93 protein-coding genes (2 of these 93 only partly in view) are annotated in these 114,404 nt (G+C 75.4%); 58 read left to right on the top strand and 35 right to left on the bottom strand.

Features of this window, described 5'->3' with window-relative positions; translation table 11 throughout:
- The 9 genes from LG396_RS20300 to LG396_RS20260 all read left to right on the top strand — a co-directional run.
- Positions 1 to 682: the 3' portion of an HAD-IIA family hydrolase gene (locus LG396_RS20300; protein WP_225795837.1), read on the top strand. Its footprint begins 368 nt before the window's first position; only the last 682 of its 1,050 coding nucleotides appear in the window; its start codon lies off the left edge, out of view; its stop codon occupies positions 680 to 682.
- A gap of 50 nt (positions 683 to 732) precedes the next feature.
- The gene (locus LG396_RS20295) at positions 733 to 1,782 is read left to right on the top strand and encodes an iron chelate uptake ABC transporter family permease subunit (RefSeq protein ID WP_078572759.1); all 1,050 of its coding nucleotides are present in this window, start codon (positions 733 to 735) and stop codon (positions 1,780 to 1,782) included.
- Positions 1,779 to 2,816 carry a FecCD family ABC transporter permease gene (locus LG396_RS20290; protein WP_037746425.1) on the top strand — a complete coding sequence of 346 codons (1,038 nt, stop codon included), beginning with the start codon at positions 1,779 to 1,781 and terminating at the stop codon, positions 2,814 to 2,816. The genes LG396_RS20295 and LG396_RS20290 overlap by 4 nt, the downstream gene beginning before the upstream one ends.
- Entirely contained in the window at positions 2,813 to 3,655 is an 843-nt protein-coding gene (locus LG396_RS20285) for an ABC transporter ATP-binding protein (protein ID WP_225795836.1), read from the top strand. Before LG396_RS20290 ends, LG396_RS20285 begins: the two co-directional genes overlap by 4 nt.
- Before the next feature lie 38 nt (positions 3,656 to 3,693).
- Positions 3,694 to 4,281 (top strand): hypothetical protein, encoded by a 588-nt coding sequence (locus tag LG396_RS20280; RefSeq protein ID WP_225795835.1) that lies wholly within the window; start codon positions 3,694 to 3,696, stop codon positions 4,279 to 4,281.
- A complete protein-coding gene (locus LG396_RS20275) occupies positions 4,278 to 5,093 on the top strand; it encodes a TlyA family RNA methyltransferase (RefSeq protein ID WP_225795834.1) in 816 nt (271 codons plus the stop codon). The genes LG396_RS20280 and LG396_RS20275 overlap by 4 nt, the downstream gene beginning before the upstream one ends.
- Positions 5,090 to 5,983 (top strand): NAD kinase, encoded by an 894-nt coding sequence (locus LG396_RS20270; RefSeq protein WP_018837335.1) that lies wholly within the window; start codon positions 5,090 to 5,092, stop codon positions 5,981 to 5,983. The genes LG396_RS20275 and LG396_RS20270 overlap by 4 nt, the downstream gene beginning before the upstream one ends.
- Before the next feature lie 145 nt (positions 5,984 to 6,128).
- Positions 6,129 to 7,895 carry a DNA repair protein RecN gene (recN, locus tag LG396_RS20265; protein ID WP_225795847.1) on the top strand — a complete coding sequence of 589 codons (1,767 nt, stop codon included), beginning with the start codon at positions 6,129 to 6,131 and terminating at the stop codon, positions 7,893 to 7,895.
- Between the two features lie 332 nt (positions 7,896 to 8,227).
- Positions 8,228 to 9,376: a glycosyltransferase family 4 protein gene (locus LG396_RS20260; RefSeq protein WP_225795833.1), complete on the top strand. Its 1,149-nt coding sequence runs from the start codon at positions 8,228 to 8,230 to the stop codon at positions 9,374 to 9,376.
- A gap of 72 nt (positions 9,377 to 9,448) precedes the next feature.
- Here LG396_RS20260 and LG396_RS20255 read toward each other — a convergent pair whose 3' ends face one another.
- Positions 9,449 to 11,254, bottom strand: a complete 1,806-nt coding sequence (locus LG396_RS20255) for a glycoside hydrolase family 15 protein (RefSeq protein WP_100298581.1) — start codon at positions 11,252 to 11,254, stop codon at positions 9,449 to 9,451.
- A gap of 271 nt (positions 11,255 to 11,525) precedes the next feature.
- Here LG396_RS20255 and pyrG point away from each other — a divergent pair, with 271 nt between their 5' ends.
- From pyrG to der, 13 genes are all read left to right on the top strand, one after another.
- Positions 11,526 to 13,280, top strand: coding sequence for a CTP synthase (gene pyrG / locus LG396_RS20250; protein ID WP_037746449.1), 1,755 nt, complete (start codon positions 11,526 to 11,528; stop codon positions 13,278 to 13,280).
- Complete coding sequence (locus LG396_RS20245; RefSeq protein ID WP_018837341.1) at positions 13,280 to 13,912, top strand: NUDIX domain-containing protein; 633 nt, start codon at positions 13,280 to 13,282, stop codon at positions 13,910 to 13,912. The genes pyrG and LG396_RS20245 overlap by 1 nt, the downstream gene beginning before the upstream one ends.
- 118 nt (positions 13,913 to 14,030) lie before the next feature.
- Positions 14,031 to 16,436 carry a tetratricopeptide repeat protein gene (locus tag LG396_RS20240; RefSeq protein ID WP_308190114.1) on the top strand — a complete coding sequence of 802 codons (2,406 nt, stop codon included), beginning with the start codon at positions 14,031 to 14,033 and terminating at the stop codon, positions 16,434 to 16,436.
- A 139-nt stretch (positions 16,437 to 16,575) separates the two neighbouring features.
- Positions 16,576 to 17,691: an alanine dehydrogenase gene (ald, locus tag LG396_RS20235; RefSeq protein ID WP_225795832.1), complete on the top strand. Its 1,116-nt coding sequence runs from the start codon at positions 16,576 to 16,578 to the stop codon at positions 17,689 to 17,691.
- Positions 17,692 to 17,958: 267 nt separating this feature from the next.
- The gene (locus LG396_RS20230) at positions 17,959 to 19,143 is read left to right on the top strand and encodes a ParA family protein (RefSeq protein WP_078524010.1); all 1,185 of its coding nucleotides are present in this window, start codon (positions 17,959 to 17,961) and stop codon (positions 19,141 to 19,143) included.
- The gene (locus LG396_RS20225) at positions 19,140 to 19,871 is read left to right on the top strand and encodes a hypothetical protein (protein WP_225795846.1); all 732 of its coding nucleotides are present in this window, start codon (positions 19,140 to 19,142) and stop codon (positions 19,869 to 19,871) included. The genes LG396_RS20230 and LG396_RS20225 overlap by 4 nt, the downstream gene beginning before the upstream one ends.
- Before the next feature lie 130 nt (positions 19,872 to 20,001).
- The gene (locus tag LG396_RS20220) at positions 20,002 to 21,312 is read left to right on the top strand and encodes a segregation/condensation protein A (protein ID WP_225795831.1); all 1,311 of its coding nucleotides are present in this window, start codon (positions 20,002 to 20,004) and stop codon (positions 21,310 to 21,312) included.
- Positions 21,309 to 22,031: an SMC-Scp complex subunit ScpB gene (gene scpB, locus LG396_RS20215; RefSeq protein ID WP_225795830.1), complete on the top strand. Its 723-nt coding sequence runs from the start codon at positions 21,309 to 21,311 to the stop codon at positions 22,029 to 22,031. The genes LG396_RS20220 and scpB overlap by 4 nt, the downstream gene beginning before the upstream one ends.
- A 22-nt stretch (positions 22,032 to 22,053) precedes the next feature.
- Complete coding sequence (locus LG396_RS20210) at positions 22,054 to 23,100, top strand: pseudouridine synthase (protein ID WP_018837348.1); 1,047 nt, start codon at positions 22,054 to 22,056, stop codon at positions 23,098 to 23,100.
- A gap of 123 nt (positions 23,101 to 23,223) precedes the next feature.
- Complete coding sequence (locus tag LG396_RS20205; protein ID WP_225795829.1) at positions 23,224 to 24,309, top strand: prephenate dehydrogenase; 1,086 nt, start codon at positions 23,224 to 23,226, stop codon at positions 24,307 to 24,309.
- Between the two features lie 88 nt (positions 24,310 to 24,397).
- Positions 24,398 to 25,108: a (d)CMP kinase gene (cmk, locus tag LG396_RS20200; protein ID WP_018844576.1), complete on the top strand. Its 711-nt coding sequence runs from the start codon at positions 24,398 to 24,400 to the stop codon at positions 25,106 to 25,108.
- A gap of 53 nt (positions 25,109 to 25,161) precedes the next feature.
- On the top strand, positions 25,162 to 25,764 hold the full coding sequence (locus LG396_RS20195; RefSeq protein ID WP_225795845.1) for a lysophospholipid acyltransferase family protein: 603 nt from the start codon (positions 25,162 to 25,164) through the stop codon (positions 25,762 to 25,764).
- 80 nt (positions 25,765 to 25,844) lie between these two features.
- Entirely contained in the window at positions 25,845 to 27,335 is a 1,491-nt protein-coding gene (der, locus tag LG396_RS20190) for a ribosome biogenesis GTPase Der (RefSeq protein WP_225795828.1), read from the top strand.
- Between the two features lie 87 nt (positions 27,336 to 27,422).
- Here the strand turns inward: der and LG396_RS20185 are convergent, their stop codons facing one another.
- Both LG396_RS20185 and LG396_RS20180 read right to left on the bottom strand, forming a co-directional pair.
- Positions 27,423 to 27,650, bottom strand: coding sequence for a hypothetical protein (locus tag LG396_RS20185; protein WP_018837353.1), 228 nt, complete (start codon positions 27,648 to 27,650; stop codon positions 27,423 to 27,425).
- A gap of 110 nt (positions 27,651 to 27,760) precedes the next feature.
- Positions 27,761 to 28,741, bottom strand: a complete 981-nt coding sequence (locus tag LG396_RS20180) for a DUF8842 C-terminal domain-containing protein (protein WP_504968208.1) — start codon at positions 28,739 to 28,741, stop codon at positions 27,761 to 27,763.
- A gap of 397 nt (positions 28,742 to 29,138) precedes the next feature.
- Between LG396_RS20180 and LG396_RS20175 the strand changes: the two genes are divergently transcribed.
- Complete coding sequence (locus LG396_RS20175; protein WP_018837355.1) at positions 29,139 to 29,831, top strand: LysM peptidoglycan-binding domain-containing protein; 693 nt, start codon at positions 29,139 to 29,141, stop codon at positions 29,829 to 29,831.
- A gap of 3 nt (positions 29,832 to 29,834) precedes the next feature.
- Here LG396_RS20175 and LG396_RS20170 read toward each other — a convergent pair whose 3' ends face one another.
- From LG396_RS20170 to LG396_RS20160, 3 genes are read right to left on the bottom strand one after another with little or no spacing between them, the layout of a single operon-like run.
- Entirely contained in the window at positions 29,835 to 30,530 is a 696-nt protein-coding gene (locus tag LG396_RS20170; protein ID WP_225795826.1) for an ATP-binding cassette domain-containing protein, read from the bottom strand.
- Positions 30,527 to 33,526, bottom strand: coding sequence for a branched-chain amino acid ABC transporter permease/ATP-binding protein (locus tag LG396_RS20165; protein WP_225795825.1), 3,000 nt, complete (start codon positions 33,524 to 33,526; stop codon positions 30,527 to 30,529). The genes LG396_RS20170 and LG396_RS20165 overlap by 4 nt, the downstream gene beginning before the upstream one ends.
- A gap of 1 nt (position 33,527) precedes the next feature.
- Complete coding sequence (locus tag LG396_RS20160; RefSeq protein ID WP_225795844.1) at positions 33,528 to 34,037, bottom strand: hypothetical protein; 510 nt, start codon at positions 34,035 to 34,037, stop codon at positions 33,528 to 33,530.
- A gap of 208 nt (positions 34,038 to 34,245) precedes the next feature.
- On the opposite strand from LG396_RS20160, the gene LG396_RS20155 reads away from it, so the two are divergent.
- The 3 genes from LG396_RS20155 to LG396_RS20145 all read left to right on the top strand — a co-directional run bounded on the left by LG396_RS20155 (position 34,246) and on the right by LG396_RS20145 (position 37,429).
- Positions 34,246 to 34,800, top strand: a complete 555-nt coding sequence (locus LG396_RS20155) for an MTB12 C-terminal domain-containing protein (RefSeq protein ID WP_027767463.1) — start codon at positions 34,246 to 34,248, stop codon at positions 34,798 to 34,800.
- A gap of 1 nt (position 34,801) precedes the next feature.
- Positions 34,802 to 36,124 carry an ABC transporter substrate-binding protein gene (locus LG396_RS20150; protein WP_225795824.1) on the top strand — a complete coding sequence of 441 codons (1,323 nt, stop codon included), beginning with the start codon at positions 34,802 to 34,804 and terminating at the stop codon, positions 36,122 to 36,124.
- 81 nt (positions 36,125 to 36,205) lie between these two features.
- Complete coding sequence (locus tag LG396_RS20145) at positions 36,206 to 37,429, top strand: glycosyltransferase family 4 protein (protein ID WP_225795823.1); 1,224 nt, start codon at positions 36,206 to 36,208, stop codon at positions 37,427 to 37,429.
- A 10-nt stretch (positions 37,430 to 37,439) separates the two neighbouring features.
- On the opposite strand, the gene ctaD is transcribed toward LG396_RS20145, so the two are convergent.
- Positions 37,440 to 39,140, bottom strand: a complete 1,701-nt coding sequence (ctaD, locus tag LG396_RS20140; protein WP_225795822.1) for an aa3-type cytochrome oxidase subunit I — start codon at positions 39,138 to 39,140, stop codon at positions 37,440 to 37,442.
- Between the two features lie 409 nt (positions 39,141 to 39,549).
- On the opposite strand from ctaD, the gene LG396_RS20135 reads away from it, so the two are divergent.
- Positions 39,550 to 39,774, top strand: a complete 225-nt coding sequence (locus LG396_RS20135) for an I78 family peptidase inhibitor (protein ID WP_051102894.1) — start codon at positions 39,550 to 39,552, stop codon at positions 39,772 to 39,774.
- Between the two features lie 6 nt (positions 39,775 to 39,780).
- On the opposite strand, the gene LG396_RS20130 is transcribed toward LG396_RS20135, so the two are convergent.
- Complete coding sequence (locus LG396_RS20130; RefSeq protein WP_018837364.1) at positions 39,781 to 40,722, bottom strand: phosphatase PAP2 family protein; 942 nt, start codon at positions 40,720 to 40,722, stop codon at positions 39,781 to 39,783.
- 662 nt (positions 40,723 to 41,384) lie between these two features.
- On the opposite strand from LG396_RS20130, the gene LG396_RS20125 reads away from it, so the two are divergent.
- Positions 41,385 to 43,256 (top strand): MFS transporter, encoded by a 1,872-nt coding sequence (locus LG396_RS20125; protein WP_225795820.1) that lies wholly within the window; start codon positions 41,385 to 41,387, stop codon positions 43,254 to 43,256.
- Entirely contained in the window at positions 43,207 to 44,394 is a 1,188-nt protein-coding gene (locus LG396_RS20120; RefSeq protein WP_225795819.1) for an acyl-CoA dehydrogenase family protein, read from the top strand. Before LG396_RS20125 ends, LG396_RS20120 begins: the two co-directional genes overlap by 50 nt.
- 48 nt (positions 44,395 to 44,442) lie before the next feature.
- Here LG396_RS20120 and LG396_RS20115 read toward each other — a convergent pair whose 3' ends face one another.
- Positions 44,443 to 44,889 (bottom strand): cell division protein SepF, encoded by a 447-nt coding sequence (locus LG396_RS20115; protein ID WP_037746485.1) that lies wholly within the window; start codon positions 44,887 to 44,889, stop codon positions 44,443 to 44,445.
- A gap of 526 nt (positions 44,890 to 45,415) precedes the next feature.
- Between LG396_RS20115 and LG396_RS20110 the strand changes: the two genes are divergently transcribed.
- The gene (locus LG396_RS20110; RefSeq protein ID WP_225795818.1) at positions 45,416 to 46,333 is read left to right on the top strand and encodes a S1 family peptidase; all 918 of its coding nucleotides are present in this window, start codon (positions 45,416 to 45,418) and stop codon (positions 46,331 to 46,333) included.
- 227 nt (positions 46,334 to 46,560) lie between these two features.
- A complete protein-coding gene (locus tag LG396_RS20105; protein ID WP_018837369.1) occupies positions 46,561 to 47,592 on the top strand; it encodes a slipin family protein in 1,032 nt (343 codons plus the stop codon).
- 111 nt (positions 47,593 to 47,703) lie between these two features.
- Here the strand turns inward: LG396_RS20105 and LG396_RS20100 are convergent, their stop codons facing one another.
- Both LG396_RS20100 and LG396_RS20095 read right to left on the bottom strand, forming a co-directional pair.
- A complete protein-coding gene (locus tag LG396_RS20100; RefSeq protein ID WP_225795817.1) occupies positions 47,704 to 48,444 on the bottom strand; it encodes a metallophosphoesterase family protein in 741 nt (246 codons plus the stop codon).
- A 98-nt stretch (positions 48,445 to 48,542) separates the two neighbouring features.
- Positions 48,543 to 49,067, bottom strand: a complete 525-nt coding sequence (locus tag LG396_RS20095) for an AAA family ATPase (RefSeq protein ID WP_225795843.1) — start codon at positions 49,065 to 49,067, stop codon at positions 48,543 to 48,545.
- Between the two features lie 113 nt (positions 49,068 to 49,180).
- Here LG396_RS20095 and LG396_RS20090 point away from each other — a divergent pair, with 113 nt between their 5' ends.
- On the top strand, positions 49,181 to 49,801 hold the full coding sequence (locus LG396_RS20090) for a mycothiol-dependent nitroreductase Rv2466c family protein (protein WP_018837372.1): 621 nt from the start codon (positions 49,181 to 49,183) through the stop codon (positions 49,799 to 49,801).
- Between the two features lie 78 nt (positions 49,802 to 49,879).
- Here the strand turns inward: LG396_RS20090 and LG396_RS20085 are convergent, their stop codons facing one another.
- Positions 49,880 to 51,325: an APC family permease gene (locus LG396_RS20085; RefSeq protein WP_037746496.1), complete on the bottom strand. Its 1,446-nt coding sequence runs from the start codon at positions 51,323 to 51,325 to the stop codon at positions 49,880 to 49,882.
- A gap of 71 nt (positions 51,326 to 51,396) precedes the next feature.
- Between LG396_RS20085 and LG396_RS20080 the strand changes: the two genes are divergently transcribed.
- On the top strand, positions 51,397 to 52,407 hold the full coding sequence (locus tag LG396_RS20080; protein ID WP_225795816.1) for a GlxA family transcriptional regulator: 1,011 nt from the start codon (positions 51,397 to 51,399) through the stop codon (positions 52,405 to 52,407).
- A gap of 88 nt (positions 52,408 to 52,495) precedes the next feature.
- Here the strand turns inward: LG396_RS20080 and LG396_RS20075 are convergent, their stop codons facing one another.
- On the bottom strand, positions 52,496 to 53,146 hold the full coding sequence (locus tag LG396_RS20075) for an NAD(P)-dependent oxidoreductase (RefSeq protein ID WP_225795815.1): 651 nt from the start codon (positions 53,144 to 53,146) through the stop codon (positions 52,496 to 52,498).
- Between the two features lie 98 nt (positions 53,147 to 53,244).
- Between LG396_RS20075 and LG396_RS20070 the strand changes: the two genes are divergently transcribed.
- Positions 53,245 to 53,673 carry a winged helix-turn-helix transcriptional regulator gene (locus LG396_RS20070; protein WP_037746500.1) on the top strand — a complete coding sequence of 143 codons (429 nt, stop codon included), beginning with the start codon at positions 53,245 to 53,247 and terminating at the stop codon, positions 53,671 to 53,673.
- Between the two features lie 47 nt (positions 53,674 to 53,720).
- Here LG396_RS20070 and LG396_RS20065 read toward each other — a convergent pair whose 3' ends face one another.
- Positions 53,721 to 54,287, bottom strand: a complete 567-nt coding sequence (locus LG396_RS20065; RefSeq protein ID WP_225795814.1) for a 2'-5' RNA ligase family protein — start codon at positions 54,285 to 54,287, stop codon at positions 53,721 to 53,723.
- A gap of 110 nt (positions 54,288 to 54,397) precedes the next feature.
- Between LG396_RS20065 and LG396_RS20060 the strand changes: the two genes are divergently transcribed.
- From LG396_RS20060 to LG396_RS20040, 5 genes are all read left to right on the top strand, one after another.
- On the top strand, positions 54,398 to 55,162 hold the full coding sequence (locus tag LG396_RS20060; RefSeq protein ID WP_225795813.1) for a class I SAM-dependent methyltransferase: 765 nt from the start codon (positions 54,398 to 54,400) through the stop codon (positions 55,160 to 55,162).
- A gap of 466 nt (positions 55,163 to 55,628) precedes the next feature.
- Positions 55,629 to 56,648 (top strand): alpha/beta hydrolase, encoded by a 1,020-nt coding sequence (locus tag LG396_RS20055; protein WP_225795812.1) that lies wholly within the window; start codon positions 55,629 to 55,631, stop codon positions 56,646 to 56,648.
- The gene (locus LG396_RS20050) at positions 56,641 to 57,756 is read left to right on the top strand and encodes an acyltransferase family protein (RefSeq protein WP_225795811.1); all 1,116 of its coding nucleotides are present in this window, start codon (positions 56,641 to 56,643) and stop codon (positions 57,754 to 57,756) included. The genes LG396_RS20055 and LG396_RS20050 overlap by 8 nt, the downstream gene beginning before the upstream one ends.
- Positions 57,757 to 57,784: 28 nt before the next feature.
- A complete protein-coding gene (locus LG396_RS20045; protein WP_225795810.1) occupies positions 57,785 to 59,161 on the top strand; it encodes a sensor histidine kinase in 1,377 nt (458 codons plus the stop codon).
- Positions 59,158 to 59,829 (top strand): response regulator, encoded by a 672-nt coding sequence (locus LG396_RS20040; protein ID WP_027745571.1) that lies wholly within the window; start codon positions 59,158 to 59,160, stop codon positions 59,827 to 59,829. The genes LG396_RS20045 and LG396_RS20040 overlap by 4 nt, the downstream gene beginning before the upstream one ends.
- Before the next feature lie 86 nt (positions 59,830 to 59,915).
- On the opposite strand, the gene LG396_RS20035 is transcribed toward LG396_RS20040, so the two are convergent.
- The gene (locus LG396_RS20035; protein ID WP_225795809.1) at positions 59,916 to 62,279 is read right to left on the bottom strand and encodes a family 20 glycosylhydrolase; all 2,364 of its coding nucleotides are present in this window, start codon (positions 62,277 to 62,279) and stop codon (positions 59,916 to 59,918) included.
- Positions 62,280 to 62,759: 480 nt separating this feature from the next.
- On the opposite strand from LG396_RS20035, the gene LG396_RS20030 reads away from it, so the two are divergent.
- Together LG396_RS20030 and LG396_RS20025 are read left to right on the top strand one after the other, a co-directional pair.
- Positions 62,760 to 66,287: a DNA polymerase III subunit alpha gene (locus tag LG396_RS20030; RefSeq protein WP_225795808.1), complete on the top strand. Its 3,528-nt coding sequence runs from the start codon at positions 62,760 to 62,762 to the stop codon at positions 66,285 to 66,287.
- Complete coding sequence (locus LG396_RS20025) at positions 66,284 to 67,315, top strand: DNA polymerase Y family protein (RefSeq protein WP_225795807.1); 1,032 nt, start codon at positions 66,284 to 66,286, stop codon at positions 67,313 to 67,315. Before LG396_RS20030 ends, LG396_RS20025 begins: the two co-directional genes overlap by 4 nt.
- On the opposite strand, the gene LG396_RS20020 is transcribed toward LG396_RS20025, so the two are convergent.
- Both LG396_RS20020 and LG396_RS20015 read right to left on the bottom strand, forming a co-directional pair.
- Positions 67,293 to 68,888, bottom strand: coding sequence for an AMP-binding protein (locus LG396_RS20020; protein WP_225795806.1), 1,596 nt, complete (start codon positions 68,886 to 68,888; stop codon positions 67,293 to 67,295). The two genes, LG396_RS20025 and LG396_RS20020, sit on opposite strands and share 23 nt — an antisense overlap.
- Before the next feature lie 117 nt (positions 68,889 to 69,005).
- Positions 69,006 to 71,273 (bottom strand): heavy metal translocating P-type ATPase, encoded by a 2,268-nt coding sequence (locus LG396_RS20015; RefSeq protein WP_225795805.1) that lies wholly within the window; start codon positions 71,271 to 71,273, stop codon positions 69,006 to 69,008.
- Positions 71,274 to 71,449: 176 nt separating this feature from the next.
- On the opposite strand from LG396_RS20015, the gene LG396_RS20010 reads away from it, so the two are divergent.
- Both LG396_RS20010 and ddaH read left to right on the top strand, forming a co-directional pair.
- Complete coding sequence (locus tag LG396_RS20010; RefSeq protein WP_225795804.1) at positions 71,450 to 72,475, top strand: DUF8832 domain-containing protein; 1,026 nt, start codon at positions 71,450 to 71,452, stop codon at positions 72,473 to 72,475.
- Positions 72,476 to 72,496: 21 nt separating this feature from the next.
- Complete coding sequence (gene ddaH / locus LG396_RS20005) at positions 72,497 to 73,273, top strand: dimethylargininase (protein WP_037746521.1); 777 nt, start codon at positions 72,497 to 72,499, stop codon at positions 73,271 to 73,273.
- 85 nt (positions 73,274 to 73,358) lie between these two features.
- Here the strand turns inward: ddaH and LG396_RS20000 are convergent, their stop codons facing one another.
- Positions 73,359 to 76,799: a BTAD domain-containing putative transcriptional regulator gene (locus LG396_RS20000; protein ID WP_225795803.1), complete on the bottom strand. Its 3,441-nt coding sequence runs from the start codon at positions 76,797 to 76,799 to the stop codon at positions 73,359 to 73,361.
- A 227-nt stretch (positions 76,800 to 77,026) separates the two neighbouring features.
- On the opposite strand from LG396_RS20000, the gene LG396_RS19995 reads away from it, so the two are divergent.
- Together LG396_RS19995 and LG396_RS19990 are read left to right on the top strand one after the other, a co-directional pair.
- A complete protein-coding gene (locus LG396_RS19995; RefSeq protein ID WP_225795802.1) occupies positions 77,027 to 78,796 on the top strand; it encodes a glycoside hydrolase domain-containing protein in 1,770 nt (589 codons plus the stop codon).
- Between the two features lie 26 nt (positions 78,797 to 78,822).
- On the top strand, positions 78,823 to 79,830 hold the full coding sequence (locus LG396_RS19990) for a penicillin-insensitive murein endopeptidase (protein ID WP_225795801.1): 1,008 nt from the start codon (positions 78,823 to 78,825) through the stop codon (positions 79,828 to 79,830).
- A 117-nt stretch (positions 79,831 to 79,947) separates the two neighbouring features.
- Here the strand turns inward: LG396_RS19990 and LG396_RS19985 are convergent, their stop codons facing one another.
- Positions 79,948 to 80,853 (bottom strand): GNAT family N-acetyltransferase, encoded by a 906-nt coding sequence (locus tag LG396_RS19985; protein ID WP_225795842.1) that lies wholly within the window; start codon positions 80,851 to 80,853, stop codon positions 79,948 to 79,950.
- Between the two features lie 76 nt (positions 80,854 to 80,929).
- Here LG396_RS19985 and LG396_RS19980 point away from each other — a divergent pair, with 76 nt between their 5' ends.
- From LG396_RS19980 to LG396_RS19970, 3 genes are all read left to right on the top strand, one after another.
- Positions 80,930 to 81,307 carry a GntR family transcriptional regulator gene (locus LG396_RS19980; RefSeq protein WP_018837394.1) on the top strand — a complete coding sequence of 126 codons (378 nt, stop codon included), beginning with the start codon at positions 80,930 to 80,932 and terminating at the stop codon, positions 81,305 to 81,307.
- 421 nt (positions 81,308 to 81,728) lie between these two features.
- Positions 81,729 to 83,759 (top strand): transcriptional regulator, encoded by a 2,031-nt coding sequence (locus LG396_RS19975; protein ID WP_225795800.1) that lies wholly within the window; start codon positions 81,729 to 81,731, stop codon positions 83,757 to 83,759.
- A 239-nt stretch (positions 83,760 to 83,998) separates the two neighbouring features.
- Positions 83,999 to 84,265 carry a hypothetical protein gene (locus LG396_RS19970; RefSeq protein ID WP_026276363.1) on the top strand — a complete coding sequence of 89 codons (267 nt, stop codon included), beginning with the start codon at positions 83,999 to 84,001 and terminating at the stop codon, positions 84,263 to 84,265.
- A 107-nt stretch (positions 84,266 to 84,372) separates the two neighbouring features.
- On the opposite strand, the gene LG396_RS19965 is transcribed toward LG396_RS19970, so the two are convergent.
- The gene (locus tag LG396_RS19965) at positions 84,373 to 85,170 is read right to left on the bottom strand and encodes an ABC transporter permease (protein ID WP_018844598.1); all 798 of its coding nucleotides are present in this window, start codon (positions 85,168 to 85,170) and stop codon (positions 84,373 to 84,375) included.
- A complete protein-coding gene (locus LG396_RS19960) occupies positions 85,167 to 86,135 on the bottom strand; it encodes an ATP-binding cassette domain-containing protein (RefSeq protein WP_225795799.1) in 969 nt (322 codons plus the stop codon). Before LG396_RS19960 ends, LG396_RS19965 begins: the two co-directional genes overlap by 4 nt.
- A gap of 68 nt (positions 86,136 to 86,203) precedes the next feature.
- Between LG396_RS19960 and LG396_RS19955 the strand changes: the two genes are divergently transcribed.
- Both LG396_RS19955 and LG396_RS19950 read left to right on the top strand, forming a co-directional pair.
- Positions 86,204 to 86,962, top strand: coding sequence for a TetR/AcrR family transcriptional regulator C-terminal domain-containing protein (locus tag LG396_RS19955; protein WP_225795798.1), 759 nt, complete (start codon positions 86,204 to 86,206; stop codon positions 86,960 to 86,962).
- A 78-nt stretch (positions 86,963 to 87,040) separates the two neighbouring features.
- Positions 87,041 to 88,594, top strand: coding sequence for a S8 family serine peptidase (locus LG396_RS19950; protein WP_225795797.1), 1,554 nt, complete (start codon positions 87,041 to 87,043; stop codon positions 88,592 to 88,594).
- Positions 88,595 to 88,659: 65 nt separating this feature from the next.
- Here LG396_RS19950 and fxsT read toward each other — a convergent pair whose 3' ends face one another.
- The 3 genes from fxsT to LG396_RS19935 form a co-directional block, all read right to left on the bottom strand.
- Positions 88,660 to 90,792, bottom strand: coding sequence for an FxSxx-COOH system tetratricopeptide repeat protein (gene fxsT / locus LG396_RS19945; RefSeq protein WP_225795796.1), 2,133 nt, complete (start codon positions 90,790 to 90,792; stop codon positions 88,660 to 88,662).
- A 167-nt stretch (positions 90,793 to 90,959) separates the two neighbouring features.
- Positions 90,960 to 91,409 carry a hypothetical protein gene (locus LG396_RS19940; protein WP_225795795.1) on the bottom strand — a complete coding sequence of 150 codons (450 nt, stop codon included), beginning with the start codon at positions 91,407 to 91,409 and terminating at the stop codon, positions 90,960 to 90,962.
- 125 nt (positions 91,410 to 91,534) lie between these two features.
- Positions 91,535 to 92,884, bottom strand: coding sequence for a type ISP restriction/modification enzyme (locus LG396_RS19935; protein ID WP_225795794.1), 1,350 nt, complete (start codon positions 92,882 to 92,884; stop codon positions 91,535 to 91,537).
- A gap of 137 nt (positions 92,885 to 93,021) precedes the next feature.
- On the opposite strand from LG396_RS19935, the gene LG396_RS19930 reads away from it, so the two are divergent.
- Positions 93,022 to 93,906 (top strand): aldo/keto reductase, encoded by an 885-nt coding sequence (locus LG396_RS19930; RefSeq protein WP_225795793.1) that lies wholly within the window; start codon positions 93,022 to 93,024, stop codon positions 93,904 to 93,906.
- Positions 93,907 to 93,923: 17 nt separating this feature from the next.
- On the opposite strand, the gene LG396_RS19925 is transcribed toward LG396_RS19930, so the two are convergent.
- Positions 93,924 to 94,676, bottom strand: a complete 753-nt coding sequence (locus LG396_RS19925) for a GntR family transcriptional regulator (RefSeq protein ID WP_225795792.1) — start codon at positions 94,674 to 94,676, stop codon at positions 93,924 to 93,926.
- Positions 94,673 to 96,073: a homogentisate 1,2-dioxygenase gene (gene hmgA / locus LG396_RS19920; RefSeq protein ID WP_225795791.1), complete on the bottom strand. Its 1,401-nt coding sequence runs from the start codon at positions 96,071 to 96,073 to the stop codon at positions 94,673 to 94,675. Before hmgA ends, LG396_RS19925 begins: the two co-directional genes overlap by 4 nt.
- Before the next feature lie 183 nt (positions 96,074 to 96,256).
- On the opposite strand from hmgA, the gene LG396_RS19915 reads away from it, so the two are divergent.
- The 4 genes from LG396_RS19915 (at position 96,257) to LG396_RS19900 (ending at position 102,293) form a co-directional block, all read left to right on the top strand.
- Complete coding sequence (locus tag LG396_RS19915) at positions 96,257 to 97,675, top strand: aldehyde dehydrogenase family protein (RefSeq protein ID WP_225795790.1); 1,419 nt, start codon at positions 96,257 to 96,259, stop codon at positions 97,673 to 97,675.
- An 89-nt stretch (positions 97,676 to 97,764) separates the two neighbouring features.
- Complete coding sequence (locus LG396_RS19910; RefSeq protein ID WP_225795789.1) at positions 97,765 to 98,853, top strand: Zn-dependent alcohol dehydrogenase; 1,089 nt, start codon at positions 97,765 to 97,767, stop codon at positions 98,851 to 98,853.
- A 381-nt stretch (positions 98,854 to 99,234) separates the two neighbouring features.
- Complete coding sequence (locus tag LG396_RS19905) at positions 99,235 to 101,466, top strand: PQQ-dependent sugar dehydrogenase (protein ID WP_225795788.1); 2,232 nt, start codon at positions 99,235 to 99,237, stop codon at positions 101,464 to 101,466.
- An 83-nt stretch (positions 101,467 to 101,549) separates the two neighbouring features.
- The gene (locus LG396_RS19900; RefSeq protein ID WP_372483538.1) at positions 101,550 to 102,293 is read left to right on the top strand and encodes a ThuA domain-containing protein; all 744 of its coding nucleotides are present in this window, start codon (positions 101,550 to 101,552) and stop codon (positions 102,291 to 102,293) included.
- A 280-nt stretch (positions 102,294 to 102,573) separates the two neighbouring features.
- On the opposite strand, the gene LG396_RS19895 is transcribed toward LG396_RS19900, so the two are convergent.
- The 4 genes from LG396_RS19895 to LG396_RS19880 all read right to left on the bottom strand — a co-directional run bounded on the left by LG396_RS19895 (position 102,574) and on the right by LG396_RS19880 (position 106,722).
- Complete coding sequence (locus tag LG396_RS19895) at positions 102,574 to 104,091, bottom strand: amidase (RefSeq protein ID WP_225795787.1); 1,518 nt, start codon at positions 104,089 to 104,091, stop codon at positions 102,574 to 102,576.
- On the bottom strand, positions 104,088 to 105,347 hold the full coding sequence (locus LG396_RS19890) for a MalY/PatB family protein (RefSeq protein WP_225795786.1): 1,260 nt from the start codon (positions 105,345 to 105,347) through the stop codon (positions 104,088 to 104,090). Before LG396_RS19890 ends, LG396_RS19895 begins: the two co-directional genes overlap by 4 nt.
- A 126-nt stretch (positions 105,348 to 105,473) precedes the next feature.
- Positions 105,474 to 106,016, bottom strand: coding sequence for a ribonuclease FAU-1 family protein (locus LG396_RS19885; RefSeq protein WP_225795785.1), 543 nt, complete (start codon positions 106,014 to 106,016; stop codon positions 105,474 to 105,476).
- Positions 106,017 to 106,074: 58 nt separating this feature from the next.
- Entirely contained in the window at positions 106,075 to 106,722 is a 648-nt protein-coding gene (locus tag LG396_RS19880) for a TetR/AcrR family transcriptional regulator (protein WP_100298521.1), read from the bottom strand.
- Positions 106,723 to 106,885: 163 nt separating this feature from the next.
- Between LG396_RS19880 and LG396_RS19875 the strand changes: the two genes are divergently transcribed.
- Complete coding sequence (locus tag LG396_RS19875; RefSeq protein WP_225795784.1) at positions 106,886 to 107,530, top strand: TetR/AcrR family transcriptional regulator; 645 nt, start codon at positions 106,886 to 106,888, stop codon at positions 107,528 to 107,530.
- Here LG396_RS19875 and LG396_RS19870 read toward each other — a convergent pair.
- Both LG396_RS19870 and LG396_RS19865 read right to left on the bottom strand, forming a co-directional pair.
- Positions 107,521 to 107,982: a MaoC family dehydratase gene (locus LG396_RS19870; protein WP_018837416.1), complete on the bottom strand. Its 462-nt coding sequence runs from the start codon at positions 107,980 to 107,982 to the stop codon at positions 107,521 to 107,523. The two genes, LG396_RS19875 and LG396_RS19870, sit on opposite strands and share 10 nt — an antisense overlap.
- Positions 107,983 to 108,129: 147 nt before the next feature.
- Positions 108,130 to 108,870, bottom strand: coding sequence for a 3-keto-5-aminohexanoate cleavage protein (locus tag LG396_RS19865; RefSeq protein WP_100298519.1), 741 nt, complete (start codon positions 108,868 to 108,870; stop codon positions 108,130 to 108,132).
- A 304-nt stretch (positions 108,871 to 109,174) separates the two neighbouring features.
- Between LG396_RS19865 and LG396_RS19860 the strand changes: the two genes are divergently transcribed.
- Positions 109,175 to 109,933 (top strand): SDR family oxidoreductase, encoded by a 759-nt coding sequence (locus LG396_RS19860; RefSeq protein WP_225795783.1) that lies wholly within the window; start codon positions 109,175 to 109,177, stop codon positions 109,931 to 109,933.
- An 89-nt stretch (positions 109,934 to 110,022) separates the two neighbouring features.
- Positions 110,023 to 110,616 (top strand): TetR/AcrR family transcriptional regulator, encoded by a 594-nt coding sequence (locus LG396_RS19855; protein ID WP_018837419.1) that lies wholly within the window; start codon positions 110,023 to 110,025, stop codon positions 110,614 to 110,616.
- 71 nt (positions 110,617 to 110,687) lie between these two features.
- Here LG396_RS19855 and LG396_RS19850 read toward each other — a convergent pair whose 3' ends face one another.
- The 3 genes from LG396_RS19850 to LG396_RS19840 all read right to left on the bottom strand — a co-directional run.
- The gene (locus LG396_RS19850) at positions 110,688 to 111,911 is read right to left on the bottom strand and encodes an acyl-CoA dehydrogenase family protein (protein ID WP_225795782.1); all 1,224 of its coding nucleotides are present in this window, start codon (positions 111,909 to 111,911) and stop codon (positions 110,688 to 110,690) included.
- A gap of 6 nt (positions 111,912 to 111,917) precedes the next feature.
- A complete protein-coding gene (locus tag LG396_RS19845; RefSeq protein ID WP_018837421.1) occupies positions 111,918 to 112,937 on the bottom strand; it encodes a phosphotransferase family protein in 1,020 nt (339 codons plus the stop codon).
- Positions 112,938 to 113,039: 102 nt separating this feature from the next.
- Positions 113,040 to 114,404, bottom strand: partial view of an MBL fold metallo-hydrolase gene (locus LG396_RS19840; RefSeq protein ID WP_372483537.1) — the 3' portion only. Its footprint extends 3 nt past the window's final position; only the last 1,365 of its 1,368 coding nucleotides appear in the window; the start codon falls outside the window, past its right edge; the stop codon is at positions 113,040 to 113,042.

Here is a 114,404-nt window from a genome sequence, read left to right as displayed (position 1 = left end):
GCTCGTGGCCGTGGAGTCGGCGGACGACGAGCCGGCGGCGGTGGTGCAGGGGCACGGCGGTCCTGCGATGCCGTGGGGGCGGCTGATGGAGGCGGCGTTCGCGGTGCAGCGCGGGGTGCCGTGGTTCGCGTCGAACGCCGACCTGACGATTCCGACGCCGCGAGGCATCGCGCCGGGCAACGGCGCGGCGCTGGAGGTGGTGCGGCTGGCCACCGGTGCCGAGCCGCGGGTGGCGGGGAAGCCGCAGCCGCCGATGCACCGGGAGACGGTCATCAGGACGGGGGCGCGGCGGCCGCTGGTCGTCGGCGACCGGCTCGACACCGACATCGAGGGCGCGTACAACGGCGGCGTCGACGCGCTGTTGGTGCTGACCGGCGTCACCGGCCCCGCGGAGCTGCTGGCGGCCGGGCCGCGGCACCGGCCCGCGTATGTGGCGGCCGATCTGCGCGCGCTGGCGGACGGGCAGCCGGAGGTGGCGATGGCCGGCGGCTACGCGGGACCCGTCGCGCGGTGCGGCGGCTGGAGCGCGTCCGTGCGCGCTGCGGAGCCGGAGCTGCGCCTCGACGGCGAGGGGCAACCGCTCGACGGGCTGCGGGCGTTGTGCGCGGCGGCGTGGACGTACGCGGGGGAGGGCTCCTGCGGCCTCGACCCGGGGAAGGCACTCGTGCGCCTTGGTCTGTGAGTGTCCGCCCACTCCACCCTCTGATCAGGGTAGGCTAACCTAACTGCGTGTTGGTCGACGCTGCTCCCCGTACGGACACCGAGTTCAAGGACGCCCCACCGCGCCGCCGGTGGCTCTCCCCGCGCGCCGCGGGCCTGGCCGCCTCCTGTCTCGCGCTGCTGCTGGTCTGCGTGGCCAGCATCGCCGTCGGCGCCAAGCCGATCCCGCTGGACCAGGTCTGGCACGGCCTCTTCGCCTACGACGGCAACGACACCGACGTCGTCATCCGCGACATGCGCGTCCCGCGCACCCTCCTCGGCCTGCTCGCCGGCGCCGCCCTCGGCCTCTCCGGCGCCGTCATGCAGGCCCTCACCCGCAACCCCCTCGCCGAACCCGGGCTGCTCGGCATCAACGCCGGCGCCTCCGCCGCCGTCGTCAGCGCCATCAGCTTCCTCGGCGTCACCTCCGTCGCCGGCTACGTCTGGTTCGCGTTCGCCGGCGCCGCCGCCGTCTCCGTCGTCGTGTACGCCCTGGGCGGCAGCCGCAGCGCCACGCCCGTACGCCTCGCGCTCGCCGGCACCGCCGCGACCGCCGCGCTCTTCGGCTACGTACGCGCCGTCGAGCTGACGGACACCGCGGCGCTGGACAAGATGCGCTTCTGGACCACCGGTTCGCTCGCCTCCGCCGACATGACCACCATCCGGCAGGTGCTGCCGTTCCTCGCCACGGGGATCGCCCTCGCGCTGCTGCTCGCCCGCCCGCTGAACGCCATGGCCATGGGCGACGACACCGCCCGCGCACTCGGCGCGCACCTCGCCCGCACCCGGCTGCTCGCCATGCTCGCCGTCACGCTGCTGTGCGGCGCCGCGACCGCCGCGTGCGGGCCCATCATCTTCGTCGGGCTGATGATCCCGCACATGGTGCGCGCCGTGACCGGCCCCGACATGCGCTGGATCCTGCCGTACGCGGCCGTGCTCGCGCCCGTGCTGCTGCTCGCCGCCGACGTGCTCGGCCGGGTGCTGGCCCGGCCCGCCGAGGTGCAGGTCGGGATCGTCACCGTGATCGTCGGCGGGCCGGTCTTCATCCATCTCGTACGACGCCGGAGGATGGCGCAGCTGTGAGAACGCTCAACGTACGCGGCACGAAGGGCGATCTGTCCGTACGCCTCGACCTGCGGGCACTCCTCGTCTGCCTGCTGCTGGCCGCCGCCGCGCTCGCCGCCGCGGTGGTCCTCGTCGGCACCGGCGACTTCCCGATCTCCTTCGGCGAGGTGGTGCGCACGCTGTTCGGCGGCGGCGACGCCGGGCAGCGGTTCGTCGTCCGCGAACTGCGGCTGCCGCGGGTGCTCGTGGGGCTGCTCGTCGGCGCGGCGCTGGGGCTGGCGGGGGCGGTCTTCCAGGCCGTCTCCCGCAACCCGCTGGGCAGTCCGGACGTGCTCGGCATCTCGCACGGCTCCGCGGTGGGCGCGCTGGTGGTCATCGTGCTCTTCAAGGGCGGCTCGGAGGCGGTCGCGTTCGGCGCCGTCGCCGGCGGGATCGCGACCGGGGCGGCGATCTACCTGCTCGCCTGGCAGCGGGGCGTGGCCGGCTACCGGCTCGTCCTCGTCGGCATCGGCGCCGCCGCCATCCTCACCGGCGTCATCAACTACCTGCTCACCAAGGCCGACCTGGTCGACGCCGCCCGCGCCACGCTGTGGATCACCGGGTCGCTCGGCGGGCGGGACTGGACGCACGTGTGGCCGCTGGCCGCCGTCTGCGCGGTGCTGGTGCCGGTCGTGCTGGCCTGCGGCCGGCCGCTGCGGATGATGGAGATGGGCGACGACACGGCGTACGCGCTGGGCGTTCCCGTCGAGCGGGTGCGGCTCGTGGCGCTGCTGGCCGCCGTGCTGCTCACCGCCGCCGCCACCGCGGCCGCGGGGCCCGTCGCGTTCGTCGCCCTGACCGCGCCGCAGCTCGCTCGCCGGCTGACCCGCGCGCCCGGGCCCAACCTGGCGCCCGCCGCGCTCATGGGCGCCGCACTGCTGATCGTCGCCGACTGGGGGGCGCAGCGCGCCTTCGGCGCCGACCAGGTGCCCGTCGGCGTCGTCACCGGCGTGCTCGGCGGCGTCTACCTCCTCTGGCTGCTCGCCGCGGAACGACGGGCGGGCCGGATATGAACGACCGTACGCAGGACAGGAGCCCCGCCGTGAGCCGTCTCGCCGCCGCCGACGCCACCCTCGCCTACGACAGCCGGGTCGTCGCCGAGCACCTGTCGGTGGCCGTGCCCGACTCCTCGTTCACCGTCGTCGTCGGGCCCAACGCCTGCGGCAAGTCGACACTGCTGCGGGCGCTGGCGCGGATGCTGAAGCCGCGCACCGGCGCGGTACTGCTGGACGGCGAGTCGATCGGCACGCTGCCGGCCCGCAAGGTGGCGCGGACGCTCGGGCTGCTGCCGCAGTCGTCCGTGGCGCCCGACGGCATCACGGTCGGCGACCTCGTCGCCCGCGGCCGCTACCCGCACCAGGGGCTGCTGCGGCAGTGGTCGCGGGAGGACGAGCGGGTCGTCCAGGAGTCCATGGCCGCCACCGGCGTCGGGGAGCTGGCGGATCGCTATGTCGACGAACTCTCCGGCGGGCAGCGGCAGCGGGTGTGGATCGCGATGGCCCTCGCGCAGCAGACGCCGCTGCTGCTGCTCGACGAGCCGACGACGTACCTCGACATCCAGCACCAGATCGACGTCCTCGACCTGTGCGCAGAACTCCACGAGACGCAGGGGCGCACGCTGGTCGCCGTGCTGCACGACCTCAACCACGCCGCGCGCTACGCCACGCACCTGATCGCCATGCGCGACGGGCAGGTCGTCGCGGAGGGGGCGCCCGGCGACATCGTGGACGCGGAACTGGTCGAGCGCGTCTTCGGGCTCAAGTGCCAGGTGATCGCCGACCCGGAGACCGGCACGCCGCTGGTCGTACCGGCGGCGCGCAAGGCGCGGGCGGGGGCGGCCGGCTGGGTCTGACCGGGGTCCTGTCGGTGGTTCGGGGTACGGTCTGTGCCATGAGCGAGCCGACGCCGATGCCCGCAGCGGAGCCCGAGACCCCGGCCGTGCCGCCGTACGCGCGGCAGCCGGCGCCGCGGTGGCCGGAGCCCGGCGCGGGGGGCGCGGCGGAGCCGGACGGCGGGGCATCCCAACAGATCGAGCCCGAGCCGGTGGACACCGGGCCCGTGCCGCTCGGCGTCGCGCGCACGCCCACCGGCAACGCCGACGTCGACGCCGCGCTCGACCGCCTCGCCGACGCCGACGAGCTGCCGACCGGCAGCCACCTGGAGGTCTACGAGGACGCCCACGGCCGGATGCGCGAGGCGCTGGAGGAGCTGGACCGCACCCAGGGCCCGCCCCCGCCGGCTCCCACGGGCCCCGCACACGCGGGCCCCGCACACGCAAGCCCCGCACACGCGCCCGGGCCCTACGGCCAGGGCCGGCCCGGCCCCGCGCAGGCGCCAGTACGCCCCGCGCCCGCCAACCCCGGCCAGGCGCCGTACGGCCAGGGCCACGCCCGCCCCGCGCCGCCCGCGCCGTCTCCCGCGCCGCCCGGCGCCACCCCGCCCCGCCCCGCGCACCCGTACCGGCCGGGGAACCCGTGAGCGGTGCCCGGCGGCGCCGGCTCGACGCCGAGCTGGTGAGCCGCGAGCTGGCCCGCTCGCGCGAGCACGCCGGGCGCCTCATCGCCGCCGGCCGCGTCACCGTCGGCGGCATGGTCGCCAGCAAGCCCGCCACCCAGGTCGAGACGTCCGCCGCCGTCGTCGTCGTCCCCGACGACGACGATCCCGACTACGTCTCCCGCGGCGGCCACAAGCTCGCGGGCGCGCTCGCCGCGTTCGAGCCGCAGGGGCTGCGCGTCGCGGGCCGGCGGTCCCTGGACGCCGGCGCCTCCACCGGCGGCTTCACCGACGTGCTGCTGCGCGCCGGCGCCGCGCACGTCGTCGCCGCCGATGTCGGCTACGGGCAGCTCGCGTGGAAGCTGCAGAGCGACGAGCGGGTCACCGTCCGGGACCGTACGAACGTCCGCGAGCTGACGCTCGACCACCTCGGCGGCGAGCCCGCCGAACTCGTCGTCGGCGACCTGTCGTTCATCCCGCTCGGGCTCGTGCTGCCCGCGCTGGTGCGCTGCGCCACGCCCGACGCGGACCTCGTGCTCATGGTCAAGCCGCAGTTCGAGGTCGGCAAGGAACGCCTGGGCAGCGGCGGCGTGGTGCGCAGCGCCGAGCTGCGCGCCGAGGCCGTGCGCGCGGTCGCCGCGCAGGGGGCGGCCCTCGGGCTGGGCGTGCTCGGGGTGACGGCCAGCCCGTTGCCCGGGCCGAAGGGAAACGTCGAGTATTTTCTGTGGCTGCGTGCCGGGGCGCCCGCGCTGGACCCGGCGGACGTGGCACGTGCCGTGGCGGAGGGGCCCAGATGACAGACCGCACCGTGTTCCTGCTCGCGCATACCGGCCGGCCGGCGGCGATCCGCAGCGCCGAGCTGGTCGTCCGCGGCCTGCTGCGCTCCGGCGTAGGCGTGCGCGTGCTCGCCGACGAGGCGGCCGACCTGCCGCTGCCGCCGGAGGCGGAGCTGGTGGATGCCGGCCCCGGGGTGATGGACGACTGCGAGCTGCTGATCGTGCTGGGCGGCGACGGCACGCTGCTGCGCGGCGCCGCCTTCGCCCGCAAGTCCGGCGTGCCGATGCTCGGCGTCAACCTCGGCCGCGTGGGCTTCCTCGCCGAGGCCGAGCGGGACGACCTCGACAAGGTCGTGGACCGCGTGGTCACGAAGGAGTACGAGGTCGAGGAGCGGATGACGCTCGACGTCCTCGTACGCAACGAGGGCCGGACCGTGCACGTCGACTGGGCGCTCAACGAGGCGTCCGTGGAGAAGGCCGCCCGCGAGCGGATGCTGGAGGTCGTCACCGAGGTCGACGGCCGGCCCGTGTCCCGCTTCGGCTGCGACGGCGTCGTCTGCGCGACGCCGACGGGCTCGACCGCGTACGCCTTCTCGGCCGGCGGGCCCGTCGTCTGGCCCGAGGTCGCGGCGCTGCTCATGGTGCCGATCAGCGCGCACGCGCTGTTCGCCAAGCCGCTCGTGACGTCCCCGGACTCCATCCTGGCGGTCGAGGTGCAGCCGACGAACCAGCACGGAGTGCTGTGGTGCGACGGTCGCCGCACGGTCGGCCTGCCGTCCGGCGCGCGCGTGGAGGTGCGCCGCGGCGCGGTGCCGGTGCGGCTGGCGCGGCTGCACCACGCGTCGTTCACGGACCGGCTGGTGGCCAAGTTCGCGCTGCCGGTGGCGGGCTGGCGCGGGGCGCCGAACTGACGCACGGCCCGTCCCACGCACGGTCCCCGGGCCCCCGAGGGGGCCCGCCGCCGGCGGTCGGCCGCGCCCCCGGTCCGGGTCCTGATCACGACGCCCCTCGCGACCCGGTGCCGGAACCTCGTATGGTCGTACCGTGTTGGAGGAGATGCGGATCCAGTCCCTGGGCGTCATCGACGACGCGGTCGTCGAGCTGTCGCCCGGCTTCACGGCCGTGACGGGCGAGACCGGCGCCGGCAAGACCATGGTCGTCACCAGCCTCGGGCTGCTGCTCGGCGGGCGGGCCGACGCCGCGCTCGTACGCATCGGCGCCAAGTCCGCCGTCGTGGAGGGCCGGGTCGCCGTGGGCGACGGCTCCCCCGCCGCGGTACGGGCCGAGGACGCCGGCGCCGAGCTGGACGACGGCGCCCTGCTCATCAGCCGTACCGTCTCGGCCGAAGGCCGCTCACGCGCGCACCTGGGCGGCCGCGGCGTCCCCGTAGGGCTGCTCGGCGAGCTGGCCGACGACCTCGTCGCCGTGCACGGGCAGACCGACCAGCAGGGGCTGCTGAAGCCCGCGCGGCAGCGGCAGGCGCTCGACCGGTACGCGGGCGACGCGGTCGCCGTGCCGCTGGCCAAGTACTCGGCGGCGTACCGCAGGATGCGCGCCGTCAGCGCCGAGCTGGACGAGATCACCACCCGGGCGCGTGAGCGGTTGCAGGAGGCCGATCTGCTGCGCTTCGGGCTGGAGGAGGTCTCCGCCGCGGAGCCGCGGGCCGGCGAGGACGTCGAGCTGGCCGCGGAGGCGGAACGGCTCGGCCACGCCGAGGCCCTCGCCGCCGCCTCAGCCGCCGCACACGCCGCCCTCGCGGGCGACCCCGCCGATCCCGAGGCCGTCGACGCCGGCACCCTCGTCGCGGGCGCACAGCGCGCCCTGGCGGCCGTCCAGGCCCACGACCCGGCGCTCGCCGGGCTCGCCGACCGGCTCACCGAGGTCGGCATCCTCCTCGGCGACGTGGCCCAGGAGCTGGCCGCGTACGGCGACGGCATCGACGCCGACCCGCTGCGGCTGGCCGCGGTGGAGGAGCGCCGCTCGGTGCTCACCCACCTCACCCGCAAGTACGGCCGCGAACCCGCCGCCGGCGGGGGAGAGGCCGGCGACGGCAGCGTGTCCGCCGTCCTGGCGTGGGCCGACGCGGGCGCGGCCCGGCTCGCCGAACTCGACGGCGACGACGAGCGCATCGACGGGCTGACGGCCGAGCGCGACGCCCTGCGCGGCGAGCTGGCGGAGCTGGCACAGGCGCTGACCGAGGCGCGCGGCGAGGCGGCGGAACGCTTCGGCGCCGCCGTCACCGACGAGCTGACCGAGCTGGCGATGCCGCACGCCCGCGTCACCGTCGACCTGCGCCGCACCGAGGTCGCCGCGGACGCCGACGGGCTGGAGATCGACGGCCGCCGCGTCGCGTACGGGCCCACGGGCGTCGACGAGGCCGAGCTGCTGCTCGCCCCGCACCCCGGCGCCCCGCCGCGGGCGATCGCCAAGGGCGCCTCGGGCGGGGAGCTGTCGCGCGTGATGCTCGCGGTCGAGGTGGTCTTCGCCGGCTCCGACCCCGTCCCGACGTACCTCTTCGACGAGGTCGACGCGGGCGTCGGCGGCAAGGCGGCCGTCGAGGTGGGCCGCCGGCTCGCCCGGCTGGCGCGCGGCGCGCAGGTCGTCGTGGTGACCCACCTGCCGCAGGTCGCGGCCTTCGCCGACCGCCAGCTGCTGGTGGAGAAGACCAGCGACGGCGCGGTCACCCGCAGCGGCGTGACCGTCCTGGACGGCGAGGCGCGGGTGCGGGAGCTGTCGCGCATGCTGGCGGGCCAGGAGGACTCCGAGACGGCCCGCGCGCACGCGGAGGAGCTGCTCGCGGCGGCCCGCGCGGGCGCGGAGTAGCGGTGCGCCGCGTGGCGGGTGGGCCGGGCGGTGTCACGGATGCTGCGCCCGGTGCGGGTGTCGCGTGTGGGCCGAACGGGTGGCGTGGGGCAACCCGGCCCCTCCGCGGTGCGTCTACCTGAGTGGTCGGGCGAAATGCACCGTGCTGTCCGCCCCCTTCGTGCGCCCTCCCGGCGCGCGACGGGCGTGCGGGGCGTCGCCCGGAAGGGTGGTGCATGTCTGACGTGTACGCCCGTACAGAGCGGTTGACGGCGCCGACCCGGGTCCGGCGGCTCCTCGGGAGTGGCATCCTGGGCAGGCCCTGCGACGCCACGGACAGGAGTTCCGGCCCAGTGAGCAGCACCCCCGCACCGCCCCACGGCCCGACCGCGCTGCACGCCGTGCAGCTCGTCGGCCGCGGCGAGGGCGGCAGCGGTGTCCATGTGCGCTCGCTGGCGGCCGGGTTGGTGGCCCGGGGCATCCGCGTCACGGTGGTCGCGACCCCCGCCACCGCCGAGCGCTACGGCTTCGCCGCGGCCGGTGCGAACGTCGCGCGGCTGCCCGAGCGCGGCGGTCTGGCCACCGCGCCGCTGTGCACGGCGACCGTGCTGCGCGCCGCGTGCGCGGGGGCGGACCTCGTCCACGCCCACGGCCTGCAGTGCGGGCTGATGGCGTGCTCGACGATCCTCGGCCAGCGCCGGCCACTGGTCGTCACCTGGCACACGAAGAGCCACCCTGATGGGGTACGGGGCCGGATGATGCCGCTCCTCGAACGACGGGTGTCCAGGACCGCGCGCGTCGTCCTCGGCGCCACCACCGACCTCGTCGACGGCGCCCGCCGCCGCGGCGCCCGTGACGCCCGCCTCGCGCCCATCGCCGTCCCCGCGCCCCGCCAGCCGCACCCGGGCGGCGACAGCACCGCGCTGCGCCGGCAGCAGGTGCGTGCGGAACTCGGCGCCCCGGACCGGCCCCTGGTGCTCACCGCCGCCCCGCTCGACGCGTACGACGCCCACGAGCCGCTGCTGGAGGCCGCCCGCATGTGGCGCGCGCTGCCGGAGCAGCCGCTGCTCGCCGTCGCGGGCGAAGGGCCGGCGCGGGGGAAGCTGCAGCGCCGTATCGACGCCGAGAAGCTGCCTGTACGGCTCCTGGGCCGCCGCGACGACCTGCCCCGGCTGCTGGCCGCCGCGGACGTCGCGGTGCTCTCCAGCCCGTGGGAGGCCCGCCCGGTGCTGGCCCAGGAGGCGCTGCACGCGGGCGCCCCGCTGGTGGCCACGGCGGTCGGCGGCGTCCCCGAACTCGTCGGCGACGCGGCGGAGCTGGTGCCGTACGGGGACGCCCGGGCGCTCGCCGACGCGGTGACGGGCCTCCTCAACGACCCGGCGCACCGCGTGGCGCTGTCCGCCGCGGGCCGCGCCCAGGCCGGCACCTGGCCGACGGAGGACGACACCGTCGCGCAGGTGCTGTCGATCTACGACGAGCTGATGACGTACGGAGACGCCTGACGGCCTCCCGCCGGGCGGCGGACGAGCACGCTCCGCCCCGGGCGCCTCCGCTGCCGCAGCCCCCGCGGAGCGCTACCCGTAGGCCCCTGACGCGCTCAGCCGCAGCGCCGTGTCGATCAGCGGCACGTGGCTGAACGCCTGCGGGAAGTTGCCCACTTGGCGCTGGAGGCGCGGGTCCCACTCCTCCGCGAGCAGCCCCAGGTCGTTCCTGAGCGCCAGCAGCTTCTCGAAGAGCTGCCGCGCCTCCTGCACCCGGCCGATCATCGCCAGGTCGTCCGCCATCCAGAACGAGCAGGCGAGGAACGCGCCTTCGTCGCCCGGCAGCCCGTCGCTGCCCGTCTCGTCGCCCGCGGTCGGGTAGCGGCGGATGAAGCCGTCGGGGGTGCCCAGCTCGCGCTGGATGGCCTCGATGGTGCCGATGACGCGCTTGTCGTCCGGCGGCAGGAAGCCGACCTGCGGAATCAGCAGCAGCGAGGCGTCCAGCTCCTGCGAGCCGTAGGACTGCGTGAAGGTGTTGCGCTGCCGGTCGTAGCCCTTCTCGCAGACGTCGCGGTGGATGTCGTCGCGCAGCCGCTGCCAGCGCTCCAGCGGGCCGTCCGCCTCACCGGACTCGATCAGCTTGATCGTGCGGTCGACGGCGACCCAGGTCATCACCTTGGAGTGGACGAAGTGCCGTCGCGGGCCGCGGACCTCCCACAGCCCCTCGTCGGGGCGGTCCCAGTTGTCCTCGACCCAGCGGATCATCTTCAGCTGCAGCAGCGAGGCGTAGTCGTTGCGGGCGAGGCCCGTCATGTGCGCGAGGTGCAGCGCCTCGACGACCTCGCCGTAGACGTCGAGCTGCAACTGCCCCGCGGCGCCGTTGCCGGCGCGCACCGGGCGGGAGCCCTCGTAGCCCGGCAGCCAGTCGAGCTCCGACTCGCCCAGCTCGCGCTCGCCCGCGATGCCGTACATGATCTGGAGGTTCTCCGGGTCGCCCGCGACGGCGCGCAGCAGCCACTCGCGCCAGGCGCGCGCCTCCTCGTGGTACCCGGTGCGCAGCAGGGACGACAGCGTGATGGCGGCGTCGCGCAGCCAGGTGAAGCGGTAGTCCCAGTTGCGTACGCCGCCGATGTCCTCGGGCAGCGAGGTGGTGGGCGCGGCGACGATGCCGCCCGTCGGCTCGTACGTGAGGGCCTTCAGCGTGATCAGCGAGCGGATCACGGCGTGCCGGTAGGGGCCGTGGTACGTACAGTGCTCGGTCCACTCCTGCCAGAAGTCCTCGGTGGCGGTGAGCGCCGCCTCCGGGTCGGCGGGCTGCGGCGGCTCGCGGTGCGAGGGCTGCCAGCTGATCGTGAACGCCAGCCGGTCGCCGGGGCCGACGGTGAAGTCGGAGTACGTGGTGAGGTCCCGGCCGTACGTCGGCACCGGGGCGTCGAGCCACACCGAGTCCGGCCCGGCGACGCCGACGGTGCGGCCGTCCTCGGTCTGGTGGACCCACGGGACGATACGGCCGTAGGAGAAGCGCATCCGCAGCGCCGAGCGCATCGGCACCCGGCCCGTGACGCCCTCCACGATGCGGATGAGCTGCGGGGAGGCGCCGTCGCGCGGCGGCATGAAGTCGATCAGGCGGACCGTGCCGCGGGGGGTGTCCCACTCGGACTCCAGCACCAGCGAGTCGCCCCGGTAGCGCCGGCGGGTCGCGGGCGGCGGGGAGCTCTCGGGGGCGTACGCGGGACCGAGGCGCCAGAAGCCGTGCTCCTCGGTCCCCAGTAGGGACGCGAACACCGCATGGGAGTCGAACCGGGGCAGGCAGAGCCAGTCGGCCGTGCCGTCGCGACGGACGAGCGCTGCCGTCTGCATGTCGCCCAGAAGTGCGTAGTCCTCGATCCGCCCGGCCACGTGCCTCTCCAGCTAGAAGTGCGTTCCGCAGAGGATAAAGCCTGCGCGCGTGCGCGCGCGCCACGGTCGCGGAATCCTCCTGGGCCGATCGGGTCGGGCGGGCGGGGAGCCGTCGGCCGCGGGCGGTGACCAGGGGATCACTGTTACCCTGGTAGCCCGTGGAGCGGAGGGCCGGCCGGGCATGTGGCGGCGGCGCTCGCCGAGCGACCCACCTCGATCTGGGGCACCCCGCCACGCACCTCATCAGCGACCACGGGAGCCCCTCTTGGCCATGCCATCCACGACGTCAAAGCACATCTTCGTCACGGGAGGCGTCGCCTCCTCGCTCGGCAAGGGGCTGACGGCCTCCAGCCTGGGCGCGCTGCTGAAGGCGCGCGGGCTGCGCGTCACGATGCAGAAGCTCGACCCGTATCTGAACGTCGACCCCGGCACGATGAACCCGTTCCAGCACGGTGAGGTCTTCGTCACCAACGACGGCGCGGAGACCGACCTCGACATCGGGCACTACGAGCGGTTCCTCGACGTCGACCTCGACGGCTCGGCGAACGTCACCACCGGCCAGGTCTACTCCACCGTGATCGCCAAGGAGCGGCGCGGCGAGTACCTGGGCGACACGGTGCAGGTGATCCCGCACATCACCAACGAGATCAAGTCCCGTATCCGGCGCATGGCGTCCGACGACGTCGACGTGGTGATCACGGAAGTCGGCGGGACCGTCGGCGACATCGAGTCGCTGCCGTTCCTGGAGGCCGTCCGCCAGGTGCGGCACGAGGTCGGCCGGGACAACGTGTTCGTCGTCCACATCTCGCTGCTGCCGTACATCGGCCCGTCCGGCGAGTTGAAGACCAAGCCGACGCAGCACTCGGTCGCCGCGCTGCGCAGCATCGGCATCCAGCCCGACGCGATCGTGCTGCGGGCGGACCGCGAGGTGCCGGCGGCGATCAAGCGCAAGATCTCGCTCATGTGCGACGTCGACGAGGCCGCGGTCGTCGCGGCCATCGACGCCAAGTCGATCTACGACATCCCCAAGGTGCTGCACGCGGAGGGCCTGGACGCGTACGTCGTCCGCAAGCTGGACCTGCCGTTCCGGGATGTGGCCTGGAGCCAGTGGGACGACCTGCTGCGGCGCGTGCACGAGCCGGCGCACGAGGTGACGATCGCGCTGGTCGGCAAGTACATCGACCTGCCCGACGCCTATCTGTCGGTCACCGAGGCGATCCGGGCCGGCGGCTTCGCCAACAACGCCCGCGCCAAGATCAAATGGGTCACGTCCGACGACTGCCGCACACCTCAGGGCGCCCGCAAGCACCTGGCGGACGTGGACGGCATCGTCATCCCCGGCGGCTTCGGCGAGCGCGGCGTGGAGGGCAAGATCGGCGCGATCACCTACGCGCGGGAGAACCGGGTGCCGCTGCTCGGCATCTGCCTCGGCCTCCACTGCATCGTCATCGAGGCGGCGCGCAACCTCGCGGGCATCACGGGCGCGAACTCCACGGAGTTCGACCAGGCCGCCACCGACCCGGTGATCTCCACCATGGAGGAGCAGCTCGACATCGTCGCCGGCGAGGGCGACATGGGCGGCACGATGCGCCTGGGGCTCTACCCGGCCAAGCTGGCGGAGGGCTCGGTGGTACGCGAGGCGTACGCGGACCAGCCGTACGTCGAGGAGCGCCACCGGCACCGCTACGAGGTGAACAACTCGTACCGCAGCGAGCTGGAGAAGAAGGCCGGCCTCGCCTTCTCCGGCACCTCCCCGGACAACAAGCTCGTGGAGTACGTCGAGTACCCGCGCGAGGTGCACCCGTACCTGGTCTCCACCCAGGCCCACCCCGAGCTGCGCTCCCGGCCGACCCGGCCGCACCCGCTGTTCGCCGGGCTGGTGAAGGCATCCGTCGCCCGACAGCAGGAGGCCGGGCAGCAGACGGAAGCACAGCAGAAGGGCGGCGTGCAGCCGCAGGCCGGCACGCAGGGCGCGCACGCCGGTGCGCAGAAGCCGGTGGCCGCCGTGCGCGAGGGGGGCAAGTGATGGCCGGGCAGTTGCGGGACACCGCGGCCGAGTGGAAGGTCGTCGGCTCCGAGACGCCGTTCAAGGGCGCCAAGACCGCCGTACGCACCGACGACGTGGTGATGCCCGACGGCACCGTCGCCCGCCGCGACTACCAGGTCCACCCCGGCTCGGTCGCCGTCCTCGCCCTCGACGACGAGGACCGCGTGCTGGTGCTCAACCAGTACCGCCACCCCGTACGGCAGAAGCTCTGGGAGATCCCCGCCGGGCTCCTCGACGTGCCCGGCGAGAACCCGCTGAGCGCCGCGCAGCGCGAGCTGTACGAGGAGGCGCACGTCAAGGCCGACGACTGGCGCGTGCTGGTCGACGTCTACACCACTCCGGGCGGCTGCGACGAGGCCGTGCGCGTCTTCCTCGCCCGCGGCGTGACCGAGGCGGAGGGCGAGCGCTACGCCGCGCACGGCGAGGAGCTGGACCTCACGCTCGACCGGGTGCCGGTGGCCGACCTGCTGCGCGGGGCCCTCGCCGGGGACCTGCACAACAACTGCCTGATGCTCGGTGTGCTGGCGCTCCACGCGGCCCGCACGGACGGCGGCCTCGACGCGCTGCGCCCGGCGAACGCCCCCTGGCCGGCCCGTCCGTTCACGCCCTGAGCGGTGCCGGTGGGGGGCCGCCGGGCGGTTGATCCGATGCGGTGATCTTCGTTCCGGCGTTCGGCCATGTGCCGACACGTGACCCGCCCTTCACGCTGGGTGAATTACGCTCACCGGCGTGACGGAACAGGCCGCCCCCCACCGGTTCGTCGGCAGGACCCGCGAGCTCGACGCCCTGCGGGCCGACATCGCGCGCGCCGGTCTCGACACCCTCGCCGGCCGCCCCGCCCCCCGCAGCCGGGTGCTGCTGATCGCCGGGCGGCCGGGCTCCGGGCGCAGCGCACTCGCCGCCGAGCTGGCCCGCGGCGTCGCGGCGGACTACCCCGGCGGCGTGCACACCGCGCGGCTCTCCGGCCCCGGCGGCGAGGCGGTGCCGCTGGAGCGGGCCGTACGCGACCTCCTCGACGCCCTCGGCGTCCCGCCGGTCGCCGGGGCCGGCCCCGAGCACCTCGCAGGCGAGCTGCGTACCGCGCTGGCCGAGCGCTCCGCCCTGCTCGTCCTCGACGACGTCACCGCCCCCGAGCAGCTCCTCGAACTCGTCCCGGAGTCCCGCGACTGCCTCGTCGTCGCCGTCGCCGAGGGGCCGCTGAAGGGTGTGCCGGACGTCCGGCCGTGCACCCTGGGCGGGCTGGAGCCGGCGGCGGCGCTGGCGCTCATCGCCTCGTACGCGGGGGAGACCCGCATCGCCTGCGACCCCGAGGCCACGCACGTGCTGGCCGAGGAGTGCGCCGGCCACCCCGCGGCGCTGGTGCTGGCCGGCGGCTGGCTCGCCGGGCACCCGCAGGCGTGCGTCGCCGACGCCGTACGGGAGCTGCGCCGCAAGGGCGACAGCACCGAGGGCTCCGCCGGGCGGCCGTCCGGCCCGAAGGCGCTGGCGCGGGCGTTCCGGCTCGTATACGAATCGCTGCCGCCGTCGGTCGCGCAGCTGCTGCGGCTGCTGCCGCTGGCCCCCGCCGGGCTCGTCGACGCCCACTCCGCCTCCGCGCTCGCCGGCTGCACCGTCGCCGCGGCCCGCAGCACGCTCGCGGACTGCGCGGGCCAGGGCCTGCTGCGCGAGGTGCCGCAGCCGGAGCAGGTGAGCCTCGCGCAGTACGAGGTGCCCGGTTGCCTTCAGCCGCTGCTGTACGGGGCGCTGGAGGCGGCTGCGGGGCAGGAGGAGGTGCTGCTCGCCCGGGCCCGGATGCTGGAGCGGTACGTACGCCTGCTGCAGTCCTGCCGCGCCGTCACGGAGCCCGCGGGATCCGCGGTGCACACCCGGCTCGCGGGGCTGCCGCGGGCGCTGCGCTTCCCGTCCCGGGAGGCCGCCGCGGCGTGGCTGCGCAGCCGGCTGCCGTCGCTGCTGGCAGCGGCCCGGACGGCGGTCGCCGACGGGGAGCTGGACACGCTGGCGCGGCGGCTGGTCGCCGCGCTGTCGCGGGCGCTGGGCGCGCACCGCGGCGAGGCGGAGGCCGCCCCCGAGCAGTACCGGCTGCACGAGCTGGTGCTGGGCGTCGCCGAGCGGCGCGGGCTGGTGTGGGAGAAGGCGGCGGCGCTGCTCAACCTCGGCGACCTGGACCTGCGCGCGGAGCGGCCCGCGGAGGCGCTCGGCCGGTACCGGGGGGCGCTCGCGGCGGCGCGCGAGGCGCGGGATCCGCAGCCGGTGGGCCGCGCGCTGGAGTCGGTCGGGGCGGCGTACCAGGAGCTGCGGGACTGGGGCCGGGCGGCGGACTGGTTCGGGCGGGCGCTGGCGCTGCGGCAGACGCGCGGCGAGCTGGCCGACGAGGCGCGGCTGCGGGCGCGGCTCGGGGCGGTGCACACGTACGCCGGGGCCTGGGGCTGGGCGCTGCGCGAGTGGCGCGCGGCGGCGGCGGCGCACCGCAGGCTCGGGGACGTCGGCGGGCACGCGCGGGCGCTCGGCGAGGTGGCGCGGGTGCAGCAGTACGCGGGGTATCCGCTGGAGGCCATCAGGACGTGCACGCGCGCGATGGACGTGGCGCGGCTCTCGGGCGACACCGCGCTGCGCGCGGCGGTGCAGCTGCGGCTGGCGGACCTCGTCGACGAGGTCGGCGACCCGGAGGCCGCGGAGCTGCACCGGGCGGCGGCGGGGCGGCTGGGGGAGCAGGTCCCGGAGGCGGCCGCGCTGCCGGCAGCCGCCGCGGCGGCCGTTGCGGAACGGGAAGCGGAGCGCGCGGGCGGGCCGGCGCCGGTGGCCGCGGCCGAGCCGGTCGCGGGGCCGGGGACGGCGCCCGTGAGCGGGCCCGAAGGCGGGCCCGAGGCGGCTCCCGGAGCGGGGCCCGAGGCGGCTCCCGCAGCCGGATCCGGAGCCGGCTCCGAGCGGATGGACGGCGACGCTCCGGGGGACGGCGAAGGCGCCCCCCCACCCGCCCCGGAGACCGTTGCGGAGGGCCCCGCGGAGCCCGCGCCGCCGCCCGCCGAGGTGGTCGAGGTCGTGGCGGAGGCCGCCGCCGGGGAGGCCGGGGAAGCCGCCCCCGGGGAGGGCCCGAAGGCCGGACCGGCACCTCGCCCGGCCGCCGCGGACCTGTGAATCCATCGACACATCGCAGAAATCTGCCAGTTTCAAAGGCTGGACTCAGAGAACTCCTTCATTAAGAATGACCAAGCCGCGGCGGTCACCCCGACCGGGGCCTGACGAGATTCCCTCACCCCAAGGACCGTGATCCATCGTGAAGGTCGGCATTCCACGCGAGGTCAAGAACAACGAGTTCCGGGTGGCCATCACGCCTGCCGGAGTGCACGAGCTGGTCCGCCACCGCCACGACGTCGTCGTGGAGCAGGGCGCGGGCCTCGGCTCGTCCATCCCCGACGAGGAGTACGTCGCGGCCGGGGCGGCGATCCTGCCCACGGCCGACGCCGTGTGGGCGGCCGCGGACCTGGTGCTGAAGGTCAAGGAGCCGATCGCGGAGGAGTACCACCGCCTCCGCAAGGGCCAGGTGCTCTTCACCTACCTCCACCTCGCCGCCTCCCGCCCGTGCACCGAAGCGCTGCTGGAGTCCGGCACCACCGCCATCGCGTACGAGACGGTGGAGACCGCCGACCGGCAACTGCCGCTGCTCGCCCCGATGTCCGAGGTCGCCGGCCGGCTCGCGCCGCAGGTCGGCGCGTACCACCTGATGCGCTCGCAGGGCGGCCGCGGCGTGCTCCCGGGCGGTGTGCCCGGGGTCGTGCCGGGGCAGGCGGTCGTGATCGGCGGCGGCGTCTCCGGCTGGAACGCCACGCAGATCGCCGTCGGCATGGGCTTCCACGTCACGCTGCTCGACACCGACGTGCGCAAGCTGCGCGAGGCGGACAAGGTCTTCGGCACGAAGGTGCGCACCCTCGCCTCCAACGCCTACGCGCTGGAGCAGGCCGTGCTGGAAGCCGACCTCGTGATCGGGGCGGTGCTCATCCCCGGCGCGAAGGCGCCGAAGCTCGTCGACAACGGGCTGGTGTCGCGGATGAAGCCGGGAAGTGTCCTTGTCGATATCGCGATCGACCAGGGCGGCTGCTTCGCCGATTCGCGTCCCACCACGCACGCGGAGCCGGCCTTCCAGGTCCACGACTCGGTCTTCTACTGCGTCGCGAACATGCCCGGCGCGGTGCCCAACACGTCCACGTACGCGCTGACCAACGCCACCCTGCCGTACATCGTCAAGCTCGCGAACCTCGGCTGGCGGGCCGCGCTGCGCGGCGACCCGGCGCTCGCGCTCGGCCTCAACACCCACGAAGGCCAGGTCGTTTACGGTCCCGTGGCGGAGGCGCACTCGCTTCCGGTGGCCGAACTCGCGCGCGCGCTGGGCTGATTTCGCGCAGGTGCGCGGCACATCGACCACATCGGCGACACCGTCAACTCCGGTTCACCGGCCGAACCTTGTCACCAGGGGTTCGGCCGGCCGCCGTACCGTCGAAAAGGGCGCCCGAAGTGGTGTTCCACACCTGACACATCGTGCTCTGTCTGCGGGATTGTGTTGCTGCGGGACCCCGACACGCCATAGAGTCGCCAATCGTCGGCATGGTGCCACGCTGACCAATCGAGAAGTGCCCTGGTCACCAAGGAGGTAGGACGACTTGTGAATGAGTCGACATTTGCTCCCGGGGGTGGTCGTCCAGGCACGCCTGCGCGGGGCCACGGATCCTCGGGGGTGGAGGCGCCTGTCGGCTCCGTCGCCGTCCACACCTTCTCGGCACACGCACACCAGGGCGGAAACGTATACCAGAGCATGGACGGTCATCACGTGAACGCCATGACCGGCAGCCAGAGCGGCGGCGAGGACACCACACGTATCGCCGCATCCGCCACCTCCGACTTCGAGGACCTGTCAGAAGGTCACTTCTACGATCCGGACGCGGACTACGAGCCGGATCCCGAGTACGCCGCGACGCTCGCCCCCGACGCCGCCCGGCAGCGCCGGGAGCGCATCGGTCCCACGGGCCGCCCGCTGCCGTACTTCCCCATCCCGGGCCCGGTCACCGACCACGGCCCGGCGAAGGTCATCGCCATGTGCAACCAGAAGGGCGGCGTCGGCAAGACCACGTCGGCCATCAACCTGGGCGCGGCGCTGGCCGAGTACGGCCGCCGCGTGCTGCTCGTGGACTTCGACCCGCAGGGCGCGCTCTCCGTCGGCCTCGGGGTCAACCCCATGGAGCTGGACCTCACCGTCTACAACCTGCTCATGGAGCGGGGCATGTCGGCCGACGAGGTGCTGCTCAAGACGGCCGTGCCCAACATGGACCTGCTGCCCAGCAACATCGATCTCTCCGCCGCCGAGGTGCAGTTGGTCAGCGAGGTGGCGCGGGAGCAGACGCTCCAGCGCGCGCTGCGCCCGCTGCTGCCCGAGTACGACTACGTCGTCATCGACTGCCAGCCGTCGCTGGGTCTGCTCACGGTCAACGCACTGACCGCGGCGCACAAGGTGATCGTGCCGCTGGAGTGCGAGTTCTTCGCCCTGCGCGGCGTCGCGCTGCTCACCGAGACGATCGAGAAGGTCCAGGAGCGGCTCAACCCCGACCTGGAGCTGGACGGCATCCTCGCCACGATGTACGACTCGCGGACGGTGCACAGCCGCGAGGTGCTGGCCCGCGTCGTCGAGGCCTTCGACGACCACGTCTACCACACGGTCATCGGGCGCACCGTCCGGTTCCCCGAGACCACCGTGGCCGGCGAGCCCATCACCTCGTACGCCTCGAACTCCGTGGGCGCGGCCGCCTACCGCCAGCTCGCCAGGGAGGTGCTCGCCCGGTGCCACGCCGAGTGAGCCTGCCCGGGGCCGACGAGCTTTTCCGCACCACCGGGGGGACCGCGCTCCAGTCGTCCACGCCGCAGGCGGACCGGCAGCGGGCCAACGGCGAGGCGCCCGGCGGCAGTCCGCGGGTACCCGCGCCGAGCCGCGAGGGCGACTCCGAGGCGGCGGCAGGCGGTCAGGAGGCGGAGCCCGGCGCTGACGCCGGGGAGGCGGGCGCGGAGGAACCCGGCGGCCCCGGAGGCACCGGCGACGGCGCCCGGGCCGGCGCGGGCACCGGCCAGGCCGCACCGGCGGCCCCGGCGGGCGGCAAGCGCACCGCGGGCAGCCCCGCTTCGCGGCGGGACCCCGAGGCGACCGAACACGGCGGCCGGGAGGCGAGCGCCGAGGCCGCACCTGGCGGGCGGGCCCGGCAGGGCGAGCGCGAGCCGGCGGCCCAGGCCCGGACGAAGTCCGCGCGGCAGAGCGGCGGTTCCGCCGCGGCGGCCCAGCCCAGGCGCGGCCGGGGCCGCGGCGCGGCGCGGCGGCCCAGCGGCCGCGAGCGGCACGACGAGAAGATCACGGTCTACGTCTCCGCCGAGGAGCTGATGGACCTGGAGCACGCCAGGCTCGTGCTCCGCGGCGACCACGGCCTCGCGGTGGACCGCGGCCGGATCGTCCGCGAGGCCGTCGCGGTGGTGCTGGCCGACCTGGAGTCGCGCGGCGACGCGAGCATCCTCGTACGCCGCCTGCGGGGCCGCTGACACCCCCCACCCGTACGTCCCGGCCGCGGCGCGCCGTTCGGCCGCCGCCCGGCCCGTACCGGATGACCTGGGCGCCGCCCCGCCGGACGGCAACCCGGCGGGCACCGCCGCGAGCGATACGCTGCGAGCGATGGACGACAGTCACGACGACCCGCAGCGCCCCGCGCGTACCGCCCGGCGCTCCCTCGGCCGCGGCCCCGGGGTCGCCGCGACGCCCACCAAGCCCGCTCCGCGGCCCGCGGAACCGGATCCGGTACGGGAGCCGTACCCCGAGCCGATGCCCCTGCCGCAGCCGGAACCGGCGCCCGTGCCCGGGCCGGAGGCGCCGCCGCTGCCCATCCCGGGCCCCGCACCGCGGCCGGACGAGCCGACCCCCGCGCCGGCCCCGCCGGAGCCCGACCCGGGGCCGCTGCCGGACCCCGAGCCGGAGACCGAACCCGCACCGGCGGGCCCCGGCGGCACGGACCCCGCAGAGGAGGCGCCTGCCGAGAGCGAGCCGCCCCCCGGGCCCGGCGGCGACCCCGGGCCCAGGACCGGCGCCGCACCCGCTCCCGCCGGCGCCCCGGGACCCGGTCCCGAGACCGGCGCCGACGACGCCGACGGCGCCGACGACGGCGCCTTCCGGGTCCGGCTCGCCAACTTCGAGGGCCCCTTCGACCTCCTCCTCCAGCTCATCTCCAAGCACAAGCTGGACGTCACCGAGGTCTCCCTGCACCGCGTCACCGACGACTTCATGGCCCACATCCGCGCCATGGGACCCGACTGGGACCTCGACCAGACCACCGAGTTCCTCGTCGTCGCCGCCACCCTCCTCGACCTCAAGGCCGCCCGTCTGCTGCCCGCCGCCGAGGTCGAGGACGAGGAGGACCTCGCGCTGCTGGAGGCCCGTGACCTGCTGTTCGCCCGGCTCCTGCAGTACCGCGCGTACAAGGAGATAGCGGGCATCTTCCACCGCCGGCTGGAGGAGGAGTCGCAGCGCCACCCCCGTACCGTCGGGCTGGAGCCGCACCACGCGGAGCTGCTGCCCGAAGTGGTCATCAGCATCGGCCCGGAGGGCTTCGCCCGGCTCGCGGTCAAGGCGATGCAGCCCAAGCCTGTGCCGCAGGTCTACGTCGACCACATCCACGCCCCGCTCGTCAGCGTCCAGGAGCAGGCGCAGATCGTCGTCTCCCGGCTGCGCGAGCACGGCTCCGTCAGCTTCCAGGAGCTGATCGCCGACGCCCCCGACCCGCTGACCGTCGTCGCCCGGTTCCTGGCGCTGCTGGAGCTGTACCGGGAGCGGGCCGTGGCCCTCGACCAGGAAGGCGCGCTGGAGCCGCTGACGGTGCGGTGGACGGGGCGGGAGGATGCGGTGCCGGTGGTCACCGACGAGTTCGACACCGCGCCCGGCGACGCCGACGAGGCCGGCCGGAACGAAGGCGAAGGCGAGGACGAGCGATGAGCGACGCAGTGGCGGACGCCGCGGGCGGACCCGAAGCGGCGGAGGCGGCGGGCGCACCGGGTACGGAACCGGAGGCGGAGGGGGAGGCGCAGGTACAGGCAGACGCGGAGACAGGGGACGCGAAGGAGGCGAGCCCCACCGCCGGACTCCCGCTGCGCCCCGCGCTCGAAGCCGTCCTGATGGTCGTCGACGAGCCCGTCACCGCCGCCCACCTGGCCAAGGTCCTCGACCGCCGCCCCCGCGAGATCACCGACGCGCTGCGCGAGCTGTCCGACGAGTACACCGTCCAGGGCCGCGGCTTCGACCTGCGCCACGTCGCCGGCGGCTGGCGCTTCTACACCCGCGCCGCCTACGCGCCGGCCGTCGAGGGCTTCGTCCTCGACGGCCAGCAGTCCCGGCTCACCCAGGCCGCGCTGGAGACCCTGGCGGTCGTCGCGTACCGCCAGCCGGTTTCCCGCTCCCGCGTCTCCGCGGTCCGCGGAGTCAACTGCGACGGCGTCATGCGCACGCTCCTCCAGCGCGGGCTTATCGAGGAGGCGGGCACGGAGGACGGAACAGGTGCGATCCTGTACAGGACGACGAACTACTTCCTGGAGCGGATGGGCCTGCGCGGCCTGGACGAGCTCCCCGAGCTGGCCCCGTTCCTCCCGGACGCGGCCGCGGTGGAGGGCGAGTCCCAGGAGGGTGTCCCGTCGTTCGACGTGGATGACGACACCTGACCAACCAACGGACTGACGGTAGATGCGAAGCAGCGGCGGCAGGAACAGCAGGAAGCCCTCGGGCTCCGACCCCCGGGGGGCGGGCGGCAAGCGCGACGCGCAACAGCGCCGGCAGGGCCGTCCCCGCTCCGACGAGCGGGGACGCCCCCGCCCCGAGGAGCGGCGGTACGAGAAGTCCGGTGCCCCCCAGGGCGAGCGCCCGGGCGGCCCGGGGAAGGGGGGGCGGGGGCGCGGCGGCGCGCCGAACAGGCCCGCGCGCTCCCGTGAGTACGACGCGCAGTTGGAGGAGCGGACCAGGGCCCGGCACGACAAGCCGCAGCGCGCGCTGCCCAAGACGTTCGGCGAGCAGGAGGGCGAGCGGCTGCAGAAGGTGCTGGCGCGCGCCGGCATGGGCTCGCGGCGCGCCTGCGAGGAGCTGATCGAGCAGGCGCGGGTGGAGGTCAACGGGCGCATCGTCAGGGAGCAGGGGCTGCGCGTCGACCCGGAGAAGGACGAGATCAAGGTCGACGGGCTGACGGTGGCCACGCAGTCGTACCTCTTCTTCGCCCTCAACAAGCCCGTCGGCGTCGTCTCCTCCATGGACGACCCCGAGGGCCGGCAGAACCTCGGCGACTACGTGGACAACCGCGAGACCCGGCTCTTCCACGTCGGCCGCCTGGACACCGAGACCGAGGGCATCATCCTGCTCACCAACCACGGCGAGCTGGCCCACCGCCTCACCCACCCCCGCTACGGCGTGAAGAAGACCTACCTCGCCGCCATCCAGGGCCCGCTCCCGCGCGACCTGGGCAAGCGGCTGAAGAGCGGCATCCAGCTCGACGACGGCTACGCCAAGGCCGACGACTTCCGGGTGGTGGAGAACACCGGCAAGAACTACCTGGTCGAGGTGGTGCTGCACGAGGGCCGCAAGCACATCGTGCGGCGGATGCTCTCCGAGGCGGGCTTCCCGGTCGACAAGCTGGTACGGACCCGCTTCGGCCCGATCGCGCTGGGCGACCAGAAGTCGGGCTGGCTGCGGCGGCTGACCAACACCGAGGTCGGGATGCTGATGAAGGAGGTCGGGCTCTGACGGCCGGGGGCCGCGGGCCCGTACGCCCGTAGCCCTCGACGCCGGCACCGCCCGTACGGCCGCCGCACGGCGTCCGGCGGCCTCCCCGCGCCCCGCGGGGCGGCCGCCGCGTATCCTTGCGCCGTGCGTACCGCCCTCGTCATCGGCACCGGCCTCATCGGCACCTCCGCCGCCCTGGCGCTGACCCGCAGAGGCGTCACGGTCCACCTCCAGGACGAGAACACCGACCAGGCCCGTACGGCCGCCGCCCTCGGGGCCGGCACCGACGAGCCGCCCGCCGCCCCCGTGGACCTCGCCGTCGTCGCCGTGCCGCCGGCACTCACCGGCCGCACCCTCGCCGACGCCCAGCGCCGCGGCGCGGCCCGGGGCTACCTGGACGTCGCCAGCGTCAAGGGCGGGCCCCGCCGCTCCCTCGAAGAGCTGGGCGGCGACCTCACCTCCTACATCGGCAGCCACCCCATGGCCGGCAGCGAGCGCTCCGGCCCGCTGGCCGCCACCGCGGAGCTGTTCGAGGGCCGCCCCTGGGTGCTGAGCCCGGCGGAGACCACCGACACCGAGGTGCTCAACCTCGCGCTGGAGCTGGTCGCGCTCTGCCGCGCCGTGCCCGTGGTGATGGACGCCGACGCCCACGACCGCGCCGTCGCCCTCGTCTCGCACACCCCGCAGCTCGTCTCCAGCATGGTGGCCGCCCGGCTCCGGGACGCCGAGGAGGCCGCGGTCCGGCTGTGCGGGCAGGGCATCAGGGACGTCACGCGCATCGCCGCCTCGGACCCGGGGATGTGGATCGACATCCTCTCGGCCAACCCCGGCCCGGTCGCCGAGGTGCTGGCCGAGGTCGCCGCCGACCTGGACGAGACGGTACGGGCGCTGCGCGCGCTCCAGGCCGCCGACGACGCCAAGCGCCGCACCGGCGCGGCCGGCATCGAGGACGTGCTCCGCCGCGGCAGCGCGGGCCGCGAGCGGGTGCCCGGCAAGCACGGCGCCGCCCCCGCGGACTACGAGACCGTCACCGTGCTCATCGGCGACCGGCCGGGCGAGCTGGCCCGGATCTTCGCCGACGCCGGGGCGGCCGGGGTCAACATCGAGGACGTCCGCATCGAGCACGCCACCGGGCAGCAGGCGGGCCGGGTGCAGCTCATGGTCGAGCCGCCGGCCGCGCACGCGCTCACCACCGCGCTGCGGGAGCGCGGGTGGCCCCTGAGGCAGTGATTGGGGCCCGGGAAGGTGGCAGTAATCTAGTGCCGCACGAGTTCGGCTTTACTCCGTCGTAGACCTGAGGAAGGGTGTCGTTCGCCCCGTGGACAGCGCTGCCAAGGCCCAGCGGGCCCCCGTGATCGTCGCCATCGACGGCCCCGCCGGCACGGGCAAGTCGAGCACGTCCCGGGCCGTCGCCGCCCGGCTCGGCCTGCGCTACCTCGACACCGGCGCCCAGTACCGGGCGGCCGCCTGGTGGATGCTGGGCAACGGCGTGGACGTGGCAGACGCCGCGGCCATCGCCGCCGCCGCCGAGAAGCCGCAGATCGTCTCCGGCACCGACCCGGGGGCGCCCACGATCACCGTGGACGGCGCGGACGCCGCGGGCCCGATCCGTACCCAGGAGGTCACCGCGGCGGTCAGCGCCGTCAGCGCGGTGCCGGAGGTGCGGACGCGGATCACCGCCCTGCAGCGCTCGATCGCGGCCCAGTCCGTGAAGAGCGGCGGGATCGTGGTCGAGGGCCGGGACATCGGCACGACCGTGCTGCCGGACGCGGACGTGAAGATCTTCCTCACGGCCTCCGAGGAGGTACGGGCCGCCCGCCGCAGCGGCGAGCTGAAGGGCAAGGACGCCCGCGACCTGGCGGCCACGCAGGCGTCGCTGGCCCGGCGCGACGCCGCGGACTCCGGCCGCAAGGTCTCGCCACTCGCCAAGGCCGGGGACGCCACCGAGGTGGACACGACGGAACTGACCCTGGAGCAGGTCATCCAGTACGTCGTGACCCTCGTCGAAGAGAAGCAGCAGGGTCGGTGACCCAACCGGCCGGCGCGGTGCCGGAGACACGGGGTGCGCTCGTCGGGCGGCGGATGTCCGCGCCCGTCATGCACGGCTACTTCAGGCCGCGGATACTCGGCGCCTGGCGGATGCCTGCCAGCGGGCCCGTGATCCTGGCCGGGAACCACTCCCACAACGTCGACGGCCCGCTGCTCATGGGCACCTCGCCGCGGCCGGTGCACTTCCTGATCAAGCAGGAGGCGTTCGTCGGGATCGTCGGCTGGTACCTGCGTACCATCGGACAGGTGGCCATCGACCGCACGACGGCCGACCGGGCGGCGATCACCCGCGCGCTCGGGGTGCTGGACGAAGGCGGCGTGCTCGGGATCTTCCCCGAGGGCAGCAGGGGAGAGGGCGACTTCTCCTCGATCCGCGCGGGCCTCGCGTACTTCGCGGTGCGCTCCGGTGCCCCGGTGGTGCCGGTCGCGGTGCTGGGCACCGCGGAGCGGCGCAGCCGCGTGGTCAAGGCGCTGCCGCCGGTGCGCTCGCACGTGGACATCGTCTTCGGCGAGCCCTTCCAGGCCGGGTCGCCGGACGGGCGGCGTACCCGCAAGGCGATGGACGAGGCGACGCTGCGCATCCAGGACCGGCTGACCGCGCACCTGGCCGCCGCCAGGCGGGACACCGGCCGCTAGGGCCGCCAGACCAGACGTGAAGGCCGCGGGCCCGGCCACCGGGCCGTACGCGGCCGAGAAACGCAAGGACGAGGAACGTGATGAGCGAGACCGGCATCTCCCCGGAGCAGGGCCCGGACGGCGCGCCCCACGGCGACGAGCACGGGGAGCTGGGCGACGCCGAGTACGCCGAGTTCATGGAGCTGGCCGCCGAGGAGGGCTTCGACCTCGACGAGGTCGAGGGCGACCTCGCGCGGGCCGGGCACGGCCCGTTGCCCGTGGTGGCCGTCGTCGGCCGTCCGAACGTCGGCAAGTCGACTCTGGTGAACCGCATCATCGGCCGCCGCGAGGCCGTCGTGGAGGACCGCCCCGGCGTCACCCGCGACCGCGTGTCGTACGAGGCAGAGTGGGCGGGCCGCCGCTTCAAGGTCGTCGACACCGGCGGCTGGGAGCAGGACGTGCTCGGCATCCACGCCTCCGTGGCGGCGCAGGCCGAGTTCGCGGTGGAGGCCGCGGACGCCGTCGTCTTCGTCGTGGACACGCAGACGGGCGCCACGGACACCGACGAGGCCGTCGTGAAGATGCTGCGCCGGGCCGGCAAGCCGGTGGTGCTCTGCGCCAACAAGGTCGACGGGCAGTCCGGCGAGGCGGAGGCGGCGTACCTGTGGTCGCTCGGCCTCGGCGAGCCCCACCCGGTCTCCGCGCTGCACGGCCGCGGCACCGGCGACATGCTCGACGCGGTGCTCGATGTGCTCCCGGACGCGCCCGCGCAGTCGTTCGGCGACGGGCTAGGCGGGCCGCGCCGGGTGGCGCTCATCGGGCGGCCGAACGTCGGCAAGTCGTCGATGCTCAACAAGCTCGCCAAGGAGGACCGCGTCGTCGTGGACGACGTCGCGGGCACCACCCGGGACCCGGTGGACGAGCTGATCCAACTGGGCGGGAAGACCTGGCGGTTCGTCGACACCGCCGGCATCCGGCGGCGGGTCCACCTCCAGGAGGGCGCCGACTACTACGCCTCGCTGCGCACCGCCGCGGCGCTGGAGAAGGCGGAGGTCGCGGTCGTCCTCGTGGACGCCGGCGAGACGCTGGCCGTGCAGGACACCCGGATCATCTCCATGGCCGTCGACGCCGGTCGGGCCCTGGTCATCGCCTACAACAAGTGGGACCTGCTGGACGACGAGCGCCGGTTCTACCTGGAGCGCGAGATCGAGCGCGACCTCGTGCAGGTGCAGTGGGCACCGCGGGTCAACGTCTCGGCCCGTACCGGACGGCACATGGAGAAGCTGGTGCCCGCGCTGGAGACGGCGCTGGCGGGCTGGGAGACGCGGGTGCCGACCGGCAGGCTCAACGCCTTCCTCGGCGAGCTGGTGGCCGGGCAGCCGCACCCGGTGCGCGGCGGCAAGCAGCCGCGGATCCTCTTCGGCACCCAGGCGGGCACGAGGCCGCCGCGGTTCGTGCTCTTCGCCTCGGGGTTCATCGAGGCGAACTACCGGCGCTTCATCGAGCGGCGGCTGCGCGAGGAGTTCGGCTTCGAGGGCAGCCCGATCCGCATTTCGGTACGGGTGCGGGAGAAGCGGGGCCGCAAGAAGTAGCGGCCCCGGCTCCGGACGGGTGCGCGTGCCGCGTACGCGCGTGCCGCGTACGTGCCTTGCGGGTACGCGGCACGGAGGCGGCCGGCGTCAGTCGTCGGCCGCGCGGTGGCGGTGCACGTGGAGGTGCGACCGCAGCCGCCCCGTGGACGGCAGTGAGGGGCGGGCGTTCATGATCGCGTCGAAGCGGAGCTGCTCCTCGCCGGACCGGTCCCCGGGCAGCGCCCGGAAGAGCCGGCGGTACTCGGCGAACAGGGCGTCGTAGATCGGCGTCCCCGAGGGGCGGGCGGCCGCGTGGGGCTCGTGGGCGGGACGCATGCCGGGAATCGCGTGGTATCGGTGCACACTCGTGCAACGAAGACGCGGTACGGAGGGATGCGGGTGCACGTTGCTCCGATCAGGTACCTGTGCTCCGAACGGGTTTGGGCTCACGTGCCCGTGAGGGGCATCGTCGCCCCGACGAGCAGCCCGCGCGCGGCGGCCTGCGCCAGCGCCTCGCCGAGCAGGTCCTCCCGCGGCTGGCGCCCGATCGCGCCGGCGGGCGCGGCGTAGACCAGCACCTCCTGCTCCTTCGCCGCGGCGGCCCGCCAGCCGTCCGAGACGTGCAGCGGCTGGTGCGCCTGCCACCAGGCGGTCGGCGGCTGGCCCGCGGTGCCGGGCTGCATCACGGCGTGCAGCTGGCCGGCGACGAGCAGCACGGACCAGCCGGTCGCCGGCGCCGGCGGCTTGACCATGTCCATCACGGGCAGGAAGCCGCTCTCGATGAGCAGCGGCAGGAAGTCGTCGCCGGGGCCCTCGGAGCCGGGCCGTACGACGGGTGCGGTGGGCTCGACGACCAGCGCGGGCCGGGCGTCCTCGCCGCACATCACCAGCCCGCAGGTGACGCCGAGCACCGCCTGCGCCTCGCCGTGGTCGCCGCCCGGGGCCGCGGGCGCGGTGGGCGACGGGGCAGGGGCCGGGGCGGCGGGCCCCGCGGGCTGCGCGAGCGCGGCGGGGGAGGTGTGGGAGGCGGCGGCCCCGGCGGCGACGGGGACCGGCGCCGGGGAGCCCGCGGGCGCCAGGGCGTCGGGGGAGTACGGCTCCGCCGGCACGGGGGCCGGGGCCGGGCTCTGCGCCTGCGGCTGGGCCTGGGCCGGCACGTCGTCCGCGGTGATCGACCGCACGGCGCCCTGCAACTGGTCCTCGGAGACCGGGACGACCTGCGAGGCGATGCAGGTGGCGTGGGCGAAGGCGAGCACCGCGGTCTCCTCGCCCACGAAGAGCACGGTGCTCGTCTGCTCCTGCGCGGAGTCGCCGGGGGCGCGGCAGGAGGTGCAGTCGTACGTGCCGGGGGCGGACTCGCCGGCGACGAGCCGGTCCGCCTCCTCGTCGCCGATCTCGGCGCGTACGGCGTCGCTCACTTCGAGCATGCGGGGCACGAGTCGCTCCTCGGTGTCGTGGTGCGTGTTCATCTGGGCACAACGGGCGATCTGTGTGCGGAGTCACGCCCCGGGCGGCGATTGCCGGAACGGGTTGCACGGACCGTAGGGAGTCGGTCGGAAATTCTCACTGTGGGTCAACTGATGTGCGAATCACGCTCGTTGATGCCGTGAGGCGAGACACAGCACGACCGAAGATTTGCCAGAAAAAGCCGGATTTGACCGGCGCGGCGATCTGTCCGATATTGATCGATACCCGCGGTAACCGGCAACTGGCCTCGAATAACGGGGTCTTGGTTGATTACGCCCGACAAGGCTGCCTAGATTCGGCCGCCGCGTGCACCGAGCACCGCCCGGGCAGGGGACCCGGGTCCACCGAGAGGAACGTATGCCTTTCCCGACGGGCGACATACGCGCCACCAGCAGTGACCGTACGACCAGTGAGGCAGGCACCACCATCAGCACGAGCACCAGCACCGCACGCAGGACCCGCCGGAACGCCGCCGTCGCCACCGGAGCCGCCGCGCTCCTGACCCCCCTCGCGCTCCTCGCCTCCGCCGCGCCGGCGGGCGCCGCGGACAGCGGGGTGTGGGACCGCATCGCGCAGTGCGAGAGCGGCGGCGACTGGTCCATCAACACCGGCAACGGCTACTACGGCGGGCTCCAGTTCGCCCCGTCGACGTGGGAGGCGTACGGCGGCACCGCCTACGCCGCGACCGCGGACCAGGCCAGCCGGGACCAGCAGATCGCGGTCGCCACCAAGGTGCAGGCCGCCCAGGGGTGGGGCGCCTGGCCGAACTGCTCCGTCGAGGCCGGCGCGTCCGGCTCCGCGCCCGCGGTCGGGCAGCCCGAGCAGCAGGAGTCCGCGGAGCCGCGTACGGAGCCGCGCGCGGACCGCGGCGAGCAGCAGCGGCAGCCGCTCCGGCGCGGCGACGGCAACTACACCGTCAAGGCCGGCGACACCCTCAGCCGCATCGCCGACGCGCACGGCACGCCGTGGCGCGAGGTCTACGAGGCCAACCGCGACGTCATCGGCGGCGACCCGGACGTCATCCTGCCGGGCCAGCGCCTGCACGTCTGACGCTCACGGCCCCTGCCCGCCGAGCCCCTCAGCGGGCCCCCGGGCGCCACGGCGCCCCACCTCGGCGGGCTCGCCGCTGAACACCACGTTGCCGCGACGGAGTTCGTGCACCACCGTCGCCGCGGCCGCAAGGCCGGGCGGCAGGCTCTGCTCCGCGACGACGACGGTGGCGGCGAGCCCGCCGAGCAGTTCGTGCGTACGGGCCGCCACCGCGGCCGACATCCCCTGGCCCGGCTCGTCGAGCAGGACGAGCCGGGCGGGGGACAGCAGCGCGCGGGAGACGGCCAGCATCCGCTGCTCGCCGCCCGAGAGGGTGCCGGCGCGGTGCGACAGCAGGCGCGCCAGCTCCGGGTACGCGGCGAGCGCACGGCCGGTGTCGCCGTCCGGGGCGGCGAGCCGCAGGTTCTCCGCGACGGTCAGCGAGCCGAACACGGCGCGCACTTCCGGGGTCAGCGAGAGCCCGCGGCGCGCGCGGGCGTACGCGGGCATCCCGGTGACGTCCGCGCCGCGCCACACCACGCGCCCGGCGGCCAGCGGCACGGTCCCGGCGAGGGCGCGCAGGGCGGTCGTCCGGCCGGAGCCGTTGCGGCCGAGCAGCACGGTGAGCCGGCCGGCGGGCACGGGCACGTCGACGCCGTGCAGGGCCTCCAGCGGGCCGTAGCGGACGCGGGCGCCGTGCAGGGCGATCTCGACGCTCACGGCGCCTCCGTAGGGGCGGGGCCCTCACCGGGCCCGGGTCCCTGAGCGGTCGCCGCGAGCACGCCGGCGGCGGTGCCGGAGGCGGCGATGCGGCCGGCGGCCATCGCGTAGACGGTGTCGGCGAGTTCGCCGACGAGTTCGAGGTCGTGCTCGACCACGAGCAGGGCCATGCCGTCGGCGGCGAGCGCGCGCAGGACGCGGACGAGGGCGGCGGTCTCTTCGGGGTCGAGGCCGGCGGCGGGCTCGTCGAGCAGCAGCACGCGGGGGGCGCCGGCGAGGGCGCGGCCGAGTTCGACGCGGCGCAGGGTGCCGGTGGGCAGGTCCTCGGCGGGCCTGTCGCGCAGCGGCCCGTCGAGGCCGAGGAGCCGCAGCACGCGGTCGGCGGCCGCGGGGTCGCGGACGCGGCCCTGCTCGGCGCCGACGCGGACGTTCTCCGCGACGGTCAGGGAGGGGAAGACGGCGGGCTGCTGAAACGTCCGCGCGAGCCCGAGCCGGTTGCGTGCGTGCGCGCTGCGCCGGGTCACGTCCCGCCCGTCGAGCACGACGTGCCCGGCCCGCGGCCGCAGGGTGCCGGCCAGGCAGTGGAACAGGGTGGACTTCCCGGCCCCGTTGGGCCCGACGAGCGCGGTGACCTGCCCGGGCAGGACGCGGATGCCGACACCGGAGAGCACGGAGAAGTCCCCGTACGAAACGGAGATGCCGCGGGCGTCGAGACCGGCCCCGGGGCGGTGCCCGCCGGGCCCGGCGGGCTCGCCGGGGCCTCCGGCGGCGGGCGAGCCGGCCGGCGCGGGGCGGCGGTGGCCGGGCCGGACCGCACCGGCCGAGCCGGAGCGGGGATGCGGCAGCCGGAGGGCGCCCCGACGGCCGGCGCCACCACCGGACCGCGCCGACGCGCCTGCCGGCTCGGCGGCCGCGGGGCCCGACTCGCCGGCGCCGGAAGGTGGTTGCGGGGCGTCGCCCCTGCGGGGCCCGGGTCGCCCCCGGCGGCCGTCGCCGACGTCCCCTGCCTGCCCCGCTGTGGCCGCCGCCGGGGCGCCCGTGTCCTTCGCCGAGCGCGGCCCCGGGCCCGCTGCCCGGTCGGTCCTACGCGCCCGCGGGCGTCCGCTGCCCGCCACCGTGCCCGCCGCCCCGGCCGCCAGCCTGGTCCGGGCGCGCATGCCCAGCGGAGTCAGCCCCGGCCGCCCGAGCCGGCGGCCCGCCGCCCGGTGGAGGGCCTCGTACAGGCCGCCCGGGAAGCGGCCCAGGAGGACCGCCAGGATGCCGATGACCGCCGCCGCCATGCCCCCGCGGGTGCCCGCGTCCAGCCCCACCAGCAGCGCGGCGGCCAGCAGCGCCCCCAGCATGCTGTCCGCACCCACCACGACCACCGCCGCGAACCACAGCAGCCCCCGTACCGGGTCGAAGGCGTTGGGGTCGAAGGCGCGGGCGCCCATCGCCAGCATGCCGCCGCCCAGGGCGGCCAGCGCGGCGCCGGCCGAGAAGGCGGCGACCTTCAGGGACGGCACCGGCACCCCCGCCGCGGCCGCGCCGGACTCGTGGTCCCGTATCGCCGCCAGCGCCCGCCCGGGGCGGCCCCGGCGCAGCGCCCGCGCCGCGGCCACCGCGCCGGCGAGCAGCAGCAGTTCGAGTACGTAGAACGCCCGGTCCCCGGTGAAGCCCGCGGGGCGGTCCAGCGTCAGGCCCGACGTCGCGTACGGCTGCGCGAAGACGAAGCGGCTCACCGCCACCCCCACCGCCAGCGTGACCAGCGCCAGCGCCAGGCCCTGCCGCCGGATCGCCGGATACCCGGTGAGCAGCCCCAGCGGCGCCACCAGCAGCACCGCGACGCCGAGCGCCACCAGCTCCGGCAGCTCTGGCAGCCCCGGGAACCGCCCCGCCGCCAGCAGCGCCGTGAACAGCGCCCCCAGCCCCGCGTACGCCGCCTGCCCCAGCGAGACCTGGCCGCCGCGCCCGGTGACGACCACCAGCGAAAGCAGCACCACCGCCAGCGCCGGCACCTGGACCGACGTGGTCAGGTCGGAGCCCGCGAAGCCCAGCGGCAGCAGGAAGAGCACCCCGGCGACCAGCCAGGTCCGCCCGTCGCCGGCCGCCGAGTCCAGGGTGCCGGCCGGCACCCGCAGGAAGCCGTCGCCGGAGTCCGCCCCGAGCCGGGGCAGCGCCAGCGCCGCCACCAGCAGCAGTACGGCGAAGAGGTTCGCGCCCAGCGCCTGCACCAACTGCTCGCCCCAGCCCTCCGGATGGAGCCGGGTCAGCTGCGCCTGCCCCACGCCGACCGCCAGCGCCACGGCCACGACCGCCGGCAGGCTCCGCAGCCCGGCCGCGACCGCGACCCCGATGACGGCCATGACCAGCAGCGGCAGCCCGTACGGGTCAAGCCGGTACTCCGGCGCCAGCAGTACGCCCGTGACCCCGGCCGTGAACGTGCCGAACGCCCAGCCGGCGTCCGCGACCCGGTCGGCGTCGATGCCGCTGAGCGCGGCGAGCCGCCGGTCGTCGACCACCGCCCGCAGCTCCCGCCCGAACCGGGTCCACCGCGTGACCGCCGCGACGGCAGCCGCCAGCGCCACCGCCGTACCGAGCTGCACCCACGGGTCGGACGGCAGCAGTTCCGGCGCGTCCGTCCGCGCACCCGTACCCCACAGGAGCCCCGCCGCCCCCATCAGCAGCACGAACACCCCGAGCGACGCCACCAGCGCCTGCGCGCCGCCCGCCCCGCCCGACCGCAGCACCGACAGCGGCCGGAAGACGAACCGACCCATGAGCAGCCCGATGCCGGGGGCGACGACGAGCAGGCTGACGGCCGCCGCCGCCCACAGCGGCCAGTTCCAGCCCACGGCGAGCTGGCGCATGACGTACGCGGTGAACATCGCGACCGCCCCGTGCGCCAGGTTGAGCACGCCGGTGGCGCGGTACGTGACGACGACGCCGATGCCGGAGAGCGCCGCGGCGCTGCCCACCGCGAGCCCGGCCAGCGTCAGTTCGTACGTGAGGGACACCTCACGCCTCCGGCGCGGCGGCCGTTCCGGGGCCCGGCTCGCAGACCGGGCACGGTGTCAACGCCCGCCCCTCGCCGCCGCCTTCGGCGCCGTCCGCGGCCCGGGCGGGATCCGCCACCGGTACGGCGCAGGACTTACCGGCGACGAGGGCGCAGCCGGGGCGGTGGTAGAGCGTCCCGCCGGGCACCGCCAGGTACGGGCCGGCCCCGCCGGCGCCCACCCCGGTCCCGCCGCCGGACCCCGCCCCGGCCCCGTCTTCGGCCCCGTCGCCGCCCCCGGTCCGGGGTCCCGGCTCCGCGGCGCCGCCCGTGCCTTCCCCGTCCGCCGCCACCAGCAGCCCGTACAACTCCTCCACCCGCGCCGCCGCGAGACCCTGGTCGCCCCGCGACAGCAGCACCGCCCCGGCGACGATCAGCGCCGCCCCCGGGATCGTGCAGGACGCCAGGTACGGGATCTGCCGCTCGGCGAACCGCTCGCCCGACACCCCGTACCAGCCGACGGCGCACAGCACGGCCCCCGCGGCGAGCGCGGCCCAACTGCCCCACCTGAGGGCCGTGGCCGTCAGCGAGTGCCCGCGCGCCGGGCCGGTTTGCCGCATTCTGCCCCCTGTGCATCGCCGCCGCTTGGGATGCACTATGCCGTGTGTGGTTCTACTGCGCAGTAGAGCGAACGGATCGGCGGGACACTCGACGCATGACGACGTTCAGGGGTGAGGACGGATGACCCGAGGAGCACGCACGCGCAGCGCCGCGTGGCTGGCCGCGGCGGTACTGCTCACGGGGCTGGGCGCGGCCGGCTGCGGGGACGACGGCGGGGGCACGGACACACCGGAGAAGCTGCCGAGCGCGCAGGCGTCGGAGAGCAGCCCCGCCGCGGAGGAGAGCGAGGACGCCGGCGACGGCGCGGGCGGCGCCCAGCCCGCCGACCCCGCAGCGGCGGAGAAGGAGATCGAGGAGAACTGGACGACGTTCTTTTCTCCCGACTCCGACGCCGACGCGAAGCTGGCGGTGCTGGAGGACGGCGAGGCGATGCGGCCGCTGATGGTCGCGTTCTCCGACGACAAGCGCTGGAAGCAGGTCGGCGCGGAGGTCACCGGGGTGGAGTTCGACTCCGCGGAGGAGGCGGACGTCACGTACGACATCGCCCTCAAGGGGCAGACGGTCGTGCCCGGCGCCACGGGTGTCTCGGTGCTGCAGGACGGCACGTGGAAGGTGTCGAAGCGGGCGATCTGCACGCTCGTCGAGATGAGCGGTTCGCCGGGCCCCGGGTGCTGAGTTGACCAGGCCGGGGGGTGCCGCGCTGGCGGCGGCCGCGCTTGTGCTGCTGACCGCGGCCTGCGGCAGCCGGGTGCCCGAGAGCGAGTTCACCGAGCGGCCCGCCGGTCCGCCCGGTGGCGCCGCGCCCTCGGGCGAGGCGCGCGGGGAGCCGGTCAGGGTCGGCGTCATCGCCAGCGAGACGAGCCCGGTGGGCGACGCGTTCAGCGGGCCGCAGGACGGCGCGCGGGCCTATTTCGAGGCGCTGAACGCGCGCGGGGGCGTGGGCGGCCGCCCCGTCGAGGTCGTCACCTGCGACGACGGCGGCAGCGGCCTGGGCAACAGCGACTGCGTACGCGAACTGGTGCTGAAGGAGAAGGTGTTCGCGCTCGTCGCCACCACCTCGCTGAACTACGCCGGCGCCCCGCAGGTCAGCGAGGCCGGCGTGCCGGACATCGGCGGCCAGCCGATCGGGGCCGCGTACGAGACGTACCCCCACCTCTACGGCATCTACGGCAGCCGCGCCCCGCGCACCGGCGGCAAGCCCGGCTGGGACGGCGACCTGTACGGCGGCACCGAGGTCTACCGCTACTTCAAGCGCGAGCACGGCGCCCGCACCGCCGCCGTCGTCTCGTACAACCAGGCGGCCTCGGCCTCCTACGCGCGCAGCGTGACCAGCGGCCTGGAGGCCGAGGGGTACGACGTCGTCACCGAGCAGGTCGACTTCTCGCTGCCGAACTTCGACGCGGTCGCCGCCGACCTGCGTGCCCGCGGCGTCGACCTCGTCTTCGACGCCGTCGACGCCGGCGGCAACGCCAAGCTGTGCCGGGCACTCGACGAGGCGGGCGTGGAGCTGACCGCGAAGGTCACCAACGTGCAGAACTGGAACTCAACCGTCCGCGAGGACTACGCCGACGCCGAACGCTGCCGCAACTCCCTCTGGGTCACCGGCTCCAGCCGCAACTACGAGGACACCGGCGACCCGGCGGTCAAGGCGTTCCGCGACGGCATGGACCGCTACGCGGACACCGACACCCGCTCCCAGTGGCAACTGGAGGGCTGGGCCGCCGCGATGTGGTTCGCGGACGCGGCGGAGTCGTGCGGCGCGGAGCTGACCCGCGGGTGCGTCGAGGACTTCATGGCGCGGGCGGAGCCGTACGACGCCGGCGGGCTGCTGCTGCCCGCCCGCTTCGAGCGGCTGCCCGACCCGCCGCGGACCCGGCCCACGTGCCTGTCCGCGGCCCGCTGGCAGGACGACGCGGCCGGCGGTGCGGGCGGCTGGGTCAGCCAGGGCGAGATGACGGCGAACTGCTTCACCGTGCCGCAGCTCCCCTACCGGCCCTGACCTGCCGTGATGCCGCCTCGCCGCGGCTGTGCGACGCTGATCCGGGGGACTGTCCGCACCGTCCCGAGGTACCCGATCGCCATGAGGATCTCCTTCCTGATCAGCAACGCGTACGCCGTCGGGGGCACCGTCCGGACCACCTTCACCCTCGCCCGCACGCTCGCCGAGCAGCACGACGTGGAGATCGTCTCGGTCTTCCGCCGCGAGGACGAGCCCTTCTTCGACGCCGGGCCCCGCGTGCCCGTACGCGCCCTCCTCGACGCCCGCCCCGGCAGCCCCGGATACGCGGCCGGCCACCCCGACCACGCCCTGCCCGCGCGCCACTACCCGCGCGCGGACGGCCGCTACGACCAGTACAGCGCGCTCACCGACCGGCTGCTGGGCGAGCACCTGCGCCACCTGGGCGCCGACGCGGTCGTCGGCACCCGCCCCGGGCTCAACGTCGCGCTCTCCCGGCACACCCGCCGCGGGGTGCTGCGCATCGGGCAGGAGCACCTGACGTTCGCGACCCACCCCCGGCGGCTGCGGGTGGCGCTGAGCGCCGCGTACCCGCGGCTGCACGCCGTCGTCACCATGACGGAGGACGACGCCCGCGCCTACCGCGCGCAGCTGCGGCTGCCGGGCGTGGCCGTGACCGCGATCCCCAACGGCGTGCCCGCGCCGGACGTACCGCCGTCCGACAACACCGCCCGCTGCGTCGTCGCCGCCGGCCGGCTCGCACCGCTCAAGCACTTCGACCACCTGGTCAAGGCGTTCGTACGGGTCGCGGACGCGCACCCCGACTGGCAGCTGCGGATCTACGGCGACGGCCCCCGCCACGACGCGCTGCGCGCCCAGATCGACCGCCTGGGCCTGTACAACAACGTCTTGCTCATGGGTGCCGTGCACCCGATGGAGACGGAGTGGCAGAAGGGCTCGATCGCCGCGCACACCTCCGTGCTGGAGTCGTTCGGGCTGTCCATCGCCGAGGCGATGCGCGGCGGCCTGCCGGTCGTCGCGACGGACTGCCCGCTGGGCCCGCGGGAGATCATCCACGACGGCGAGGACGGCCTGCTCGTGCCGCCGCGGAAGCCGGCGGCCGTCGCCCGCGGCCTGCTGCGGCTCATCGGCGACGAGGACCTGCGCCAGGAGATGGGCACCGCGGCGCTGGCGAACGCGGCGCGGTTCGACCCGGCGCGCGCCGCCGAGCGCTACGACGACCTCTTCGCCCGGCTGCACGCCCACCGCCCGACGCTGCCGCTCGCCGGCACGGTGCTGGGCGGGCTGTACGCCCACCGCACCCGGGAGGGCGCGGAGGCGGCCTGAGGGCCGCGCCTCACTCCGCCTCGGGGTCGGCCACGTCCCGCTCACCGGCCGGCCCGCGCTGCTCGTGCCCTACGGCGTACGGGTGGTGCAGGTCGAAGGCCGGCGACTCGGAGCGGATCGGCGGCAGGGTGGTGAAGTTGTGCCGCGGCGGCGGGCAGGAGGTGGCCCACTCCAGGGAGCGGCCGAAGCCCCACGGGTCGTCCACGTCGACCTTCTTGCCCTCCTTCGCCGTGTGCCACAGGTTGTACAGGAACGGCAGCGTGGAGGCGCCGAGCAGGAACGCGCCGATCGTGGAGACGGTGTTGAGCGTGGTGAAGCCGTCGGCGTCCAGATAGTCCGCGTACCGCCGCGGCATGCCCTCCACGCCCAGCCAGTGGTGCACGAGGAACGTGGCGTGGAAGCCGACGAACAGGGTCCAGAAGTGGATCTTCCCCAGCCGCTCGTCCAGCATCTTTCCGGTGAACTTCGGCCACCAGAAGTAGAAGCCCGCGAAGGTCGCGAACACCACCGTCCCGAAGACCACGTAGTGGAAGTGGCCGACGACGAAGTACGTGTCCGTGACGTGGAAGTCCAGCGGCGGCGAGGCCAGCAGCACGCCCGTCAGCCCGCCGAAGAGGAAGCTGACCAGGAACCCGATCGACCAGAGCATCGGCGTCTCGAAGGACAGCGAGCCGTTGACCATCGTGCCGATCCAGTTGAAGAACTTCACCCCCGTGGGCACCGCGATCAGGAACGACATGAGGGAGAAGAACGGCAGCAGTACCGCCCCGGTCGCGAACATGTGGTGCGCCCACACCATGATCGACAGGCCCGTGATGGCGATGGTGGCGGCGACGAGCATGACGTAGCCGAAGATCGGTTTGCGGGAGAAGACCGGGATGATCTCGCTGATGATGCCGAAGAACGGCAGCGCGATGATGTAGACCTCCGGGTGGCCGAAGAACCAGAACAGGTGCTGCCACAGCAGCGCCCCGCCCACGGCCCCGTCGAAGACGACCGAGCCGAACCGCCGGTCCGACTCCAGCACCAGCAGCGCCGCCGCCAGCACCGGGAACGCCATCAGGACGAGGATCGAGGTGAACAGGACGTTCCAGGTGAAGATCGGCACCCGGAACATCGTCATGCCGGGTGCGCGCATCGTGACGATCGTGGTGAGGAAGTTGACCGCGCCGAGGATCGTGCCGAAGCCCGCCAGCGCCAGCCCCATGATCCACAGGTCGGCGCCGATGCCGGGGGCGTGCACCGGCCCGTTGAGCGGCGCGTACGCGAACCAGCCGAAGTCCGCGGGCCCGCTCGGCGTCAGGTAGCCGCTCAGCACGATCAGCCCGCCGAAGAGGAACAGCCAGTACGACAGCATGTTCAGCCGCGGGAAGGCCACGTCGGGCGCGCCGATCTGGAGCGGCATGATCTCGTTGGCGAACCCGGCGAACGTCGGCGTCGCGAAGAGCAGCAGCATGATCGTGCCGTGGATGGTGAACGACTGGTTGAACTGCTCGTGGCTGAGGATCTGCATCCCCGGCCGGGCCAGTTCGGCCCGCATCACCATCGCGAGCAGGCCGGCGAAGAGGAAGAAGGCGAACGAGGTGATCAGGTAGAGATGCCCGATCTTCTTGTGGTCGGTGGTGGTCAGCCAGTCCACCACCACCGAGCCGTGCCGCCGGGGGCGCGGGGGAGCAGGTGCCGGTGCCGGTGCCGCCTCTGTCGTCCCCATCGCCTCTGCACCTTCCGCTCGTAGCCCACGTGTGACGGCGCGCGCGTCCACGGCACGACGGTGCCACCGGTGTACGGATCCGGCGCGCTACGCGCGTTCGCCCGGTGTGTCGCGCAGAGCCGCCCGGAGGATTTATGCGGAGCTGACACCGGGCTCCGCCGACAGGGGGAAATTCGATGAATTCCAGGGGGCCCGGCGGGTAAACAGCAGGTGCGATTAGCAGCGCTGACAGCAATTTCCGATAGCCCGTCAGGAGGTGCCTCTCGGACGCCTGTACGGGGCCTCTCACGGGCCCCTCGGCGGCCGGGGGGCGCTGTGACAGAAGTGTGACCCGCGGTGAACAGGGCCGGGACATCCCCGTGGTCCGTCGCCCTACCGCGGCCGTGACCAGGGGCATAGCGTGGGCGTCATGGCGACTCCACCGAACGTGCCGACACCGTCCTCGAACCCCGACGACGACCCCGAGAGCTACGTCGGCCTGGCCGCCGCCGACGCCGAGGAGCGGGCCAGGGGCCGCGGCTGGACCACGGTCCGCCCGCTACCCCCGGGGGCCATCATCACCATGGAGTTCATGGGCGGACGGCTCAACTTCACCGTCCAGGACGGCCGGGTCACGCGCTGCTGGGTCGGGTAGCGCGGGTCAGCCGCCGGTGCGCGCCTGCGGCCGGCCGCCGGGGCGGTCCGACGGCGGGCGGCGGTGGCCGGCCGGGGTGACGGGCGGGCGCTCCTGCCGTGTGGCGTGGGGGCGCGGCGCCAGGTGCGGCCAGGTGTCCGGCCGGGCGGCCGTGCCCTGTCCCGAGCTGACCCGGGCCATCTCCCGCGCGGCCTGCGTGCCGGCGCCCGTGGGGCGCTGGGAGACGATCGACACGCGCGTGGCCAGCGGCGACAGCGAGGCGGGTGCGGGCGTGCCGGCGGCCGGGGAGCCGCGCAGCCGGTCGCGCAGGTGCAGCAGCCAGGCCTCCGCGCGGGCCACGCCGGGCTCGAACCAGGGCAGGGCCAGCAGCACGAGCAGGCCGGCGACCCAGCCGAGCAGCACGTCGCTGAGCCAGTGCGTACCGAGGTAGACGGTCGTGCCGCCGACGCCCAGCGCCACCATCGCGCAGACCACCGAGGCGGTCCTGCGGGCCCCCGGCGTCGTCGCCAGATAGGCCACGACGCCCCAGGTCACGACGGCGTTCGCGGTGTGACCCGAAGGGAATATATCGCCGCCCGCCCACATCTCGTTCGAGCCGATCTGGGTGGCGTAGTGCGGGCCGAGCCGGCCCATGCCGATCTTCGCCGCGCCGACCGTGAGGTTCAGCAGGAGCAGCGAGCCGGCCAGCATGAACAGCGGGCGCAGGGTGTGCTGCCGCCAGGAGCGCCAGCCGAGCCAGGCCAGCACGGCGACGGCGGTGGGGGCGCGCTGCCCGAGCACCACGAAGTAGTCCAGGAAGGCGTGGAACTCCGGCCACTGCTTGTACGGCCGGAAGAGCATCAGCTGCCAGTCGAGGTGCACCAGCCACGATGTGGTCACCACGGCCGCGACGATCGCCGCGTAGACGGCCAGCGACGACCAGAACAGCCACAGCCGGGTCCTGGTCATACGCGGCCGCCTGCCGCCGTCTGTGGTCGGACGCTCCGCTCCCTGCGGACGTCTCTCTTCGGTTCGCACAGAATCGACGCTACATCGCCGACTGCGGCGGATTGACCAATCGGCCGGATCTGTAATGCCTATGTGATGTGGACTGCGTCGTCAACGGCACTTACCCCACCGCCTTTTCAGGACTCACGTCTTCCGCTTTCTGGGAATATCTGAGTACGGCCAATCGGTCAATTGTTTTTCGCGCTCCTCCGTTTATCGGAGATTCGCCGCGCCGTTGCGGACCGTTCGCCCGGTGGTCGACCGGGCTCGCCGGCACGGGTGTGTGACCGGCGCCACACATCGTGCGCAATGCCCTCAACCAGTGACTTCCCGGACCGGGGGCGCGCAATCATGGCACGTCAGCGGAGCTGTTCCGACACGAGGGGTCCTGAGGCGGTCAGACGCAGCCAGGAGACAGCCAGAGATGGTCGGAGACAGTCGGAGGCGGACCGGAGCCGGGCTGGAGCACCGCCGGAGATGCGCTGGAGTCGGGCAAGAGGGGGACAAGAAGGGTCAAGTTCCGCCGCAACCGGTAGCGCCGTCAACGCAACGGGTAGCGGCGCCGTCCGCTTCCGGAGGACTCGCGTACGCTGTCGACTCGCGCGAGTCCGGGAGGTGCGTAGATGTCAGGAACGGCCACGGCCACGAGCCCGCCGCGGGACGTTCCCGGCGCCCACGGCGGCGGCGCCGGACGCTGGACCGTGCTGGCCGTCCTCTGCTCCAGCCTGCTGCTCGTCGCCCTCGACGCCACCGTCCTGCACGTCGCCGTCCCGGCGCTCACCGAGGACCTCAAGCCCGGCGCCGTCGACCTGCTGTGGATCGTCGACGCCTACCCCCTCGTCGCCGCCTCCCTGCTGATCCTCTTCGGCACCCTCGGCGACCGCGTGGGCCGCCGCCGCGTGCTGCTCCTCGGCTACGCGATCTTCGGCCTGGCCTCCGCGCTCGCCGCCGCGGCGAGCGACCCGCACGTGCTGATCGCCGCCCGCGCCCTCCTCGGCGTCGGCGGCGCCATGATCATGCCGGCCACGCTGTCGATCCTGCGCCAGGTCTTCCCGGACCGCCGCGAGCGCGCCGCGGCCATCGGGCTGTGGAGCGCCACCGCGGCCGTCGGCGCGGCCATCGGGCCGCTGCTCGGCGGCTTCCTGCTGGAGCACTTCTGGTGGGGTTCGGTCTTCCTGATCAACATCCCGCTGATGGTGATCGCCGTGCCCGTGGGCCGCTGGCTGCTGCCGGAGTCCACCGCCGACCGGGCCGGCCCCTGGGACGTCCTCGGCGCGCTGATGGCGGCGGCCGGCCTCTTCGGCGTCGTCCTGGCCCTCAAGCAGGCCGGCGCCGGCGACGGGCCGCTGCACCCGGCCGTCTGCTGCCCGCTGCTCCTCGGCTGCGCCCTCCTCGTGCTCTTCGTCCGCAGGCAGCGCCGCCGCGCCCACCCGCTCGTCGACTTCCACGTCATCTCCTGCCGCTCCTTCGGCACCGCGGTCGGCTGCATCGTCCTCGCGCTCCTGGCCCTCGTGGGGCTGCAGCTCGTCGCCGTGCAGTACATGCAGCTCGTCCTCGGCCTCAGCCCGCTGCAGACCGGCCTGCGGCTGATCCCGCTGACCCTCGCCGCCGTCGCCGCGGGGCTCGCGGGCTCCCGGATGGTCGCCCGCCTCGGCCCGCGCCTGATGGTCGCGATGGGCTTCCTGCTCACCGCCGTGGCCGTCGCCGGGCTGATCAGCCTGGGCGAGGAGGACCGCCCGCTGGTGCTGTGCGCGGGCTTCGTGCTGCTGGGGTACGGGCTGGAGACGACCATCTTCGGCGCGTACGAGTCGATGCTCAGCGAGACCCCGGCGGAGCAGGCCGGCGGGGTCGCGGCCATCGGCGAGACCTCGTACCAGCTCGGCGCGGGCATCGGGATAGCGCTGCTGGGCAGCGTCATGAACGCCGTCTACCGCCCCGCGCTCGGCAGCGTGCCCGGCGTGCCGTCGAGCGCGACCGACGCGGCGGGCAACTCGCTGGGCGAGGCGTACGAGACTGCGGGCGAGCTCGGCGGCGCGGCCGGTGCCACGCTGCGGGACGCCGCGCGGGACGCGTTCGTGCAGGGCATGCACGTCACGCTGGCCGTCAGCGCCGGGCTGCTGCTGCTCGGGGCGCTCACGGCGCTGCGGCTGCCGCGGTCGATGGAGTGCGGCGAGCCCGGCGAGGCGGGTGCCGCCCCGGCGAAGGACGCCGGCGCGGCGAAGGACGCCGTCCCGGCGGCATCGCCCCGGGAGCGGCGCGAGCGGGGTGCGGCGGACGGCGTACGGGACGGCGGTGCCGGCCGGCGGGTGCGGGGGCGGAGTGCGGGGCCCCGGCCCGTACCGCGTGTGCGAGACGTCACGCCGCGTGCGGGGAGGCTGGACGACCCCGAATACGCGCAAGTAGCGTCGGCGCGTGACCCCGAGGGACCGCCGGAGGACGACAGCCATGCCAAGCACTACGCCGCCGTTCAACCCCGCCGATCCGCTGGGAGTTGACGACCTCCTCGGCCCCGAGGACATCGCGGTCCGCGACACCGTCCGCGGCTGGGCCGCCGACCGCGTCATGCCGCACATCGCCGAGTGGTACGAGAGCGGCGAACTGCCCGGCATCCGCGAACTGGCCCGCGAGCTGGGCGCGATGGGCGCCCTGGGCATGTCGCTGACCGGCTACGGCTGCGCCGGCGCCTCCGCCGTGCAGTACGGGCTGGCCTGCCTGGAACTGGAGGCCGCCGACTCCGGCATCCGCTCGCTGGTCTCCGTGCAGGGCTCGCTCGCGATGTACGCCATCTGGCGGTTCGGCTCCGAGGAGCAGAAGCAGCAGTGGCTGCCGCGGATGGCCGCAGGCGAGGTCATCGGCTGCTTCGGCCTGACCGAGCCGGACCACGGCTCGGACCCGGCCGGGATGCGCACGTACGCGAAGCGGGACGGCTCGGACTGGGTGCTGACCGGCCGCAAGATGTGGATCACCAACGGCTCGGTGGCCGGCGTCGCCGTGGTGTGGGCCCGTACCGACGAGGACATCCGCGGCTTCGTCGTCCCGGCCGACGCGCCCGGCTTCGCCGCGCCCGAGATCAGGCACAAGTGGTCGCTGCGCGCCTCGGTCACCGCCGAGCTGGTCCTCGACGAGGTGCGGGTGCCCGCCGACGCGGTGCTGCCGGAGGCCGCCGGGCTGCGCGGCCCGCTGAGCTGCCTGACGCACGCCCGCTACGGGATCGTCTGGGGAGCCATGGGCGCCGCCCGGTCGTCCTTCGACGCGGCGCTGGAGTACGCCCGTACCCGCGAGCAGTTCGGCAAGCCGATCGGCGGCTTCCAGCTCACCCAGGCGAAGCTCGCCGACATGGCCGTCGAACTGCACAAGGGCGTGCTGCTCGCGCACCACCTGGGGACCCGGATGGACGCCGGCACGCTCCGTCCGGAGCAGGTGAGCTTCGGCAAGCTCAACAACGTCCGCGAGGCGATCGAGATCTGCCGGACCGCCCGCACGATCCTGGGGGCGAACGGCATCTCGCTGGAGTACCCGGTGATGCGGCACGCCACGAACCTGGAGTCGGTGCTCACGTACGAGGGCACGGTGGAGATGCACCAGCTCGTGCTCGGCAAGGCGCTGACGGGCCTGGACGCGTTCCGGGGCTGAGCCGTACGGCCCAGCCCCGGTCGCTGTCGTCGTGCCGCCGCCGTCGCGTCAGCTCTGGTTGAAGAACCCGCCCTGCGTGGAGCGGGGCACCTCGCCCGGCACGATCGCGTACTCCGCGGGCGTCAGCAGGAAGACCCGCGTCGCCACGCGCTCGATGGAGCCGCGCAGCCCGAAGGTCAGGCCCGCCGCGAAGTCGACGACGCGCTTGGCGTCGGCGGCCTCCAGCATCGTGAGGTTCACGATGACGGGGACGCCCTCGCGGAAGAGTTCGCCGATCCCGCGCGCGTCGCGGAACCCGTCCGGCGACACGGTGGCGATACGGCGCCCTTTCTCCTGGGCGACCTGGGACGCCACGCGCACGCGCGGGTCCGTCGTCCAGGCGGCGTCTCCCTGGGTGTTGTCCGCGCTGTCGTCTTCGTACCCGTCGTAGTAGCGCTCGTCTTCGTTGTCGTCGACGAGGCCGAGCCAGGCACTAGCCCTGCGTACCGATCCCATGACGCCTCCTCTCTCTCCCGCGGCGTGGGCTGTCCCCGGAGTCCGGGGATGTCTGTCCGCTCACCTATGGTCATCCATGATGCGGATGATGTGCCAATCAGATAGAGGGCACGGGCCGGCTTCGTGACAGTACTGGCACAGAAACGGCTGTCGGTTCGTCAGAGTTCCCCCGGTGCAGGGGGTCTGACGGGGTGACAGGAGATTTCCGCGGGGCCGGACGGGTGTTTCGGCCTCCGCTCGGGTGGTTCGCGCGCTGTTCGAGTGGTCGGCGGCGGGGCCGGGCCGGTCGGACCGGCCGGGGGGCGCGATTGCGCCAACATGTGCCAGTGCCTACTTGTGCACACCTGTCATCGTCTGAATACTCTCAGCAGCGCTTGTCAGGGGCACGACGAAAATAAGGGGCCGCACCCCCACGGCCGGGCGTACGGAAGCCGGCCGGGCGAGCCCTCCCATGTTTTCTCCGCCCCGTGGCTGCGCCTCACGGACCTGCCCGCCGGCGGGTCCCCGAGCACACTCGGAGGATTGAGTGAGGATCAAGCGCACACCCCCACTGAGCGGCACCAAGAAGCGACTGCGGCTGGTGGCCGCGCTGACCGCCGCCCTGGCCGGCGCCGCGCTCGCGGTACCGGCGTCGGGCGCCGCCCAGCAGCCCGAGGGCTTCAGCGCCGCCACCCTGGCCAGAGCCGACGACGCGGTGCTCGCCGCCGACGTCGGCGGCACGGCCTGGGGCGTCGACAAGAAGACCGGCACCCTCGTCGTCAGCATCGACGAGACGGTGACCAACGCCGAGGTGGCCCGCATCAAGCGGACCGCGGGCGCCGACGCCGACGCGCTGCGGATCGAGCGCATGAAGGGCAAGCTCCAGAGCTACATCAACGGCGGACAGGCGATCTACGCCTCGAGCTGGCGGTGCTCGCTGGGCTTCAACGTCCGCAGCGGCGACACGTACTACTTCGTCACCGCCGGCCACTGCACCGACGGCGCGGGCACGTGGTACAGCAACTCCGGCCGCACCACCGTCATCGGCCCGACCTCCGGGTCGAGCTTCCCGACGAACGACTACGGGCTGGTCCGGTACAGCAACACCGCGCAGACCCACCCGGGCACCGTGAACCTGTACAACGGCAGCAGCCAGGACATCACCCGCGCCGCCAACGCGACCGTGGGCCAGTCCGTGCAGCGCAGCGGCTCCACCACCGGCCTCCACGGCGGCAGCGTCACCGCGCTGAACCAGACCGTGAACTACGGCGGCGGCGACATCGTGTACGGCATGATCCGCACCAACGTGTGCGCCGAGCCGGGCGACTCCGGCGGCGCGCTGTTCTCCGGGACGACGGCCCTCGGTCTGACCTCCGGCGGCAGCGGCAACTGCTCGAGCGGCGGCACGACGTTCTTCCAGCCGGTCGTGGAGGCGCTGAACGCCTATGGCGTGAGCGTCTACTGACCCCGACGCACGGGGCCTGACCGCCCCGGCCGCCGCCCCCGCCCGGACCCCCACCGGGCGGGGGCGGTGCGGTTCCGGGCCCGCCGGAGGCACCCGGAGGCCGGGCTTTCCGGGGCGTACCGCCCGGCCCTCCGGAGGCACCCTCCGAAAACTGTCCCGGGCGCGGCGGCGGAGCTACCGTGGAAAGCGAACGGAACGGCCGATCGCACGCGACGCAGGGAGCCGTGATGGTCGAGGCACTGATCGCAGTGGTGGTGACCCTCGCCTGTCTCGGGGCCATCACCCTGATGGCGGGGGCCCGGGTGATCAAGCAGTACGAGCGGGGGCTGGTCTTCCGGCTCGGCCGGCTCAGGCCCGGCATCCGCGGCCCCGGCTTCGCGATGATCGTTCCGTTCGTCGACCGGATGCGCAAGGTCAACATGCAGATCGTGACCCTGCCCATCCCCGCCCAGGAGGGCATCACCCGCGACAACGTCACGGTCCGCGTCGACGCGGTCGTCTACTTCAAGGTCGTCGCCCCGGCCGACGCCGTCGTGCAGGTCGAGGACTACCGCTTCGCCGTCTCCCAGATGGCCCAGACCTCGCTGCGGTCCATCATCGGCAAGAGCGAGCTGGACGACCTGCTCTCCAACCGTGAGAAGCTCAACCAGGGCCTGGAGCTGATGATCGACAGCCCGGCCGTGGAGTGGGGCGTGACCATCGACCGGGTCGAGATCAAGGACGTGTCGCTGCCCGAGACGATGAAGCGCTCCATGGCCCGGCAGGCGGAGGCGGCGCGCGACCGGCGCGCGCGGGTCATCAACGCCGACGCGGAGCTGCAGGCGTCCCGGAAGCTGGCGCAGGCGGCGCAGCAGATGTCCGACCACCCGTCGGCGCTGCAGCTGCGGCTGCTGCAGACGGTGGGGGCCGTGGCGGCGGAGAAGAACTCGACGCTGGTGCTGCCGTTCCCGGTGGAGCTGCTGCGGTTCCTGGAGCGGGCGCAGTCGGGCATGGGGCCGCCGCCCCCGGCCGGCGGCCCGGCCCCGGCGCCGCCGGCCGCGGACGGCGAGGGGCCCGGGGCGGACGCGGGCGGGGACGAGGACGTACCGGCGCCGCTGGACCCCATCGACCCGCTGGGCGCGCTGGAGCTGGGGAAGCCGGGCGGCTCCGTGGAGCCGGCGGAGCGGCCGGAGGCGTTGGACCCGGGGGACGTGGAGCCGGCCGACGAGCTGGAGCAGCCGCAGCGGGACCCGGAGGACCGGGAGGACCCGGAGCGCTGACGCGCGGAGGCGCGGTTCGTACGGGCCCGGGGTCGAGGTGGTGCGGACCGTATGCCGTGGGGGCCGCGTACCGGCCGCTCCGCCCCGTGACACCGGCCGCCCCCGGGTGCGTCAGCCGCCGAACGCCGCGAGCGCGTCCTCCGCCGAGTTACGCGCCCACACGTACTCGTCCGCCCACGCCGCCGCCTGTGCGTAGCCGGACTCCGCCGCGATGCGGGCGCAGGCCGCCCCGTAGTCGTAGGCCGTGCGCCGCAGCGCCGCGCCGCCCGGTCCGAGCAGCGCCCAGTGCGCCCCCGGGCGGCCGTACGGCATGCCGACGCTGCCCGGGTTGACGACGAGGCGGCCGTGCGCGAGCCGGGCGAACGGCATGTGCGTATGCCCCAGCACCACCGTCTCCACCTCGGGGCCGAGGCCGCCCAGCACCTCCGCCCACCGCCCGGGCGCCGCGTCGACGAGCACCGTCTCGTCGTCGGCGCGGGGCGTCGCGTGGCAGAAGTGCACCTGCCCCAGCCCGCCGACCGGCAGCGTCGCGCCCGCCGGCAGCGACGCCAGCAGCTCGACCTGGTCCGCGCGCAGCTGCTCCGCCGCCCAGGGCGCGATCGGGTCGGGGATGTCGGTGCGGGCGCCGCGGCGGTACTCGACCAGCTCGCGGTCGGCGTTGCCGCCCACCCACACGGCGCGCCCACCGAGCGCCGCCAGGGCGTCGAGGGTGCGGTCGGGCAGCGGTCCCGCGGCGAGGTCGCCGGTCAGGACGACGGCGTCGGCGGCGTGTACGTCGGGCTCGGCGAGCACGGCTTCGAGGGCCGGCAGCACGCCGTGGATGTCGGAGAGTACGGCGACGGTCCGGGGCATGCGGCCAGGGTGCCGGGCGCCCGGTCGCGGCGCGCCCGGATTCGCTGACAGCAGGGCGCCCGCCCGCGGCCGCGGACCCCGGCGCGTACGGGGAGCTGTCAGTGCTCGACGCGGGCCTCGTGCCAGGCGCGGGCCAGGATCTCGTCCGCCGTCTCCGCCGGCGTCTGGCCGGAGGTGTCCAGCCACAGGCCGAGGCGCGGGGTCTCGTCGCGCAGCACGGCGTCCAGCTCCCGTACGCCCCAGGCCGGCCCGTACGCCGTCTTCGCCCGCCCCGCCTCGCGGGCCGCCACCGCCGCGGGGCGCGGCGCCAGCACGACGACGAGCAGCGGGTCCGTACGGAACAGGGCGGCGGTGCGCGGCAGCTCGTCGCCCAGCACCACGTCCTGGGCCACCGCCGTGAACCCCGCCGCCGCGTACGCGTCCGCCGTACGGGCCATCAGCCCGTACCGGAGCCGCAGCTGCCGCAGCGCCTCCGGCGACCCCTGCGGCGTCACCTCGGCGCGTCCGCCGACGACCATGCGGCGGAAGACGTCGCCCCGCACGTGCGCCGAACGCGGCAGCCGTTCGGCGATCAGCTGGGCGACGGTGGACTTGCCGGCGGCCTGGACGCCGGTCAGCAGCAGGACCGCGGGGGTGTCGGGGAAAATGGTCTGCTCCTCGGAATGCGGCCGGGACGGTCGGCGTTGACGCCTGCGTCAACGACGCGCTCATCCGTACCACAGCAGGGAGATGGCCCATGGCGGCTGCCACCGGTGAAACGCCCAAGGTCGACTTCTACTTCGACCCGGCCTGTCCGTTCGCGTGGATCACCTCGCGCTGGATCCTCGAAGTGGAACGGCAGCGGGACATCGACCTGCGCTTCCGGGTGATGAGCCTGTCCGTGCTCAACGAGGACCGCGACCTGCCGGAGTGGTACCGCGCGCTGATGGACAAGGCGTGGGGCCCCGTGCGGGTCTGCATCGCCGCGGCGCAGCAGCACGGCGAGGACGTCCTGCGCGACCTGTACACCGCCCTCGGCACCCGCATCCACAACGGCGGCGAGGAGGACTACGAGACCGTCGTCAAGGAGGCGCTGGCCGAGGCGGGCCTGCCGGCCGAGCTGGCCGCGGCGGCCGGCAGCGACGAGTACGACAAGGCGCTGCGCACGAGCCACCACGAGGGCATGGACCCGGTCGGCGAGGACGTCGGCACCCCGACGATCCACATCGACGGCGTCGCGTTCTTCGGGCCCGTGATGACCGCCATACCGCGGGGCGAGGAGGCGCTGCGGATCTTCGACGGGGCGCTGGCGATGGCGTCGTACCCGAAGTTCTTCGAGCTGAAGCGGACCCGCAAGGGCGACCTGAGCTTCGACTGAACGGTTCCCCGGCCGGGCCGCACGAGCCGGCCGGGGGACCGGCCCGGTAAGGACCGGACGCCAAAGGGCGTCCGGTCCTTACCCGTGTGCCGACGCACCGGCCCCCGTGACCGGCCGGCGGCGTCTTGTGTACAGCCAGGCCGCCACCGTCACCGACAGCGGCCACAGCAGGTACGGGCCGGAGGCCACCAGCAGCGCCGCGACCGCGACCAGCGCCGGCACCGCCGCCTTCCGCCCCGCGCTGCCGCGCGGCAGCAGCCGGAACGCGGCGGCCACGCCCACCGCGTACACGGTGGTGAACGAGCCCGTGGTCAGCAGCACCAGCGGCTTCGTGCCGGTGTCCGTCAGCGTCACCGCACCCAGCGCCGCGAAGCCCAGTACCGCGATCACCGCCAGGCTGCGCCGCGGCACCTCCCCGGCCTCGCTGCCCCGCGCCAGCTTTCCCGGCAGCGCGCCGTCGCGGCCGAGGGCGGCGCCGAGCTTGGCGGCGCCGGCGTAGTAGACGTTCATGACGCCGAGGGTGAGGAGCAGCGCCGCGCCCGCGGCCAGATGGCGGCCCTGCCCGCCGAGGCCGCGGGCCATGAGGTCGCCGAGCGGCGCGTCGGAGTCGGCGGCGGCCGGGCCGAGCACCGCGACGACGGCGAAGGCGACGGACAGGTACAGCACGCCGACCAGCGCGACGGCCGCGCCCGTCGCGCGCGGCAGGTCGCGGGCCGGCCGGCGGAACTCGCCCGCCAGGTGCGTGATCGCCTCCCAGCCCGCGAAGCTCCAGACCAGCAGCGCGGCGGCCGGGGCGACGGCGGTCCAGCCGTGCGGCGCGAACGGCTGCAGATGGTCCGTACGCGCGTGGGGGAGCGACAGCAGCACCGCGGCCAGCAGGAGGACGACGAGCAGCACCGCGAGCGCCAGTTGCAGCCGGCCGGTCACCTTCAGCCCCACGGCGTTGGCGGCCGTGACGGCTGCCATGAGCCCGGCGGCGGTGGCGGTGGTGGTCGCCGTGCCGCCGCCCACGGCCGCGGAGACGTACGCGCCGCCGAAGAGCGCGGCGGCCGCGGCGCCCGGCGGGATCGCGAGGAAGAAGCACCAGCCGACGACGGTCGCGGCCCGCTCGCCGAAGGCGAGCCGGGCGTACGTCGAGACGCCGCCGGAGTCGGGGTGGCGGGCGCCGAGGGCGGCGAAGGTCGCGGCCAGCGGCACGGAGACCAGGACCAGCGCCGCCCACGCGACGAGGGAGGCGGGGCCCGCGGTGTCGGCGGCGAGCGCGGGCAGGGTGATGACGCCGGTGCCGAGGACGGCGCCGACGTACATCGCCGTGCCCTGCGCGGTGGTGAGGCCGCCGCGGGAGCGCGCGGGCGCGGGGCCCTGCGCCGCGGGCGCCGGGGCGCGTCCCCGGGTACGCCCCGGGCGTACCCGGGGCGTGGCGTGCGGCGTGTCCGGCGGCGTGGCGTGCGGGGTCGCGGGCGGCGCGGCATGCGGCGGCTCGGCACCGCCCGCCGGGGCGGCGCCGCTGGTCGTTTCGGCCATGACTGGAGCCTCGCCCGGCAGGCCCCCGCGCGGCCATGGGCAGAAATGCCTCCCTGCGCTAAATTCCTGCCATGTCTACGACGCCGCCGACGCCCGCACCGCCGCCGGCGCCCCGCCACGTCGTCGGGGTCGCCGTCACGGACGGCGCCCCCGCCTACGAACTGGCCGTCCCCTGCGAGGTCTTCGGCCTCGACCGCAGCGACCTCGTCGACCCCTGGTACGAACTGCGCCTGTGCGCCGCCCAGCCCGGCCCGCTGACCACCGCCCCCGGACTGCTCCTGCAGAGCCCGTACGGCCTCGGCGACCTGGCCGAGGCCGACACCGTGCTCATCCCCGGCCTCGCCCGCAGCCACCAGCTCGACCCGCCGCCCGACCTCGTCGCCGCGGTGCGGAAGGCGTACGAGGCCGGCAAGCGGATCGTCACGCTGTGCGCCGGCGCGTACGTGCCGGCGGTGGCCGGCGTCCTGGACGGGCGCCGCGCGACGACGCACTGGATGAACGCCGCCGACTTCGCCCACCGCTTCCCCCGCGTCCACGTCGACCCGGGGGCGCTCTACTGTGAGGACGGCCCCGTCTACACCTCCGCCGGCACCGGCGCCGCCGTCGACCTCTGCCTCCACCTCGTCCGCCGCGACCACGGCGCCGCCGTCGCCAACGAGGTCGCCCGGCGCATGGTCGTACCCCCGCACCGCGAGGGCGGCCAGGCCCAGTACGCGAAGCTGCCGCCGTCCCCGCCCCGCCCGGCGGCCCCCGACCACGGGCTGGCACCCGTGCTCGACTGGGCCCGCGCCCGCCTCCACGAGCCGCTGACCGTGGCCCGGCTGGCGCGCGCCGCGCACCTCGCCGAGCGCACCTTCGCCCGCCGGTTCCGCGACACCCTCGGCGTCACGCCGCTGCAGTGGCTGCTCCAGGAACGGGTCCGGCTGGCGCAGGAGTTGCTGGAGACCACGGACGTGCCGGTGGAGGCGGTGGCGCGGCGAGCGGGGCTGGGGAGCGCGGCGAACCTGCGGCACCAGTTCGCCCGGCAGACGGGGGTGTCGCCGCGGACGTACCGGCACGTGTTCCGCGACCGGGCACGGTGAGCGCGGGCACGGGCCCCGCGGGGACGGGGGCACGGGGCTCGCGGTGACCGGAGCTCGCGGTGACCGGGGGCGCGGTGCGTGCGGCCGGTCAGGGGGCCTCGCCCACCGCCAGGTGCATACGGCTGTGGCGGGGCGACTCCGCCTCGTCCAGCAGGGCGACCGCGAAGTCCGGGTACGAGATGCGCTCCCCGGGGTCGCCGTGGGCGCGGACGCGGTAACCGCGGTCCGTGCGGCCGGCGTCGTGGTCGAAGTCGCCCGCCGGGCTGACGTAGAGCCAGTCCAGCTCCGGCGGCACCGCGCGGAGGACCTCCAGGCCCGCCGCGTGGGCCTCGCAGAAGGGACGGAACTCCGCCGGGAACGCCGGGTCGTCGAGGAGCCGGCGGCCCGTCGCGTCCGGCAGCAGCGACGCCAGCCCGACGAGCACCAGCCGCGCCACCCCCGCCCGGGGGAGCCCCGCCGCCAGCGCCTTCGCCGAGCCGCGGAAGAAGGCGTCCGGGTCCGTGCCCTCCCCGTACACCGCCGCCGCGGCGATCGCCGCGGTGCAGCCGGCCGCCGCGGCCGCCACCGCGTCGGCGTCCGCCGCGTCCCCGGCCACGAGCCGTATGCCCTCGCCCGCGACGCCCGCGTGCTTCACCGGGTCCCGCACCACGGCCACCACCTCGTGCCCGCGCCGCCGCGCCTCCGCCACCGCCCGGCGACCGGCCCTGCCGCCCGCCCCGTACACCACGATCCTGCCCATCCCGCTGCCTCCCGCTGGTCGGCCGTCATCGTCCGCCGCACGCTAACGCGGCCCGCGGTTTCCTCCGGGATACCGGGAGCGCCGCCTACGCTGGCGGGATGAGCGAGCCGCTGCGCCCCGACATGTTCGACGAGCTGTGCCCGTCGTCGGTCCTGCCGTTCCGCTTCGGCGACAAGTGGGCCGGCCTGATCCTCGTCTGCCTGGAGGACGGACCGCGGCGCTACTCCGAACTCCGCGTCCCGCTGCGGCGGGTGACGCCCAAGATGATGACGCGCTCGCTGCGGTCCCTGGAGCGCGACGGGCTGGTGGCGCGCACGGTGTACGAGGGACTGCCGCAGCGGGTGGAGTACGCGCTGACGCCGCTGGGCCGGAGCATGCTGGAGCCGCTGCGGGCGGCGTGCGCGTGGGCGGCGGAGCACTGGGACGAACTGCTCGACGCCCGCGAGGCGTACGAGCGGCGGGCGGGGGCGCCTGGAGCCGCGGGCACGGCGGGAGCCGTCCGGGTTCCGGGAGCCGCGGGGGCCTGAGCCCCGGCTGGTCGGGGACCGCCGCGTCCCCGGGCGGCGCCCCTCCGCTACGTCCCCCCGCCGCCAAGCGGGAAGCGCAGCCACTCCCGCCACCGCCGGCCGTCGTACGCCACGAGGTCCACCGCCCGTACCCGCGCCGCGACCGGCAGCCGGGGCGCGAGGTCCGCCTCGATCGCCGCGTGCACCGCTTCGCCGCCGCTGTTGGCGACGGTCATGTGCGGGTCGAGGTCGCCGAAGAGGCCGCCGTACGGCGGGTGGTCAGGCCACTGTTCCGCGACCGCCTTCGTCAGCGCCCGCAGCGGGTCGTCCGGCTCGGGCGCGAGGTAGAGCACTCCGGGGAAGCGGGCGCAGCGCGCGAACGCCACCGGGAACGCCTCGTGCGCGGCGAACAGCCGCCGCAGCACGGCGCGTACGGGGGCGTCGACGCGGTCGCGGTGCAGGAACGGGTAGAGGACGGTGACGTGGGCGGTGCCGCCGTGGGCGGCGGCGGTGTCGTAGCGGGCGCGCCAGTCCCGTACGACGGGATCCACCTCGGGCAGCGACACGCTGAGCGCGGTCGTGCCGGGCGCGGTGGGCCAGCCTTCGGCCTCGGAGTCGGTGGGCGCGGGGGACATGGGGGGATCGTACGGCGGGGTCGCCCGCGGCGGTTGCGGCGGCCGGGTGGCCGGGCGGCGCGCGGGAAACGCCTCTCCGGCGCCTTCGCGGACGGCGTACCGTAGCGATCATGACTACGGACCACGAGCTGCACCGTCGGCGCGCCTCCTCCTTCGGCGCCCAGGCCGGGGCCTACGCCGAATTCCGCCCCGACTACCCCGCCGCCGCGGTCCGATGGGCCCTGGCGCCGGTCGCCGACCGCGACGGCCTCCACGTCCTCGACCTCGCCGCGGGCACCGGCAAGCTGACCGCCGCGCTCGTCGCGGCGGGAGTGCCGACCACGGCCGTGGAGCCGGACGGGGCGATGCGGGCGGAGCTGCGGCGCGCGTACCCGGACGTGCCGGCGCACGAGGGCACGGCGGAACGGATCCCGCTGGCGGCCGGGTCCGTGGACGCGGTGCTGGTGGGGCAGGCGTTCCACTGGTTCGACCCGGAGCTGGCCCTGCCGGAGATCGCCCGGGTGCTGCGGCCGGGCGGGGTGGTCGCCGGGCTGTGGAACCAGGGCGACCGCGACGTGGACTGGATCATCGGGCTGGACGAGGTCACGCGCGGCGAGGCGTGCTTCGCCGACCTGTCCGACGAGGTGGAGGTGCCGGCCGACGAACGGTACGAGCCGGTGCAGCGGCAGCGGTTCCCCAACCGGCTGCGCTACACGCGCGACTCGCTGACCGCGATGGTCGCCACGCACTCGCGCCTGCTGCTGCTCCCGGAGGAGGAGCGGGCGCAGTTGCTCGCGCGGGTGCGGGGCTACCTGGCGGCGCGGCCGGAGACGCAGCGTGAGGAGTTCGAGGTGCCGCTGGTCACGCTGGTGGACAGGGCGGTGCTGCGGGGCTGAGCGGGGGCTCGGGCGGGGCTGCTCGGCGGCCGGCGCCGCCGTGGCCCGTACCCGTCATACCTGAGAGCTACGCGGCAGGTGGGCTCTGCGGCGGGACGCCGGCGGGGGCCCGCGGTTCATAGCTTTCTCACCGGATCACACCCCGGTGAGAGGACTCCTCATGGCACGGCCCCGACCCTGCGGACCCGGCTCGATCGGCCGGGGGACGAGTCGGCAGCCCGGGAGAGGACGCACGGGCGGGGCGGTGGCCGGCCGCGGCGCGGGTCCGCGGGGCGGCGGCGTCGGCGCCCCGGGCCGCGATGGCGGTTTCGGCGGCGAGGCTCTGCCGGCCGCGCGGCCGCGCAGCTCGGATCTGCCGGATGCGTGGCTGCGTCGCGCCGGTCTCCCCGCGGCCCGCCCCCGCGCGGAGCGGCCCCGCGCGGAGCGGCCCCGCGGCGGGCGGGCGCGCGGGACGTTGCTGCGGGGGGTGCTCGCCGCGGTGGTGGCCGCCGCCGTGGCGTTGCCCGTGGCCGCCGCTGCCCGGCCCGCCGCGGTGCCGGCGCCGGTGCCCGCAGCACCGTTCGACGTGGGCGCCGCGACTCCCACCGCCCTCGCGCAGCGGTACGCCGCGAACCGCGACGGCATCCGCGCCGCCGCGCGCATGGCCGCCGCCCACGGCGACCGGCGCCGCGCCGAGTCGCTGCGCGCCATGGCGGCGCCGGGACGGCACTTCGTCTCGTTCGACGGCCGCGACGGGGGTCGCAGCGCCGAGGTGTTCGGCGACCTGGCGCACGCCGGGCGGATCGCCGTCCTCGTCCCCGGCTCCGACACCGGCCTCGACTCGTACGGGCGCTTCCGCGCCGGGGCCGAGGCGCTCCACGGCGAACTGGGCGGCGGCGAGGAGGGCGCCGTCGTCGCCTGGCTCGGCTACGCGACGCCGAGCACGGTCGGCCCCGAGTCGCTGACCGCGGACCGCGCCGAGGCCGCCGCGCCCCGGCTGCGCGACTTCGTCCGCTCGCTGACCGCCGCCCGCCCCGGCGCCCGGATCTCGCTGCTCTGCCACTCGTACGGCTCGGTGGTCTGCGGGCGCGCCGCGGCGGAGCTGCGGGTCGCGGACATCGTGCTGTACGCCAGCCCCGGGGTGGGCGCCGGCAGTGCCGCCGGCCTGGACGCGTCCGCCACGGTGTGGGCGGGCCGGGGCGCGGCGGACTGGGTGGGCAAGGTGCCGCACGTCCGGATCCCGCTGCTCGTGACGACGCTCGGCTTCGGCACGGACCCGGTCTCACCGGACTTCGGCGCCTGCACCTTCGCCGCGGGTCCCGGCGGCCACAGCGACTACCTGACCCCCGGCTCCGTACCGCTGCGGAGCATGGCCCGGATCGTGCGGGGAGAGGCCGCGTGCGCCGGCGTCGGCGCCGCCGCAGCCGCGGCGCATCCCGGAATCCGCTGCCAGGCAGCCCCGTACGCCGCCGCCCGCCCCGCCCTCCGGGGATGCGGACATGCGTGACGTCCTCCTCCGCATATCCGCCGCCACCCCGCCCACCCGCGACCGCGGCATCGACGCCCTGCGCGCCTTCGCCATCCTCGGCGTCGTGCTCGGCCACTGGCTGGTCACCGCCCTCGTCGTCGACAGCGGCACCGTGCGCGCCGCCAGCCCGCTGCACTACATGCCCGCACTGGCACCCGTCTCCTGGGCCCTGCAGACCCTCGCCGTCTTCTTCTTCGTCGGCGGCTACGTCGCCGCCCGCGGCCACGCCTCCGCCCGCGCCGCCCGCACCCCCTACCCCCGCTGGCTGCGCGCCCGGCTCGGCCGGCTCTTCCGGCCCGTCGCCGCCGTGCTCGCGGTGTGGGCGGCGGTGCTCGGCGTGCTGCTGGCGGACGGCGTCGGGTACGCGACCGTACGCGCCCTCGGGAAGCTCGCGCTGTCGCCGCTGTGGTTCCTGCTGGTCTTCGCCTTGCTGACCGCGGCGACCCCGCTGGTCGCCCGGCTGCACCCGCTGTGGCCCCTGGCCGTGGTCGCCTGCGTGGACCTGTGGCGGCTGGGCGCGGGCGGGCCCGCCGCACTGGGCTGGGTGAACGTCGCCGCCGGGTGGCTCGTGCCGTACGCCCTGGGCGCGCGCGGCGCCCGCCGCGGGCTGCCGGGGAGGCGGACGGCGTACGCCCTGCTCGGCGGCGGTGCGGCGGCGACGGCGGGACTGGTGCTGTACGCCGGCTACCCGGCGGCCATGGTCGGCGTGCCCGGCGCCGCCGTCTCCAACCTGGACCCGCCGACCCTCGCCGCCGCCGCCTTCGGCCTCGCCCAGTGCGGCGCCGCGCTGCTGCTCCTCGGGCCGCTGCGCCGGGTGCTGCGGCGGCCGGCGGCGTGGGCGGCGGTGGCGCTGCTCAACCTGTCGGCGATGACGGTCTTCCTCTGGCACCAGACGGCGATGATGGCGGTCTCGGCCCTCGGCCTGCTCGCGGGCGACGCGCTGCCGGGGCTGCACACGGTGCCGGACGGGGGCGGCTGGGTGGCGGCGAGGCTGGTGTGGCTGCCGGCGTTCGCGGCGGTGCTGCTGGTGTGCCGGGCGGCTTTCCACCCGTACGAGAGAAGCCGGCCCGCCATGCGAGGTACCTAGGGTGGAGGGTCAGGGAGGGGAGGGGACGATGGCAGAGCGACTGGCCGCGTGGCTGCGTGGCGGCCTGCGGACGCTGCACGCGGACCTGTGGACGACGGCCGTCAGCGCGCCGCCGCGTACGGCGCCGGCCACCGCCACCCGGCGCTCGCGGCTGCGCGAGTGGCTGCCCGCGCTGGCCGTGCCGGTGGTGCTGGGGGTGGTGGCGATGCAGATCGCCGCCACCAACCAGTACGCCTTCGGCTACGGCATGGGCATGCGCGTCGCCGCCCTGCTCGCGACGCTGCAGACGGCCGCGTTCCTGATCGCGCTGATCCGGCCGGTGCTCGCGTGGTGGATCACGACGGCGGCCATGCTGGTGGTCGCGCGGTACGCGGACGGCGCCCCCGGGCCCGACCCGGGCGCGATGTTCCCGTGGACCGGCACCGGCCTCGTGCTGCAGGCGACGGTGCTCTTCGCGGTGGCGCTGCGGTGCCGGCCGCGGATCGCGGTCGAGACGCTGGTGATCAGCGTGCTGGCGGGCCTCGGCTACGGCTTCTTCGCCGCCGGCGACACCGAGGGCGTGCCGTTCGCCGTGCTGGTCCTCGTCCTCCCCGTCGGCGGGGGCGTCGCGCTGCGCGGGCGGCGGGTGGCGCGTACCGAACTGGCGGCGCAGGAGGAGCTGACCGCGGAGGAGCGCGCCCGGCGGGTACTGCTCCAGGAGCGCACCAGGATCGCGCGCGAGCTGCACGACGTGGTCGCGCACCACATGTCGGTGATCTCCATCCAGGCGCAGGTCGCGCCGCACCTGGTGCAGGACCCGCCGGCGGAGCTGAGGGAGAACCTCGCGGGGATCCGTGCGAGCGCCGTCGAGGCGCTGGCAGAGCTGCGCCGGGTGCTGGGCGTGCTCCGCGCCGACGACGGGGGAGCGGGCGCCGCCCTCCACCCCCAGGACGTACGCCACGCGCCGCAGCCCACCCTCGACCGGCTCGGCGAACTCGCCGCCGCCGTACGCCGCGCGGGGGTCGAGGTCGACACCCGGACCACCGGCGAGCCGTACGCGCTGCCGCCTGGCATCGAGCTGTCCGCGTACCGCATCGTGCAGGAAGCGCTCAGCAACGTGGCCCGGCACGCGCCCGGGGCCCGCGCCCTGGTCGAGATCGGCTACCACCCCGCGGGGCTCACGGTCCGCGTCGCCAACACCGCGCCCGAGCGTGCCGCGCCGCCGTGGGCGGGGGCGGGGCACGGGCTGCTGGGGATGCGGGAGCGCGCGGCGATGCTGGGCGGCGAACTGGCCGCCGGCACCGCCCCGGACGGCGGCTACGAGGTCACCGCGGTACTGCCCGCGACCCCGGCGGCGCCCCCGGCCCCCGCGGCACCCGCGCCGCACACCACGCCCGCCACCCCGGACGGTGAGGACACCCCGTGACGAACATCCGCGTGCTGATCGCCGACGACCAGGTCATGGTGCGCCAGGGCTTCACCGTGCTGCTCGACGCCGAGCCCGGCATCGAGGTCGTCGGCCAGGCGGTGGACGGCACCGACGCCGTCGCGAAGGCCGCCGAACTGCGCCCGGACGTCGTGCTGATGGACATCCGGATGCCGGGCCTCGGCGGCATCGAGGCCACCCGCCGCCTCACCGAGCCGCCGGACGCGGCCGTCCGGGTGCTGATCCTGACGACCTTCGACCTCGACGAGTACGTGTACGAGGCGCTGCGCGCGGGCGCGTCCGGGTTCCTCCTCAAGGACGCCTCCGCCGCCGAACTGGCCCACGCCGTACGGATCGTCGCCACCGGTGACGCCCTGCTCGCCCCCGCCGTGACCAGGCGCCTCATCACCGAGTTCGCCCGCCTGACCCGCGCCCCGCGGGCCCCGCTGAAGGACCGCGTGGGCGGCCTGACGGAACGCGAGACGGAGGTGCTGAGCCTGATCGCGCAGGGCCTGTCGAACGCGGAGATCGCCGAGCGGCTGGTGGTGGCGGAGCAGACGGTGAAGACCCACGTGGGCCGGATCCTGACCAAGCTCTCCCTGCGCGACCGCACCCAGGCAGCGGTCTTCGCCTACGAAACGGGCCTCGTCCGCCCCACCGGCGGCTAAGCCGCCGAGAAGGCGGGGACGCGGTGGCGGGGCGCCCGGCCGCCGGCGCCCTGGCGGGCGCCGGCGGCTCCGTGCGGGGCGGTGCGTCAGCGGGGGACGGTGACGGTGAACGCGGCGGTGGCCTCGGCGTTCGGGGCGGTGACGCGGACCGTGCCGCGGTAGGTGCCGGGGCGCCGGTAGCGGTGTGCGGCCTCGATCCGGTACACGCCGTTGATCCTGCGGTCGCCCGCGGCGTCGCCCGTGACCGTGGCGGGGCCCGTGGTGCCGTCGCCCCAGTCGACCGTCGCGGTGACCTCGGCCGGTGCCGCTCCCGGCAGCGCCAGGCTCGCCACCGTGCCGTCGACGGCGCCGTCCCGGCCGGTGCGCAGGTCGGTGCCGACCGCCGCGGCCTCCCAGCGCACACCGGGGTCCGCCCAGAAGTTCCGGCCGGCGAACTGCCAGCGCGCGCCCTGCACCGCGGTCCTGGCCACCACGCCCTCGGCGTCCTCGGTGGCCTCGGCGGGTGACCACGCCTTCTCCAGGATCGCCGGGAGCCGGGGGAACACCTGGTACTGCACGTCGGGGAGGCCCCGCAGCATCCGCTCGCCCCAGATCGGCGCCTCGATGCCGATGATGTCGTCGTTGTCGAGCCCGTAGTCGCGCTGCACCTTGGCGCCCGTCCAGCCGTCGGTGAGGTCGAACGGGTTCCAGGAGTACGAACGCCGGGTGTCGTACGTGGGGTAGGGGTAGTCCAGGTACGTCTGCTGGGTCGGGGAGAGCAGCACCGGGCGGCGGGGGTGGAACCACTCCCGCGACATCTCCCTGCTCTGGTCCTGCCAGTAGTGGTGGACCGTCTCGGTGTCGAGGCCCACGCCGCAGCTGGGGGACCAGCCGATCATGGTCTTGCCGTGGCCGCGGGCGATGCCCTCGACCCGGCGCAGGAACCGCACGTACTGGTCGTGCGGCATGTCCGACTCGTCGGCCCCCAGGTGGACGTAGGGGGAGGGGAAGAGCGCGGCGACCTCGCGGAGGACGTCGTCGACGAACGCGTAGGTGGTCTCCAGATCCGCCAGGTACCCGCCCGCGCCGCTCAGTTGCGGGTACGCGGTCCTGGCCGCCGTCGTGTGGGAGGGCATCTCGATCTCGGGGATGATCTGCACGTGCCGGTCCGCCGCGTACCGCACGACGTCCCGGATCTGGTCCTTGGTGTAGAAGCCCGTCCGTCCGCCGGGCATGGACATGCCCCCACCGACCTCGGTGAGCCGGGGCCAGGAGTCGATCTGGACCCGCCAGCCCTGGTCGTCGGTCAGGTGCCAGTGCAGCACGTTCCCCTTGGACTGGACGAGCCCGTCGATGAGCTGCCGGACCTCGGGGACCTCCAGGAAGTTCCGGGCCGGGTCGATCATCAGCCCGCGGTGGGCGAACCGGGGGTGGTCGCTGATCTCGGTCGCCTCGACGGTCCACGGGCCGGGCCGGACCTCGTCGCTCTCGATCCACGGGGGCAGCAGCTGGCGGAGCGTCTGGACGCCGTTGAGCAGGCCGTGCGGGTGCGCCGCCGCGATCCGCAGCCCGTTGCCGCCGGCGGCCAGGGTGTAGCCCTCGGCGACGGCCAGCCGGGCCCGGGACGGGGCGTGGGAGCGGCCGAGCAGCAGCGTGATGTCGCCGTCCCCGGCCCGCCCGCCGCCGACCACGGGCAGCGGGTAGCCGGTCGCCGGGCGCAGGTGGCCGGCGAGGAGCCGGGCGACGTCGCGGGCGCGCCGGTCGGCGGCGACGATCCGGCTGTGCCGGCCCAGCACGAAGGGGCGGGCGTCGGGCCGCGAGGTCTGCGCGACCGGGGCCGGGATCACCCGGCCCGCGGGGAGGCCGACGCCGGGGCGCGGGCCGTTCCAGACCTCCATGGCGAAGATCGAGTAGCCCCAGCCGGTGGCGACTGCGACGCCCTGCATCCGCACGTAGCGGACGGGGGTGGTGAGGCCGAGTTCGAGGACCTCCCGGCCGCCCGGGGCGTCGGGGACGTCGAGGGCGGTGCGCCAGGTCTCGCCGTCGTCGGAGACGTGGATCTGGTAGTGCGCGGCGCGGGCGGTCTCCCAGTGGATCACCACGTGGTGCACCGGGCCGGGCTCGGCGAGTTCGATCTGCACCCACTCGCGGCTGGGGTCGGGGTGGCCGTTCTCGGGCGAGTCGGAACCCCACCGGGTGCTCAGGTCGCCGTCGTTGACGTGCTCGGCGGCGAACCTCTCCGGGTCGAGGTCGTAGACGCTGGACGCGGTCGCGGTGCCGTCCCTGGCGACGTCGCGCGCGGGGTCGGGCCAGGCGGGGTCGGCGGCGGCCGGGGCCGCGCCGGATGCGGACGCGGACGGCGCCGGTGCGGACAGCGCCGGGGTGGCGGAGGCCGCGACGAGGGCGGCGGAGCCGGCGGCGGCGAGGACGGTTCTGCGGCGGACGGCCTGCTCTTCGGACGGTGCGGACATGGCTACTCCCGGAGATGGGTGTTGGGCAGCGGTCGGTCCTTGCGTGGCGGTTCACGGGCGGCCGGCTGTGGGGTCCGGGACGGGGGATCGACCGGAACGTAGGTGCGTGTGCACTCAAGGGTCAAGAGGTCTACACCAATTGAATCGAAAGTCCCTGGTGAGAGCGGTGGGCAGGAAATTGAAACGTTCCTATTGGTCTAGTCCAATCGCTGGGTGCCGTCGGAGGTGGGTGGGTGGCGGCCGTTCCGGGGGAGTGACGAATCTCATGTGCGGGCGGCTGGGCGCCCAACTGGACTGCCCGGGCGCGGAGATGGCGGGAATGGCGGCGCCGGCGGCCTTCGGGGCGCCGCCGAGCTGGGGGAACGCGCGTTCCGCGGCGTTCGCCGGGCGGGCTTGGAAGAGCTAGGGTAATCGAACGAACGTACGATGGAATCTATCGGGATAAAGAGCCGAAATGGGGTGGAGTGATGGAGGTGCGGCATGGCGGGCTTCGCCCACGTGCACGTCGCGTCCGGTTACTCCGCCCGCTACGGCGCGTCCCACCCCGAGCACCTCGTCCGGCGGGCCGCCGAGCGCGGCATGGGAGCCCTCGCCCTGACCGACCGGGACACCGTCACCGGCACCGTCCGGTTCGTCCGGGCCTGCGCGGAGGCCGGGGTCCGGCCGGTGCTGGGGGTCGATCTGGCGGTGGCAGGCGCCCCGCACCGGGCCGCACCGCCGCCGCCCGGCCCGCGGCGGCGCGGCCCGGTGCGGGGCGGCGGGCACGTGGTCGAGCCGCCGCTGCGGTTCGTGCTGCTCGCGCGGGACGGAGCGGGGTGGGCGCGGCTGTGCCGCATCGTGTCCGCCGCCCACGCGGGCGCGACGGCCGGCAGCCCGCCGGTGGTGCCGTGGCAGGCGCTGCGCGCGTACGGGGGCGCCGGCCTGGTGGCCCTGCTCGGGCCGCTCTCCGAGCCGGTGCGGGCGCTGGCGGCGGGCCGGGAGGACGTCGCGGCGAAGCTGCTCGCGCCGTGGCGGGAGGTCTTCGGGGCCGGGCTCCGGCTGGAGGCCGCCGCGCACAAGCGCGCGGGCACCGGACCCGGGTCGCTCCGCCTCGCCGCCCGCACCCTGGCGCTGGGCGACCGCACGGGTACCACCGTCGTGCTCTCCAACGCCGTCCGCTACGCCGACCCCGGCCAGCACCGGCTCGCGGACGTCCTGGACGCCGCCCGGCTGCTGCGGCCGATCGACTGGCGCCGGCTGGACAGCGGGCAGCGCTGGCTCAAGGACGAGCGGGCGATGGCGGCCGTGGCGCGGCTGGTCGCCGAGTGCGCAGGAGGGGACGTACGGCGCGCACGCCGCCTGATGGCGGACACCGCCGCGACGGCCGCCGCGTGCACGATCGATCCCGCGGCGGACCTCGGGCTGGGGCGGCCGCACTTCCCGGAGGCGGCGCTCTTCGGCGCCGGGCCCGGCGCCGGCGGAGCCGCGCGGCTGCTGCGCCGGCAGTGCGAGGACGGCCTGGCCAGGCGCGGCCTCGACCGCGACCCCGCGGCCCGTACCCGACTGGACGAGGAGCTGGAAGCGATCTCCACACTCCGCTACGACTCGTACTTCCTCGCCGTCGGCCAGGTCGTGGCCGACATCCGGGCCAAGGGCATCCGGGTCGCCGCCCGCGGCTCCGGCGCCGGCTCGCTGGTCTGCCACGTCCTGGACATCGCCACGGCCAACCCCCTCGACCACCGGCTGCTGTTCGAGCGCTTCCTGAGCGTCCGGCGCAAGTCGCTGCCCGACATCGACATCGACGTGGAGTCGGCCCGCCGGCTGGAGTGCTACGACGTGATCTTCGACCGGTTCGGCAAGGAGCGGGTGGCGGTCACCGCGATGCCCGAGACCTACCGGGCGCGCAGGGCGCTGCGGGACGCCGGCCTCGCCCTCGGCATCGAGCCCGCCGACGTCGACCGGATCGCCAAGAGCTTCCCGCACCTGCGGGCCTCCGACATCACCGGCGCCCTCGCGGAGCTGCCGGAGCTGCGGCAACTGGCCGCCGAGGCACACCGGTACGGCCCGCTGTGGGAGCTCGCCGAGGGCCTCGACGCCCTCGTCCACGGCATGGCCATGCACCCGTGCGGCGTCGTCATCAGCGACGCCACCCTCCTGGACCGGCTGCCGGTGCAGCCCACCCCGCAGGGCGACTACCCCATGGCCATGGCCGCCAAGGAGGAGATCGAGGACCTCGGCAACATCAAGCTCGACGTCCTGGGCGTGCGCATGCAGTCCGCGATGGCCCACGCCGTCGCCGAGATCGCACAGGCCACGGGCAGGCACATCGACCTGGACGACCCCGGACAGGTGCCGCTCGACGACGTCTTCGCGTTCAAGCTCATCCAGGACAGCGAGACCCTGGGCCTGTTCCAGCTGGAGTCCCCCGGCCAGCAGGACCTGCTGTCCCGGCTCAAGCCCCGCGACCCGCAGGACGTCATCGCGGACATCAGCCTCTTCCGCCCAGGACCCGTCGCCGGCGGCATGCCCGAGCGCTACGTCGCCGCCCGCCACGGCGGCGCTCCCGAGTACGCCCACCCGGACCTCGAACCGGTGCTCTCCGACACGTACGGCGTGACCATCTGGCACGAGCAGATCATCGAGACCTTCCGGGTGATGACCGGATGCGACCGGGCCCTGGGGGAGATCGCCCGGCGCGCGCTCGGGGACGAGGACAGGCTGCCCGGGATCAGGGACTGGTTCCACCGGCAGGCGCGTGCGCGCGGCTACGGCACGGCCGTACGGGACGAGGTCTGGAAGACCGTCGCGGCCTTCGGCGCCTACGGCTTCTGCCGGGCGCACGCGGTCGCCTTCGCCGTACCCGCGCTGCAGAGCGCCTGGCTCAAGGCGCACTACCCGGCGTTCCTGCTGGCCGGCCTCCTCGAACACGACCCCGGCATGTGGCCCAAGCGCGTCCTCGTCTCCGACGCCCGCCGGCGCGGCGTGCCGGTCCTGCCCGTCGACGTCAACCGCTCCCGGGTGCGGCACACCGTGGAGAAGAGCGACGCGGACGACCGGTGGGGGGTGCGGCTCGCGCTGTCCGCGGTGCACGGCATCAGCGAGGACGAGGCCGTACGGATCGAGGAGGGCCTGCCCTACGGCTCCCTGTCGGACTTCTGGCAGCGGGCCCGGCCCAGCAGGCCGCTCGCCGAGCGCCTGGCCGGGATCGGCGCCCTCGACGGCCTCGGCGACGGCCGCCTCACCCGCCGCGACCTCCTCCTCCAGATCGACGAGCTGCACCGGCAGTCCCGGGCCCGCTTCGCGGGTGAGGGCCAACTGCCCATCGGCGCGGACGCGGCCGGCGGTACGGAGCCGAGCGGGCTGCCGGAGATGACCGGTCGCGAGACCCTCGGCGCCGAACTGAACACCCTCGGCATCGACGTCTCCAAGCACCTGATGGAGCACCACCACCGGCTGCTCCGCGAGATCGGCGCGACGGACGCGGCCCACCTCGCCGGCCTGCGCCCCGGGCAGCAGGTGCTCGTCGCCGGCGTGCGGGCCTCGACGCAGACCCCGCCGATCGCCAGCGGCAAGCGCATCATCTTCGTCACGCTGGAGGACGGCTCCGGCCTGGTCGACCTGGCGTTCTTCGAGGACTCCCACCCGGCCTGCGCGCACACCGTCTTCCACAGCGGCCTGCTGCTGGTACGCGGCACGGTCCAGGTGCGCGGCACCCGGCGCACCGTCGTCGGCACCATGGCCTGGGACCTGGACCGGATCGCCGCCGCCCGCCGCGACGACGGCCCCGAGGCCGCACTCGCCCTCCTGGGCGAGGACCGGCCGCACCCGACCCCCGCCCAGCCCGACGGCCCCCGGCCCGACGGGGCCCGCCCGGGCCCCGACCGGCCCGACCGTCCTCAGCCCGGCCGCACCCTGGCCGACGGCACCGCCGGGGCCCGCCTGCACCCGTACGCCGACCTGCAGCCCGCCGGCAGCCGGTCGGCCGACCTGAAGAAGTTCGGCCACCGCAGCCCGGGGAGCGCGGGATGACCGCGCGCCGCCGGCACATCGCCCACCTCCATCTGCACGCCTCGCTGAGCGGGGAGCAGTACGCGGACATCGTCGAGCTGATGGGCGGCGTCACGCCCCACGTCCAGGAGATGCCGCCCGACGCCGTACAGCTCGACCTGACGTCCGCGCTCCGGTACTTCGACCTGTCGGCCTACGACGCGGTCCAGCTCGTGAAGATGAGGCTGAAGGCCCTCTACGGCATCGACAGCAGCGCGGGCCTCGCGGGCAACCGCATGCTCGCGGCCATGGCGGCCGACGCCTCCGCGCCCGGGGACACCACCCGCGTGCCCACGGGGCGGGCGGCGGAGTGGCTGCACCCGCGCCCGGTCGCCGCCCTCCCCGGGATCGGCCGCGCGACCGCGGAGAAGCTCGGACGGTACGGCCTGCACACCGTCGGGCAGATCGCCGAGCTGCCCGCGGCGACCCTGCAGCGGCTCCTCGGCGTCAGCCAGGCCCGCCTGCTCGGCGACCGCGCCCGCGGCTACGACCCGCGCCCGGTCACCCCCGCGGAACCGGCGGCGTCCCTGTCGGCGGAGCTGGTGCTGGACGCCGACTGCCTCGACCCCGTACGGCACCACCGGGCCGTCCTGGGCCTCGCCGACCGGATCGGCCAGCGCCTGCGCGGGGAGGCCCAGGTCGCCGGCCGCCTCACCCTCGTGGTGCGCTACGCCGACCGCAGCTCGACCACCAGGACCCGGGCCGTCGCGGAGCCCACCGACCACTCGCCGGTGCTCGCCGCCACCGCCCTCGGCCTGCTGGCCGCCCTCGGGCTGCAGCGGGCCCGGGTACGGGCGTACGCGCTCCGCGCCGACCACCTGCTGCCGGCGGCCGGCGCGTACCGCCAGCTCTCGCTGGACCCCGGCGACGCCCGCGCCCGCCGCGCCGAGGCGGCCGCGGACCGCGCCCGCCGCCGCTTCGGCCCCGGGGCCGTCCGGCCCGCGACCCTGGCGATCACGGAGCCCCCGGCGCCGGGGTGGGAGGGCGTCAGCTCCCCAGGGCGCGCTTGAGGACCTTGCCCATGTCGTTGCGGGGGAGGGCGTCGAGGAAGTGGACCTTGCGGGGGCGCTTGTGCGGGGCCAGGTGGTCGGCCACGTACGCCGACAGCTCCGCGGCGGGCGGCGGCGCGCCGGCCGGGACCACCCAGGCGACGATGCGCTCGCCCAGGTCCGGGTCCGGCTCCGCGGTGACCGCCGCCTCGGCGACGGCCGGGTGCTCCAGCAGCGCGTTCTCGATCTCCCCGGCGCCGATCTTGTAGCCGCCGGACTTGATGAGGTCCGTGGCGCGGCGGCCGACGATGCGGTAGCGGCCGGCCGCGTCCCGTACCGCCATGTCGCCGGTGCGGAACCAGCCGTCGCGGAACGCCGCCGCCGTCGCCTCGGGGCGGTTGAGGTAGCCGGTGAAGAGGTTCGGGCCGCGGACCTCGATCTCGCCGACCGTCTCCCCGTCATACGCGGTGAGTTCGGCCCCCGCGTCGTCGACGAGCCGGGCGGCGACGGACGGCAGGGGGACGCCGACGCTGCCGGTGGCGTCCATGTCGTCGGGGCGGACGCTGGTGTTCATCAGCGTCTCCGTCATGCCGTAGCGCTCCACGACGCGGCGGCCGGTGGCCGCGGTGAGCCGGCGGTGGTCGGCCACCGGCAGCGCCGCGGAGCCGGAGACCAGCAGCCGGGCGCCGGCGAGGGCGGCGGCCAGGGACGTACCGGAGGACGCCCCGGGTGCGGCCGCCGGCTCCGCGTCGAGGGCGTCGGCCAGCCGGTGGTACATCGTCGGCACCCCGAACAGCATCGTGCCGCCCGCGGCCAGCGCCGCCGCCGCCGTCTCCGGCGCGAACCGCCCCACGTGGTGCACGGCGCCGCCGCGGCGCAGCGGGCCCAGCACGCCGAGGACCAGCCCGTGCACGTGGAACAGCGGCAGCGCGTGCACCACCGTGTCCCGCTCCGTCCAGCCCCAGACCTCCGCGAGGTCGTCGAGGGTCGCGGCCAGCGCCCGCTGCGCCAGCACGACGCCCTTGGGCGGGCCCGTCGTACCGGAGGTGTAGACGACGAGCGCGGGGGTGCCGGGTCCGGGGCGCGGGCCGGCCGCCGGCGGCTCGGCCCGTACGGCCGCCGCCCCGTTCACCGTCCCGCCCGCCGCCACGTCCACCCGCTCGACCTCCGCCAGCGCCCCGGGCAGCTCCGCGTCCGGCGCCGCGAGCACCAGCTCGGGCCCGCTGTCGGCCACGATGTGCGCCAGCTCCCGTACGCCGATACGGGGGTTGAGCGGCACCACCGCCACACCCGCCACCAGCGCCGCGGTCACCGCCACCGCCGTCGCCGGCTCCGGCGTCGCCCAGACGGCCACCCGCCGGGCGCCCCCGAGCCGCCGGCCGACGGCGCCGGCCGCGGCGGCCAGCTCGCCGTACGTCAGGACGGTGCCGCCGAAGCGCAGCGCGACCCGCTCCGGCGCGGTGCGCAGCGCCGGGAACAACTCCCACGGCACCTCCCGCGCCGTCCCCGGCACCGCTTCCGCCCCCGGCTCCGATGACTTTTCCGTCTCCCGCATCCCCACGACGCCTTCCTCCCCCTCGGCCCGGCGCCGCATTCCGCTGCCGCGCCCGCGGAGGGCACCGTAACCCGTCCGTCTCAACGCCACACCGCCCGCACGGCCGGATCGGCACGTACGGGCGGTGCGCGGGGCGGCCGCCGCGGACCGGTGGCCTCAGCCCAGCGGCCGGAAGCGCCGCAGCCGCAGGCTGTTGGCGACCACCGAGACGGAGGAGAAGGCCATCGCCGCGCCCGCGAGCATCGGGTTGAGCAGGCCCGCGGCGGCGAGCGGCAGGGCGGCGGTGTTGTAGCCGAACGCCCAGGCGAGGTTGGTCTTGATGGTGGACAGGGTGGAGCGGGCGAGCCGGATGGCGTCCGGTGCGGCCCGCAGGTCGCCGTTGACCAGGGTGAGGTCGGCGGCCTCGATGGCGGCGTCGGTGCCGGTGCCGATGGCCAGGCCCAGGTCGGCCTGGGCGAGGGCGGCGGCGTCGTTGACGCCGTCTCCGACCATGGCGACCGTACGGCCCTCGGCCTGCAGCCGCTTGACCGCGTCGACCTTGTCCTCGGGGAGGACCTCGGCGATGACCTCGTCGATGCCGACCTCGGCGGCGACGGTCTGCGCGACGGCCTTGTTGTCGCCGGTGAGCAGGATCGGGGTCAGACCCAGGTCACGCAGCCGCCTGATGGCCTGCGCGCTGGTGGGCTTGACCGCGTCCGCGACCTCCAGCAGGGCGCGGGCCTCGCCGTCCCAGGCGACCGCGATCGCGGTGCGCCCGGCCTGCTCCGACCGCTCCTTGGCCGCGGCGAGCCCGGCGGGCAGGGTGATCGCCCAGTCCGCGAGGAGCTGCTGCCGCCCGACGAGGACCGCGTGGCCCCCGACGACGCCCTGGACGCCGAGCCCGGGCACGTTGGCGAAGTCCTCGGGGACCGGCAGCGTACCGACGCGGTCGGCCGCCGCGGCGGCCACCGCCTGGGCGATGGGGTGCTCCGAGGCGTGCTCCAGCGCGCCCGCCAGCCGCAGCACCGTTTCCTCGTCCTCGCCGTCCGCGGTGTGCAGGGCGTGCAGGGTCATGGTGCCGGTGGTGACGGTGCCGGTCTTGTCCAGGACGACGGTGTCGACCTTGCGGGTCGACTCCAGCACCTCGGGGCCCTTGATGAGGATGCCGAGCTGCGCGCCGCGGCCCGTGCCGACCATGAGGGCGGTCGGGGTGGCCAGGCCGAGGGCGCAGGGGCAGGCGATGATCAGCACGGCGACCGCGGCGGTGAACGCGGCGGAGATGCCGTCGCCCGTACCGAGCCAGAAGCCCAGGGTCCCCAGGGACAGGGCGATGACGACCGGGACGAAGATGCCGGAGATCCGGTCGGCGAGCCGCTGCACGGCGGCCTTGCCGTTCTGGGCGTCCTCGACCAGCCGGGCCATCCGCGCCAGCTGCGTGTCCGAGCCGACCCGGGTGGCCTCCACGACCAGCCGGCCGCCGGCGTTGACGGTGGCGCCGGTGACGGCGTCGCCCACGGTGACCTCCACCGGCACGGACTCACCGGTGAGCATGGAGGCGTCGACGGCGGAGGCGCCCTCGACGACGGTGCCGTCGGTGGCGATCTTCTCGCCGGGCCGCACCACGAAGCGGTCGCCGACCGCGAGCCGGTCCACGGGCACCCGCTCCTCGCGGCCGTCGCGCAGCACCGCGACCTCCTTGGCGCCCAGCTCCATCAGCGCGCGCAGCGCCGCGCCCGCCTTCCGCTTCGACTTGGCCTCGAAGTACCGCCCGGCGAGGATGAACGTCGTCACGCCGGCCGCGGCTTCGAGGTAGATGTTGCCGGAGCCGTCGCCGCGGGCGATGGTCAGCTCGAAGGGGTGGGTCATGCCGGGCTCGCCCGCGGTGCCGAAGAACAGCGCCCACAGCGACCACAGGAACGCGGCGGTCGTACCGACCGAGATCAGCGTGTCCATGGTGGCGGCGCCGTGCCGCGCGTTGGTCCAGGCGGCCCTGTGGAACGGCCAGGCGCCCCAGACCACCACCGGCGCGGCCAGCGTGAGCGAGAGCCACTGCCAGTACTCGAACTGCAGGGCGGGGGCCATCGCCATCGCGATCACCGGCACCGAGAGCGCCAGGGATCCGAAGAGCCGCTGGCGCAGCGTCCGCAGCTCGTCGGGCGGGCCCTGCCCGCCGGCGCCGTCCTCCTGCCCGTCGCCCGCGGCCGTGCCGGCCGGGGCGGGCGGTGCGGCGGTGTACCCGGTACGTTCGACGGTGGCGATCAGGTCGTCGACGGCCACGTCGTCAGCGAACGTGACCTTGGCCTTCTCGGTGGCGTAGTTGACGGTGGCCTCGACGCCCTCCATGCGGTTGAGCTTCTTCTCGATCCGTGCGGCGCAGGAGGCGCAGGTCATACCGCCGATCGCGAGTTCGACCTCGGCCGTCCTGCCAGGCGTGGTGGTGGTCATCACTGCTCCTCGTGGCTCGCTATACCCCCAGGGGGTATTAGATCCTTCGACACCATGTATACCCCTGACCCGTATCCATTGCAAGCGCTGCCCTCGCTTGACTTTATACCCCTAGGGGGTATCGTCGCCAGTATCGAGGCCGGTCGCAGCGACGGGCCGACCGAGAGGAGCGAGCGATGAACACCGCAGCCAGGGCCGGACTCTTCGCAGGTGCGCTGGCCGTCGCGTTCGCCGGGGCGTACGGGGTCGGCAGCGCCGTGGGGCCCGTCACCGACGAGGACACCGCCCCGGCCCACGGCGGACACGCCGCGGGCGGGGAAGAAGGCGCGGCGGAAGGCGCCGGCAAGAAGGGCGACGGGCACGGCGGCGGCCACGGCGAGGACGCCGGACCCGCCGCGGGCGGGCTGCAGCTCTCCGAGGCCGGCTACACGCTCGACCTCGACACCGAGCGCATCGACGCCGACAGCCCCGCCGAGCTGAGCTTCGCCGTACGCGGCGCGGACGGCGAGCCCGTGACCTCGTACGAGCGGGAGCACGGCAAGGAGCTGCACCTGATCGTCGCCTCCCGCGACCTCGATACGTACCGCCACCTCCACCCCGTCCGCGACGCCGACGGCACCTGGAGCACCCCCGTCGAACTGCCCGAGGCCGGCGACTACCGGGTCTTCGCCGACTTCGTGCCCACCGGCGGCCCCGAGAACGGCCTGACCCTGGGCGGCGACCTCGCCGTCGCCGGGGACTACCGCCCGGCGGCGCCGGCCGAGCCGGAGCGGACCGCGACGGTCGACGGGTACGAGGTGACGCTCGACGGCGCCCTGACGCCCGGCTCCGCCCGCGAGGTGGAGTTCTCCGTCGAGAAGGACGGCAAGCCGGTCACCGACCTGCAGCCCTACCTGGGCGCGTACGGGCACCTCGTCGCGCTCCGCGCCGGCGACCTCGCATACCTGCACGTCCACCCCAACGGCGAGCCCGGCGACGGCAGCACGGAGCCCGGCCCCGAGGTGGCCTTCTCCGCGACCGCGCCCAGCACCGGTTCGTACCGCCTGTTCCTCGACTTCAAGCACGACGGCGAGGTGCGCACCGCGGCCTTCACCGTCACCGCCGGCGGCGGCGCGGCCGAGGGCGGCGAGCAGGGCGCGGACGGCGAGCAGGGCGCGGAGAGCGGGTCGGACGAGGAGGACGGCGGCGGTCACAGCCACTGACCGCCGTGGTAGACCTGCTGCATGCGCAGCAGGAAAGCACTCGTACGCCGCCCCGGACCGCGTCTCGCCGAGGGCCTGGTCACGCACATCGACCGCACGCCGGTCGACGGCGACCGGGCCCTCGCCCAGTGGCGGTCCTACGTCGCCGCCCTCGAACTGCACGGCTGGGAGACCGCCGAGGTCGAGCCCGCCGACGACTGCCCGGACGCGGTCTTCGTCGAGGACACGGTGGTGATGTACAGGAACGTCGCCCTCGTCACCCGCCCCGGCGCCGACTCCCGCAAGCCGGAGACCCCCGGCGTCGAGGCCGCCGTGAGCCTCATGCGCTGCTCCGTGAACCGGGTCCACGCGCCCGGCACGCTCGACGGCGGCGACGTGCTCAAGGTCGGCGACACCATCTACGTCGGCCTCGGCGGGCGCACCAACACCGACGGCGTCCGGCAGCTCCGCGCCTGCTTCGAGCCGCTCGGCGCCCGCGTCGTCACCGTCCCCGTCACCAAGGTGCTGCACCTGAAGTCCGGCATCACCGCCCTGCCCGACGGCACCTTCGCGACCCACCCGGGGCTCGTCGACACACCGGACCTCTTCCCGGGCCGCATCGAGGTGCCCGAGGCCGCCGGGGCGCACGTCATCCTGCTGGGCGGCGGCGCGCTGCTGATGGCGGCGAGCGCGCCGCGGACCGCCGCGCTGTACGAGGAGCTGGGCTACACGCCGGTGCCGGTGGACATCAGCGAGTTCGAGAAGCTCGAAGGCTCGGTGACCTGCCTGTCGGTACGCATGCGGGGCCTGTACGCCTGACGGCGCCGCCACCCGCCCGCACCCCGCCGGCCCCGCACCCGGGCGCCCGCACCCCGGGCCGCCTCCTCCGCCTCCGCCCGCGGCCTCAGCGGCTCTCCGCCGCCACGCGCAGCGGGCCCAGCGGGGTGCGGACGGCGGGGGACAGGTCCGGGGCCGGCGTCAGGTGGCCGCCGAGGCGGCGACCTGCCACGACGGGTGCGTGGAGGGCCGCGGGCAGGCCGACTGACGCGCGTAGAGCCGCGGCCTGACGACGAACCCGGGCGGCCGCCACCTCACCCCCCGCGCCGCCCGCCGCCGCGTGCGCGGCGGCGAGCACGTCGAGCGTGCGCGACGTCCAGTACGGGGTGTCGAGGTGCCGCCAGATGGACAGCGCCTGCCGCGCCGTCGCCTTGGCCTCCGCCGGGCGGCGCGCGTGCAGCAGCAGGTCGGCCTGCGCGCGCAGCGTCAGCGCCTCGCCGAACCGCTCGCCGAAGCGCCGGTACGCCGCCAGGCTCTCGTCGAGCATCCGCTGCGCCCGCGCCGGCTCCCCGGCCACGTCCGTCAGATGCCCGAGCCACTGGAGCGCGTGCACCTCGCCGACCCGGTCGCCGCTCTCCACCGCCAGCTCGCAGCTGCGCAGCATCCGCGCCGCGGCGGCGTGCACACGGCCGACGGCGAGGTCGGCGAGCCCGAGGTTGCGCTCCGCGGACGCCTCGCCGTGCCGGTAGCCGTCCTGCCGGGCCAGGGCCAGCGCCCGGTCGAACTCGCGCCGGGCGGCGCCCGGTTCGCCGCACTCCAGGTGGACGGTGCCGAGGCCGCAGCGCGCGTACGCCTCGGAGCGCACGTTGCCGCCCGCCCTGGCCCGCTCGATGCCGCGCCGCAGACAGGCGGCGGCCTGCGCGTACTGGCCGCGCAGCCGCAGCAGCACGCCGAGGCCGGCGGCCGCGGCGGACTCGGCGGGGTGGTGGCCGGCGGCGTCCGCACGGCCGTCGTGGCCCGGGTCGTGCGGGCGCTCGCCGGGCTTGGCGCGGGGGACCGCGCGGGGGCGGTCCAGCGCCGCGAACTCCTTCAGCGACCGCTTGAACGCCACCACCGCCTCGCCGTAGTGGTCCTGCACGGTCTCCAGCTCGCCCAGGTTGCGGTGCAGGACGGCGACGCCGAGCCGGTCGCCGGCCGCGGTCGCCGCCGCCAGCGCCGTGCGGTGCGTCTCGCGCCAGTCGTCGAAGTGCGCGGACGACTCGAAGAACGCCGCCAGCGCCGCCGCCAGCCGCCACGCGGTCCCGGCCTCGCCGGCGTCGGCCGCCTGGCGGACGAGGGCGCGCAGCGTCGTCCGTTCGGCCTCCAGCCAGGCCAGCGGCTCCGCCGCCACCCGGGCCGCCTCCGCCGCCGGGGGGCTGTGGCCGGGCGCCGGCACCGTGACGCGGCCGGAGAAGCCGGAGGACAGGGAGTCGTCGGCGCGGCGGGCGAGGTCGAGGTAGGCGGCGTGGACGCGGCCGAGCGCGGCGGCCCGTTCGGCGGGCGGCTCCTGGGCGTGGGCGCGTTCGCGGGCGTAGAGGCGCAGGAGGTCGTGGAGGCGGTAGCGGGGTTCCGCGGCGGGGTCGGGGGCGTGCACCTCGACGAGGTGGTTGTCGACGAGGGCGTCGAGCGACCGCTCGGCGAGGGCCACCGGGTCGGCCGGGGGCGGGTGGAGGTGGGCGGGGGCGCCCGCGTCTCTCCCGGGCCCGTCGCCGGGGGAGGCCGGACCTGCCTGCGGCTGGTGCCCGAGCGCCGGGTCCCTCTGCGCCGGGGCCCCTTGTGCCGGTGTCCCCTGTGCCGGTTCTGCCCGCGGTGGCCCGCCGTCCGGGGCCGGGGCGCCGTGGGCCGCGCCGTCGCCGAGGAGCGCGGCGACCACCCAGCCGGGCACCGTCGGCACGTCCAGCAGCCCGAGCAGCCGGAACGCCCGCTGCGCGACCGGATCCAGCGCCGTGTAGCCCAGCGTGACGCTGGCCCGTACCTCCAGGTCGCCCGCGACCAGCTCGTCCAGCCGCCGCCGCTCGTCGGCCAGCGCGTCCGCCAGCCGGGGCAGCGACAGGTGCCGGCGGGTCGCCAGCCGGGCGCCCGCGATGCGCAGCGCGAGCGGCAGGTTGCCGCACTGCGCGGCGATCCGCGCGGCGACCTCGGGGTCGCGGCGCGTACGGTCGTCGCCGGCCGCGCGCGCCAGCAGCTCCAGCGCCTCCGCGTCGCTGAGCAGGCCGAGGCCGACGCGGAGCGCGCCTTCGAGCCCGGCCAGGGCGGCGCGGCTGGTGACGAGCACGGCGCTGTCGCCGGTGCCGGGCAGCAGGGGGCGTATCTGCCGCTCCGAGCCGGCGTTGTCGAGGACGACGAGCACGCGGCGGTCGGCGAGTTCCGCGCGGTAGCGCCGGGCCCGCTCCTCCACGCTGTCGGGGATGCCGGCGCCGGTCATGCCGAGGGTCTTGAGCAGGGAGGCCAGCACGTCGCCGGTGTCGGCCGGGTGCCCCGACGCGGTCCGCAGGTCGGCGTGGAGCTGGCCGTCGGGGAAGGCGTCGCGGAGCAGGTGCGCGGCGTGCACCGCGAAGGTGGACTTGCCGGCGCCCGCGACGCCGGTGACGAGGACGGTGCGGGGGGCGATGTGACGCGCGTCGACCTGCCACGCGTCGAAGCCCGGGGCCCCGCGGTCCGGCGCCCCCTCCGGGCGCCCCAGCCACCGCAGCACCTGCACCAACTGCTCGCGCCGCCCCACGAAGTCCGGGATGCGCGCCGGCAGCTGGCAGTACGCCGGCCGCTCCACGGCCTCGTGCCGCGGCCCCGGCTCGGGCCCGCCCGCCAGCACCGCCGCGTGCACCTCCTGGAGCTGCGCCCCCGGCTCCACGCCCAGCTCGTCCGCCAGCATCCGGCGGGCCCGCGCGTACGTGCGCAGCGCGTCCGAGCGCCGCCCCGAGCGGTGCAGCGCCAGCATCAGCCGGCCCCACAGCGGCTCCCGCAGCGGGTGCTGGGCGAGCAGCGCGCCCAGCTCCGCGGCCAGTTCGGGGTGCCGGCCCACGGCCAGCTTCGCGTCCGCCAGGTCCTCCCAGGCCGTCAGCCGGCACTCCTCAAGACGCGCGGCCTCGGCCCGTACGGCATCGGTGGCGGGCACGTCCGCGAACGCCGGGCCGCGCCACAGCCCCAGCGCCTCCGTCAGCGACTCCACGGCCGCGGCCGGACGCCGGTCGGCCAGCTCCGCGCGCCCGGCCGCGGCCAGGGTCGCGAAGCGGGCGGCGTCGGTGCCGTCGGGCTCGACGGCCAGCTCGTAGCCCCCCGGGCGGGTGTGTAACGTCTCCGGGCCGCCGCCCAGGGCGCGGCGCAGCCGGTGCACGTAGACCTGCAGGGACTTGGCGGCGGAGTCCGGTACGTCGTCGCCCCACAGCTCGGCGATGAGCGCGTCGGCGGGGACGAACCGGCCCGCGTTGATGAGCAGATGGGCGAGCAGGGCGCGCTGCTTCGCGGCGTTCAGCGGAATCCACCGCGTGCCGCTGCAGACGTCGAGCCTGCCGAGGACCCGATAGCGCATCACACCGTCCCCTGGTCACGGTCTTCGTGAGCTGCTTCGGCGTCACCATCCTTGTACTGGGCGGTACATGTCAAGGTCACCCGTGTCGTGGCAGGCAGCGGCCGCGCAACCGTCGCGCAACCGCCGCGCTCCGGCCATCGCGTAGACACGTGCCGCAGTGCCGTCCCGCGACCGGAGCCCGCACGGAGTCCCCCGGAGCCCCCACCGCAGTAGGAGAGCGATTCGCGATGTCATCCAGACGTACGGGGTCCTGGCGCCCCCTGCTCGCCGGCCTGGCGGCCCTCGTCACCCTCGGCGGGCTGACCGCCGCGAGCCCGGCCGCCGCCGAACCCCCGCCCGGCACCGACACCACCGGCACCACCGTCGAGTACCGCGGCTACCAGGTCACCGTCCCCGCCGGCTGGCGGGTCGTCGACCTCGCCGCGGACCCGGACGCGTGTGTACGCTTCGACCGCCCCGCCGTCTACCTCGGCGAGCCCGGCGACCAGAGCGCCTGCCCGCCCGGCCTCAAGGGCCGCACCGCCGGACTCGTCGTCGAACCCCTCGACGCCGGGGCGGCCCGGCAGACCACCGCGGCCACCGCCGTCGCCCCGCGCGGCAGCGCCGCGGCCCACGGCGCGACGTCGCGGGACGGCGCGATCCAGGTGGCCGTCGAGGACGCGGGCGTCCTGGTCACCGCGGCGCACGCCCCCGCGACCGAGCAGCTGGTACGCGACGTCCTCGCCGGCGCCGAGCTGACGGCCGGCGCCGAGCGCACCGAACTGCCCGCCACCGGCGCCGCCGACGGGGGCGCCGCCCGGCCGGCCGCCGCCGCGGGCCCGCAGCCCGGGGACTTCCGCGGCCAGGGCTTCGACGCCTGCGCCGCGCCGTCGCAGACCACGATGGACGCCTGGCTCGCCTCCTCCCCGTACCGCGCCGTCGGTGTCTACATCTCCGGCGCCACCCGCGCCTGCGCGCAGCCCAACCTGACCGCGAGCTGGGTGACGAACCAGACGAACAAGGGCTGGCACCTCATCCCCATCGACGTGGGCCGCCAAGCACCCTGCAGCAACTTCTCCAACAAGATGTCGGCCGACCCCGTCACCGCCCGCGCCCAGGGCGTCAGCGCCGCCAACGCCTCGGCGACCGCCGCGCAGAGCCTCGGCATCCCGGCCGGCAGCGCCCTCTACTCCGACATCGAGAACTACACCTCCACCGCCTCCTGCAAGGCCGCGGTGATGAGCTACGTCTCCGGCTGGACCGAGGCTCTGCACGCCAAGGGCTACCTCTCCGGCCTGTACTCCAGCGCCTCCTCCGGCGTCCGCGACGCGGCGAGCGTCTACGACGACGCGCGCTACCTGCGCGTGGACCACCTGTGGTTCGCGTGGTGGAACGGCGCCGCCGACACCGACGCCGGCTCGTACGTCCCCGACGCGTACTGGTCCGACCACCAGCGCATCCACCAGTACGTCGGCGAGGTCTACGAGACGTACGGCGGCCAGCGCCTGCACATCGACCGCAACTACCTCGACGTCGGCGAGGGCACCCCGCCGCCCGTCACCTGCACCACCGCCAACCTGAGCTTCAACGCCTACGGAACCATCCGCTCCGGCTCGACGGGCGCCCTGGTCGACGCCGCCCAGTGCCTCCTCCGGGCGGCCGGCCACAACCCCGGCAGCACCGCCCCGAACGGCACCTTCGACGCCGGCACCGTCACCGCCGCCAAGGCGTTCCAGACCGCCAGGGGCCTGACCGCGGACGGCATCGTCGGCCCTCGCACCTGGACCGCGCTGCTGTCCCGCGGCACCACCCCCACCGTGCAGAACGGCTCCACCGGCGAAGCCGTCACCCGGCTCCAGCGGGCCCTGACCGCCGCGCTCGGCCGCACCGTCGGCATCGACGGCATCTTCGGCCCCAACACGCAGACGGCCGTGCGCGACTACCAGAGCACCCGCGGGCTCGGCGTGGACGGCATCGTCGGCCCGGCGACCTGGGGCGCGTTGCAGGCGGGCAAGTGACCGGCGATCCCGTGGAGGAGAACGCGATGAAGAAGACGAAGAGTACGAAGACGACGAGACGGAGGAACAGACCCCTGTTCCGCACGGCCGCGCTGCTCGCCACCGTGGTCGCCCTGATCCTGGGCCTCGGCGCGCCGGCGAACGCCTTCCCGCAGGCCGCCTTCCCGACCCAGAGCAGCGGCAACAGGGGCACCGACGTCCTCGCGCTCCAGCACCTGCTGGCCGGACAGGGCATCGCGGTCTCCGCGGACGGGGTGTTCGGCCCCGCCACGAACACCGCGGTGCGCCAGTTCCAGACCGCGAAGGGCCTGGGCGTCGACGGCATCGTCGGCCCGCAGACCTGGGGCGCGCTGACCCCGACGATCCGGCAGGGCGACACCGGCGGGACCGTCAAGGCGCTGCAGGCCGCGCTCAACGCCAAGCGCGGCGCGGGCCTCACCGTCAGCGGCACCTTCGACGCCGCCACGACCGCGGCCGTACGGACCTTCCAGGGCCACGCCGGCATCGGCGTGGACGGCATCGTCGGCCCCGTCACCTGGAAGAACCTGCTCTGGCACTACGAGAACACCAGCTTCGGCAGCACGATGTGCGGCCAGAGCCCGGACGGCAACGCGAACGCCCACTGGGGCACCTCCGCCGCCGTCGCCCAACTGGAGGCCGCCGCCGCGTCCTTCGCCGGCACCGGCAACGGTAAGCTGCCCGTCGGCGACAGCGGGTTCGAGCACGGCGGCGACATCCCGGGCCACGCCAGCCACGAGCTGGGGCTCGACTTCGACGTCTGGCCGGCGCGCACGGACTCGGCGCAGTGCACCGCGGGGCGGATCACGTGGCAGTCGGCCGCGTACGACCGCGCCGCGACGCGCGAGCTGGTCAAGGCGATCCGCGCCGCGGCCCCCGGACACATCAAGCTGATCTTCTTCAACGACCCGCAGCTGATCTCCGAGGGCCTCGTCACCCAGTACGCCAACCACGACAACCACCTGCACGTGCGCTACTGCGAGAAGGTCCACGCGAACGCGCTGTACGACTGCTGAGACGCCGGGCGGTGTCTGCGGCTGCTGCGACGACCGGCACATGAGCGCAGAAGCGGCGGACACCGCACCGCAGCACCCGTCCTCCCGACGCGAACGGCCCGACCGCCACCGGGGTCGTCAGAGGTCCTTGAGGCAGCGCGTCTCGACGAGGAACGGCTCGTAGCCGAACCAGCGGTTGATGGCGAGCATCGGCCCGTTGCCGCTGTCGTTGCCCGTGAAGGCGTCGGTGTATCCGGCAGCGCGCGCCCGCCGCAGCGACTCGTGCTTGGCGAGCTTCGCCAGCCCCCGGCCGCGGAACGCCCGGCGGCTGCCGGTCATCCCGGACAGGTAGCGCCCGCGCCCGTCGGTCTCCGCCAGGCTGAACGCCGCGACCTCGCCGTCCACCAGGGCGGCGATCGTCAGGTCGTGGTCGATCAGCGGCTCGCGCCAGGTGTGGTCGAGCCAGTGCTCGTACGACATGGCGTCGATCGGCGTGTCGCTCGGCTCGTCCAGGGACGCCTCCGCGTCCGCCTCGTACAGCGGCCGGGGGTCGTCGAAGTCCGCGAACGCGCGCAGCTCCACGTCCGCCGCAGGCTCCGTCCGCGCCGGGAGCGGTTCGCGCAGGTCGAGGTGGAGGATCCGGCCGGTGCGCCCCTTGCGGTAGCCGCGCCGCTCGGCGAAGCGGAAGTCGCGCTCCGGGTCGTACACCCAGGTGTAGACGGTGGTCGCGCCCTGCGCGGCGAGATGCGCCTCGGCCGCCGCGACGAGCGCGGTGCCGACGCCGCCGCCGGTGTGCCCGGGGTGCACGTGCGGCTGGGCGACGCCCTGTCCCGGCGTGCTGCTGTCGTGCACGACGTATGCCTCGGACTCCCCGACGACCTGCCCGCCGACCTCGGCGACCAGCGTCCGCAGCCGCTTCTCCGGCGGCGCGGAGGCCGCCTTCCACCGGACCGCCTCGGCGGTGGTGACGACGAACGGCACGGCCGCGCGCCGCACCTCGGCGACCGCGTCGGCGTCCTCGGGCCGGAAGTCCCGTACGAGCACACTCATGGCGCCGCAGGCTACGGCGACGGGGGTGCCGCTGTCGTGCGAATATCGCCCCGCGGCCCACAATGAGTCCGTGACCATCCAGATTTTCGTCGACCAGCAGGCGCCCGAGGCCCCGTACGAGCAGGTGCGCGCCCAGATCTCCGCCCAGGCGCGCGGCGGCGCGCTCCCGGCCGGCACCAAGCTGCCCACCGTGCGGGGCCTCGCCGAGCAGTTGGGCCTCGCCCCGAACACCGTCGCCAAGGCGTACCGCGCGCTGGAGAGCGACGGGGTGATCGAGACCCGCGGCCGGCACGGCAGCTACGTGGCCGCCGCCGGCGACGCCGCACAGCGCGAGGCGGCCGCGGCGGCACAGGTGTACGCGCAGCGGGCGCAGCGCCTCGGGCTCGACCACGGAACCGCGCTGACCGCGGTGGAAGAGGCGCTGCGCGCCGCCTACGCCGACGCGTAGGACCCCACCGGGCGGACCCGGTCCGGGTCCTCGGGGGTACGCGCCGAACCTGGGGCCTCGTCACCCGGGCCGGACCGTGTGCTCGCAAGGGCGCGGCGCCGGGCGGGCGGCGCGCAGCGGCCCGGCCGACGAGGCCCACCAAGGACCGAGCCGACGACTGCGCAGACCGCACCCGGAGCCGCTCGCGAACAGGTCCGGCCCGGGAGGCCGTCGCGCGGCGCCGAGCGGATACCCCCGTACTCCGCCCGGCGCCGCGCCGCTTCGGTGCTGGGCGTTCGGCTTGGTGCTGGTGACAAGCCTGCGGATCAAAGGGAACCGGCCGCAAGCGAACGGCGTCGAAACGGGAAGCTGGAACGGGAATCCGACCACCCACCAGCGCAAACGGGACTAGGGTGGAACGGGTCGGAACGGGGGGCAGGACGTGAGGGACGCGGCGACGGAGAAATTCGCGGCGCTGCTGCGCGAGTTGAAGCAGCGCTCGGGACGCAGCTACGGCTCGCTGGCGACCCGCCTCCACGTGAGTACGTCGACCCTCCACCGCTACTGCAACGGCGACGCGGTCCCGTCGAGCTACGCCCCGGCGGAGCGCTTCGCGCGCCTGTGCGGCGCGACGCCGGAGGAGCTGGTGGAGCTCCACCGCCGCTGGCACCGCGCGCACGGCACCCGCCGCGGGGCGACTCCGTCGTGGGCGGCGGGAGACGAGCCGCGCCCGCCCGGCCGGGGCGCGAGGCCCCCGAAAAGCGGAACGCCCGCGGCGGGCACGGCCCGCGGGGGAACGAACGGCCGGCCGACCGGCACGACGCGGGCTCCCGGTCCGGGCGTACGGGGCAGCGGCGAGGCGGCACGCGGCGGCGCGGCCGCTGGACGCGGCGGCGTGCGCGGCCGGTCCGGTGCGGCGGACGGCGCCGCCGGTGCCGGGAAGGGGACCACCGCCGACGCGCCTGCGGCGGGCGGGAGTCCAGAAGCGGGTACGGGACGCCCGGCCCGCGGCTCCGCCGCGACCGCGGCGGCACGGACCCCCGCCTCCGGCGGTGGCGGCGGGCACGGTGGCGAGGCCGCTGCCGACTCCGGTGCGCAGTCGCCTGCGGCCGACGCCTCCGGCGGCCCGGCCGCACGTGCGGACGCCGCGGACGACACGACAGCCTCCGGTGCGCAGCCGACCGGGGCCGGGGGTGCCGGTGAGGCGCCCCGCACCTCCGCCGCGCACGCGGTCGCCGCGGGGGAGTCCTCCGGCCGTGCCGCGCGGGGCGCTGCCGGTGATCCTGCCCCCGACAGCACCCCCACTTCCGGCGAGGGCGCCTGCTCCGATGGCGCCGCGTCCTCCCCTGGAGCCCAGTCCTCCGGCGACGCCGCCCCCTCCGGCGGCACCCGGACCGCTGCCGGGGCCCGCCGCCCCCGGTGGGCGCGGGTGCTCCCCGCCGCGCGTGGCGCCGGGCCCCCGGGCCGCCCGAAGTCCGCCGCCGCGCTCCGCAGCCGCCGGCTGCGGGTGGGCCTGCCCGTTGCCGCCGTGGCCACCGCCACCGCGCTGGTCGCCTTCGTGGCCACCTCCAGCGGGTCCGGCGGCGAAGGCCGGGCCGGCGGCGGTGAGGGGCGCGAGAGCGGGGTCGTGGCCGACGGGAGCCGGGGCGGCGGCCGCGCGCAGGGAGGCGAGACGACGGAGAAGGAGGAGAGCGCCGAGCCGTCGGAGCGGCGTAAGCCCTCGCCCGCCGGCGGTGGCGCGGAGCAGGACGGCGAGCCCGCGACGCCCCGCGAGGGAGGGGGCACCGCCCAGGAGGACGAGGCCGAGCCCGCCGCCCGCAACCCCCTTGCGTGGTCGGTGCGTTCGCACGTCTGGGAGTTCGGCTGCGACCACCGCTACCTCGTCGACAAGTCCCCCGGTGACGTGCCGCCCCCGCCGATGGCGCAGGACGCCGAGACGTGGGCCGCCAGCCAGGGCGCCGTCCACGGAGGCAGGACGAACATCGAGGCCGCCATCGAGCCCCGCGGCGGCGAGCCGGTGACCGTCACCGCCGTCCACGTGCGCAAGACCGCGAGCGGCGCGCCGCTGCCGTGGAGCGCGTTCGCGATGTCGTCCGGCTGCGGCGGCGAGGTCACCGAGGCGGCGTACAGCGTCGACCTCGACATGCCCCGCCCCGTTCTCAAGCCCCGGCAGGGCGGCGACTCCACGGGGAAGTGGGACCCCCCGGCGCTGCCGTACCGGGTCACCCCCGACGATCCGCTGTCCCTCCTCGTCCGCGCCGACGCCGAGGACCACGACGTCCGCTGGTACCTGGAGGTCGAGTGGAGCACCGGTACCGACTCCGGCGTCGTCCGCATCGACGACCAGGGCGCCCCGTTCCGCACCAGCGGCATCAAGGACCGCCCCCTCTACGACTACGACACCCTCGACGGCTCCTGGTACACGTGGCCGACCGACGACGCCGCTGACGAGCCCGCCGCACCGGCGCAGTAGACCGCCGGGACCGGACGGAAAGCCCGACCGGGAGCCGGACCGGGAGGAAGCGGAAGAAGCGGAAGGTGAGCCACCGGCGAGGAGCGGAATCCGGCCAGATGAAACGGTTCTCCAGGTCAAGACCGCGTTCTGGGGCCGGAATTGGGGAGGATTCCAGCGTGGGGGATGCGCATGTGACGCGGGCAGACGATAGGGTTAGCCTGCCCGGGCCGGGAGCCCTCGTAAGGGTGGGGAGAGTCATGGACCAGATAGCAATGCGCGGCAAGGCGCGAGTTCCTGCGATCAACTGCGGGAGCACGGCGTCGCGGGCGCGTGTCGACCGGCATCTAGCCGTGCTCGGCGGACCCGCCGTCCCCCAGGGGGACGCGGACAGCGCCACCATGCTGATGCGCGAGCTGACCGCCCGCGAGGACAGGGCCGCGAAGCCGGGCCGTATGGCGCGCGTTTCCCTCTTCGCACCGCTGCGGAAGCTGCGGCGCACCCTCTTCGGCAACCGCCGGAGCTGACAGACAGCACGTATCGGGGCGGGCGCGGCGACCCGGCATGCCGCGCCCGCCCCGATCGCTGCCCGCGTTCGTACGAACCCCCACCCGCAGACCGGTAGCGGTGCGTCTCAGCCCCGGCCCCGCGCGCTGCGCCGTACCGCCAGCGGTACGAACACCGCCAGCAGCAGCACCGACCAGCCCAGCGCCGCCGCCACCGGATGCGTCATCGGCCACGCCGCGCCCGGCGCGTCGTCCAGCCCCGGCGGCGCGCTGCCCGTCAGGTCCCGGACGGCCGTGACGTACGCGCTGAGCGGGTTCCACTCCACCACCGCCCGCAGCCATCCCGGCATGCCGTACGTCGGGACGTAGGCGTTGGACAGCAGTTGGAGCATGAACGTGGTGCTCGCCAGCTGCCCCGCCGCCTCCTCGTTCCCGACCACCATCCCGAGGTGGACCCCGATCCACACCGAGGCGAACCGCAGCAGGAGCAGCAGCCCCAGCGCGCCCGCCGTCGCCGCCGCGCCGCCGTCGTTGCGCCAGCCCACGGCGTAGCCGACCGCGACCAGCGGCACCAGCCCGGCCGTGAACAGCAGCACGTCCGCCACGGCCTGCCCCAGCGGCAGCGCGGCCCGGCTGATCGGCAGCGCCCGGAAGCGCTCCGTCACCCCGCGGCCGGTGTCGACGGCGGCCTGCAGCATGCCGGTGACCAGGCCGCCGGCGGCCGTGGTGGCGAAGAGGCCGGGGACGATGTACGTGCGGTAGTCGGCGCCGCCGGGGAGTGAGACGGAGTTGCCGAAGACGTAGCCGAAGAAGAGCAGCAGCGTCAGCGGCATCACCTGGGTGATGACGAGCAGCGCGGGGTTGCGCCGCGCGCGCTGCAACTGCCGGCCGACCATGGCCATGCCGTCGTACGCGAGGTCGTTCATGCCGCCTCCTCCTTCGCGGTCCCGGCGTCGTCCGCCCCCGTGAGCCGGAGGAAGACCTCGTCCAGCGTCGGCCTGCGCAGGGTCGCGTCGACCACGGGCACGCCCGCCTTGTCCAGCTCGCGTACCACCCGCGGCAGGGTCAGCCCCGGGTCGTACGCCGCGGCCCCGACCGCGCGCCGCTCCGCGTCCAGCCGCGGTTCGCCGCCGGTCAGCGGCCCGAGCACGACGGCCGCCGCGGCGAGCGCCGCCTCCTCGGCCACCACCACCTCCGCGTACGCGCCCACGCGCCGCTTCAGCTCGTCCGGCGTGCCGGTGACGGCCGCCCGGCCGTGGTCGACGACCACCACCGAGTCCGCCAGCCGGTCCGCCTCCTCCAGGTACTGCGTCGTCAGCAGCACCGTCGTGCCGGCCGCCGCCAGCTCGCGCACCGCCGCCCAGATCTGCTCGCGGCTGGCCGGGTCGAGCCCGGTGGTCGGCTCGTCCAGGAAGAGCACCTGCGGCCGGGACAGCAGGCTCGCCGCCAGGTCGAGGCGCCGCCGCATGCCGCCGGAGTACGTACGGGCCGGCCGGTCGGCGGCCTCCGCGAGGCCGAACCGCTCCAGCAGCTCGTCCGCCCGCGCCTGCCCCGCGGCCCCGCGCAGCCGCAGCAGGCGGGCGAAGAGGCGGAGGTTCTCGCGCCCCGACAGGTCGTCGTCCACGGACGTGGCCTGCCCGGTGACGCCTATGGCCCGGCGCACGGCGGCCCCCTCGGCGGCGACGTCGTGCCCCGCGACCTGCGCGCTGCCGCCGTCCGGCGCGACGAGCGTGGTGAGCACGCGCACGGCGGTGGTCTTGCCGGCGCCGTTCGGGCCGAGGAGGCCGCAGACGGTGCCCTCGGGGATGGCGAGGTCGAGGCCGCGCAGGGCGTGGACGTCGCCGTAGCGCTTCTCCAGCGCCTCACTAAGTACAGCGTACGTAGTTGTCATGCGGCCGAGCATAACCGACTCAGTACGCTGTACGTAAACCGGCAACCGAAGGCCCGGAGGAAGCAGCGATGGCAGCGAGCGGACGAGCCGCCGACGGCGAGGCGCGCGGCGCGTCGCCCGAGGTGATCTGGACCCGCCCCGAGCGCGCCGGCCGCGGCCCGCGCCCCGCGCACAGCCGCGCAGCGATCGCCGCCGCCGCGGTCCGCATCGCCGACGCGGACGGTCTCGACGCGGTCTCGATGCGCCGCGTCGCCGCCGAGATCGGCAGCGGCACCATGTCGCTCTACAACTACGTGCCGCGCAAGGAGGACCTGCACGAGCTGATGGTCGACGCGGCCAGCGCCGAGTACGACCTGTCGGCGCCGCTCACCGGCGACTGGCGCGCCGACGTGCTGGCGCTGGCGGAGCAGTCGCGGGACCTGATGCGCCGGCACCCCTGGCTGCCGCGGCTCACCGCGAGCGCCGCGTACGGGTTCACGCCCCACGCGCTCGCCTACCTCGACCGGTTCCTCGCCGCCCTGGAGGGCCTGGACGTGCCGCCGGGCACGAAGATGGAGCTTCTCGCGATGGTCACGGCATCGGTGACCAGCTACGTGACGTTCGAGATCGCCCTCGCCGAGCGGGCCCGGGCGCTGCCGTGGAGCGAGGCGGAGGAGCAGGCGGTCCGGGGGGCCTATCTGGCGGGGGAGTTGGGGACGGGGAAGTATCCGCACCTGGCCGCCGTGCTGGCGCGGGCGGCGGAGCCGGGGGACTACGAGGAGGCGTTCGGGCGGATGCTGGGGCGGGTGCTCGACGGCTTCGAGGCGTCGGGCGGCGGGACGGCCTGACAGGCTTCTGCCCCATCGCCGTCCGGTGCCCGCAGCCCTCTTGAAAGCCGTCCCGCCCGGGGATTACGTTCCCCTGCCATGTATCTTTCCCGGCGCCTGCTCGCCCTGCCGCTCGGCCTCGCCGCGACCGCCGCGATCGGGCTCGTGCCCGGCGCCGCCGCGACGGGCGGCCCGCCGGGACCGGCCGCCGCGCCGGGCGAGCCGCTGTCGTACGTCGTCAACAGCGCCACCGACCCGGCCACTCTGGAGCGGGTCGAGGCCGCGGCCGCCGACGCCGGCGGCACCGTCGTGGCCACGTACCCGGAGATCGGCGTGACCGTCGCGCACGCCGCGGACGCGGACTTCGGCGACCGGCTGCGCGCGGTGCCCGGCGTGCAGTCCGCGGGCGCCACGCGCGCCGCGCCGCTGCGGAGCACGGCGGCGGAACCGGAACAGGGCCCGCGGGAGGGGCGGTTCAGGGCGTACGAGGACCGCGGGGCCGCGGGCGCCGCGTCGGCCGGTGCCGCGTCCGCCGGAGCCCGTGCCCGTACCGTGCCGCCCGAGCCGCTGGAAGCCGACCAGTGGTCCCTGCGCGTCGTCCGCGCCGACCGGGCGCATGCCCTCGCCACCGGCAGCCCCGACGTCACCGTCGGTGTCCTCGACAACGGCGTCGACGACACCCACCCCGACCTCGCCGCGAACTTCTCCGCCGCGCAGTCCGCCGACTGCGTCGACGGCGTCGCCGACACCACCCCCGGTGCCTGGCGCCCGGACCCGGAAGGGGCCTCAGCCGGCCACGGCACCTGGGTCGCCGGGCAGATCGCCGCCCCGCGCAACGGCATCGGCGTCGCCGGCGTCGCCCCGGACGTGACGGTCGCCTCCATCCGAACGTCGGCCCCCGGCGGCGGCTACATCTACGCCGAATCGGCCGTCTGCGCGCTCGTCTTCGCGGCCGACCACGGCATCGACATCGCCAACATGAGCTTCTCCATGGACCCGTGGCACTTCGTCTGCGCCGACGACCCCGACCAGCGGGCCATCCTGGACGCCGTCTCCCGCGCCGGCCGCCACGCCACCGGCGAGGGCGTGCTCCAGGTCGCCGCCGCCGGCAACGGCAGCCGCGACCTCGCCGACCCGGCGTTCACCGACGCCGAGAGCCCCACCGACGGCACCCCGGCCGACCGCACCGTCGACCCGGCGGAGTGCCCCGTGCTGCCGCACATGCTGCCCGGCGTCCTCAGCGCCGCGTCCGTCGGCTCGGAGGGCCTCAAGTCCGACCACTCCGACTACGGCCTCGGCGCGATCGACGTCGCCGCCCCCGGCGGCGACGACTACCAGATCCCCGACACCCCGTCGAAGGACCCGTACGTCCTGTCCACCTGGCCCGGCGGCACCTACGCCTCCGGGCCCGGCACCTCCGCGGCCACCGCCCAGGTCTCCGGCGTCGCCGCCCTCCTCAAGAGCACGCACCCGTACGCCTCTCCGGCGAAGCTGAGCGCCCTCCTGGCCGCCCAGGCCGACAACCCCGGCTGCCCCGAGGTCTACGACCCGGACGGCGACGGCGTCGAGAACGCCGTCTGCGAGGGCGACGACCGCCGCAACGGCTTCTACGGCGCGGGCATCGCCGACGCCCTCGACGCGGTACGCCGCTAGCCCTCCTCGACTCCCTGCTCGCGGGCGGCCGTCTCAGCCCGGACCGGTGCCCGTGCGGCGCTGCTTCAGCTCGTCGAAGCTCCGCCGGGTCCGGATCGTATAGGGGTGCTCGGGACCCAGGACGCGCATCTCGTCCGCGAGCAGTTCCGCGAGTGCGGCCTCCGCTCCGGCGGTGTCACCGGCCTCCGCGCACCACTGGCGAGGGAGTGGCGCGTCGCGAAGGTCTGCGGGTGGTCGGGGCCCAGCACCCGCAGGCGGTCGGCGGCGAGTTCCGTGAAGGCCCGGACCGCGCCGGCCGGGTCGCCGGCCTTCCCGCGCCAGCGGGCGAGGTGATGACGGGTGATGAGGGTATGGCCGTGATCGGGACCGAGGACGCGCGTCTGGTCGGCGAGCACTCCCGTGAGCGCGACCACCGCGCCTTCCGGATCGCCTGCTTCCCCGCGCCAGCGGGCCAGGTTGGTGCGGGCGGAGAGCGTGTAGAGATGGTCGGGCCCCAGGACCCGCAACTGGTCCTCGACGAGTTCCGCGAAGGCTTCCGCCGCACCGGCCGGGTCACCGGAGTTGCCGCGCCAGCGAGCGAGGTTGTGCCGCGAGATCAGGCACTCCGTATCGTCGGGTCCCAGGACGCGCAACTGGTCGGCGACGAGTTCCGCGAAGGCTTCGGCCGCGCCGGCCGGATCCCCGGCCTCGCCGTGCCATCGGGCACGGTGGTGCCGGGTGATGAGGGTCTCGGGGTGTTCGGGCCCCAGGACGCGCAACTGGTCGGTGAGGAGTTCCGCGTAGGCCGCGGTGGCACCCGCCGGGTCTCCGGCCTGACCGCGCCAGTAGGCGTGGTTCTGACGGAAGGCGAAGGTGTCGGGGTGCTCCCGGCTCAGACGGTCGTCGGCGGCTTCGATGAGCTGGGCGAAATACGAGACGGCGGCGGTGACCTGACCGCTGTCGCCGAGGCTCCGCCCGGTGCGCAGCAGCACGGGATGGAAGCCGTCCGCACCGCCGCTGTGCAGGGCGTGCGGCGCGCACTCGGTGAGGGCTGCCGCGTTCGCCCGCAGGGCCTGGGCGAGGGCCGTGTCGCGTTCGACCTCCGGCCACGCGGCGACGAGAGCGTCGCCGGCGGTCCGCGCCGACTCGGCCAGGCGCGCGTCGGCGAGACCTTCGCGAGTGGCGCGCTGGATGAGCTGGTGCACGCGAACGGCCTGGTGAGGGTGGTCAGGAGCGTAGTCGACGAGACTCAGGCGGTGCAGTACGTGCAGCGCCCCCTCCACCTCGTCCGCCCCCACGGACCCCGTGGTCTCCGGACGGCCCGCGGCCCGGCTCAGCCCGGTGCGGACGGCCGCGTCGCCGAGGACGGCGGCGGGGATGCCGTTGGGGTCCAGCAGGGCCGCGAGTTCGAGGAGGGGGCGGGCGAGGCCGGCGGGGGGAAGCCGGTCGGCACGGTCGACGGAGAGGGCCCAGGCGGCCCAGACGGGCTCCGGATAGTCGTCGGGCAGGGCGGAGGAGTCCGGCAGCAGGTCGCGCAGGGCGCGTTCGGCCAGCCTCTCCCGGTACGCGGCGATGCCGAGACCGGTGTCGGAGAGGTAGGCGGCCGCCTGGGCCAGGGCGAGCGGTAGATGGCCGAGTTCGCCGGCGAGGGCGGCCACCTGGTCGGGAGGTTCGTGGCGCCCGCTGTCGGCCAGCGCCTCGGTGAGATAGGCGCGCGCCTCGTCCGGCGTGTACAGGCCCACGTCGACGACCTTACGCCCGCGGGTGAGCGCCGCCTCACGGCGGCGGGTGGTGATCAGGGTCCGGCCGAGCGGGCCGGCCGGGGGCCACAGGCCCCGGAGATCGGCCGGGTTGGCGAGGTCGTCGAGTACGACGAGCCAACGCCGCTTCTCCGGGCCGGACCTCGGCTCCAGCCAGGCGAGGAAGGCGCGCGCGGCCGTCTCGGGTGCCGCGGGATCGGCACCGAGGATCTCGCCGGCAGCCTGTGCGTATCCGGTGACGATGGCCGAGCGGGACGCGGCGGTGATCCAGACCAGCAGGTCGGCCTCCTGCCGGTCCCAGGTGTCGCGCGCGTACTGGGCGGCGAGTTGCGTCTTGCCCACACCGCCCATCCCGGTGAGTACCTGGTAGAGCACCACCGTCCCGCCGTCCGCCACCGCACGGTCCAGTTCCCGGGAGACCGCGCGGTCCTGGAAGCAGTCGGCCCGGCGGGGGATCACTCCCACCTGGTGCGGCCAGGTGAAGGAGGACAGCGCGGCGGCTCCGGTGCTCAGGCGGAGGTCACCGGCCAGGTAGCCGACGGCGATGCTGTTGTGCTGCGCATGGACCGTGACCCCGCCGGAGCCGGGGTTCCGGGCCGTGCCCGGGCCTTCCTCAACCGGTCCGGTCAGCCCTGGTCCGGAGCCGGTGGGGAAGGGGGGCCGAGATGGACTCCGCCCTGGATGGAGCCGGCCGCCACCGACCCTCCCTCGGCCCGTACGGTCACGTCCCCGCCCGCGGCGACTCCCCCCGGACCGGCGGAGACCCCGCCCGGGTGACCGTGCTCGGCGAGAATCCGGCGCAGTTCCCCGGCCGCCGCCAGCTGCTCGCGGCCGGCGAGCGACGCCAGAGCGCCCTCGACGTGCGCCTGCCAGGCGGCGCGCTGCCGGGCACGCTCCGCCTCCGCCTGCTCGCCGACGGCTTCGAGAGCGGCAGCAGTCCGGTCCAGGCGTGCCAGCTCGGCTCTTTCCCGGTGCGTATCGCCGCGGCCGAGCCAGCTGGCCACCGCCCCGCGCAGGGCGCCCCAGGCGTCCGTGCCCGCGGCCGACACCACTGCTGCGCCTCCCGATGCGGCCAAGAGCGTCAACGCCTGGTCCAGCACCACGCACCTCCCCACCGAGTTCCACGGTCCTCACGGAAGGTAGCCCACGCGTCGCACGACGCGACAGCGTGTATCTGGACACTCCGGGTACGGCCGGGGGCTCAGATCAAGGCGTACTGTCCCTCCGGGCCCTCCTCGCGGTGGTCCAGTACCGACGCGGGGCGGCGGGCCGAGGCGGGGGCGGGGAGGATGCCCGCCTCGCGCAGCTCGGCCGCCGTGATCTCCGCGCCGGACGCGTCCGGACCCGCGTCCCGACCCGCGTCCCGGTCCGTGTCCGGACCCGCCGCCTCCGCGAGCAGCGCCAGAACCGTGATCAGCTCCAGCAGTTCCGACGTCCACTCCTGCGGCCACGCCCCCGGCCGGATCGCCGCCAGCGTCCCCGGCTCCCCGGGCTCCACCCGCGCGGCGATCCACTGCTCCAGCACCGGCACGCCGCCCTCCGTGAACTCCCAGGCCTCCCGCGGCACCGGCGAGATGCGCCCCTCGCCGAGGAGCAGCGCCTCCTCCTCCGGGTCGTACGACACGTCCGCGGGCCTGGCCGGTAGCGCCGCCCGTACGTACGGGCGCCGCCCGCCCGGGAGCCGGGGCCTGCCGCCCCCGCGGGCGCCGCGGAGCTGCACCTCCAGCAGCCGCCGCCCCCGCGCCACGCCGGCCCGCCACTCCTCCGCGTCGGCGGTCAGCGGCACCGCGCAGCCGCGCGGGGTGGCCCGCCCGGCGGCCAGCGCCCAGGCGAACAGGTCCTCCGGCGCGACCTTCCCGCCCAGCCGCCGGCCGAGCCAGCGCAGCAGCCGCGGCGCGACGTTGGGCTCCCGCCCCCGGGGCCGCCGGTACAGCGGCCTGATCCGTCCCGGCCGCCCGGCGGGCGACCGCCCGTCCGGCAGCAGCGCGGACGCGACCACGGCGAGCCCGCCTGGTCCGCCCGCCGCCTGCGGGACGTACCCGGCCTCGACGGCGAAGAGCTGCCGGTCGTCCGCGACGCGCCACAACTCCGGCCGGGCGGCGTCCAGCAGCCGGTTGTCGGGGATCAACCACCGCCGGTCGTACGCCCCGTGCAGCACCCGTACCGGCTCGGGACACGGCCCCGCCTCGCGGGCCAGCCGCCCGGTCCCGGCGGCCCGGCCGGGCAGCTGCGCCACGGCGCTGTGCGTCGTCCGCGCCCGGGTCGGCCGGAACAGCTCGTCCCGCTCGGCGCCTTCGGCCCGTACGAGCGCGTCCCACCGCGCCCGCAGCGACGCCGCGTCGGGCCCCATGACCCACCCCCGGCCGAGCCGCAGCGGGGCGACGCTCCAGGGCATCAGATCGGCGAGCAGCGGGGCGGCGTCGCCGGCGACGGGCGGGCCCTCGGCCCGTCCCCGCACCCCCTCGTCCGCCGCGGGCGCGGCCTCCGCCGCGGGGGCCTGCGCTACGGCGGCCTCCGCCACGGCCGGGCCGCTGTCCGCCGAACCACCCATGCCCCGTCCTCCCCTCGCTGCCGGAGCCGCCCGTCCGACTGCCTGCCGGGCCGCCCGCAGGGCGCTTCGCATCCTACGATCCCGGTGCGACACCACCGGCGCCACCGCATCCGGACCACCCGTGCCAGACTCCGCTGATGTCCTCCTCAACGATCACCGCGGACGCCGCCGGCACCTGGCGGCTCGGCGACCTCTCCGTCCGCCGCCTGGGCTTCGGCGCCATGCGCCTGCCCGCCGCGGCGGAGCCGGACGCGGGCGGCCGGGCGCGCGCCCGCACCGTGCTGCGCCGCGCCGTCGAACTCGGCGTCAACCACATCGACACCGCCGCCTTCTACTTCTCCGCCCGCCGGTCCGCCAACGAACTGATCAACTCCGCCCTCGCCCCGTACCCCGACGACCTCGTCATCGCCACCAAGGTCTGGGCGGGCCGCGACCCGTCGGGCGCGTGGGGGTGGGCCGAGCCCGAGCAGATCCGCGGGCAGGTCGAGGAGAACCTGCGCCAGCTCGGCCGCGACCACCTCGACCTCGTCAACCTCCGCCTCCCGCCCAGCCGCAGGCGCGCGGACGGCTCCCTGGCCGACCATTTCGGCGCCCTCGCGGAGTGCCGCACGGCCGGCCTCGTGCGCCACCTCGGCGTCTCCAACGTCAGCGCCGGCCAGCTCGCCGAGGCCCGGACGATCGCCCCGGTGGTCTGCGTCCAGAACGCCTTCGGCGTCGGCGCCGCCGCCGAGGAGCGGGACCTGCTGCACACCTGCGGCGAACAGGGCATCGCCTACGTGCCGTTCTTCGCCATCGCGGGCGAGGGCCGGGAGGCGGGCCCCTCGGGTACGGAGGCGGAGGAGGTCCGCGCCGCCGCCCGCGCCCGCGGCCTGACCCCCGCGCAGATCCGCCTGGCGTGGACCCTCCACCAGGGCCCGCACGTCCTCGCCATCCCCGGCACCGGCAATCCCGACCACCTCGTGGAGAACGTCGCCGCGGCCGCGGTCCGGCTCACCGACGAGGAGGCACGCCTCCTGGGCTGAACGCGGCTCCGGGCACCCTAGGGGGCCTCCAGCGTCACGCTGAACGAGAACCGGTCGCCCCGGTAGCGGATCCGGGCCACGTCCACGACCCTGCCGCCGTCGTCGTACGAGACGCCCGTGTAGTGCAGGATCGGGCTGAGCAGTGGGACACCCAGCAGCTCGACCGTCTCCGGGTCGGCCAGGGTCGCGGTGACGGTGTCCGTGATGCGGGCGATGCGGATGCCCGCCCGGTCGCGCAGGACCTTCGTCATCGGCCAGCGCTCCAGATCCGCCGGGTCGATGCGGGCGGCGGCCTCCGGACGGACGGTGTTGACGGCCCAGTTGGTGGCCTCGCCGGTGGCGCCGTCGTGGCGCAGGCGCCGGTACGCCATGGCCTCGCCCAGGTCCGGGAAGTAATCGGCGAGGTCCGCGGGGACCGGGGCGGGGCCGTGGGCGAGGAGCGTCGTGCGGTCGCCGGACTGCTGGGCGACGATCGCGTCGACCGAGCCCAGCAGCCGGACGGGGGCGGTGCTCCGGGCCGTCGCCTCGATGAAGGTGCCGCGGCGGCGGTGGCGCGTGATCAGGCCCTCCTCCTCCAGCTCCTTGAGGGCCTGGCGGAGGGTGAGCACGCTGACGCCGTAGTGCTCGGCGAGCCGTTCCTCCGTCGGCAGCCGCAGCGGCGCGTCCTGCGGCCGGCCGAGGATGGAGGCGCGCAGGGACTGCGACACCTGGTACCACAGCGGCAGCTTGCGGTTGAGCTGGAGAAAGTCGGGCGCGAAGAGGCCGGTCATGCCCTGCTGTGCCCTCTGGGGGAGCCCCCCAGACCCCCTGCTTGCCGCAGCCCCCGCCATACGTCGTCGTAGCCGTCCTGGAGGTGGTCCGCGTCCCGCGCCTGCGGCGTGAGCGTGACCGGCCAGCGCGTCTCGAACATGAACGCCAGCCCGTCGTCGATCTTCTGCGGCTTCAGCTCGGCCGCCGAGGCCCGGTCGAAGGTCTCCTGGTCGGGGCCGTGCGCGGACATCATGTTGTGCAGGGAGCCGCCGCCGGGCACGAAGCCCTCGGCCTTCGCGTCGTACGCGCCCTCGACCAGGCCCATGTACTCGCTCATCACGTTCCGGTGGAAGTACGGCGGCCGGAAGGTGTCCTCGCCGACGAGCCAGCGCGGCGCGAAGACGACGAAGTCGACGCCCGCGAGCCCCGGGGTGTCGGAGGGGGAGGTGAGGACGGTGAAGATGGACGGGTCGGGGTGGTCGTAGCTGATGCTGCCGATGACGTTGAAGCGGTGCAGGTCGTAGACGTACGGGACGTGGTTGCCGTGCCAGGCGACGACGTCGAGCGGGGAGTGGTCGTACGTGGCCTTCCAGAGGTTGCCGCAGAACTTGTTGACGACCTCGACCGGGCCCGCCGTCTCCTCGTACGCCGCCACCGGGGCGAGGAAGTCCCGGGGGTTGGCCAGGCCGTTGGCGCCGATGGGGCCGAGGTCGGGGAGGACGAAGGGGCTGCCGTAGTTCTCGCAGACGTAGCCGCGCACCGTGGTGCCCGCGGTCAGCGGCTCGACGCGGAAGCGGACGCCGCGGGGGATGAGCGCGACGTGCCCCGGCTCGGCGCGCAGCAGCCCGAGTTCGGTGCGCAGCAGCAGGCCGCCGCGTTCGGGGACGACGAGGAGTTCGCCGTCGGCGTCGGAGAAGACGCGGGTCATGGGCGCGTTGGCGGCGTAGAGGTGGATGGCCATGCCGGTGCGCTGGGCGGCGTCGCCGTTGCCGCCGAGGGTCCACAGGCCGGCCAGGAAGTCGGTGCCGGGCGCGGGCTCCGGCAGCGGGTTCCAGCGGAGCCGGTTGGGGTCGGGGGCCGCCTCGGTGAACGGGGCGGTGCGCACCGCCCCGTTGCCGGTGCGGACGAAGCGGGGGTGGGCGGCCGAGGGGCGGATGCGGTAGAGCCAGGAGCGCCGGTTGTGGGCGCGGGGCTCGGTGAACGCGGAGCCGGACAACTGCTCGGCGTAGAGCCCGAGGGGGGCGCGCTGCGGGGAGTTGCGGCCGGTGGGCAGGGCGCCGGGGACGGCCTCGGTGCTGTGCTGGTTGCCGAAGCCGGAGAGGTACGTCAGCCCTTCGGCGGTCTTGCGCGCGCGCTCGGCGCTCGCCTGCGCGGCGTCGGCGTGCTCGCCGCGTGCCTGCTCTGCGCTGCTGGTCATGGTGGTACCGCCCGCCTTCCCGTCACCATTCCTATGGAGAACCATAGGAATGGTCTCAGGCGGACGCCGGCGGCGCCACCCGGCGCGCGTGACCCACCGCACGCCCCGGCGCCCTGGGCGCCGAAAACTACCGGCGCTAGTTTGGTGCCGTACGCACGCCGCCGACCCACGGGAGACGTACCGATGCAGGCCCACGACGGCATGTTCCTCGACGGCCGCTGGCAGCCCGCCGCTGGCGACGGCGTCATCGAGGTCGTCGACCCCGCCGACGAGCAGGTCATCGCCACCGTCCCGGCCGGCACCGCCGCCGACGTGGACGCCGCCGTCGGCGCCGCCCGCGCCGCGTTCCCCGGCTGGGCGGCCACCCCGCCCGCCGAGCGCGCCGCGCGCGTCGGGGCGCTCAGCGAGGCGCTGGCCGCCCGGGCGGAGGAGGTCGCCGCGACGGTCACCGCCGAGCTGGGCGCACCGCTGACGTTCAGCCGGAAGGTGCACGCCGCGGTGCCGGTCGCTGTCTCCGCCTCGTACGCGCGGATCGGCGCCTCGTACCCGTACGAGGAGAAGGCCGGCAACTCCACCGTCCTGCACGAGCCCGTGGGCGTCGTCGGCGCGATCACGCCGTGGAACTACCCGCTGCACCAGATCGTCGCCAAGGCCGCCCCGGCGCTCGCCGCCGGCTGCACGGTGGTGCTCAAGCCCGCGGAGAACACCCCGCTGGTCGCCCGGCTCTTCGCCGAGGCCGTGGCCGCGGCGGGCTTCCCGCCGGGAGTCCTCAATGTCGTCACCGGCCACGGCGCCGAGGCCGGCCGGGCACTGGTGGAGCACCCCGGCACCGACCTCCTGTCGTTCACCGGCTCCACCGCCGTCGGGCGGAGCGTCGCCGCGGCGGCGGGCGCGGCGGTCAAGCCCGTGGCGCTGGAACTGGGCGGCAAGTCCGCGAACGTCATCCTGCCGGGCGCCGACCTCGCCAGGGCCGTCAGCGTGGGCGTCGCCAACGTCATGGCCAACTCCGGCCAGACCTGCAACGCCTGGACCCGGATGCTCGTCCACCGCGGCGCGTACGACGAGGCGCTCGCCCTCGCCGCCACCGCCGCGGCCAAGTACGCCCCCGGCGACCCCCGCGACCCGGCCACCCGCCTCGGGCCCCTCGTCAGCGCCGCCCAGCGCGACCGCGTCCGCGGCCACATCGAGCGGGCCGCCGCGGAGGGCGCCGAGCTGCTCGCGGGCGGGCCCGAGGCCCCGGCGGGGCACGAGCGCGGCTACTTCGTCCGGCCCACCGTCTTCGCCGACGTCACCCCCGAGATGGCCGTCGCGCAGGAGGAGGTCTTCGGGCCGGTGCTGGCGATCATGCCGTACGAGGACGAGGACGACGCCCTGCGCATCGCCAACGGCACGGTCTACGGCCTCGCCGGCGCCGTGTGGGCGGGCGACGAGTCGACGGCGGCGGCGTTCGCGCGGCGGATGGAGACCGGGACGGTCACCGTCAACGGCGGGAAGTTCGACATCCTGGCGCCGTTCGGCGGCCACAAGCAGTCCGGCATCGGCCGCGAGCTGGGGGTGGCCGGGCTCGCGGAGTTCCTGCACACCAAGTCGCTGCAGTTCTGACCGCACGTACGCCCCCCGGCCCCGGCCCCGGCCGCCGCGCCTCGCCCCGCGCACCCGCCCTCACCCGCCCCCGAGATACGGAGCCCCCGATGACCCGCGCCGCCGTCCTGTCCGCGATCGGCTCCCCGCTCGAACTCGCCGACATCGACGTCCCCGCCCCCGGCCCGGGGCACGTGCGTGTCCGGCTCGCCGCCGCCGGCGTCTGCCACTCCGACCTCTCCCTCGCCAACGGCACCCTGCGCCAGCCCGTCCCCGCGGTGCTCGGCCACGAGGGCGCCGGCACCGTCGTCGCCGTCGGCGACGACGTCACCGGCGTGGCCCCCGGCGACGAGGTGGTGCTCAACTGGGCGCCGTCCTGCGGCACCTGCCACTACTGCGGGCTCGGCGAGCCGTGGCTGTGCGCCGCCGCCGGTGCCGCCGCGGCCGAGCCGTACGCCAGCCTCGACGGCGCCGGCCTCTACCCGGGCCTGGGCACCGCCGCCTTCGCCGAGGAGACCGTCGTCCCCGCGCACGCGGTGCTGCCACTGCCCGCAGGGGTGCCGCTCACCGACGCCGCGCTCCTCGGCTGCGCCGTGCTCACCGGCTGGGGCGCCGTGCACCACGCCGCGGCGGTACGGGCCGGGGAGTCGGTCGCCGTCTTCGGCGCCGGCGGCGTCGGGCTCGCCGTGCTCCAGGCCGCCAGGATCGCGGGCGCCGGGCCGCTCGTGGCGGTGGACGTGTCGCCGGCGAAGGAGGAGCTGGCCCGCGCCGCGGGCGCCACCGACTTCGTCCTCGCGGCGCCCGGCGGGGAGCGCGACACCGCGAAGCGGATCCGCTCGCTGACGGCGGGGGTCGGCGCCGACGTGGCGATCGAGTGCGCCGGCCGGGCGGAGTCGATACGCACCGCCTGGTCCAGCACGCGGCGCGGCGGCCGGACCACGGTCGTCGGCATCGGCGGGCAGGAGGACCGGGTGTCGTTCTCCGCGCTGGAACTCTTCTACTTCGGCCGCACGCTCTCCGGCTGCGTCTACGGCAACAGCGACCCGGCCCGCGACCTGCCCGCCATCGCCGCGCACGTACGCGCCGGGGAGCTGGACCTCGGCGGGCTCGTCACCGCGCGCATCGGGCTCGACGGCATCCCGGCGGCGTTCGACGCGATGCTCGCGGGACGCGGGGGACGGGCGCTCGTGGTGTTCTGAGCGTCCGCCGCCGTCCGCGCACCGGTCAGCCGGATTACTTGACGGCCGTGTCGGCGCGCGGAAAGAAAGTGCCCTGACGATCAAACTGCGACAACGCCCATGTCTTCACTTCTTGGAGACAAGAAAGGACCGGGAACGGGTTTCTGCCAACTCCCTCCGGTCTTTGGACTCTTGGTGGATAAAGTTTGTTTGCGGTTGAGTCGAAGCAGTTCCCAGGGTGACGAAAAGAAGTTAACTTGTTGCGGACCGGTCAGCCGGGGCGGCGACGTCACCCCCCTCCATCGGACGACGCCGCCCCGGGGCGCGACGGCGCGCGCCTGTGCAACCCCCCACCGACCCTCTCCCCGGAGGAAACGCGTGCACAGGAAACTCAGAAAGGTCATGGCCGCATTGTCGGGCGGCCTGCTCGTGACATCGGGCGTGGTCGCCCTCACGGTCACGCAGTCGGCCACCGCCGCGCCGCCGAAGGCCGCGGCGGCGGAGTTCCGGCAGGTCGAACTCGCCAAGGGCGTACCCGACATGGGCGAGCCCATGTCGCTGGCCGTACTGCCCGACCGGTCGGTGCTGCACACCGCGCGCGACGGCACGCTGCGCCTGACCAACGCCAACGGCGACACCAGCGTCGCGGGCAGGCTCCCCGTCTACACCAACGACGAGGAAGGCCTGCAAGGCGTCGCCGCCGACCCGGACTTCGCGTCCAACCGCTTCGTCTACCTCTTCTACGCCCCGCCCCTCGACACCCCCGGCGGCGGCGCCCCCGAGACGGGCAGCCCCGCCGACTTCGCGCCCTTCGACGGCGTCAACCGCCTCTCGCGGTTCGTCCTGGGCGAGAACGGCACGCTGGACCTGGGCAGCGAGGTCACCGTCCTGGAGGTCCCGACCTCCCGAGGCCAGTGCTGCCACGTCGGCGGCGACATCGACTTCGACGCCGAGGGCAACCTCTACCTGTCCACCGGCGACGACACCAACCCGTTCGCCTCCGACGGCTACACGCCCATCGACGAACGCGCCGACCGGAACCCGGCGTTCGACGCCCAGCGCAGCTCGGCGAACACCAACGACCTGCGCGGCAAGGTGCTGCGGATCAAGGTCAACGCGGACGGCTCGTACGACATCCCCGCCGGCAACCTCTTCGCGCCCGGCACGGAGAAGACCAGGCCCGAGATCTACGCCATGGGCTTCCGCAACCCGTTCCGGATGAGCGTCGACAAGGCCACCGGAGTCGTCTACCTCGGCGACTACGGCCCCGACGCCGGCACCGCGAGCGCCACCCGCGGGCCCGGCGGCCAGGTCGAGTTCAACCGCATCAGCGAGCCGGGCAACTTCGGCTGGCCGTACTGCACCGGCGACAACGACGCCTACGTCGAGTACGACTTCGGCAACGGCTCCTCCGGCGGCACCTACGACTGCGGCGCGCCCGTCAACAACTCGCCGCACAACACCGGCCTGACCGAGCTGCCGCCGGCCCAGGCCGCGTGGATCCCCTACGACGGCAACTCCGTCCCCGAGTTCGGCAACGGCTCCGAGTCCCCGATGGGCGGCCCCGTCTACAACTACGACGCCGGCCTCGACTCGGCCGTGAAGTTCCCCGAGGAGTTCGACGGGGACTACTTCGCCGGCGAGTTCGGCCGCCGCTGGATCAAGAACATCAAGGTCGACGGCTCCGGCGGGGTCCAGTCCATCAACGACTTCCCCTGGTCCGGCACCCAGGTGATGGACATGGCCTTCGGGCCCGACGGGGCGCTGTACGTCCTGGACTACGGCACCGGCTTCGGCAGCGGCGACGACTCCAGCGCGCTCTACCGCATCGAGCACGTACCGGCGGGCCAGGCAGGCGGCGCCGCGGCCGGCGAGGAGCCGAAGGTCGTGAAGGCCGGCGGCGCGGACAGCGGCACGCCGAAGGCCGCGAGCGCGGCGTCGGTGGAGCTGAAGCTCCCCGGCGACGGGCAGCTCTTCGAGTTCGGCGACGCCGTGCCGTTCGAGATCGAGGTGACCGACCCCGACGGCGGCGAGGTCGACTGCGCGAAGGTGACGCTCGACTACCTGCTCGGCCACGACTCGCACGCCCACCACCTCGCGTCCGCCTCGGGCTGTTCCGGCATCCTCCAGACGCCCCAGGACGGCGGGCACGACGTGAGCGCCAACATCTTCGGCGTCTTCACCGCCAAGTACACCGCCGCGGACGGCACGACCGTCACCGACCAGCACCTCGCGCAGCCCCGCCACCGGCAGGCGGAGCACTTCAAGACCACCGAGGGCGTCGAGGTCGAGCAGTCCGGGGCGGCGGAGGGCGGCGCCCGGGCCGGCGGCATCGACGACGGCGACTGGGTCGCGTTCACCCCGTACCTGGTCGAGGACGGCGACTTCACCGCCCGCGTGGCCGCGGAGGCGGCCGGCGGGGCCATCGAGGTACGCGCCGACGCACCGGACGGCGCGCTGCTCGGCACCGTCGACGTGCCGGCGACCGGGGACGCGGACACGTACGAGGACGTGACCACCACGCTGGCCGACGCGCCGGCGGAGACCACGACGCTGCACCTGGTCTTCACGGGCGCGGGAGACGCGCCCTTCACCGTCGACTCCTTCACCCTCGGCTCCGGAGGCGAACAGTGACCGACAAGACGAAGCGGCGGGCCAAGCGCCTCGCCATCCCGGCCGCCGCGTGCGCGCTGCTCGGTGCCGTGGCTGCGCTGCCGATGACCGGGGCGAACGCGGCCCCGGCGCCGGAGGCGCGGGAGGCGGCGGCAGCCGCGGGCGCCGACGCCGCCCCCTTCGACGTGCTGGTCTTCTCCAAGACGGCCGGCTTCCGGCACGACTCGATCGACGAGGGGGTCGCGGCGCTCACCCGGCTGGGCACAGAGAACGACTTCACCGTCACGGCCACGGAGGACGCCGGCGCGTTCACCGGGGAGAACCTGTCGCAGTACGAGACGGTCGTCTTCCTGCACACCACGGGCGACGTGCTCGACGCGACCCAGCAGACGGCGTTCGAGGGCTACATCAAGGGCGGCGGCGGCTACATGGGCATCCACGCCGCCGCCGACACCGAGTACGACTGGCCGTTCTACGGCGAGCTGGTCGGCGCCTGGTTCGCCTCCCACCCGGCGATCCAGCAGGCCACGGTGAACGTGGAGGACCACGCGCACGACGCCACCGCGCACCTGGACGACCAGTGGGTCCGCAACGACGAGTGGTACGACTACCGGGCCAACGCACGCGACACCGCGCACGTGCTGGCCACGCTCGACGAGTCGACCTACGACGGCGGGCAGATGGGGGAGGACCACCCCATCGCCTGGTGCCAGGAGTACGAGGGCGGCCGGTCGTTCTACACCGGCGGCGGTCACACCGCCGAGTCGTACGCGGAGCCGGACTTCGTACGCCACCTCCTCGGCGGCGTCCGCTGGTCGGCGGGCGCGATAGAGGCCGACTGCGGCTGACCCCGCCCAGAGGACCCGTCGTCGCCGCGAGGGGCGGCGACGACGGACCGGCCCCCGGGCCGGCCCGGCGACCGGGCGGCACGCCGAACCACCCGTCGCCGACCCCAGGTGCCCGGCCACTCCCGGCCGGGCACCTGGTCCGTTCCGGTGGCGGCCGGGAGCCGGGAGCGGGGGGTGGGGTCGCGGTCCCCGGCCTCACCGCCGGAGCGCGTCCGCCTCCGGTGGCTCGAATGCGCGTAGCTTCACCAGTTTGCCGAGCACCATCCGCTTCCCCGGTCCCTCAGGCGTCCTGGATCCGGCGCCAGGGCCGGTCGGCCTCCAGGGCGAAGGCCAGTTCCAGCAGCGTGCGTTCGTCGCCGTGGGCCGCCGACAGCATCACCCCGGCCGGTACGCCGCCCGCGGGTGCCGGGTCGGCCGCCGGGGCGGGCAGGGAGATGGCCGGGCTGCCGTTGATGTTGTTGATGGGGGTGAAGGCCACGTACGCCCGGAGGCGGTTCAGCAGTTCCTCGTACGGGACGTTGGGCGACAGGTGCCCCAGCCGCGGGGTGGTGTGCGCGAGGACCGGGGACAGCAGCACGTCGTAGCGCGTGAGCGCCGCGTCGTACGCCTCGTCCGCCGCGCGGCGCAGCCGGCGCAGGAACGCCGGGGTGGTGTGCATCCGGCGCAGGTACGTCGCCCGCAGGCCCTTGCTCAGCCCGTCCATCCGGCGGCCGTCGAAGTGCCGGTCGTACACGAACCGCCCGCCGGCGCCGGCGAGGAAGGCGAGCATCCCCCAGTACGAGATGAAGTCCTGCTCGAAGCGGCCGTCGAGTGGCAGCGCGTACGGCTCGACCGCGTGCCCCTGCCCCTCCAGCGCGAGGGCCACGGCCGCGACGGCCGCGCGCGTGGCCGCGTCGGTCGCCGCGCCCGTCGGCGACTCGGCCACCAGGCCGATCCGCAGGCGGCGCGTGCCCGGGCCCTCGACCAGGCCGAGCGGGGGCATCCGCGGGTTGCGCCAGTGCCGTTCTGCCGCGGCGAGGAACGCGGCGGTGTCGCGCACGGACCGGCTCAGGACGCCGTCGCCGACCATGTCGATGGGCAGCCTGCGGCCCGTCTCGTTGGCCACGACCCGGCCCCGGGTGGGCTTGAGGCCGACGAGCCCGCAGCACGCCGCGGGGATGCGGATCGAGCCGCCGCCGTCGTTGGCGTGGGCGATCGGCACGGCCCCGGAGGCGACGAGCGCGGCGCTGCCGCCGGAGGAGCCGCCGGGGGAGTAGGACGGGTGCCAGGGGTTGCGGACGGGCTCGTCGTTCTCGTACTCCGTGCTGGCGTTGAAGCCGAACTCCGGCAGCCGGGTCTTGCCGAGGAACGTCATGCCCGTGCTGAGGAACTGGCGCGTGAACGGCGCGTGCCGCGGCGCGGCGTGCGGCGTGAACGCGGCGCTGCCGTGCCCGGTGGGCAGGCCGCCGTAGTCGGTGTTGTCCTTCAGCAGGGTGGGCACTCCGGCGAGCGGGCCGCCGGTCGCGCGGTCCGCCTCGTATGCCTTGTCCGCCTCGTCCGGGTCGTACGTGTCGTAGGCCGGGACGGCGACGGCGTGCAGTTCGGGCTCGACGAGCCGGATGCGCTCGACCGCGGCACGGGCCAGCTCCCCCGCGCCGACCTCGCCGGCGCGGACGAGCCTGGCGAGGCCGACGGCGTCGTGCGCGCCGAGGGCGTCGTCGCGGAAGGCGTGGACGGGCCCGCGGCCGGCGGGCGCCGCGGTGCCGCGTTCCCGGGTGGTGCCGCCGTTCTTCCGGTCCTCGGTGACGTCGTCGGTCATGGCCTGCCTCCCGGCTGGGGCAACGCGGCGGCCATCCGGTCCACCGCCTCGGTCAGCACCTCGGGCGAGGTGGCGAAGTTGAGCCGCGCGTGGCCGGCGCCGCCCGTGCCGAACGGGATCCCCGACGCCAGCGCCACGCGCCCGCGCTCCAGGAACACCGCCGCGGGGTCGTCCCCGAGGCCCAGCTCCCGGCAGTCCAGCCAGGCCAGGAACGTACCGTCCGGGACGTGGTACTCCACGCCCGGCAGCCGCTCCGCGAGCAGCCGGCCGAGCAGCCGGCGGTTGCCGTCCAGCCCGGCGAGCAGCGCGTCGAGCCACGGGCCGCCGTGCCGGAGGGCCGCCACGTGCGCGATGACCCCCAGGTGGCTGGCCCCGGCCGCGACCTCCTCCGGTATCAGCGCCAGCTCGCCCGCCGACTCCTCGCCGGCGACGGCCACCGCCGCCTTCAGCCCCGCCAGGTTCCACGCCTTCGACGCCGACAGCAGCGCGAAGCCCCGCTCCGCGCCCGGCACGGTCAGGTACGGCACGTGCCGGGCACCGGTGCCCGGCGGCACCAGCGGGGCGTGGATCTCGTCGGCGACGACCCGCACCCCGTGCTCCCCGGCGAGCGCGGCGACCCGGGCCAGCTCGGCGGCGGTGTGCACGGTGCCGGTCGGGTTGTGCGGGCTGCTCAGCAGGTACGCCGCGCGGTGGCCGCCGGCCCTGGCGGCGGTGAACGCCGCGGCCAGGGCGTCGAAGTCGATGCGGCGGCCGGCGCCGAGCGGGGCCTCGACCACGCGCAGCCCCAGGTGTTCTGTGAAGGCGTAGAACGGCGGGTAGACCGGGGAGTTGACGACGACGGCGTCGTCCGGGGACGTGATCAGCTTCAGCACCTCGACGATGCCGCGCATCACGTCGGGCACGAGGGCGATCCGCTCGGCCGGCACCTGCCAGTCCCAGCGCCGCCCCGCGAAGTCCGCGAGCGCCCGCGCGTACGGCTCGACGGTCGCGTACCCCGTGTCGCCCAGGTCGATCGCCTCGTGCACCGCCTCGGCGATGGGGGCCGCGAGCCGCGTGTCCATCTCGGCGACCCACAGCGGCAGCACGTCGGGCGGATACGCGCGCCACTTCACCGACGTCCGCCGGCGCGACTCCGCGAGCGTCTGCCCGCGCAGCGGATCGGGCACCGGGGCCGCCGCCTCGTCGGCCGCCGCGTCGTCGGTCACCGGGTCGGCCGCCCGGACGCCGGACGGGGCGTCCGGCGGTCCGGCGCTCATCGGCGCCCGCCGGCGCGGCGTGGCGGGACGGGGCGGGCGAAGGAGCTGTTCGATCGGGCCATGCCCGCCATGGTAGGTCGGCCCACCGACACCGGACCTGCGAATTCACGCCTCCCGACGCGGCGGTTACCGGCCGGTCGGCGGGTGGGGTCCGGGGTCGCCGTCCGCGACCTGTTCGAGCCACCTCCGGTGCGCCCCGCCGAACGGCTCCGTGCCCGCCGCCACCGCCGCCATCAGCCACTCGGCCGACGCGGTCGCCCGCGCCACGGTCTCCTCCGAGTAGCCGTAGCGCACCCGGTGATCGGCGAACTCGTCCTCGTCCAGCAGCCGAGGCGCCTCCTCGCCGCGCTGCCGGGCGACGTCGAGGTCCAGGTCGACCATCGTGACCTCCGCGGCCGAGCGCCACCGCGGCGGCGTGGTGATGTCCACGTACAGGGCGGTGCGCCGCGGCGGGGCGTTGAACGCGGCGGTCCACCAGGAGCCGCGGGGGAAGAGCGTCACGTGCGCGCACTCGAAGGTCACGGGCGGGCCCGCGCCCTTGCGCGTCGTGCCGCCGGCCTGCTGGCCGAGCCACACGCCGTGCTCGTCCTCGCCGAGGCGGCGCATGGTCGAGTTCCAGTGCAGGGTGCCGTCGTACTTGCGGTAGATCACGCGTACCAGGTCGGCCATTGCGGGATCATAGCCCCGGCCACGGCCCGCCCGGCGGCGCCCCGGCGCACGCCCGGCGTCAGCCCGACGGCTGCCCGCTGAGCTGGGCGAACTGCAGCCGCAGGCCGTCCACGAGCGCCCGTAGCCCGGTCTCGAAGGCGCCCTCGTCCACCTCCCGCCGGTGCTCCGCCAGCAGATGCGCCCGGCCGAGGTGCGGGTAGTCCGCCGGGTCGTACGCCGCGGGGTCGGCGACGAAGCCGCCCGCGAACGAGCCCAGCGCGGAGCCGGCGACGTAGTACCGCATCAGCGCGCCGACCCGGGTGGCCTGCGCCGGCGGCCAGCCCGCCGCCACCATGCCGCCGAACACCGCGTCCGCGAGCCGCAGCGCCGCCGGCCTGCGGCCGGGGCCCTGGGCGAGCACGGGCACGATGTTCGGGTGCGCGGCCAGCGCCGCCCGGTAGGACCTGGCCCAGGCGAGCAGCGCCTCCGGCCACGGCGAGCCGTCCGCGAACATCGACAGGTCGACTTCGGCGACCACCGCGTCGACCGCGGCGTCCAGCAGTTCGTCCTTCGTCGTGAAGTGGTTGTACAGCGAAGGCCCGCTGACCCCCAGCTCGGCGGCGAGCCGCCGGGTGGACACGGCCTGCAGCCCCTCGGCGTCGACGAGGGCGAGCGCCGCCGCGACGATGCGCTCACGGCTCAGCAGGGGCTTGCGGGGGCGGGCCATGCCGCACATTTTAGAGCGGCCGGGGCGGCAAACTAGCAGCGCTAACCGGGAGGTCGCGGGCCGCGGGTGCGGGCCGGCACACCCGGTCCGTACGGCCCTAAGCGCTTGCTCAGCGTCGAGGGTAGGGTGTTCTCCGCTGCACCCGGGAGAGCGGAGAGCGAGCATGCAGGACGTCCAGGAGCCCGCGGCCTGGGGCGGGGTCGAGCCGGAGGCGGCGCAGCGGCTGCTCACCGCGGGCGTCGAGGCCTTCGCGGAGCGCGGCTACCACGCCACCACCACCCGCGACATCGCCGGCCGCGCCGGGATGAGCCCTGCCGCGCTCTACATCCACTTCAAGACCAAGGAAGAGCTGCTCTTCCGCATCAGCCGCGTCGGCCACGAGCGGGCGCGGGCGGTCATCGCCGCCGCGGCGGAGTCCGAGGGCACGGCGGGGGAGCGGCTCGCGTACGCCGTACGGGCCTTCGCGCGCTGGCACGCGGAGCACCACACGACGGCGCGCGTGGTGCAGTACGAACTGGCGGCGCTCGGCGAGGAGCACTACGCGGAGATCGTCGCGCTGCGGCGGGAGATCGACCGGCTGGTGCGGGGGATCATCGAGGACGGCGTGCGGGACGGCGAGTTCGCGGTGGCCGACGTGCCGGGGACGGCGCTGGCGGTGCTGTCGCTGTGCGTGGACGTGGCCCGCTGGTTCAGCGCCGCGGGCAGCAGGCCGCCGGAGGAGGTCGGGTCGCTCTACGCGGACCTGGTCGGCCGGATGGTGGCGGCGCCGGACGCGCGGGACGCCCGGCGGCACGGGCCTCAGAAGTAGTAGCGGACCACGGACTCCGCGACGCACACGGGCTTCTCGCCGCCCTCGCGCTCGACCGTGTACCGCACGGTGAGCTGCACGCCGTCCGCGACCTCGCCGACGTCCGTGATCGTGGCGGACGCCCGCAGCCGCGAGCCGACGGGGACGGGAGCGGGGAAACGCACCTTGTTCGTACCGTAGTTGACGCCCATGCGGACGCCCGCGACGTCGATGAGCTGCGGACCGAAGAGCGGCAGCAGCGAGAGCGTGAGGTAGCCGTGGGCGATGGTCCCGCCGAACGGGCCCCCGGCCGCCCGCTCCGGGTCGACGTGGATCCACTGGTGGTCGCCGGTGGCCTCGGCGAACAGGTCGATGCGCCGCTGGTCGATCTCCACCCAGTCCGTATGCCCCAACTGCTCGCCCACCGCGCCCTTCAGCTCGTCGACCGAGGTGAACGTGCGGGGCTCTGCCATGGCGTGCCTCCCGGGGCGGGCGAGGGTGTACGGGTGTGCGCGTGTGCGGGGCTGTGCGCGGGTGCGTCGGGATGGTCTAAGCGACTGCTTAGCATGGTCGCGGTGCGGATCCCTGTCAACGGCCCCGTGCCCGTGGCCGCGTCGCCGTCACGGCGCCCCGGCGCCCGACGGGCCGGACAGCAGCGCGGCGGCGGCCGCGACCAGCGCGGCGTTCCCGGGGGCCGGCGTGCCGTCGGGGAGCACGAGGGTGTCCTCCAGGCCGATACGGGTCGCCAGACCCAGCCCGGCCGCGAGCCGCAGCACCGGCCAGGCACCGCCGTCCTCGCCGTGCAGCAGTACGGGCCGGGCGGGCGCCCCGGCCAGGGCGGTGAGCAACTCGCGGGCGGTGCCGGGCGCGGAGCCGGGGTCGGTATCGGTCACCTCGGCGAGCACGCGCAGGACCCGCGGGGCGAGCGGGGAGGCGCGGAAGAGAGCCACCGCGTCCGTGCCCGACCACACCCCGGCCTCCACGCCGACGCCGCGCTCCAGCAGCGCGGCGGCGACCTGATCCGCGCCGGGCTCGTGCCAGTTGACCGAGGCGTGGTCCGGCAGCACCGTCCACGAGCGGACGCGGGCCACGCGGACCGCGGGGTCGGGCTCCGCCCAGGCCCCGGTCGTCACCCCCACCGGCACCCCGGGCACGGCCCGCCGCACGGCGGTGACGGCCGCGGCGACGTCGGCCGCCACGACCGAGTCCGCCCCGGCGGGCGACTTGGGGTGCAGGTGGACGTCCCGGGCCCCGGCCGCACACGCCGCCACCGCGGCGTCGGCCAGCGCCCGGGGCGTTACGGGCACCCCGCGGTGCTCGGCCGCGCTCCGCGGCCCGTTGAGGCACACCTGCAACAGCATCCAGCCACCGTAAGCGCCGCCACTGACACCGCCCCGGACCCGCACCGGCAGCAGGGCAGCGCGCGGCAGCACCGCGGCGCCGCGGCTCCTCCCGGGGGCGGCCGCGCCGCGGTCCGCCGGCGCGTCCGCGGTCGCCGTCCGGCGTCCGGCCCGTACGGCGGGACGTGCGGCGCTCGCCCGTACGGCCGAACGCCCGGTCCGTGCGCCGACGGCCGCCGCGGCCCGGACCTTCCCCGCCGCATACCGACCGGTTAGTCTGCCCCTGGTCGGCAACCGGGACGGCAACCGTGGAGAGGCGGGCACCGTGGGCGGCGTACGGGACGCGCGGGCAGTGGTCACCGGGGGCGGCGGCGGCATCGGCGCCGCGCTGGCACGACGGCTCGCCGCCGGGGGCGCCCGCGTCGCCGTCAACGACGTCGACGCCGACAGGGCCCGCGAAGTCGCCGCCGAGATCGGCGGGTTCGCGCTGCCCGGCGACGCCTCCGGCGCCGTGTCCGCCGCCCGCGAGGCCCTCGGCGGCATCGACCTCTTCTGCGCCAACGCCGGGGTCGCCACCGGCGGCGGCCCGGAGGCCGCGGACGGCGAGTGGGCCGCCGCCTGGGACGTCAACGTCATGGCGCACGTGCGCGCCGCCCGCGAGCTGCTGCCGGAGTGGCTGGAGCGCGGCGAGGGCCGGTTCGTGGCCACCGTCTCGGCGGCCGGCCTGCTGTCGATGGTCGGCGCCGCCCCGTACAGCGTCACCAAGCATGCCGCGCTGGCCTTCGCCGAGTGGCTGTCCCTGACGTACCGCCACCGCGGCATCGCCGTGCACGCGGTCTGCCCCCAGGGCGTACGCACCGACATGCTCCGCGCCACCGGCGCGGCCGGCGACCTGGTCCTCGCCCCCGGCGCCATCGAGCCGGAGCAGGTCGCCGACGCCGTCCTGGCCGGCATCGCCGAGGACCGCTTCCTGATCCTGCCGCACCCCGAGGTCGCCGGTTACAGCGCCGTGCGCGCCACCGACCCGGACCGCTGGCTGGCGGGCATGAACCGCCTCCAGCAGACACTCGAGGACAGACCCTAGGGGTCGCGGCCCGCGGACCTTCCCGTACGCCGCGACGGACCGGGGTGCCGGGGCCGACACTGGAGGCCGGGACGACGAAGGGCGAGGACATGGCGACGACGACGGGCGGGAACAGCGGGACGGTGCCGGAGCGGCTGCTCGCCGCCGCCACACGCCTCTTCGCCGAGCGGGGCTTCGACCGCACCTCGGTGCAGGAACTCGTCGAGGCCGCCGGGGTCACCAAGGGCGCGCTCTACCACTACTTCGGGTCCAAGGACGACCTGCTGCACGAGATCTACGCCCGCCTCCTGCGCCTCCAGCAGGAGCGCCTCGACCACTTCGCGGCGCTGGACGCCCCGGTCGAGCGGCGGCTGCGGGAGGCGGCGGCGGACGTCGTCGTCACCACCGTCGACCACCACGAGGACGCGCTGATCTTCTTCCGCTCGATGCACATGCTGGGCCCGGAGAAGTCCAAGGAGGTACGGGCGGAGCGGCGGCGCTACCACGAGCGCTTCCGCGGCCTCATCGAGGAGGGCCAGGCCGCCGGCGTGTTCTCCACCGCCACCCCGGCCGACCTGGTGGTGGACTACCACTTCGGCGCGCTGCACCACCTGGGAAGCTGGTACCGCCCGGACGGGCCCATGTCGGCGCGGGAGGTCGGCGACCACCTGGCGGAGCTGCTGATGCGCGCGCTGCGCCCGTAGCCCAGAGCACCGGAGCACCGGCGCCCCGGGCCGTACGGGCCGGGGCGTGCCCGGGCCCGTACGGCACCGGCTCACGCGCCCGGCGTGTACTTCTTCAGCTCGCGCCGGGCCAGCGACCGCTGGTGCACCTCGTCCGGTCCGTCCGCCAGCCGCAGCGTGCGCGCCGACGCCCACAGCTCGGCCAGCGGCGTGTCCTGGCTGACGCCCGCGGCGCCGTGCAACTGCACCGCGCGGTCCAGGATGCCCGTGACCTCCCGCGGCACCGCGATCTTGATGGCCTGGATCTCCGTGTGCGCGCCGCGGTTGCCGACCGTGTCCATCAGCCACGCGGTCTTCAGCACCAGCAGCCGCAGCTGCTCCACCGCCACCCGCGCGTCCGCGATCCAGGTCTGCACCACGCCCTGCCGCGCCAGCTCCTTGCCGAACGCCGAACGCTCCACCGCCCGCCGGCACATCAGCTCGATCGCCCGCTCCGCCATGCCGATGAGCCGCATGCAGTGGTGGATGCGGCCGGGACCCAGCCGCGCCTGCGCGATGGCGAAGCCGCCGCCCTCCTCGCCGATCAGGTTGGCCGCCGGGACCCGTACGTCGTCGAGGACGATCTCGGCATGGCCGCCGTGCAGATGGTCCTCGAAGCCGTAGACCTGCATGGCGCGGCGGACGGTGAGGCCGGGAGTCTCGCGGGGGACGAGGACCATGGACTGCTGGCGGCGGGGATCGCTGCCGTGCGGGTCGGTCTTGCCCATGACGATGAACACGGCGCAGTCCGGGTTCATCGCCCCGGAGATGTACCACTTGCGGCCGTTGACGACGTACGAGCCGCCGTCCCGCTCGATCCTGGTCTCGACGTTCGTGGCGTCGGAGGACGCGACGGCGGGTTCCGTCATCGCGAACGCCGACCGGATCCGGCCCTCCAGCAGCGGCTCCAGCCACCGTGCGCGCTGCTCCTCGGTGGCGAACTGGGCCAGCAGTTCCATGTTCCCGGTGTCCGGCGCGCTGCAGTTGAGCGCCAGCGGCGCGAGGTGGGGGCTGCGGCCGGTGATCTCGGCGAGCGGCGCGTACTGGAGGTTCGTCAGGCCCGCGCCGTACGTCGTGCCGGGGAGGAAGAGGTTCCACAGCCCGCGCCTGCGGGCCTCGGCACGCAGCTCGTGCACGACCGGCGGGTGCACCCACGGGTCGCCCTGCTCGGCGACCTGCGCGGCGGCGACCGGCTCGGCGGGGTGGACGTGCTCGGTCATGAACGAGAGCAGGCGCTCCCGCAGTTCCTCGGTGCGTGCGTCGAGTGCGAAGTCCATGGCCGGTCAGCCCTCCTGCAGTGTGGTGCGGCCGCCCGCGATGAACTGCGGCACCAGCTCGCCGATGCGGTCGAAGCCGGCGCCGACGGTCCGGCCGAGCGTGAAGCGGTAGTGGATGCCCTCCAGGATCACGGCGAGCTTGAAGTACGCGAACGCCGTGTACCAGGCGACGCGGGAGACGTCCCGGCCGGACCGCTCGGCGTATCTGGCGGTGATCTCGGCGGCGGTCGGGTGGCCGGGGGCGCCGGCGGTGGTGGCGATGGGGGAGTCGGCGCCCGCGGGGGTGCTGTACATGGCCAGCAGGCCGAGGTCCGTGAGCGGGTCGCCGAGCGTCGACATCTCCCAGTCCAGGACGGCCGCCACGGTGTCGCCGGCGTCGACGAGGACGTTGTCGAGGCGGTAGTCCCCGTGTACGACGGCGGGCGCGGCGGCGGGCGGCAGGTCGCGGGCGAGGGCGTCGTGCAGCTCGTCGATGCCCGGCAGTTCGCGGCTGCGGGAGGCGTCGAGCTGCTTGCCCCAGCGGCGGAGCTGGCGCTCCAGGAAGCCGTCGGGGCGGCCGAAGTCGCCGAGGCCCACGGCGGCCGGGTCGACGGCGTGCAGGCCGACCAGGGTGTCGACGAGGCCGTCGACCACGGCCCGGGTGCGCGCGGGGCCCAGCGGCGCCAGCTGCCCGGCCGTGCGGTACACGGTGCCGGGGACGGCCTCCATGACGTAGAAGGGGGCGCCGAGGACGGACTCGTCGGAGCAGAGCAGCAGCGTCCGCGGCACGGGGACGGGGGTGGGGTGCAGCGCGGTGAGCACGCGGTGCTCGCGGGCCATGTCGTGCGCGGTGGCGAGGACGTGGCCGAGCGGGGGGCGGCGGACGACCCAGCGGCCGGTGCCGTCGGTGACGTCGTACGTGAGGTTGGACCGGCCGCCCTCGATGAGCCGGGCGCGGAGCCCGCCGCGGACGAGCCCGGGGAGCTGCGCGTCGAGGTGGCGGCGCAGCGCGTCGGGGTCGAGGCCGGGCGGGTGGTCGTCGCTCATGCGGGGTCCCTCCGGGCGGCGGCAGCGGTCGACGGGGTCCGGCGGCGGGCCCCGGGTCCATAGTGCCGACCGGTCGGTATGTCGTCCAGCCCGCCGCGGGCGCTACGCGTGGCAGGGCATCATCCTGCCGCCGTTCATTGCCGCCATGTCCGCGAAGTACTCCGCCGCGTCCAGCGGGTGGCCCTCCGGCTCGCCGGCCAGCTCGCTGTACGCCCGGTGCAGGTTCGCCACCAGCCGCTCCGGCTCCCGCAGCTCCGCGAACGCCTCCGGGTCCGCCGCCCGCGCCGCCTCCAGGGGCGTACGGCCCGCCGCGCGGCCCTGCGCGGCCAACTCGGCGACGTAGCGCAGATACCGCTCCACCACGTCGAACACCCCCGCGTCCGTCACCGGCCCGTGCCCCGGCACCACGGTCTCCGCGCCCAGCGACCGCAGCCGCTCCAGCGCCCGCAGCGACCCGGAGAGCGAGCCGAACGCGACGAACGGCGTCCCGCCGCACATCGCCAGGTCCCCGGCGAACACGACCCGCTGCTCCGGCAGCCACACCACCGTGTCCCCGACGGTGTGCGCGGGCCCGGGGTGCAGCAGCCGGACCTCCGTGCCGCCCGCGGTCAGCGTCATCGACTCCGTGTACGTCATGTCCGGCGCCCGCAGCCGCACGTCCCCGTACTCCACCTCCGGCCACACCAGCTCCAGATGGCGCCCCGCGGCGAGCACCTGCTGCCGGCACCCGGCGTGGCCGACGACGGTGGCCGGGGCGAAGACGCCGTTGCCGTACGTGTGGTCGCCGTGGTGGTGGGTGTTGACCACGAGCGCCGGGTCGGGCGCCCCGCTGGCCAGCACCGCCTCGCGCAGCAGCCGCGCCCGGCTCTCGGTGGCCGCGGTGTCGACGAGCAGGGTGGTCGTGCCGTCGCTGACGAAGCCCGCGTTGCTCAGGCACCAGCCGCCGTCCGGCTGGATGTATGCGTGCACGCCGGTGGCGAGCTGCACGGTGTACGGCGTGCGGGCGGCGTCGACCGCGCGGTCCACGATCTGCGCGGGCGTGGCGTCGATGCAGACGGCCGCCCCGTGCTCGTCGGGCGCCAGCGGTTCGAGCGCCGCGAACTGCGCGTCCAGCACGTCGTGCGGCACGAACAGCTCCTTGCGCTCGGCCAGTCGGGCGCCGATCAGGCACCGGGAGCCGTCCAGGTGCAGGAAGTACAGGCCCGGCACGGCCGCCGCGAGCCGGCCGCGGTCGCCGCGGCGCAGCGCCGGGCGGCTGACGACGCCGCCGCTCGCGGCCCGCCTGCGCAGCCAGCCGGCGACGGCGTCGTCCGGCGGCTCGCCGTCCGCCGGGGGAAGGCCGGCCTCCCGGGCGATGTCCGCGCCGTCCGCGTACGGCACGTTCAACCGCTCGGCCAGCTCCCGGCCCACCGTGGTCTTGCCGCAGCCGGACACCCCCATGACGACGATCAGTGGCACGGTGACGGC

Origin of the sequence: Streptomyces aculeolatus (assembly GCF_020400605.1) — a bacterium.
Classification (GTDB): domain Bacteria; phylum Actinomycetota; class Actinomycetes; order Streptomycetales; family Streptomycetaceae; genus Streptomyces; species Streptomyces aculeolatus.
This window is presented reverse-complemented; position numbering and strand designations above follow the sequence as displayed.

What these genes read in the sequence shown, in the direction of transcription:
- LG396_RS20050 (WP_225795811.1), top strand. Translation starts at nt 56,641, where the DNA reads ATGCGTGACGTCCTCCTCCGCATATCCGCCGCCACCCCGCCCACCCGC.
- LG396_RS20020 (WP_225795806.1), bottom strand. Translation starts at nt 68,888, where the DNA reads ATGCGGCGCCGGGCCGAGGGGGAGGAAGGCGTCGTGGGGATGCGGGAG.
- LG396_RS19950 (WP_225795797.1), top strand. Translation starts at nt 87,041, where the DNA reads ATGTATCTTTCCCGGCGCCTGCTCGCCCTGCCGCTCGGCCTCGCCGCG.
- LG396_RS20090 (WP_018837372.1), top strand. Translation starts at nt 49,181, where the DNA reads ATGGCGGCTGCCACCGGTGAAACGCCCAAGGTCGACTTCTACTTCGAC.
- LG396_RS19915 (WP_225795790.1), top strand. Translation starts at nt 96,257, where the DNA reads ATGCAGGCCCACGACGGCATGTTCCTCGACGGCCGCTGGCAGCCCGCC.
- scpB (WP_225795830.1), top strand. Translation starts at nt 21,309, where the DNA reads ATGAGCGACGCAGTGGCGGACGCCGCGGGCGGACCCGAAGCGGCGGAG.
- LG396_RS19865 (WP_100298519.1), bottom strand. Translation starts at nt 108,870, where the DNA reads ATGCTGTTGCAGGTGTGCCTCAACGGGCCGCGGAGCGCGGCCGAGCAC.
- LG396_RS19965 (WP_018844598.1), bottom strand. Translation starts at nt 85,170, where the DNA reads ATGAACGACCTCGCGTACGACGGCATGGCCATGGTCGGCCGGCAGTTG.
- LG396_RS19935 (WP_225795794.1), bottom strand. Translation starts at nt 92,884, where the DNA reads ATGGGTGGTTCGGCGGACAGCGGCCCGGCCGTGGCGGAGGCCGCCGTA.
- LG396_RS20075 (WP_225795815.1), bottom strand. Translation starts at nt 53,146, where the DNA reads ATGGGCAGGATCGTGGTGTACGGGGCGGGCGGCAGGGCCGGTCGCCGG.
- LG396_RS19970 (WP_026276363.1), top strand. Translation starts at nt 83,999, where the DNA reads ATGGACCAGATAGCAATGCGCGGCAAGGCGCGAGTTCCTGCGATCAAC.
- LG396_RS20280 (WP_225795835.1), top strand. Translation starts at nt 3,694, where the DNA reads ATGAGCGAGCCGACGCCGATGCCCGCAGCGGAGCCCGAGACCCCGGCC.
- hmgA (WP_225795791.1), bottom strand. Translation starts at nt 96,073, where the DNA reads ATGACCAGCAGCGCAGAGCAGGCACGCGGCGAGCACGCCGACGCCGCG.
- LG396_RS20155 (WP_027767463.1), top strand. Translation starts at nt 34,246, where the DNA reads ATGACCCGAGGAGCACGCACGCGCAGCGCCGCGTGGCTGGCCGCGGCG.
- LG396_RS19845 (WP_018837421.1), bottom strand. Translation starts at nt 112,937, where the DNA reads ATGAGCGACGACCACCCGCCCGGCCTCGACCCCGACGCGCTGCGCCGC.
- LG396_RS20285 (WP_225795836.1), top strand. Translation starts at nt 2,813, where the DNA reads ATGAACGACCGTACGCAGGACAGGAGCCCCGCCGTGAGCCGTCTCGCC.
- LG396_RS19955 (WP_225795798.1), top strand. Translation starts at nt 86,204, where the DNA reads ATGGCAGCGAGCGGACGAGCCGCCGACGGCGAGGCGCGCGGCGCGTCG.
- LG396_RS20245 (WP_018837341.1), top strand. Translation starts at nt 13,280, where the DNA reads ATGGCCGGGCAGTTGCGGGACACCGCGGCCGAGTGGAAGGTCGTCGGC.
- LG396_RS19895 (WP_225795787.1), bottom strand. Translation starts at nt 104,091, where the DNA reads ATGACCGACGACGTCACCGAGGACCGGAAGAACGGCGGCACCACCCGG.
- ddaH (WP_037746521.1), top strand. Translation starts at nt 72,497, where the DNA reads ATGCGCAGCAGGAAAGCACTCGTACGCCGCCCCGGACCGCGTCTCGCC.
- LG396_RS19900 (WP_372483538.1), top strand. Translation starts at nt 101,550, where the DNA reads ATGACCGGGGCGAACGCGGCCCCGGCGCCGGAGGCGCGGGAGGCGGCG.
- LG396_RS20220 (WP_225795831.1), top strand. Translation starts at nt 20,002, where the DNA reads ATGGACGACAGTCACGACGACCCGCAGCGCCCCGCGCGTACCGCCCGG.
- LG396_RS20195 (WP_225795845.1), top strand. Translation starts at nt 25,162, where the DNA reads ATGTCCGCGCCCGTCATGCACGGCTACTTCAGGCCGCGGATACTCGGC.
- pyrG (WP_037746449.1), top strand. Translation starts at nt 11,526, where the DNA reads ATGCCATCCACGACGTCAAAGCACATCTTCGTCACGGGAGGCGTCGCC.
- LG396_RS20105 (WP_018837369.1), top strand. Translation starts at nt 46,561, where the DNA reads ATGGTCGAGGCACTGATCGCAGTGGTGGTGACCCTCGCCTGTCTCGGG.
- LG396_RS20015 (WP_225795805.1), bottom strand. Translation starts at nt 71,273, where the DNA reads ATGACCACCACCACGCCTGGCAGGACGGCCGAGGTCGAACTCGCGATC.
- LG396_RS20120 (WP_225795819.1), top strand. Translation starts at nt 43,207, where the DNA reads ATGCCAAGCACTACGCCGCCGTTCAACCCCGCCGATCCGCTGGGAGTT.
- LG396_RS20210 (WP_018837348.1), top strand. Translation starts at nt 22,054, where the DNA reads ATGCGAAGCAGCGGCGGCAGGAACAGCAGGAAGCCCTCGGGCTCCGAC.
- LG396_RS20070 (WP_037746500.1), top strand. Translation starts at nt 53,245, where the DNA reads ATGAGCGAGCCGCTGCGCCCCGACATGTTCGACGAGCTGTGCCCGTCG.
- LG396_RS19890 (WP_225795786.1), bottom strand. Translation starts at nt 105,347, where the DNA reads ATGAGCGCCGGACCGCCGGACGCCCCGTCCGGCGTCCGGGCGGCCGAC.
- LG396_RS20030 (WP_225795808.1), top strand. Translation starts at nt 62,760, where the DNA reads ATGGCGGGCTTCGCCCACGTGCACGTCGCGTCCGGTTACTCCGCCCGC.
- der (WP_225795828.1), top strand. Translation starts at nt 25,845, where the DNA reads ATGAGCGAGACCGGCATCTCCCCGGAGCAGGGCCCGGACGGCGCGCCC.
- LG396_RS20175 (WP_018837355.1), top strand. Translation starts at nt 29,139, where the DNA reads ATGCCTTTCCCGACGGGCGACATACGCGCCACCAGCAGTGACCGTACG.
- LG396_RS20115 (WP_037746485.1), bottom strand. Translation starts at nt 44,889, where the DNA reads ATGGGATCGGTACGCAGGGCTAGTGCCTGGCTCGGCCTCGTCGACGAC.
- LG396_RS20270 (WP_018837335.1), top strand. Translation starts at nt 5,090, where the DNA reads ATGACAGACCGCACCGTGTTCCTGCTCGCGCATACCGGCCGGCCGGCG.
- LG396_RS19960 (WP_225795799.1), bottom strand. Translation starts at nt 86,135, where the DNA reads ATGACAACTACGTACGCTGTACTTAGTGAGGCGCTGGAGAAGCGCTAC.
- LG396_RS20010 (WP_225795804.1), top strand. Translation starts at nt 71,450, where the DNA reads ATGAACACCGCAGCCAGGGCCGGACTCTTCGCAGGTGCGCTGGCCGTC.
- LG396_RS20035 (WP_225795809.1), bottom strand. Translation starts at nt 62,279, where the DNA reads ATGTCCGCACCGTCCGAAGAGCAGGCCGTCCGCCGCAGAACCGTCCTC.
- LG396_RS19905 (WP_225795788.1), top strand. Translation starts at nt 99,235, where the DNA reads ATGGCCGCATTGTCGGGCGGCCTGCTCGTGACATCGGGCGTGGTCGCC.
- ctaD (WP_225795822.1), bottom strand. Translation starts at nt 39,140, where the DNA reads ATGGGGACGACAGAGGCGGCACCGGCACCGGCACCTGCTCCCCCGCGC.
- LG396_RS19870 (WP_018837416.1), bottom strand. Translation starts at nt 107,982, where the DNA reads ATGGCAGAGCCCCGCACGTTCACCTCGGTCGACGAGCTGAAGGGCGCG.
- LG396_RS20125 (WP_225795820.1), top strand. Translation starts at nt 41,385, where the DNA reads ATGTCAGGAACGGCCACGGCCACGAGCCCGCCGCGGGACGTTCCCGGC.
- LG396_RS19855 (WP_018837419.1), top strand. Translation starts at nt 110,023, where the DNA reads ATGGCGACGACGACGGGCGGGAACAGCGGGACGGTGCCGGAGCGGCTG.
- LG396_RS20060 (WP_225795813.1), top strand. Translation starts at nt 54,398, where the DNA reads ATGACTACGGACCACGAGCTGCACCGTCGGCGCGCCTCCTCCTTCGGC.
- LG396_RS20045 (WP_225795810.1), top strand. Translation starts at nt 57,785, where the DNA reads ATGGCAGAGCGACTGGCCGCGTGGCTGCGTGGCGGCCTGCGGACGCTG.
- LG396_RS19910 (WP_225795789.1), top strand. Translation starts at nt 97,765, where the DNA reads ATGACCCGCGCCGCCGTCCTGTCCGCGATCGGCTCCCCGCTCGAACTC.
- LG396_RS19875 (WP_225795784.1), top strand. Translation starts at nt 106,886, where the DNA reads ATGCAGGACGTCCAGGAGCCCGCGGCCTGGGGCGGGGTCGAGCCGGAG.
- LG396_RS20085 (WP_037746496.1), bottom strand. Translation starts at nt 51,325, where the DNA reads ATGGCCGAAACGACCAGCGGCGCCGCCCCGGCGGGCGGTGCCGAGCCG.
- LG396_RS20135 (WP_051102894.1), top strand. Translation starts at nt 39,550, where the DNA reads ATGGCGACTCCACCGAACGTGCCGACACCGTCCTCGAACCCCGACGAC.
- LG396_RS19995 (WP_225795802.1), top strand. Translation starts at nt 77,027, where the DNA reads ATGTCATCCAGACGTACGGGGTCCTGGCGCCCCCTGCTCGCCGGCCTG.
- LG396_RS20080 (WP_225795816.1), top strand. Translation starts at nt 51,397, where the DNA reads ATGTCTACGACGCCGCCGACGCCCGCACCGCCGCCGGCGCCCCGCCAC.
- LG396_RS19885 (WP_225795785.1), bottom strand. Translation starts at nt 106,016, where the DNA reads ATGGCCGACCTGGTACGCGTGATCTACCGCAAGTACGACGGCACCCTG.
- recN (WP_225795847.1), top strand. Translation starts at nt 6,129, where the DNA reads ATGCGGATCCAGTCCCTGGGCGTCATCGACGACGCGGTCGTCGAGCTG.
- LG396_RS20000 (WP_225795803.1), bottom strand. Translation starts at nt 76,799, where the DNA reads ATGCGCTATCGGGTCCTCGGCAGGCTCGACGTCTGCAGCGGCACGCGG.
- LG396_RS19880 (WP_100298521.1), bottom strand. Translation starts at nt 106,722, where the DNA reads ATGGCCCGCCCCCGCAAGCCCCTGCTGAGCCGTGAGCGCATCGTCGCG.
- LG396_RS19990 (WP_225795801.1), top strand. Translation starts at nt 78,823, where the DNA reads ATGAAGAAGACGAAGAGTACGAAGACGACGAGACGGAGGAACAGACCC.
- LG396_RS20180 (WP_504968208.1), bottom strand. Translation starts at nt 28,741, where the DNA reads ATGCTCGAAGTGAGCGACGCCGTACGCGCCGAGATCGGCGACGAGGAG.
- LG396_RS20185 (WP_018837353.1), bottom strand. Translation starts at nt 27,650, where the DNA reads ATGCGTCCCGCCCACGAGCCCCACGCGGCCGCCCGCCCCTCGGGGACG.
- LG396_RS19925 (WP_225795792.1), bottom strand. Translation starts at nt 94,676, where the DNA reads ATGACCGGCCTCTTCGCGCCCGACTTTCTCCAGCTCAACCGCAAGCTG.
- LG396_RS20025 (WP_225795807.1), top strand. Translation starts at nt 66,284, where the DNA reads ATGACCGCGCGCCGCCGGCACATCGCCCACCTCCATCTGCACGCCTCG.
- LG396_RS20065 (WP_225795814.1), bottom strand. Translation starts at nt 54,287, where the DNA reads ATGTCCCCCGCGCCCACCGACTCCGAGGCCGAAGGCTGGCCCACCGCG.
- LG396_RS19850 (WP_225795782.1), bottom strand. Translation starts at nt 111,911, where the DNA reads ATGGACTTCGCACTCGACGCACGCACCGAGGAACTGCGGGAGCGCCTG.
- LG396_RS20145 (WP_225795823.1), top strand. Translation starts at nt 36,206, where the DNA reads ATGAGGATCTCCTTCCTGATCAGCAACGCGTACGCCGTCGGGGGCACC.
- LG396_RS20100 (WP_225795817.1), bottom strand. Translation starts at nt 48,444, where the DNA reads ATGCCCCGGACCGTCGCCGTACTCTCCGACATCCACGGCGTGCTGCCG.
- LG396_RS20130 (WP_018837364.1), bottom strand. Translation starts at nt 40,722, where the DNA reads ATGACCAGGACCCGGCTGTGGCTGTTCTGGTCGTCGCTGGCCGTCTAC.
- LG396_RS19930 (WP_225795793.1), top strand. Translation starts at nt 93,022, where the DNA reads ATGTCCTCCTCAACGATCACCGCGGACGCCGCCGGCACCTGGCGGCTC.